This is a genomic window from Lysinibacillus pakistanensis, assembly GCF_030123245.1.
In the GTDB taxonomy this organism is placed as follows: domain Bacteria; phylum Bacillota; class Bacilli; order Bacillales_A; family Planococcaceae; genus Lysinibacillus; species Lysinibacillus pakistanensis.
Map to the genome: position 1 here is coordinate 4,617,212 of NZ_CP126101.1, position 115,343 is coordinate 4,732,554.

The window sequence follows — 115,343 nt, forward strand, 5'->3', positions numbered from 1 at the left end:
TGAATTCGGTAAACCGGGATGGCCCCCTAGTCCAAACAGTGCTCTACCTCCAGTATTCTCATCACGAGGCTAGCCCTAAAGCTATTTCGGAGAGAACCAGCTATCTCCAAGTTCGATTGGAATTTCTCCGCTACCCACACCTCATCCCCGCACTTTTCAACGTGCGTGGGTTCGGGCCTCCAGTAAGTGTTACCTTACCTTCACCCTGGACATGGGTAGATCACCTGGTTTCGGGTCTACGACCACGTACTATTTCGCCCTATTCAGACTCGCTTTCGCTGCGGCTCCGCCTTCTAAAGCTTAACCTCGCACGTAATCGTAACTCGCCGGTTCATTCTACAAAAGGCACGCTATCACCCATTAACGGGCTCTAACTACTTGTAGGCACACGGTTTCAGGATCTCTTTCACTCCCCTCCCGGGGTGCTTTTCACCTTTCCCTCACGGTACTGGTTCACTATCGGTCACTAGGTAGTATTTAGCCTTGGGAGATGGTCCTCCCGGATTCCGACGGAATTTCACGTGTTCCGCCGTACTCAGGATCCACTCTGGAGAGAACGAACTTTCGACTACAGGGCTTTTACCTGCTCTGGCGGACCTTTCCAAGTCGCTTCATCTAACTCGCTCTTTTGTAACTCCGTATAGAGTGTCCTACAACCCCAAGAGGCAAGCCTCTTGGTTTGGGCTCTTCCCGTTTCGCTCGCCGCTACTCAGGGAATCGATTTTTCTTTCTCTTCCTCCAGGTACTTAGATGTTTCAGTTCCCTGGGTCTGCCTTCAAGACGCTATGTATTCACGTCAAGATACTACGCGATTAAACGTAGTGGGTTCCCCCATTCGGAAATCTCCGGATCAAAGCTCACTTACAGCTCCCCGAAGCATATCGGTGTTAGTGCCGTCCTTCTTCGGCTCCTAGTGCCAAGGCATTCGCCGTGCGCCCTTAATAACTTAACCTACAGCTTCCGATAAAAACTATCGAAACCTTTTTAATGTTATTAAGCCTATAAAAAACTTAAAAAATAAATGTGTTTGTTACAATTTCAATGTCGTTTTATCCAGTTTTCAAAGAACAAGTTTTGAAGTATTTCATTCGAAAAAGAATGAACCTTCAAAACTGAACGCAAAACGTAATCTTACAAACCCAAGGTTTGTATTCCGAAATAATCCTTAGAAAGGAGGTGATCCAGCCGCACCTTCCGATACGGCTACCTTGTTACGACTTCACCCCAATCATCTATCCCACCTTCGGCGGCTGGCTCCAAAAGGTTACCTCACCGACTTCGGGTGTTACAAACTCTCGTGGTGTGACGGGCGGTGTGTACAAGGCCCGGGAACGTATTCACCGCGGCATGCTGATCCGCGATTACTAGCGATTCCGGCTTCATGTAGGCGAGTTGCAGCCTACAATCCGAACTGAGAACGACTTTATCGGATTAGCTCCCTCTCGCGAGTTGGCAACCGTTTGTATCGTCCATTGTAGCACGTGTGTAGCCCAGGTCATAAGGGGCATGATGATTTGACGTCATCCCCACCTTCCTCCGGTTTATCACCGGCAGTCACCTTAGAGTGCCCAACTAAATGATGGCAACTAAGATCAAGGGTTGCGCTCGTTGCGGGACTTAACCCAACATCTCACGACACGAGCTGACGACAACCATGCACCACCTGTCACCGTTGCCCCCGAAGGGGAAACTATATCTCTACAGTGGTCAACGGGATGTCAAGACCTGGTAAGGTTCTTCGCGTTGCTTCGAATTAAACCACATGCTCCACCGCTTGTGCGGGCCCCCGTCAATTCCTTTGAGTTTCAGTCTTGCGACCGTACTCCCCAGGCGGAGTGCTTAATGCGTTAGCTGCAGCACTAAGGGGCGGAAACCCCCTAACACTTAGCACTCATCGTTTACGGCGTGGACTACCAGGGTATCTAATCCTGTTTGCTCCCCACGCTTTCGCGCCTCAGCGTCAGTTACAGACCAGAAAGTCGCCTTCGCCACTGGTGTTCCTCCAAATCTCTACGCATTTCACCGCTACACTTGGAATTCCACTTTCCTCTTCTGCACTCAAGTCCCCCAGTTTCCAATGACCCTCCACGGTTGAGCCGTGGGCTTTCACATCAGACTTAAAGGACCGCCTGCGCGCGCTTTACGCCCAATAATTCCGGACAACGCTTGCCACCTACGTATTACCGCGGCTGCTGGCACGTAGTTAGCCGTGGCTTTCTAATAAGGTACCGTCAAGGTACAGCCAGTTACTACTGTACTTGTTCTTCCCTTACAACAGAGTTTTACGATCCGAAAACCTTCTTCACTCACGCGGCGTTGCTCCATCAGGCTTTCGCCCATTGTGGAAGATTCCCTACTGCTGCCTCCCGTAGGAGTCTGGGCCGTGTCTCAGTCCCAGTGTGGCCGATCACCCTCTCAGGTCGGCTACGCATCGTCGCCTTGGTGAGCCATTACCTCACCAACTAGCTAATGCGCCGCGGGCCCATCCTATAGCGACAGCCGAAACCGTCTTTCAGTATGTCACCATGAGGTGACATAGATTATTCGGTATTAGCCCCGGTTTCCCGGAGTTATCCCAAACTATAGGGTAGGTTGCCCACGTGTTACTCACCCGTCCGCCGCTAACGTCAAAGGAGCAAGCTCCTTCTCTGTTCGCTCGACTTGCATGTATTAGGCACGCCGCCAGCGTTCGTCCTGAGCCAGGATCAAACTCTCCATAAAAGAAATTTGATTAGCTCAAATTGTTTTGCTGGCATCAATTTTGATGTCCAAAATTTTTGTTTTGTTCACTAGCAAAAGCTAGCTACTAAAAACTATATTGATTACGTTTTGCTTGTTCAGTTTTCAAGGTTCATTAACTCGTCACATTTAAGTGACTTTCTATACTTTAACACAGTGTTAACTCTATGTCAACTGTTTGTGTTAATATTTTTCAAGATTGTCGTTTGCTTTTGTAACAACGTTTTAAAATATATCATTAATCTTCTAGTAATGCAACTGTATTTAAAAAGAAAAATAATTCTGTGAAGTTTAATAGCTAAATAAATTAAATTACTTCCTATATATACATCTTTAAAATGAATAGTAATCAATTAACTAAATCAATAAAAAAACTGTTCACAAATATGGTTAAAACCAAAATTTGTGAACAGTCCTTTGTTTATAAAGTTGCTAAATATAATAAGAAGATGACCGCAAACACATACATAATCGGATTTACTTCTTTTGCTTTTCCTTTAATAATCATTGTTAATGGATAGAAGATGAAGCCTACTGCAATACCTGTTGCGATTGAGTAAGTTAGTGGCATCATTATCATTGTTAAAAATGACGGTACAGCAATTTCAAAACGATTCCAAGCAATTTGACCTAAAGAAGCAACCATTAGGACTCCAACTATAATTAATGCGGGAGCAGTAACAGCTGAAGTAATAACTCCTAACAATGGAGAGATGAAGAGTGCTAATAAGAATAAACATCCCGTCACAATTGAAGCAAAACCTGAACGTGCACCGGCTGCTACACCTGAAGAGGATTCTACATAAGATGTGATTGTAGATGTACCAAAAATGGAACCTACAATCGTTGCAATTGAATCAGAAATTAAAGCTTTACCAGCGCGGGGTAAACGATTATCTTTCACTAATCCTGCTTGGTTCGCAACTGCCATTAATGTTCCTGCATTATCAAAGAAGTCAACAAATAAGAAAGTTAAAATTACGGACAGCATAGATAATGTATAGAAGCTTGGATCAGAAAAGGCACTGAATAATGCACCGAATGTTGGTGAAATACTAGGTGGTGCTGAAAAAACTCTTTCTGGTAACCCAACTTGTCCAGTAATCATACCTACAATTGAAGTAATTACCATACCATAGAATACGCCGCCTTTAATTCCACGTACCATCAGAATAACTGTAACAATAATGCCGAAAATCGCTAGTAATACCTGGGGATCACGTAAATTACCAATACCAACTAATGTTGCATCATTATTAACAATAATCTTAGCATTTTGCATGCCGATAAATGCAATGAATAAACCAATACCAGCACCTACCGCCAATTTTAATTCCATAGGGATAGCATTAATTAATTTTTCTCGTAAACCTGTTAATGTTAATAATAAGAAGAAAACACCTGAAATAAATACTGCTGCTAAAGCATGTTGCCATGGGCTACCATTAACTAGTACCACTGTATAAGCAAAAAATGCATTAAGCCCTAAACCAGGCGCTAAAGCCAAAGGATACTTCGCTAAGAGCCCCATAATAAAACAACCAATTGCTGCTGACACAGCAGTTGCAACAAATACTGCCCCATAATCCATACGTAATGCATCTGGTAAATCCTTCACATCTGCTAATGTCAATGTTAATGGGTTTACTACTAAAATGTAAGCCATTGCTAAGAACGTTGTGAAGCCACCAAGAAATTCCCGACGATAATTCGTTCCTAATTCATCGAACATGAAATATTTTTTCATTTGAAAGAAATCCTCCGTTGGTCGTCTTCAATATCGAAAACAAAAAAGACACACTGACTATTCTACTACTAGTCGCATGTCTACGATATTTCATCACCTGTATTGTGTGAAAGATATTAGTGTCTATACATTCGTATATATAACTAAAATCGTAGTCAAGTTATTTACGGTAACTTGGTAGAAACTCACGGGCCTTATTCCCGACATTATACGACGACTTATTTAATTTACAATCGTAATATATCATTTCATTTTTCAGATTTCAACCCTATTTCCGAACATTTTTTGTGAAAAAAATACGAAAGTTCGGGTAAAATACTTATTTAATGTTCATGTTTTATAAAATAAGCTCTTATTATTCTTTTAATCTTGAAAATCAAGCTATATCAGTTTCAAATGATAAGCGAAAAACTTGCCATTACAATTCTTCAAGACTTTTCTTTTATATAAATTAATTTTTGCAATATCAAAAAAACTTAGAACCCTTTTAAATCAAGGATTCTAAGCTTTTCCCGTTATTTTCTTAATCATAGACTACTGACTTAGTTGTAATACCTTATAGCACAGGGATTAATTAAAGAACGTATCTATTTCTTGATTATGTACAAGACACCATTAACTTAGCCATACAAATCATCAGACAATTAAAACGAAAGTATTATAGAATTTGTCTACATAGCATCACACTTGAACAAAGTGAAAAATGAACTACAAATACCTGCCATAGGATTTATAATAGCAGAGTTTCAATAGTTTCCATTCCAAAGCGAAATTTTATTTGCGATAATATGTTAATTTTGCTGAAGTATAAAGATAATCATCATGCACAGCGATTAAAGCCATATAACTATTCCTTTCCCAGCTTGTAAACAAATTTCTATATTTTTCATAGGAAAATTCATAATCATCACCAAATTCTGCTATCCCTCCTACTTGTAGTCGGGTATGTATAGTGGTCATTTGATTCCATGTGTCATAACTATTTTGTTCAGGAAGGAAGTCATAGCTAATATACTCTAATTGCCCACCTATAAAAGTGTATGTCAATATTGCTGAATATCCATATTTAGTCGTTTCATAGACCAAATAAGTGTTTCTACCGTCTTGAAGTTTTTGTATAAAATTTGATTTTTCATTTTTCTCTACATCTCGAATAGTCAAGCTAAAGTTAATATTATTGAAAGGAACTATAGGTTTCTTTGTGGATAAAAATTTAGCTACTACGTATCCTTTGATATTACCAGCGGTCACATAGGACCAACCTACTAATGTGGCATGTACAGTTACCTGTGTACCATTACTTAATGAACCTACTGAAGCTCCTGATTGACTGGCAATATTTCGAACGATAACCCCACTACTTGTATTAACGTACTTTGTCGTTGTTTTAGTCTGCCCAATAAAATCGGATTTAACATAGCCTACCACATTACCATATTGCACATAAGACCAACCGTTTCCTACTGATCCATAGTCTTCAACGATCATATTATACTTTAATGTAGCTAATGTTGAGGCCGAAGGAGATGGCTTAGCTTTTACAACGAGGCCACTTTTAGAATTTGCGATTTTAATCGTTGAGGATGGAACACTTAAAAAAGAGGAAGAAACATATCCCTTTACATCTCCCGCTTGAATATGAGACCAACCATTTGAGGAAGAAAACTCTATCACAAATTCATCCTTAGATAGATTACCGATGGAATTGGAAGCTTCATTCGGTGACTCTCTCACAAGCAAGCTTGAGCCACTTACAACCTTCACTGTTCGATAATCAACCGCATCTGCTACTTGGTGCTGAATGCTAAATAACATTACGAGTACAAAAACAGCAACTGACCATTTTTTGAGTATATTCAATTAATTACCCCCTTTAATATTTTCACTATTCTACCATTTATCATATTGACTGTATATATTTCCAAATTTACAGGCTCAATAATATAATTGTAGCTGTCACTTTGCTTTTGCTACAGAAAACATTCTCCGCTGACGCTTGGCTTTCTTCTAAAAGATAGAGCGAAAATTTTGTATAAAACTATTAAACTATTTATTAAGGATTCAGCAATCGACACATCCTTTTTTTGTGGAACTGGTAGCAGGCACATACTTTAAATCCCATTCAATTGTGTCACCTACTTTGGAGACAGGTTACTGTCTGTGATTTTTAGAAGGAGTGTGAATGAGGAATTACACAAAAAATACAACACGTTATACTTTAATTTGTCAATTGTTTTTAATAGTCAAATTTATAATCATTGCCTTAAACAACAATTGAAAATCTATAGGTGTAAAAACTTTGACTTTAATTTTACTGAATCAAAGAATGTTGTAACAAAATCTATTTTTTTTGCAACAAAACGAAAAATCATCGTAAGTACTGAGAAGTGTTGCTACGATAAAAACAGGAAGGAGATCAGCATGAAATTCAACTATATTTGGAAGAGCAATAAATCATCTTCTGAAATTGAGATTATTAGTAATCCATCGAATAAAGAATTGCTTTCAACATTTGAACAACGTTTTTTTCAATCTATAACATTAAGCGCAACAGATTTCAAAACAAATCGTCAGGTTAAAATTGAACTTAATGATATCGAAGCAATTGAGGCGTCTGGTCATTTTACAAAAATCTTTTTAATAGATGGTACTGAGCTAATGTTGAATAAGATTTTAAAAGAGTTATCTTATCTAGAATCATTCGGATTGGTTAGAATCAACAATTCAATGATTTTGAATTTGAATCAAATACATTCGTTTGCTTCGGGAAGTCACGCTAGATTGGAGGTTATTACCAAGCACCAAAATAAGTATATTGTCAGTAGACATTATGCAAAATCTATTAAGGAGAAATTGATATGATAAATGACTTAAAAAATAGCTTTTTGAACGTTTCATTTATGGTTTTGATTTGGATTGTTTTTTTAATTTCTATTTTTAATCTTCACGAAGAAATGGTCAATTTTCTTTATATGTGGAATTTAATTGGTATTAGCGTTCTAATGGGAATTGTTTTTGGTATAGCTTATCCTTACTTGTGGAACTACTCTACATTAAAAGTAACAACTAAAATTACTATTAGTACTTTATTGAATTTTTGCTGTGGCATGGGAAGTGTATATCTTTTTTCACCAAAAGTATTTGAATTTATCAAACCTTATTTATTGCTAATTTTAGTGTTAACGTTGATTGGTCATATCATCGGATTTTATTTTTTCTCAAAATATGAAAATAAAAAAATAGCGGATAGTTTAAATAGATCGCTAGAAAATTAAGGAGACGAAAATGAACATCAATACTAGCTTACAAGTACTATTAAATGATATTGCTCAAAAACAAAAAAAGGGTCTTCCTTTTATAATGGCCTCAATATTTATTTGGGGAGTTATCACAACAATAACGTTGTTGCCTTTAGATTTAATGATAAAAAATATTGGTATTTTATCTTGTGGTGCATTACTGTTTCCTGTTTCAATTCTTTGTGCCAAAATATTAAAAGTTGATTTATTTTATAAAGAAAATCCATTGATTAATGGATTATTGATTGCAACAAACAATCAAATTTTATATTTAGTTATTTGTATTGTGCTATTAATTAAAGCACCTATGTGGGTCTTACCTGTATATGCAATTATTTATGGTGCACATTTGTTACCATATTCATTCTTTTACCAATCGAAAAATTACCGATATAGTTCAATATTTATTTGTATAGCTATTTTGATCAGTATAATCTTCTTCCATTTACATAATATTTTTGTTCCATTAATCGTAGAAGTTGGTGTGCTTTTCTTATTTTTAATGCTGAAAAAGGAAATTAAAAGCTAGTCTGAAAAAAATCAGACTAGCTTTTTACTTAGAGCAAAAGACCAATTATTATTCATCCTTTACATTACTATTATTGAAATAGGTTATGTGTATCTTGGACTTTACGTTTTCTAGCTTCACGTTTCATCTTACTCATACTAATATCTACGATTTCTTTAACCTGCTTGAATTTTGAGCTTCAAAGCATGGTCAGTGTCGCACATTTCCCATTTTTCCACAAAACTGCCATATCACTCTGTTATAATCTTATTTAAGAAGGATATTTCAATTAGTTAACTAAAGCCAAAGAAGGAGGAAAAGATGGAAAAATACAAAAAGCTAATTATTATAGGTTCATCTTTAGGAATTGTGGGTTTAATATTAAGTTTTTTTAGCGTTAGTTTTGGCACATCCCTAGCTGATAATTGGTTATACAGACTAGGTGGAGCTGATACTTGGAAGTATGAGTTAGTAATGCAATCAAACATAAATATTTTTTTAGTTATTGGGAGCATACTTTTTAGTGTTAGCCTAGTGTCTATTATTTTTTCTTGGTATAGGATGTTATCTCTTCATGACAAGTGAAGGGATAACTACCCCCTTTTACATTCGAAACTAGCCTTCACACATTGAAGCTAATGGACTTGCGTGTATGATGAATGTCATATATGCAAGTCCTTTAGTTATGATTGAAATATCAGCTTCCTTAATACTACATATTTTGTCACGGATATTGGAATATCATTTCTTCTTTTACATCATTGATAATACGCTTCACTTCTCCAACGTTAAATGTCATATTTTGTTTCTAAGCATGGGATTACTTCGGGGTAATTCTTCTTCAATCAAATTGTTGAAGAACACTTATAATGTTGCGATATTTTGTTGTTCAATGTTTATCTGCTTTTCATTCCCTAGTTACTGACGGTACTGAGCATATTTCTTAATGTGAACCGACTTTACTACTTTAATATCAATGACATTCCATAAACCAACGCTTCATGCACCAAATACACATCTCAATACTTCGGTTTGTGCCCATTTCTTGATTCATCTTGACGTCATCTATCAACTCAATAATTCTAATAAAAAAAGACCTCCCTTTAATCATGAATTACATGAATAAAGGAAAGCCCTGTTTTGAAAGTCAGTTGTTGCAGGTAAAAAGTAAATGCTCACTTAAGCAATGTCTAAACCTCTGATACAACTATATTCAATTATTCCCACTCAATCGTTGCTGGTGGCTTAGATGTAATATCGTACAGTACGCGGTTCACGTGTTTTACTTCGTTTACTAGGCGGACAGAGATTTTCTCTAGTACATCCCAAGGAATGCGTGCCCAGTCAGAAGTCATACCATCGATCGATGTTACGGCACGGATACCGATTGCGTAGTCATACGTACGTGCATCGCCCATTACGCCGACTGAACGAATATCCGGTAATACCGTGAAGTATTGCCAAATATCGCGATCAAGGCCAGCTTTTGCGATTTCTTCACGTAGGATGAAATCAGATTCGCGTACGATTTCAAGCTTTTCTTCTGTTACTTCACCAAGTACACGAATACCTAATCCTGGACCTGGGAATGGTTGGCGCCAAACGATTTTCTCGTCAAGACCAAGCTCTAATCCTAATGCGCGCACTTCATCTTTAAATAATGTTTTAAGTGGCTCAATTAATTGGAATTGCATATCTTCTGGTAGACCACCAACATTGTGATGCGACTTAATTGTTTGTGCTGTAGATGTTCCTGATTCGATAATATCCGTATAAAGTGTTCCTTGTGCTAAGAAATCCATACCTTCCAATTTTGATGCTTCTTCATCAAAAACATAAATAAATTCGTTACCGATAATTTTACGTTTTTTCTCAGGGTCAGATACGCCCGCAAGTTTATCCATGAAACGTTGACGTGCATCAATTTTAATAAGATTCATGTCGAAGTCTTCAGTAAATGTTTTCATTACTTGCTCAACTTCACCTTTACGGTTTAAGTTATGGTCTACAAACATACAAGTTAATTGGTCACCGATTGCTTTATGAATTAAAACTGCAACAACTGATGAATCTACACCGCCAGAAAGTGCACATAAAACTTTTTTGTCACCCACTGTTTCACGGATTTTCGCGATTTCAAGCTCAATGAAGTTTGCCATTGACCAGTCGCCCTTTGCTTCACAAATATCGAATACAAACTGACGTAAAAGGTCATTACCGTATACAGAGTGACGTACCTCTGGATGGAATTGTACTGCATAAAGTTTACGTTCTGCATTCGCCATTGCCGCAATTGGACAAGAAGCGCTTGTTGCGATCACTTCAAAGCCAGGAGGTACTTCTGTCACATGGTCACCATGACTCATCCAAACAACTTGCTCAGAAGGCAACTCTCCAAATAGTTTATTAGAAGTTGTTACTTGGATTTCCGCTTTACCATATTCGCGTGTTTCAGCACCTTCTACCTTACCACCTTGTGTATGTGCCATTAATTGCATACCGTAGCAAATACCTAGAATTGGTAAGCCTAATTCGAAAATAGCTGGGTCAACATGAAAGGCATTTTCATCATAAACAGAGTTTGGACCACCTGAGAAGATAATACCAGTTGCATTCATGTCTTTAATTTCTTCTGCTGTTACTGTGTGTGGGTGTAGCTCACTGAAAACTCCAAATTCACGGATACGACGCGTAATTAATTGGTTAAATTGGCTACCGAAGTCTAGTACAACGATTTTTTCTTGCTCTTTTAATAAAGGGCTAGCTGACAAAATTTCCACCTCTTCTACTATTTTTAAAGGATATCTTCATGTGTTCAAAGAAAAACGCGTATGAAAGTAATAACTTCCTACGCGTTCATAAGCTCTTGAATTATAAAGGCGAATGCGTAGCAAAGAAAAGTGATTTTACGTACTTCTCACCTATCCAATACATTCACCTTCATAGAGAAACCATTTACGGTGATTTCGTAGAAACATTCGAACCTTATTATCGAACTTATATGAAAGCAATCCTTATCATATATAATTTTTTTCATTTTACTCTTTGTCCCCACTAAAATCAACTGATAGTGAGATTGATTAAATATTCCCAACTTTCTTTCAGTTCCTTAAAATCAACACCGTATGCTTCCTTTCCATAGATATGTTGCTCATAAACTACCGTTAATTTTTGCATTTTATCTGTCTCTAATGACGTATCTACCCGTTCAGCAAATGCTCGTAATGTTTCCCCATCTTTTCGTCGTAAGCCTATTCGTGACAACTGCTTCATTAGATCATGGTAAGAAGCATCAAAATTTGTCCAATTCGCATCTTTTTTACGATAGGCTCTTATTTGCATTTTAGGTATCCAGGTTCTACGTTTCGTATACAATGAGATACTCACAGCAACGAGTAAAACAAGTAAAGCCAGCCATACATATGTGAGTTTTTTCATCCATGTCCATACTACATCTAAGCTAAATGTTGAACTAGTAGCCTTCTGTTTTGGTGCTTGCTCTTTCTTCGGCTGCTCCTGTTTTACTTCCGGCTGAGTGACTTGTTCTTGTTGAGGCGTTTCTTTCTCAATATCATAATCAATATTAACATTTCCAGTAAAGCCAATCGTTGGCTCGAACTCCATCCAGCCTGTTCCAGGTACATATGCCTCCACCCATGAGTGTGCATTATTATTTGTAATACGATACTCACGCAAACCATCTGACACTGAGCCAGCATCACCTGGCGCAAAGCCTTTTACCCAGCGAGCTGGAATACCCACCGATCGTAGAAGTACAACCATCGATGTTGAAAAATTATCACAGTAGCCAATTTTTGTATCAAATAAAAATTGATCAACATAATCCTGATCCTCAGCAGGAATAGCTGCTGCTGTTTTATCGTATCTAAAACCATTGTATGAAAAATATCTTTCTATTGCTTTGATTTGATCATACACTGATGGTTTATCCTTTGTTATGTCTATCGCCAATTCGCTTACACGCTGCGGAAGCGTATTTGGTAATTGCAAAAAGCGATTAAAGGATGGGTCTAAGGTTTCTAGCATGGATGGTTGTGACAATTGAAGCTGCTCCATACTATAGACAGGTTCACTATATGATAGCGTATAGCTTGATAATAATTTGGATTCGTTATTTTGTTGCTCTATACCTATTTTTTCGGTTTGCTCATCCTGTACAAACATGGTTGAATCCTGAGCGGAAACTGACAGCATTCCATACGTTTGAATTAAAAACGGCATTGGAACTGCTATGTCCATCTGAATTTCACGGGTTTTTTCTGGAGATCCCACCTGTAAAGAAGTTAAAATAGGTGTATCAGCTTGATAATAATTTTTACCAAAGTTTCCTTGAGAAAGAATCCACCCTTTTGATGTATAGGTATCCTTCGTATCAATGCGCCAATAGTGGCGATCACGGGAAGTGGCTGTAAAGACTAATGTATTATCTCCCTGAAATGGTCCACCTAATCGACTATCATCATTACTATAGCCAACTGATTTTTTACCCGAGCCCAAATCACCTTGTCCTGCAACCCCTTTGATAAAGGGTACAGGATCAGCCCAGGTCGGTCCCGTCTTCGGTAAAAAGAACGCTACACTACTAACAATTAATACAGAAACAATCATAGGTATAACAAGCTTCCACTTTCCTATTGCATTATTCGTTGCATCGACTTGGAGCCATAGCCGCTTGACTAAAAGTAAGCCTGTCATGATTAAACCCAGTATAATAACCTTTACAATTGCCGTTTTTCCATTGTAGTCACTAAATGTATCTAAAGTAGCAATAAAGAATACTGTTAACACAAAGAAATAGAATATATTATTCCGTACCGTTATCCAATGGTGAATTAAGTATATTAACATCCAAATAAGGGCAAGGAAAAGAACGGTCCTAAACGAATCGGAGACTTGTCCAAATTCTCCTGAGAAAATGGCTGTCATATTCCATTTCCATTCATGTATTAAAAAAGGCAGTGTGTTTCCAGATAAAAAAGGTTCTTTACTAAATACAAATACTATAAACCACGTAATATATCCAAGTTTAATCAACCCTGATAATAGCGGCTGTACCCGAAATAAGCTAAGTGCTAAGGATAGACCAATAAACACCAAAAATAAGTGAAGTAATGCGGTATCAGTCAGCTCCATTACTGGAATAAGCCATTCACGCAAAATTAAAAAAACAATTATATATGCAATCGTTAATTCTATATAATCTCCTACTGTTTTTTTCACGGCTTCATCACCTCCGTGAATAAATGATAATAATCAAGTGGATTAACATGAACAACTTGTACTTGTTTATAGCGCTTAGATAAATCTGTTTGTATAGGTGACTGTTCTGCCACCACAAAACAAATACAGCTTTTCACCATAGTGGCGAGAGTATGTAATAATTCATCAGATACTTCGCTCGTGACATATAACATTGTTGCAACATGCTTAAAGGCTCGTTGATCTCGTAATTGGAATTTAATATTTTCTGTAGACTTTATAGCAGCTAAATGATGCATGACCTGATCCAACTGCTTATTCCCCTGGATTAGTGGAAACACCTTCGTTTTTGCACCCGCTGAAACGAATGAAATATCTCCTCGTTCATCTACTATTGTTTGTAATATTGATGCTACTAGCTCAATCTTTTCTTCAAATAACGGTGATTTTTTCGCATTGAGCACTAACATTAGCTCCTGTGATTGACGATCCTCAAATTCTTTTGATTGTAAAGTTTGCGTTTTTGCAAATGATTTCCAGTGAATCCACGAAAAACGATCACCTGGAACGTACTCACGTAGTCCAACAGCCATTGAAGTATCCTTAACGATGGAATAAGGTGACATCATTGATCCGGCATCAAATTTTGTTTGAAGTGCGGCATATTTCATTTCACGAACTCTTGGATAAATTAAAATCACTTGTTCCTTTTTCGCGGAAACACTTTTTTTTGCCCAGCCAAAGAAATCACTGAAAACAATAGTTACACCTAGGTAACGGTGCTCACCGCGTGGCATATTTTCTAGCATATAACTCCAGCTAAACTTTTTCTTAAAACCTACAAACATAACGGCATTTGCTCCTTGTACCTTCGATTGCACAAGAGACTCACTATTTACTAGCTCCTCCATCATCATATACGCAAATGGGAAGCGTGTTTTTCGCTCTACAGTAATTGTAACCTTAGCTGATTGCCCACTTTCAATATGAGAGGGTTCAATACCACGTTCTACAAGTAAAATTTCCTCCCTTACTAATAAGAAAACAAAGGCATATAACAGAAATGGACTAACTGTAAAAAATACAAACCAACTAACAAAGCCTCCCTGAAACATAGCATAGCAAAATGTAAAAATGATTAACAAAGTTACTAATAAGAAATGTTTACTTTTCTCTATCAAAACTTTCCATTTCTTCATTGCTCCGCAAACCTCTTTGTTGGTACAGGTGTTTTTGCAATTATGCGCTCAATAATTTCTTCGGCAGTTACATTATCATATCGCGCATCAGGCTTTAAAACTAATCGATGACTAAAAACAAATGGTACAAGATATTGGACATCATCCGGTGTAACATAACTACGTCCTTTCAAAAAAGCATAGGCTTGTGAGGCCTTCATTAGCGCAATCGTTGCACGAGGGCTTACCCCTAAATTTACATAGCTATTTTCCCTTGTTTGTGATGCTAACTCTACCATATAATTTTTGACAGAATCTTCAACATACACACCTTGTACGAGTTCCTGTAATTCTTTTAATTGCTCAACTGTTAGTACAGCTTTAATCTTTTCAATTGGCTTACCATTTTCAGCTCGACGTAATATCTCTACCTCTTCATTTCTAGACGGATAACCCATTTTTATTTTTAGTAAAAAACGATCAAGCTGTGCCTCTGGTAATGGGTATGTCCCTTCATGTTCGATCGGATTTTGTGTTGCCATAACGAAAAATGGCTGCTGGATTGCTAGGGTGTTCCCATCGATTGTGACAGAAGCTTCTTCCATTCCTTCAAGCAACGCAGATTGTGTTTTCGGAGATGTACGATTGATTTCATCAGCTAATACAACGTCTCCCATTATCGGACCAGGTCGAAACTCAAATTCCATTGTTTTCGGATTATAAATAGACACCCCAACCACATCAGAGGGCAATAAATCTGGTGTAAATTGAATCCTTTTAAATTGGGCATCGAAAGACTTTGCTAGCGCTCGCACCATCATTGTTTTACCTACACCTGGTACATCCTCTAGTAAAATATGCCCTCTCGCCAGCAAAGCAACTATACTAAGCTCAGCTACCTCTCTTTTACCAATCATTACTTTTTCTATATTTTCTAAAACATCTTGAATTTGCGAATTCATAAATTAAAAAACCTCCCATTTCATCCTACAATTATTTGAATTGCACGATAACTTATCTTAAGCATAACGAAATATTGCTTGTAAGACAATATTATGAAATTCTGTCCATTACTTTTAGCACATAAAAGAAGACTTGTCTGAATTCCTTCAAACAAGTCTACCCACTAACATAGAACGTCATTACCTATCAAAATGTTACAGATTTAATTTTTTTAACCATAAATTCTCTAATGAGGGTGAATCCTCCTGCAAGAGAATTTCCTTTAAGGCTCCTGAGATAAGTATTTTCCCCTCATGTAAAACTAACACATCATCTGCCACTTCTTCAGCAAATGCAAGCAAATGTGTGGAAAATATAACTGTACAGCCTTTGTTTTTTTCCTCGAGCATTAATTTTTTTAGCTCAGCTATCCAAAACGGATCAAGTCCATTTGTTGGCTCATCTAAAATAAGCAATGAGCCATTGCCAAGTAAGCTTTGGGCAAGGTTCAGACGCTGACGCATCCCTTTTGAGAATTGCTTTACTCTCTGTTTTCTTACATCCCATAGCGCAACACGTCTTAATACATTTTCTTGCTCCTCCTTATCAACGTTCTTGAAAGAGGCAAGTAGCTGTAAAATCTCTATGGCTGATAACATCGATGGAAAGTCAACATCATCTGGCATATATCGGATAGTTTGTGGTTTATGCCAAATCATTTCACCTGATTTTTGTTTTTCCTGTCCTGTTAACAATCGAATTAATGTACTTTTGCCAGCGCCATTTCCCCCCACAAGAGCTAGAACACGCCCTGTCTGTAGGGAAAAGGAAGCCTCCAGAAGTCCTCTATTATTGTCATATACATGTGATAATTTGTTGGCTTCTAGTAGCATCATCTTCTTCCCCCTTTCTTTAAAAGCCTACTACTGAAAGCTAATGGGCAAATGATCCAAAGCATCGTTATAGCTCCATATAGCGTGTATCCTAATGATGAGGAGTAAAATTTTGTCACACTATAAAATGCTGGACCTAGCACGCTAGCTTGGTTTGTAAAAATAAAATAGCCGAAGCGTAACCACTCTACAGGATTAATATGTATCGCAATAATGGTAAGCTTTTGCATCACATGACCTGCTACAACAGTTCCTATGGCCATCAAAGCGTAAGAAATGAGCAATAAAAAAATAGACCAAATCACAAGCGATAACGATAGTGCCAATAATCTAGTTTTGGCAAAAGCTCCAATCGAAACGGCTAACGATACAAAAATTAATATACATAGCAAAGTTAACGTGATGAAAATAGTAGGCAATCGCACATCACCTAAAATCCCTCCTAGTGTTACGATAACCCCAAACGCTAACAGCACGACCAATAAAAAGGCTAGTACAGTAGCTATATATTTCCCTGTAATGTATTGCATCCGTGTCATTGGATATGTCTTTAACAACGAGTACCAGCCAGATTCTACATCTCCAGCAATGCTCATACTGCCAATCGTTAGGATAAACAGCGGCAATAAAAATAGTAATACGTTTAAAAATGAGGCAGTTTGACGTGTAAAGCCTTCAACATCAGGAAGTGCCATTTGCTGAATGACAATAATAGCTGTAAAAACAAATGTAAATAGCAGACACACAAGTTGCATCCACCGACTTCTAAGCATTTGCTTCAATTCTAATTTAATCAACATACTATACATCACTCATGGATCCCCCAATTAAAATTGTGTAAATCCTTATAATGAAGCAGTTTTCCCTCTCCTTCTTGCGTCATCCACTCCTGTGCTGCTTGTTTTGTGTCAAAGGCCACTACACCGTAATTCATTGGTGTCCAATACTCCTTGTTGTACACATAGACAGCTTCAAAAACATCAATCCATTCATTTTTTGAGGCATCTTTAATGTAGGCTGCTCCAATTTCTTCATCGCCATTTGAGACTATATATTCCATCAAGCAGCCAATATCATCAAAAATTTCATAATCACCATTTTTCAAGGCTATTTGACCAGCATAAGCATTATGAACAATGCTCATATTACAAATTTTACAAACGTCCGTTTCACTAACTATTTCACGAGGCTCATATGTTTTTTCGCTACAGCCCCACAGTACACCGCAGCACAACAAGATCATCATTACCCATTTTTTCATTTCGTTATCCCTCTTTTCCATAGCCATAAACTACCTACTAGCAAAAGCAAACCTGCTAATGTTTGTATAACATTTAGTTTGTTATTTTCTATTTCATGCTCTGTCACTAATCTCGGTGTATGGTCAACTAACACCCGTGATTCTGTTTTATTAATTTGCTGATCAAGCGTTGTTAATAAAACAACACTAGGAGAGGCCACAAAATATTGGTAGACAGGCTGCCGCACCATCCACTGTCCAAAACTTGACATTGCCACATATGGAACATCACCATACCCATTCCCTTCTATATCAATGCCTGTATAATCATCATAATAATTGCTTTGAAGCTGAAAGCCTAACTGATCAGAGCGGGCTGTTAAAATATTGCCAGTAAAGCTATTATTACTAGCCTTTGTGTTGTTACTTACCTTTGTGCCCTCTACTGCCGTTTGATTCATTTGAAAATTATTTGTATCAATTTGAATCATCGAACTTTTTTGTAATGCTAAACCTGTTCGATTATTTTTGATGATATTTTTCGCTATTGAAGCTCGCTGCACGTCATACAACAACATACCGTAGCCATTATAATCTGAATGGTTCTCGACGGTGTTGTTTTCTAATAAGATACCTGTGGTCATCATGACCATAAAGCCAGTAACATTAGAAAGATAGTTATTAAAAAATGCCTTTGCATCCCTTGTGTACATAAAATGTGTAGCATAACGACTCTGTGTCACATTGTTGTGCTGAACAACAATACTGTTGACTTCCTCTACATAAATTCCATCCTGCATCTGCTCAATAAGATTGTTTTCTATAAGGATGTCTTCACTTTTATAAATGGCAATACCATTGCCTTTCTCTGCATAATGCCCCTCACTGCCAGTTACTTGAATGTCATGTATATGGATGTTTTTAGAGCGCTGAATATGTACACCCGTATAAGCGTCTTTAATGTATATATTACTGAGCTCAAGTCCATCAACATTACTAGCAACAATTGCCTTACTTTTTCCTGATAATTCTACATTGCTGATACTGATAGTTGCGGTGTTTTCAATTCGTAGTGCAGGATCATTATTTTTCGAAATAAATTCCGTTCCTTCCTCACCAAGTAATGTTAGTGGCTTTGTAACAACAAAGTTACCTTGATAATGGCCAGCAGGAATATGAATAACTTCACCGGGCGATGCTGCATCAATAGCTTCCTGTATATCGAATTCAGCGTAAACTATGGGGCTCATAAATAGAAAAAACAATAATGCTAAGCCAATTTTCTTCATCTTTTCTCACCTCACACTTCAGCATGAAAAGACTAGAGGAATCCCCCTAGCCCTTTTCTATTAATGATTATGACCTTGATCATCATGATTCATCTCTTCCATATGCATGGAATCCGATTCACCGTTTGCTTCTTTTTTCGCTTTTTCTTCCATCATTTTTTTACGACGCTCCAATGCATCATCCTTAATCTTTTGTAACTCCTCTACATGTGCACTAGGATTGTCTGCAATAAATTTATCTGCATCAGCTTTGTTATTAAAATAAATATAGCCCCAGTTCATCGGTGATTTCAGGTCTGTTTTGACGATTGTTACATCTTCTACTTTCGCCCAATCCTTTGTGATATAGTCTCGCACAAATTTTTCGTTCTTTTCCTCGTTTGCTACCTCTGCATTTAATAAACAGCCAATGTCATCGTAAAAGGCGATTGTTCCATCCTCTTTTATTGCCTGAGTAGAAAACTCTCCCATTTCATCGTCTTTCATGTAAACTTTCATATTACACATTTCACACAATGTATCTTCTTTAGGCTCTTGTAAACGTGGATCAACTAATGAAGCAACTTGTACCGAATTATCTTTTGCTTCCGATTCATTAACTGTATCCTCTTGCTTTGATGCATCTTCCTTAACCTCTGTCTTTTCTGTACCGCAAGCCACGAGTAAAAATAATAATGCGAGTACAGGTAACCATAATTTTTTCACAACCGCTTCCCCCAATTTCTTTATTCTGTTACTACCAATTACTTTACAGTTCAATTGTGAAATAAGTAAAAAAACACTGTGAAGGATTGGAAAAATTATCTTGAATATTCATTGAACGTTTTGATTTCAAGTATTTTGAATAAAAGATGTTCATTTTCCGTTTGTAATACAAAAACTCTCTCCATCTACATGAAGAGAGTTTTTATACATGTCTATATAGAAGAGCGGTAACTATTTAGAAGCTTCTTTTGCTTGCTAAGACGATTTAATTTATCAGCCGTTTCATTTAATTCATTTCGTATTTGTAAATTATATACATGATCTAAAGAACCAGCTTCTATTTTATTTGAACGTGGCTGATGATCTTGTTTCGTACGATTCATTTGCTTCTTATCATTATTTTTTTGCATACTATTTTTAAATTGTTGCTTCGGATTTTGCCCAAAGTTATGGCTTATATCCCCTGCATGAAGATACTGTTGTTCGTTACGAAATGTACTATTAGTCGTTGCACTTACTCTAGAAGTCCTCATAAATAATTACCCCTCCCTTATTTTTTATCAACTTTATAGGTATATATATCGACATTTTATGCGAAAGCTTAATAACACAGAATCAATTTAAATAAAAAAAGAGCTCTATTCAAAGTTAAACCTACTTTAAATAAAACTCTTCTTTAAGATCACTTCCAAAAATCATCAAATATTGTTATCGGCATATGGCGTTTATGCTGAGAACGTAAATAGTATCCTTCTAATGTAATACGTGCTTCTTCAGGAATAGTCTTTCCCTCTAAATAATCATCAATTTGATCATATGTTACACCAAGTGCTTGCTCATCTGGTAGGGATGGGCGATTTTCCTCTAAATCAGCAGTTGGTGTTTTTAAATATAAATGCTCTGGGCAATCAAGTGCAGCTAATAATTGCCTACCTTGACGTTTGTTGAGGCGGAAGATAGGCATCAAATCCGCACCCCCATCTCCAAACTTTGTGTAAAAACCCGTTATTGCTTCAGCAGCGTGGTCCGTTCCTAATACGACAGCATTATTCATAGCAGCAATCGCATATTGTGCCTTCATTCGCTCACGTGCCTTTTCATTTCCCTTTACAAAATCACTTATCTGAATTCCTGCATCCGCTAATGCTTGAACGCTTGCATCGACAGCACCTTTAATATTCACGGTTAAGGCTCTTGTTGGTTTAATATAATCGATAGCATCCTGACAGTCCTTTTCATCAGCCTGAACACCATATGGTAAGCGTATAGCATAAAAAGAATATGTTGCTGCTTCTGATTCCCCATTTAACTCATCAACCGCAAGCTGCGCTAATTTCCCTGTTAATGTAGAATCCTGTCCACCAGATATTCCTAGAACAAATCCTTTTACAAAACTATATCGGCGGGCATATTCCTTTAAAAAATCAATGGATTTACGAATTTCCTCCTGCACATCAATAGTAGAGTTCACTCGTAATTCCTGAATAATCTGCTGCTGTAAAGTCATTTATTGTCCACTCCTTACTTATAATCGATTGACCATTTCACGCACTTCTTCAATATTGCGCATTTTATTGTCCCAACATTTTTGGCTTAAATCGACAGGGTATTCCTCAGGATTCATGGCACGCTTATATTCATCCCATAACAATTCTAAATTATTCGCAGCATAATCGCGCATTTCTTCCAATGTTGGATTTTGATAATGAATGGCTCCATTTTTAATTACATGTTCATGTAAATTTTTTGCTTCGAAGTTTGTAACAAATTTCGAAACAAAGGTATGAACAGGGTGGAACATTTTTATTCGTTCCTCTTCTTGTGGGTTTTCATCCTGCATCGTAATATAATCTCCCTCTGCCTTACCGTTCTTTCGATCGATAATTCGATAAACATTTTTAAGACCAGGTGTCGAAACTTTTTCAGCATTCGCAGAAATTTTTATTGTATCTTCTAATTGACCCTCTTCATTTTCGATGGCAACCATTTTATAGACAGCCCCTAAAGCAGGTTGATCGTAAGCTGTAATAAGCTTTGTACCGATTCCCCATACATCCACTTTTGCACCTTGTGCCTTTAAGTTTAAAATGGTGTATTCATCTAAATCATTGGATACGATAATTTTGGCATTGTGGAAACCTGCTTCATCTAACATACGACGAGCTTCTTTTGACAAAAATGCTATATCACCACTATCTAAACGAATGCCAATAAAATTAATTTTATCCCCAAGTTCTTTAGCTACTTTAATGGCTGTCGGCACACCTGATTTTAACGTATTGTAAGTATCCACAAGGAACACGCAATCTCGGTGACGTTTTGCATATGCATGGAATGCATCGTAATCATTTTTATAAGCTTGAACAAGTGCATGTGCATGGGTACCTGAAACTGGTATATGAAAAAGTTTCCCTGCACGAACATTACTTGTAGAAGCAAATCCACCAATAAACGCAGCCCTTGTTCCCCAAATGGCTGCATCCATCTCCTGAGCACGTCTTGTGCCAAATTCCATTGCTGCTTCATTTTTAATAATTTGCTTAATACGACTAGCCTTTGTTGCAATTAAAGTTTGGTAATTCACAATATTAAGAAGGGCTGTTTCAATTAGCTGTGCCTCTACTAACGGTGCTTCAATGCGAACGATTGGTTCATTAGCGAAAACAAGCTCCCCCTCCACCATGGAGTACATATCTCCTGTGAATCGGATATTTTTCAAATAATCAATAAAGTCTTCTTTATAGCCTACCTCTTCTCGTAAATAGGTTATATCTGAATCGCTGAAACTAAAATTGCGTAAATAATCAAGCATTCTTTCTAATCCAGCAAAAATGGCATATCCATTGCCAAATGGTAATTTTCTGAAATATAATTCAAAAACTGCTTTTCTATTATGTATACCATCCGCCCAATACGACTCTGCCATATTGATTTGGTATAAGTCTGTGTGCAGTGCTAAGCTATCATCTGCATAGTGTGAACTCACAAATAACCCCTTCTTCCGCTTTGATAATTAGTCCTAGTATACACTATATACCCAAATTCTTGCGTTTTACATTCTTCTGTTTCAATGTTAGATTTCCTCACATTAATAATCAGAAAATTTAGAACTCGACACATTTTAGACACATATTTTAGTACCGCTTACATTCCCCTTATAAAAACATTTTACTTAATATATTACGGCAATCGAAACATTACGTGTAATATAACATGACATTTATACCAAAAAAATAATTGCGTTGTTTTTAATGCCGTTTTAACATGTAAAATAAATTAACGCAAGGAGCTGGTTTCAATGAAAAAAATCGAAGCAATTATTCGTCCTGAAGTTTTCGGCGCTGTTAGGGACGGACTTGCACAGGAAGGAATTGCAGGGCTAAGTGTTTCCGAAATTGCAGGCTGTGGACGTCAGCTAGGTCGCACTGGTTTATTCCGTGGCAACACGTACGAAATTGAATTTTTACCAAAGTTGAAATTAGAAATGATTGTTGATGATGAAAAAGTTGATCCTATTGTGGCAGTAATTTTACGAGATGCTGCAACCGGCAAAGTTGGTGACGGTAAAATATTCATTTATCCAGTAGAACAGGCAATTCGAATCCGTACTAAAGAAGTCGGCTCAATTGCCGTAGAATAAGGGGGAATTATATATGGATGCGGTTCTATTATCGGTAAATTTAGTTTGGGTAATGTTAGGTACAGTTTTAGTATTTTTTATGCACGCTGGATTTGCAATGGTTGAGGCTGGCTTTACACGTTCTAAAAACGCGGTCAATATTATTATGAAAAACTTTCTAACGATTTCACTAGGCGGTATTATTTACTTTTTATGTGGATACGCAATTATGTTTGGTGATACTGCAGGAGGTTTATTTGGTACAAGTGGCTTTGCTTTAAAAGGTGTAGATGATCTTTCCTTCTTTATCTTCCAAACAATGTTTGCAGCTACAGGTGCAACCATTTTATCTGGTGCGGTAGCTGAGCGTACAAATATTTTTGCTTATATCGGCGTTATTATACTCATGACATTAGTAGTTTACCCTGTTGTCGGTCATTGGGTGTGGAGTGGTCAGGGCTGGTTAACAGATCTTGGATTTATTGATTTCGCAGGCTCAACAGTAGTTCACTTAACAGGGGCTGTAGCTGCATTTGTAGCAGCGGCGATGATTGGACCACGTCTTGGTAAATATGAGAACGGTCGTGTTCACGTCATCACAGGACACAGTATTCCTTTGGGCTCTCTTGGTGTATTTTTACTTTGGTTCGGTTGGTTTGGCTTTAATGGAGCATCTACCTTAGCAGCTGATCCTGAACTAGTGCCTAGCGTTATTGCCAATACATTCTTTGCAGCCGCTGCCGGAGTTGTCGCAACTGCTTTTTATACGAAGTTTCGATATGGACATATTGATGGCTCACTTACATTAAACGGTGCCTTGGCAGGACTTGTCGGCATTACAGCTGGTGCAGCTAATGTTAGTGTTATGGGTTCTATCATCATTGGTTTAATTGCAGCTCCATTACTTGTAAAAGGTGTACGTTTCATCGAATGGAAATTGAAAGTTGATGACCCTGTTGGTGCCATTGCCGTACATGGAATCTGTGGTATTTGGGGGACTCTCGCAGTAGGTCTGTTTGATATGAATGGTCAAGGGTTATTCTACGGTGGCGGCATCAGCCTTCTAGGCGTGCAAGCAATTGGGATTATCGCTACCATTGCCTGGGTTAGCATTTCTGTAACAATCGGTTTATTTATTATTAAAGCATTTGTACCATTACGTGTTTCTGCAGAGGAAGAAATCGCTGGTTTGGATGTTATTGAGCATGGTACACCAGCCTATGAATACCAGGATCTTTTCAAAGGCTCTGCCGTTAAAGGTGAAACATTCGCCCATCGTTTAACACATTTTGGAAAAACGCAAACCAATATTCAAGAGGAACATGTCTAATATTTGATATTATAAGAATCTGCATAGCTTCTATAGATGACATGCAGATTCTTTTCCTGAATTAATAAACGTGTGGATTTACTGATCATTCCTTGAAGTCTTACGCTCAAACATGTGATTTTGTTGGAGCAAACTTTTTATTATCAACGCATTCTTTATCGAAATCAATTTCTTCAAGCTCTCTCCATTTCAAGTAAAAATTCTTTCATTGCCAATCCACTCCGAAAACCCGTTAATTTACCATTTTTTCCAATTACACGATGACATGGAATAATCGCCAATATTGGATTAGCCCCTATTGCACCACCTACCGCTCTTACTGCCTTCGGATTACCTATGCGGTGTGCAATATCAGAATAAGATGCCGTTGTACCGTATGGTAGCTCCATCAGTGCATCCCATACTGCTAGCTGAAATGGAGTCCCTTTGATATGTATCGGCAAATCAAATTCTCTAAGCTCTTTATTAAAATAAGCCGTAAATTGCTTAGTATATGGCTGTAATTTTGCTTTATTCTCTTCAAAGCGAAAGCCTTTAAATGGCTTTTTGGCCCATACTTCTACCTCTTCAAATGATGCATTTGGTGTTCCAATATATACGAGACCTTCATCTGAGGCTACGATATACATATTACCTTGTGCATATGTTAATGTATCTACATATAATACATTCATTTTCCATTCCCCTTCCATTTTCACAGACTACACAATGGTAAAATAGCTGTAGCCTTTATTCATTTCATGATAAAGTTATTGTACCTATTAGTATAAAGGAGTTTCAACCGCATGAATATGTTATACGAGCCTTCTATTCACCTTCAGCAGGTCAGCTTTTCAGCAAATGGCAAGACCATCTTAAAATCGATTACTGGGTCATTCCCTAAAGGAAAAATTACCACTTTAGTCGGTCCGTCTGGTGCTGGCAAAACAACTCTACTAAAATTATGCAATGGCTTATTATCACCTACAGATGGTCAAATATTAATTGATAATCAACCTATTTCTACATATGAACCCACCGCTTTAAGAAGACATGTCGGCATCGCCCTTCAGGCAGCACCTATGATCAACGGGACTGTGTTTGAAAATCTCGCACTTCCTCGTTCATTACAAGGAAAAAAGCTTACAAAAGAAGAAGCCATTCAATATTTACAAGATGTCGGACTTGATCAAAGCTTTTTACAGCGCTCTATAAATGGATTATCAGGTGGACAACGACAAAAAGTCTCTATTGCGAGAACACTTATTAATCAGTCCTCCATTTTATTATTAGATGAAATCACCTCTGCACTGGATCGTCAATCTGTCCAGGATATCGAGACACTCATTACTACCATTAACAAAAAATACAATGTCACAATGATCTGGATTACACATAATTTGCAGCAAGCATTAACAATTGGGCACTTCACATGGGTCATGATGGATGGTGAACTGATTGAAACAGGAAAAAGCTCTCTACTGAAAGCACCTGTAAATCCACGTGCAGCAGAATTTGTACAGGGGGCGAATGTATGACATTTACAACATTATCTCTGACATTAATTTTTGTTTTTATCCCACTACTACTATCAAAAACATTAAAGCTTGGACTTGAAAAAGATACAATTATTGCTACAATACGCTCAATTATTCAACTGCTTGCAGTAGGCTATATCTTAAAATTTGTCTTTGATGCCCAAAGCTTTCTTTATATTTTCCTTATGGTTGCATTAATGATCGTAGTGGCAACATTAAATGCTCGCAAAAAAGGAGAGGGTATTCAAGGTATCACGTGGAAAATAGCTTTGACTTTAGTTGTAATCGAAGCTGTCACACAAGGCGTTTTACTCGGCTTTCATATTGTTCCAGCAACTGCACAATATATTATTCCCATTAGCGGCATGCTCATTGGTAATTCTATGGTATTGTCCATTCTATTTTTAAATCGTTTTACAGCAGAGATTACCAATCGACATGACGAAATTGAATTAATTTTATCACTTGGTGGCACGCCTAAACAGGCTATTCATCGACAGCTAATAAATGCTGTTAAAGCAAGTATGATTCCTACAATTGAGAGTCAAAAAACCATCGGACTCGTTCAACTGCCGGGCATGATGAGTGGTCAAATTATCGGTGGTGCAGACCCTATACAAGCAGTCCAATTTCAACTCTTAATTATTTTTGCTCTCCTCACAACAGCGACATTATCAAGCATAATGATAGGCTTTTTAAGCTATCCTGCTCTTTTTAACAAACGCATGCAAATTCTTGAAATGAAATAACGATTGTGGTGAAATCGATATAACTTTTATAAATTATGTTATACTAAAAAGAAAAGCAGTGAGGAGAATGACCATGGTATTACGCGATTTTTTCATCCATTTATCTGAAAACCAACTATTAAATAGTGCTGCAAAAAAATATGGCCTTAAATTAGGAGCACAAAGTGTAGTAGCTGGTACAAATATTGAGGAAACAATTGCAAGCATCAAAGAGCTGAACGCACATAATATCTCTTGCACAGTGGATAATTTAGGAGAATTTGTTTCAACTGAAGAAGAAGCAACAAAGGCAAAAGAACAAATCCTCGCTGTTATTGAAGCTATTCACGAAAATGGTGTTGATGCCCATATTTCGTTAAAACCATCGCAATTAGGATTAGATATCGATGTTGATTTTTGCTACGATAATTTATACGAGATTGTAGAAAAAGCGGCGGCTTATGATATATTTGTGAACTTTGATATGGAAAACTATGGTCGCTTACAGACATCATTCGATATGGTTGAGGAGCTTTCCAAAACTTTTAATAATGTGGGTACTGTTATTCAATCATACTTCTACCGTGCAAAAGACGATATCGAGAAATTTAAGGACTACCGTTTACGTATCGTAAAAGGCGCTTATAAAGAGCCTGTTGAGGTTGCCTTCCAAGATAAATTAGATATTGATTTAAATTTCATTGAGTTAATCGAATATCATTTACTTCATGGCAAATTCACGTCCATTGCAACACATGACCATAATGTAATAGCACATGTAAAACGCTTTGTAGCTGATCATAATATTCCATTAGATAAATTTGAATTCCAAATGCTTTATGGCTTCCGTACAGACATGCAAAAAGAGCTTGCTAATGAAGGCTATAATTTCTGTGTATATGTACCATTTGGTGAGGATTGGTACGGCTACTTTATGCGCCGTTTAGCTGAGCGTCCTCAAAACCTTAATCTTGTGACAAAACAAGTATTTACGAAAAAAACAAATACAGTTCTTGCCGTAGCAGCAGGTGCATTTGTTCTGGGACGTTTAACAAAACGTAAAAAATAAGGTCCCACATAAAGAAGCCAGAAGCTTAATTGAATAAGCTTCTGGCTTTAGTTGTGATATTCAAACTCTGATCTCTCAAGCACTATTAGAAATTCTTAAAAACGTGTCATAAAAATAATCAGTGGGGATGAAAAAGAGCCTCACTGATTTTTTTATATTATTCAATATGTAACGCAATAGTTGAAACAATTGCTTCAGCGGCATATTCCCATTTACCATCAATAAAACTACCTAATTTTTGCCCAAGTTCTTGTATCATTTCGAGCGTAACCGGAATATCATTCTTTTGTGCTAATGTAGCAAGAAATGGAGCAGATAAACTTGTCCAACCTCCACGGTCAATTTTAAGCTCTACTTGCTTTACTTCTCCATTTTCTATATCAATACGGTAGTATAACTGATCATCTGGACGCCAGCTTAAGTGATGAGATATTTGCCCATTTACGACTGTTAAATTATTCTTTTTCGAAATAGAAGCTGGTTTCACATTAAATTCATGACCTAGTACATTTAATTTTTTAATTTCAGGACCGACTAATGCCGCCTGAACAGCTATATCCATATTACTTTGTAATGATGTCTCCGTCTCAACTACTGAATCAACCATATCGTTGCTTGCAGCAAAAACGGCTGAAGGATATGCGCTAGTAACGACAAATGTTGTTGCTAATAACGCTGTTGAAGTAACTTTCATAATTTTTCTCATAATTATTTCCATCCTCCCCGTTAAAATGATTAATTTTTTCTAAATCTTATCATTAATAGTCAAAATATACAATATATTAATATATTTTTTGTAATGACAAAAGGCACTGAATTTAAATAATTCAATGCCCTTTTGTCTATTTTCAACCCATATACTTGTATAGGTATAAGGATATTCATTCTTAAGCTACTTATTTATTCCATCCTTTTTCTTTAAAGCGGGCGATGGCTTCAATACGATTCCCAACATTTAATTTTTCTAAAATAGTGGAGATGTAATTACGAACAGTCCCTGCCGATAAAAATAATTCTGCAGCAATCTCTTTGGTAGTCTTACCTTCTGCAACAAGTGTCAGTACTTGGCTCTCTCGGTCAGTTAAAGGATTTTCGCTATCATCCTCATAAACAAAATCAACTAGTTCAGGTGCATAAATTCTTTTACCGTCCATAATGGTACGGATGGCACTGACCAATTCCTCTATTGGGCTATCCTTTAGCAGATATCCCCGGACACTAGCCTTTCTAGCACGCTCAAAATAACCTGGTCTTGCAAATGTTGTTAATATAATCACTTTACAATCAAATCCAGAGTTATGCATTTCCTCTGCAGCGTCAAGTCCAGTTTTCACCGGCATCTCAATATCCATAATACAAATATCAGGCTGATGCTCAGCTACAAGTGCCAATGCTTCCTCTCCATTTTTGGCTAAGCCTACGACTTCCATATCATCCTCCATACTTAGTAAAGAGCGAAGTGCGCCTAATAGCATACCCTGATCTTCAGCAATTACAATTCGGATCATGTTACAAGCCTCTTTTCTATATGTTCTTCAGGTTTTCTTTGACCTTCTGATGCGTAATTGCCACTGGAATCGACACCGTTAATGTGGTGCCCTCCTCACCTTCAATCTTAAAGGAGCCGTTTATAAATTCTAAACGTTCACGCATTCCCTTTAAGCCATTTCCTGTCTTCCATGCTTGCTTTTTCGTAATTCCTTGTCCATTATCACGAACTACTAAATATATCTCTTTAAAATTCTGATGAAAGGCAATTTCACATTTGGTAGCGCCACTATGCTTGATGACATTATTTACAGCCTCTTTTAAACACATCGATAAAACATTTTCTACAAGTGGGGGCACTTGTAATGTTTCTTTATCTCCTTCAAAAATAAATTCCATTTCAGCAGCCTTCAATATCTGAGAAATGCGCATAAGCTCATCCTCAAATTTTGTTGTTCTCATATCAGAAACTAATTCACGAACCTCTTTCAATGCAATACTAGCTGTTTGACGAATGTCCTTAATCTCTATTAAAGCCTGTTGTGGATCTCGTTCAATTAGTCTTGATGCTAAGTCACTTTTTAAGCCAATCATGGATAATTTTTGACCTAGTGTATCATGTAAATCCCGTGCAATACGTTGTCGTTCCTCAAAAACAATTAACTCAGCAATTCGCTCATTAGCCGTTTCTAGCTGCCCCTCCAAGTTTTCACGTTTATTTTTTGAATAAATCGTTAACGGAAGAAGTACTACCGCTAAAATTGTTAACACAACAAACGGCAGTTGTGATAAAAATAAGTGCAGCTCCACAAAGAAACCAACACCTGTCGAAATAACCGTAAAGCCAATATGTAATCCATACATAATATAGAAGCCAACTGGTCTACGAATATTACCAATGAAGAAAGCTGTGAAAATTGATAAATACACATAGCCATACAGTATTGTCATCACGATATTAATGACCATTTCAAAGCTGATCCACATATATACAAGGCCGTTTTTCGAATTCATAGAAAATCGATAGAAAATAAAATATAACATTAAAAAAGTAATCCCTATGGATATTTCTAAATAAGATGATTTTCTAAAAATAAAGAAAAACGGTAGGAAACAAAAAATAATCCATAAATATATACTGAGCATTGGACTATTCGGAATAATACTGTGCCATTTCCTCAACATAATCTCACGCTCTTTCCTACTTTTCCCTTATTATAACAAGAAAATTAATTTTATGCCTGTACATGGCTTTCCTTAGCTTGTCTTCATATAGATAACTATTTAAGTAAAAACAGCCATCCCTTCAGAAGAGATGGCTAAAAAATTTTTTACTAAGCAGCGATACTGCCTTTTGCTTTTCGTTTAATGATTTCATTGACATCCTTAAACGTTACAAACTTCCCTTGATCTTCATCGTATAATTTGTAGCGCAATGATTCTAAGCTTGTACGCAATGTAATCGTTGTTGCAGTATGCAATGGTGGTGTTTCATTATGCGCTTTTTCAAGATTATAGTTCGGTACACGTGGAGCTAAATGATGTACGTGGTGAAAACCAATGTTCCCAGTAACCCATTGTAATAGCTTTGGTAATTTATAATACGAGCTTCCTTCAACGGCAGCCTTTACATAATCCCATTCCGAATCATGTTCAAAATATGAATCTTCATACGTATGTTGAATATAGAATAACCAAATGCCTAGAGATCCAGCTACGAATAATGTTACACCCTGTACTAGTAAAAATGCTTGCCAGCCCATCGTATAGATTAACGTTGCACAAAGTCCTGCTATCACAACATTTGTTACATGGGTATTAAGACGTTCCTTCTGTTTTGCATCCTTACGATTAAAACGATTTAATACTAATACCATATATAATGGTCCTAATCCAAACATAACGAATGGATTACGATAAAAACGGTACCATAATCGTTGACCTTTAGAAGCCTGTAAATATTCCTCTACTGTCATCATATCAATATCACCGATACCTCGCTTGTCTAAGTTCGAGCTAGTTGCGTGGTGAATTGTATGCTCACGTTTCCATTTTTCATATGGGAATGACGTTAATACTCCTGTAAAAAAGCCAACCCAATCGTTTGCTTTTTTACTTTTAAAAAATGAACCGTGTGTACAGTCGTGGAAAATTATAAATACCCTTACGACAAACCCAGCCGAGATAACACTTAATCCAGCTGTTAACCATGGTGAAACATCTACAACCATATATCCAGCAATCCATAGTGCGATTAACGGTACAATCGTATTAATCATTTGAAAAATACTTTTAGCAGTATCTGATTTCGCAAATGGCGCTACATCTTGGCGCAGTTTTTTTGTTTTTTCTTTATCTGTTGCCATTGTTTTGCTCCCTCTTTTCTTTTTTTTCTTTATGACCTCATCATAAAACATGAGCATAAACTAGCAACAGACGCAAACATCATAAAAAGGATATGACAAATGTCATATCCTTTTATTTAGGTCCAGATAAATGAAGCTGATAAAACACCAGGTCCAGCCATTGTTCAAATTTATAGCCTGCATTCTTTATTGTACCTGCATACTCAAAGCCTAATTTTTCATGTGCTTTAATACTACCAATATTTTCACCATCAATGCCTGCTACAAGTGTTTTCACACCCTGCTCCTCTGCAATTCGAATAAGCTTATGCATTAGCTTAGTAGCAATTCCCTTTTGATAATAATCCTTATGCACATACACAGAATGCTCCATCGTATGCTTATAACCAGGATAGGAACGGAACTGACTATAGGTAGCAAAGCCTGCTACTACACCATTCTCGTCAAAGACAAGGAGAGGATTATGAGAAGCCTGTTGGTCCTTAAACCATTGCAATTTCTCCTCTAACGATTGCGTTTCGTAACGATAAACAGCCTTACTCGTTAAAATAATATCGTTGTAGATGTCTAAAACCTCAGGTATATCTTTTTCCTCCATGAAGCGTATCATCCTGTTCACATCCTTCAATCAATTATGACAGTTTGCCAATCTTACCTCTATATCAATTTCTTATTTTAACCTTACACATTAAAATAGCGAGCATCTGGATGTGCAAAGACAATTGCAGAAACAGAAGCCTCTGGTTCCATCATAAAGCCTTCAGTTAAATGAACACCAATATCCTCCGGTTTTAATAAGCCAAACAACTTCTCCTGATCCTCTAAATTTGGACACGCAGGATAGCCGAATGAGAAGCGCTGTCCTTGATATTTAGCTGCAAAACGATCACGCATTGTAAAGTCTGTGGCATCTGGGAAGCCCCATTGATCACGAATTTCCTGATGCATTCTTTCTGCAAAGCCCTCTGCTAATTCTAGTGCTGTAGATTGTAATGCATGGCTTTCAAGGAATTTCCCATCCTCCTTTAACTCACGCGCCTTTGCCATGACCCCCTGTCCTGCTGTAACAACCATTAGGGCAATATAGTCCATTTCCCCACTCTCAACCGTTTTTAAGAAATCTGCAAGGCATAAAAATGGTTCCACTTGCTGACGTGGGAAGGTAAAACGCTCAATTACTGTTTTATTATCTGCTGGATCATAGACGATTACATCATCTCCATCTGCCTGTGCAGGGAAAAACTGATACATTCCAGACGGTTTCAACAAGTCACTTTTTAAATAATCGTCCACTAAGTCCTTTAATTCTATTGCTCTTGTGTCTCCCGCATCAAGTAATTGTTGTACTTGCCCCTTCAAACCCAAGTGGTGACCAAGTAAAGTGCGCATGTTTACATAAGGATATAAATGAGATACAGAATATTCCTTTTTCACATGTCGCCTTACATCGGCTGGTAAAAATACAGGTGCTTCCTTTACTGTGCGAGCAGGTTTTATAGCTGTTTCTTTTGCAGGGCGGGCAGCTCGTTTCTCATCTGCTTCTAAACGTTTTTTACGGGATTCATCAATTTTGGCTAGGAAATCTGCACGTGTTTCTGAACCCATTAAAAGATTTGCCTGCTCTAATCCTTGCATCGCGTCCTTCGAATAGATGACTGGTCCATCATACTCATCCGCAATCTTAGTTTCTGTAAAACGTCGAGATAATGCTGCACCGCCCACTAAAATTGGGACGTCAATCCCCGCTTCTTTGAAATCCTGTGCCGTGATGACCATTTGCTGTGCTGATTTTACAAGTAAGCCTGAAAGCCCGATAAAGTCCGGCTTTTCTTTTCGAACAGCTTCAATTAATTGAGCAGGAGTTACTTTGATGCCAAGGTCAACCACCTTATAGCCATTATTGCTTAAAATAATATCAACTAGGTTTTTCCCGATATCATGGACATCCCCTTTGACTGTTGCTAGCACCATCTTTCCTTTACCAGCACTCTCTTCATTTTTCTCCATAAATTGCTCCAAGTGAGCAACAGCAGCCTTCATAACCCCAGCGGATTGTAATACTTCAGCAACAATAAGCTGATTATTATTAAATAATCGACCAACCTCAGCCATTCCATCCATTAATGGACCATTAATAATATCAAGAGGTGCTTCAAATATTTCACGAGCAGCTTCTAGATCCTCAATAAGACCTTCTTTTGTCCCCTCTAAAATATAGTAAGCTAAACGACCTTCTACTGTTTTAGGGATGTCAGCCTCTGTTTTTTCTTTCTTTTTATCGCGATAAAAATCTGTGAATATGGCTAATGTCTCATCATTCGTATTAAATAATAAATTATTTGCAAGCTTAATTTCCTCTTCTGGAATGGAAGCGTAGCGCTCTAGCTTTTCAGTATTCACAATCGCATAGTCTAAGCCTGCCTGTGTACAATGATATAAATAAACTGCATTTAACACCTCACGGCCAACAGGCGGTAATCCAAATGAGATATTGCTGACACCAAGCACTGTTAATGTACGTGGCATTTTTTCTTTGATGAGTCGGATTCCTTCGATTGTTTCTAAAGCAGAACCAATATATTGCTCATCTCCTGTACCTACCGGAAACATTAATGGATCAAAGATGATATCTTCTGGTGCAAGTCCCCATTTTTCTGTTAACAAGTAATAGGAACGTTCAGCAATCTCTAGCTTACGATGTCGATCAACTGCCATCCCTTGTTCATCTATCGTTCCAACAACCAAAGAGGCACCATATTTTTTCACAAGCGGCATCACAGCATCAAAACGCTCTTCCCCATCCTCTAAATTAATAGAGTTGATTATAGCTTTCCCTTGCGAAAATTTGAGTGCTTCTTCGATAACTTTTTCATCCGTTGAGTCTATTACAAGAGGTACTTTTACTTTTTTCACAACCTCCTGCATAAAGCCTCGCATATCTGCTAGTTCATCACGATCAGGATTTGCTAAACAAATATCAATAACATGGGCACCATTCCTTACTTGTGCACGAGCAATTTCTGCTGCTTCCTCAAATTTCCCATCAATAATTAGGTTTTTAAACTTACGAGAGCCAATTACATTTGTACGTTCTCCAATAAATAATGGACGCATAGAATCGTCGTACACTAATGGCTCGATACCCGACACTACATGACCATGAGTTTTCTCAGGTAATTGGCGTGGCTTTTCGTCCTTTAGTACCTCACGAATAGCAGCGATATGGGCCGGTGTTGTTCCACAGCAGCCTCCCACTATATTCAGCCAGCCCTTTTCTGCAAAGCCTTTTAGCTTTTGTGACAGTGACTCTGGTGATTCATGGTAGCATCCTTCCTCGTCAGGTAAGCCTGCATTCGGGTAACAGCTTATATATCCCGTAGAAAGCTCTGCTAATGAACGAATATGGTCCGTCATAAATTCTGGCCCTGTCGCACAGTTCAGACCTACAGATAGTGGTTTAATATGCTCGATAGAAATGTAGAATGCATCTATGGATTGTCCTGCAAGTGTCGTTCCCATTGGTTCAATTGTTCCCGATATCATCACAGGAAGCACTTTGCCAGTCACTTCAAATGCGCGAGATACTCCTAAAGTGCCCGCCTTCACATTGAGCATATCCTGGCTGGTTTCAAGCAACAATACATCCGCTCCAGCTTCAATTAATGCCTTTGCCTGTACATAAAAGTTTTCTTCTAGCTCATCAAAGGTAATTCCACCTGTCACTGATAAGGTCTTTGTAGTAGGTCCCATCGCTCCTGCTACAAAACGTGGCCAATCAGAGGTAGTAAAATCATCCACTGCCTTACGTGCTATTTCTACAGCACGCTTATTGATTTCCTCTGCTTTTGCTCCCAGATCATATTCATTTAATACAAGTGGAGTACCTCCAAATGTATTTGTGCAAATAATATCTGCCCCTGCTTCCAAATATTTTCTATGAACCTTTTCAAGCACATCAGGTCTAGTTAGTACAAGATTTTCATTACAGCCATCATATTCCTCGCCACCGAAATCTTCAGCTGATAAGTTTTCGTTTTGTAGCATTGTTCCCATTGCGCCATCAAGAATTAAAATTCGTTTCTCAAGTTGCTCTTCAATCAAATGCTTAGCCATTTATACTTACCCCTTTTTTCTGTTCATCCAATTGCTCTATAAATTTCATTAGTTCTAGTGTCATATCATAGCGTAGGAATGGTGTAATGAGGTAAATACCATTGAAATATTCTGCGGCTACCTCTACTAATTCCTTAGCAATTGCAATTCCTTCTAGTGTCGCGTGCTCCTTATCCTCACCACAAGCCTTCATCCGTGCTAATGCGTTTTCAGATAATTTAATGCCGGGAACTTCATGATGTAAGAACTCCGCACTTTTATAGCTCGTAACTGGCATAATTCCTATATAAATTGGTGCTTCTAAATGCTTTGTCGCCTCATAAATTTCTACAATTTTTTCCTTTGTATAGACAGGCTGTGAAATAAAATAATCTGCCCCATGTTCAATTTTCTTTTCTAATCGAGATACAGCTCGGTCTAATACACGTACATTCGGATTAAACGCTGCGGCTACAGAGAAATTTGCCTTTTGACGTAGTGGCTTCCCTGAAAAAGATACACCTTCATTTAACTGTTTGATTAATTGAATAAGCTCCATTGATGATACGTCATAAACACTCGTTGCCCCTGGGAAATCCCCAACCTTTGTTGGATCTCCAGTAACCGCTAAAATATCATGAATGCCTAGTGCATTTAAACCCATTAAATGAGATTGCAGCCCAATTAAATTACGATCTCGGCATGTAATATGTGTTAACGGGCGTACCCCATGTGTTTCTTTCAATAATGCGCCCATTGCCACATTACTTATTCTTGGCGATGCTAGGGAATTATCCGCCATCATGACCACATCTGCGCCTGCCTCATATAATTTTTTAGCACCTTTAATAAAACCATCGATTTCTAAATGTCTTGGTGTATCCAACTCTACTATAACCGAACGTTGACGTTTTACTTTTATATGCAATGGCTCGAATCTTGAAGGTTCTGCCTCACGTACAATCTCTACTTTCTCAGGCTTCGCTAATTTTTCTTCTACTGGAGATAATTCCTCTAAGTATTTTTTCGCTGCAGCAATATGCTTTGGTGTCGTACCACAGCACCCACCTATTAAACGAACGCCTTGATCTCGAAGTGCTACAGCAGCGCGACCAAAATAGTCTGTCTCTGACTCATAAACAACACGCCCGTCTTCTAAATCTAGAAGAGATGCATTTGGATAGGTAGACATAAATGCCTTTTCAGGAAGTTCTACACCCTCAAATGCCTGAATCGAATGGTATGGACCTAAACGACAGTTAACACCTACAATATCAGCACCCAGTGCCTCGAGCTCATGTAGGGCACTATTTAAACTCTTACCATTTTGCAGCACTCCCGGTTCATGCATTGAAACTTGCGCAATGATTGGCAACTTTGTTTTAGCTCGAAGCATTTTTAATGTTGCTGTTAATTCTTCAAAATCATAATAGGTTTCAAGTAAAAGGCCGTCTGGATTCCCTGCCAGTAACACAGTTGCTTGCTCTTCAACAGTCGCTAAAATTTCTTCTAAGGTTGCATCGCTTTTCCGAATGCCTCGAATCCCCCCAATAGTCCCTAAAACAAATTGACCTCCATCTGCAGCTGCTCGCTTGGCAATCGTCATAGCTGCTTCATTAAACTGCTGAACACGCGACTCTAATCCGTAACGTGCTAATTTTATAGCATTCGCTCCATAAGTATTTGTTTGAATAATATCGGCTCCAGCTGCTATATACTCTCTATGAATCTTTTCAATTAATTCTGGTCTTTGAACATTCATTTCCTCATGACAGTACTCCAAGCCATAGCCGTATAATACCGTACCAATTGCACCATCTGCTGTAAGAACATGCGTTTTTAACTTTTCAAGCAACCCCATAAAACTAGCCCCTCTTTCTATTTTTCTATAATATAAAAAGCCTTCTTTAACACAAAGAAGGCTTTTACGTTTCGTAATTGTTGTTCCTTCTCATCTTCGACCATAGGGTCTTCTGGATTTAGCACCTGACAAAAAGTTGGTTGCTGAAGCGTCATTGGGCCAGTCCCTCAGCTTCTCTTGATAAGAATTTAGTATGAATTTTTTAAATAATTAAAAGAATCATAACGTTAACAAACGTTTGAGTCAAGACTATTTCACGTAACAAAGGATATTTCAAACGAAAAATATAATTTTTTGTCTTATATTCTGCAATTAAGATAATTTTTCAGCAATATTATCCCCTATTTTTTTACCGTTTTGAATACAAGCACCTATACCTACACCAAAGTAAGAGCAGCCCGCAATGGATAAATTCGGATAGTTTGTTTCGAGCTCTTGTAATAAGCCCTGTAATGCCTCACGATGTGCTAAATCATATTTCGGCATTTGATCAATCCATCTACTTACATTCACGACACTTGGTTTTTCTTTAATCCCCAAGCTTTTTCTTACATCCTCTAAGGCAACAACAGATAATTCTTCATCTGTCATCCTACGTAACTTCTCATATGCGGGGTTGATGCTTTTATAGAAGAGTCGAACAAGTAATTGCTCATTTGCTGAAGTATGCTTCCACTTACGGCTTGTCCATGTCGCTGCATTACAGATTACATCAGAATTATGAGACACAATAAAGCCTGTTCCATCAGCTGGTAATCTACTATCGGGTACATCGAATCCTAAATAAATTGTAATAGCGGAGGCAGTATTGAATTGGTCAAAATAACGGTTCAATGTTTCATCCTTTAATAGGTACTGTACAGTTTCATTAGGTAATGCTAAAACTACATGATCTGCTTCAATGATCGTATCATTTGCTAAAGTAACTTGGTAGTGGTTTTCCTGCTTGTTGACACTAGTAGTGGTAATTCCCTTTAAAATTTCTACATCAGTTAATGTTTCTTCAAGACGATCAATTAAAGACGATAAACCATTTTTAAATGAAATAAATTTTTTATTAGCAGCTTTTACAAATTGTTCTCGATTTGCGTCAAAACCTTTAATAATACTACCGTACTCATTTTTATAATCAATTAAATAAGGTAATGTGGAGGCAATCGATAGTTGATGTAAATCTCCTGAATACACACCTGCTAATACTGGCGCTATTTGGTTTTGAACAAGCTCCTCCCCTAAATAGTACGTTAAAAATTCTCCAATTGAGCTGTCTTTTGTAAAGCCTACATTTGGCATTGTCAAATCCTTTAATGCTTCTTTTTTACCTTCTTCGGATACAAGTGTGCTTTCTTCCAGAGAGTGAAGGCTCATCGGAATACCGAATGTTGAATCTGCCGGAATCGCATGGAGCTCATTATTTGTGTATATATAAGAAATCCCCGTTTCGTTGTATACCAAATCTTGCTTAAAATTAACCTCTTCAACCAGCTCCATAACACCTTGATGACGGGCTACTATTGAATCTGCCCCTGTCTCCATAATGAATCCCTGTTCGTATTCAGAGTGCAACTTACCACCTAAATATGTATTTTTTTCAACAAGCACAAGCCTTACATTTAATTTTTTTTCCTTTACTTGGCGCTGTAAATAATGCATCGTACATAAACCCGTAATTCCTCCACCTAATACAACCACTGTTTCCATATTAACCGCCCCTAATTTTTGTTGTCTTCCTTTAGTATAAACCCTTTTTATTGAAAATTACGCTCAACCCTTTACAAATTTAGCAAAAATGGAGCTATCCCGTGGTGAGGATAGCTCCATTACTATGACTAAATATGTATCTTTTCATGATGAAACAAAAAATACCCTTGACTTAAAATTCCGGCAATATATTAGTTAATATTTACTGAAAAACCATTAAACACCATATATCAATGGTTGTTATAGTGTTTATAGGCTGTAGATTTCGGTTACCACAATAATATCTTTACTCTGAATTAATTTAAGTGTTGGGCAACATTTGCTAATTTCTCAGCTGAATTCGTTACTTCTTCAAAGGCAATCCCTAGCTCATTAAGAACCTCCGCTATCGCTAATACTTCTTTTTCCATACTATCATTTTGCTCTTTTGCCTCTGTCATCGATTCTAATATTTTCGTAAATTGCCCTTCTGTTTGAACCATATTTTCCTTGCCAGATATGACCTCTTCTTGAATATTATTAAGAGAGTGTGTTAGCTTATCTGTCCGTTCATTTGTTTTTTGTAACAACATGGCTACTGAGGTCACAGAATCTTTTGTTTGAATCGATAGTTTTCGAACCTCATTAGCAACTATATTAAAGCCTTTACCCGCTTCTCCAGCACGGGCTGCTTCTATAGCTGCATTTAAAGCTAATAAATTGGTCTGGTTGGCAATTGTGGTAACAACATTCATAATTGATTCCATTTCTTTTGACATACCAGTCAACTGTTCAATATTTTCTGTTATATCCTTCAGCAAATCAATAATATTACACATATTTTGTGATTGACTCTTTATTCGTTCTCTTCCCTCTACTGCCTGCTTCTCAGCCTCCGCTGACACCAAAAGTGAGTTTTTTGCAAACTGTTTAATTTCATCTGATTGCTTGCTTATTCGATGAAATGAGTTATTTGTTTCTTGGGATATTGTAGCAAGACTTTCTGTAGACGTGACGATTTCCTTTTCCACGGCTTCCTTTTTCCGTTCCATATTCTCTTTGTGTTGCTCAACAGTATTTTCAAAGGCCTCTAATACTAATTGCTGCTCAAAGTTTGAAATTTTAGAAATGGCTCGTATAGTATTAAACTGATCTTTGGGATGATGAATGTGCTCTTCTACTAAGTCCATGAATGATAAAAATAAATCTTGGAAGGCACAAATATACCATTGTGTTCTTAAACCAATATGAACATGTACTTTAGCAATATTAGTACGTCTTCGATAAAATTCATCATCAATTGTGCCGTTAAACATTTCTATAATATGGCGGCCAAGCGTTACTTTTAATTTTTCTACAGAACTGTGACTATTAATAATACTTACTAAACTACCCTCAGTTCCTATCATTCTATAAAATCTATCAACAATATCATTAATATTTTCTATAACAAATGGCTGAAAGGCTTTTAAATACTGTAAATCCTGCTTTGTTAAATTTAGCATTTCTATTTGCTTGACCATTGACTTGCAATTAGAAACATCCATTTTTACAACATATTGCTGAAGGTCTATCGCTGCTGTCTTTCTCTGTTTTTGAAAAATCACACATTTTCCCTCTTTCACGTGTACTTTTGCAAAGCTGAGAAAATCCAATTCCGTTTACAAAAATATATATTTCAAAATGTAAGAAAATAGGTTTAGGTTAATTTCTGTTCAAGTTCTAGTTGAACAAAATCCCAATTATCTTTTAGCCATAGCATGAACTACTCTTTTCAAAATCACTCATATACCTTATCCATTTTATAAATAGCTGTCAATTTCCTATCATACATTTTTTACCATTAATTGTATAAAAAGTCCCTGTAGCCAAACTATTGGCTTAAAGCAGTAAAAAAGCTACCACTATATCTTTTGGTAGCTAATTTGTATCAACTAATATTTCTTTTGCTTATTTTTTGTTTATTTTTCCTTTGTCTTTATTATCCCTTCACTATATTAATATTTTTACCGTTAGTTCTATGCATTAATATATACCTAAAACAAACAACAAAAACAACCTTTTATACCTATAAAACCAAGAGTGATAATAGAAACTAAATAACTATAATTTTTTTACGAAAAATTTACATTCCTTTTAATTCATTCAGCAAAACGGCTGCTTCTTCTATTCCTGCCTCCGCAGCCAGTCCGTACCATTTAATAGCTTCTTTTACATTTCTAGTTATGCCCTCTCCATTATTATAAAGATGCCCAAGCTGTAATTTTGCCTCTGAGTCTCCTTGAAGAGCAGCCTGTTTAAACCAATGAATTCCTTTCTCAATATTACGTATACCCGTTAAACCTTGACTCCAAATAAACCCCAAATCATAAAATGCGTCTACATGGTATTGCTCTGCAGCTCTTTCATACCAATATAAACCACGATTCACATCTCGGGGCTGACCTAATCGCCCCTCAAAACAGATTCCGCCAAGCCTATATTGTGCTTCAACATAGCCTGCTTCGGCAGATTTTTTATAATAGAAGTATGCGTGCTCCTCATCAATGTCGACACCTAACCCTTGCTCGTAAATTATTCCAAGAGTAAACATTGCTTCAGCAACACCCTGCTTGGCAGCGAAGTCAAACCATTTCTTCGCAAGAAGGATATTTTCTGATACTCCTTCACCGTTAAAATACATATCCGCCAAGTTATTCGCTGCATCTGGATGCCCTTGCTTTGCCGCCGCCTCATACAATGAAAAAGCTCTGCGATAATTTTCCTGTACACCTATACCTTCGAAATAAAAATTCCCAAGTTCATATTGTGCATCGGCATGCCCCTGCGATGCTGCTAATTCTAACCATTTTAAAGATTTTTCAGGCTGAAAACAGGAGCTTTCACTTGCACTATAATATTCTCCAAGCTGAAACTGTGCTTCTGCATCTTGTTCTTCTATTGACTCTTTATATAAATCAATAATGACCTCATGATCTAAATCTTCTTCATCAAATGCTTCAAACTGCTTATCTTGATTGATAAAATACCATTCCAATACATCGATTACATCGTCAGCAACCTCGTTACAATAGGCTAACTTCTCAAGTGAAGAAATTTGCCAAATTAAAATATAAATAGGGAGTGGAATCGCTTCACGCAGTAAATCATCATACTCAGCTAAAAGCGTTAAGACATTTTCCTGTATTGATTGTGTCTGCTCTGGATGAACAATTTGTAAATGGCGTTGTTGATTTTTTTTTAAAAGTCCAAGCACAACTTGATACAGCATTTTATGCAAGGCTGTTAATGACACTTCTTCAAATGTTAGCAATTTGATGTTTTGTGCAAACCATGTACCTTGAGTCTGCGTGAGCATTAGTAAGGATTCAATTCGCTTTTTATTTCGTTCAGCTAAAAATTGTCCATACATTCGTTTCCCCCCTTGCATTATAAAAAAACCATCTTGCCAATATTATATGGAAGACAGTTTAAAATTGATTACACATACGTTCTTAGTATTAACCTAATGAATAATATGGTAACTAAAAAAACATATTTATGAACTCATTTATACATGTTTAATAAACGAGAAAAGGCAGTCTTTGAGTCAATTCCTTGCGCATGTTTATCCATCATGCCTTTGAAAATGCCATATTTTTTTCAGTATTCATTGATTGATCTTCCATTATTATCGTTTGAGTAGGTATTTGATATACTTCCACCATAAAATTTTTCATGGTATAGGCTTCCAATACTTTTTCATCTGTTTCCTGAACGACTAGCTGACCAATTAGCCCTGATCTCAGAACAATAATATAATTTGGTCCATAGCGAATAGATGTAAAATGATTGACTGTTGCAAATGACATTATACTTGTGTATACAAACATTGTATAACCAAAAATTAAAAACGCATAGAAAAAAAGTTTATACCAATTTTCATATAATCATAAATATCACAAATACATACCAAATCATCATGAACAATCGATAAAATAAACATAATGCTCGAAAACTACCCCAAGTATAATGATGAATCCCATCTCCAAGACAACTCCCTGATTATCTGGTAGCAATAGAGGGTACTGAATGATGATTGCTCTTGAAATATATAAAACTAATAGCCCTAGAACTACTGCATTGAAAAAAGCGTCTTTTTTCTGTCGTATATAATAGGAGGAAAATTGCTGTTAATAGCATCAATGTTTGTTTCATCGTCTTACTCCATCCTATTGTCTTTATACCCTTTCTGCCGACACTGCTTGTTCAAATTTGTCGTTATTTCTAAATTAATGACGGCTATTATTTTATTTTTTGAAAACGTTCATGTAAAATTAGTTGTAAGAACTAGTTTATGACAAAATGAAAAATTATATTGGAGGAATTAAGTAATGAAAAAAATTCTTGCCGCTATTTTTGTAGCGACACTGATGTTTGCGACTGTTGGGGCAACATTATTTGTTTCTGATACACCAACTGCAGAAGCTAAATCCTATAAATCGGGGAAAAAAGGCTTTACAAACAATAATAATAGCTCAAATATCCAAAAATCTCAGGACAAATCTAAAGATCAAAATAATGCAACAACAAATAAAAACAATACAACATCTACAAACAAAACAGATACAACAGCAAAAAAAGGCGGCTTCTTTTCTGGTGGTCTTATGAAAGGTCTAATGCTGGGTGGTTTAGCTGGTTTATTATTTGGTAGTCTCTTTAGCGGTATGGGTTTGTTAGGTAATATTTTAGGTTTATTAATTAACGTTGCAGCAATTGCAGTCATCATTATGCTTGTCGTAAAAATTATCAATATGTTTAAAGATAAGAAGCGTAAAGAGGAAGCACAATGGCACAAATAATTAATGAACAAGATATTATTAATGCTATATGCTTATCACAGGCATATTATAAAAATATTCGCCCAGAAGAAGTGCTTGTAGAGCTAACCTACGATGATGATACAGGCTTTGGTGCTGAAGTTGAAGTGAATGGACAGATAGAGTTATTCAATACAGCAGCGATGATTGGTGCATTACGCGTATGGATTAAAGATGTCCTACATGGTGATCCATTTTCAACTGGTATCGAGCTTGTATTAGATGATGAGGAAGGCATTATTGCTAGATTGTCGTAAATAAGTTAAGCGGTACAATAAATCCTTTATTGTACCGCTTCATGTTGTTGAAATACTATTAAGTCAATGAAATCAAGGTGACAAATTAAAAAGTATAGCCCTTTTTCAAAACGAGGGGTTGATCTCCGTTCCGACTGAGTGCTTTCCTGGGGGCGTCCGATGAGCCGCTTCACTCGCATGCTCGCTCCAGGGTCTCATCTGTGACGCTGAATCCCCGTCTACACTCCAATCAACCACTGCTCATAGTATTTTCATTGGCATTTCACATAAATGTTTAGTGATAAATTGAAGTCTTAGCCATCACTATTTTTCGCAAAAATGAAGCTGATAACATTTTTCTATGCGAAAGCAATATGTCAGCAATAAGTGGCTTTATGTTTATTTATAAAGTAGTTTTATGCACAAAATGTAGGTTGACAGCTATAGAATTGTACTACTATTCTATCCATTTAATGATGGTGAGTAATATGCTTTTACTTTACTTTTGAAGGAAGAAAATATTTAAAGTTCTACACTATTGCTGATTGGAGTGCAAGGCTACTCGACTCCCGTGGGATAGCGAGACAGACGAGACCCTGCACGGAGCGTCAGCGCAGGAAGCGGCTCGTAGCTCGCCCACTGGAAAGCGAGTAGCCTGGAACGGAAATCACCTTTATTTTGGCTAAATATTCACAAAGGGTCCCTTGACCATTTAGTTTTTCAACACTATGAAGCGGTACAATAAATCCTTTATTGTACCGCTTTGTTTATGTTAAACATGTTTTTTTATCTGTTTCTTTTTGTCGTCATCAATTATAAAATCGACTACTGAGCGTCCTAGCATTAATAACAACCCCGGTCCTAGCTATTAAAACGAGTTGGGTACAGTCCTGTCTCACCCTCTGTTGGAATTAAACTAACCTCAGCAAAATACAAGGCATCAAGCCCATTTCGGTATAAAGACATTTGCTAACTCAAAATAAATCGCTGAAATTAACAAATATTTTCGCTGCATGGCTACGCTTTGTTGAGGATTCTGGTATAAATTTACCATCATTACCTGTAACAATGCCAAGCTCATATAACATAGTAATCGCATGCTTTGTTTCTTCATTGTAGCCAGCAATATCCGTAAATGGCGTACTTCCTTTCATTACATATGGTTTCTTTTGTTGAAGTTCATAGGCCCGGCTAATCATTAATGCTAGCTGAGCACGAGTAATTGGCTGCCCTGGGTTAAATTTACCATCTGTTCCCTTTATAAGTCCATTTGTATATGCAGCTGCAATTTCAGACTGCGTTTTTGCATCATAGTTTGAAATATCCGTAAATGGTGCCTGTTTCTGCGTTGTTAAGCCTAAGCTTCTGACAAGTATAGACGCAGCCTGTGCACGAGTTACATTCTGTTCAGGTCTAAATGTTCCATCGGCATAGCCTTTCATAATACCTACTTTAGCAGTTTTTTGAATAAACTCCTTTGCCCAATGATTCTCTATATCAGTAAAGCTTGAAGCACCCCCTAATGAAAAAGTTATAGTTGGACTTTGTACGCTTTCATTGCCTGCAGCGTCTACTGCTTTTACAGCGACAGTATATGCCGCATGATCAGCTAAATGTTCCAACGTAATTGTCGTTGTGTCGGCATTTTGCGTAGCAGTTAGCTCACCATTGACATAAACTTTGTAGCTTTGCACGCCTACATTGTCTGTAGCCTTCTGCCAATTTACCTGCACAGATGTATTATTTTGAATAGTTGTACTGATCACTTTTGATACATCCCATAATGAGCTTGCTTTAATTGCTGGTAAAAATGCCTCATTTGCAACTGCCATATAACCAGCTTCACTTAAATGTATATTTTCTGGATTTGGTAAATAGCTTGGCACATCTTTTGCCACAATATCGTATGTCGGAACAAATATACCTCCAGCCTTTTCAACAGTTGCTTTTATTGTGGAATTTACCGTAGTCAATAATAATTTAAATTGTTTTTGTAAATCCTCACTATAGTAAGGGAAGGAATTATAATAACCCATCACATAAACCTGTGCGTTCGGATTTAGTTTTTTAATTTCTGCTAAAATAGCAGTTATATTTTTGACTGCATCTTGTGAAGCCTTTAGGATTGCCACTGCATTAATACCTGTTGTTTGAGATTCCTTTAAAATTGGTATTAAATCATTGGCGCCTGCTGTTAAGGTAATAATTTCTGCCTCCTTAATAGACGTACGAAGCTTTACCTGTTCATTTGGATAACCAAAGCCAACCACTGGCTTCTCGACATCATTTTGTAAATCTTCCAATACGTTTTTCGTAGTATAGCCTGTATAAGCAAAGCCCTTATTATATGAAGTAATGAGTCCCTCTTTCTGTAAAGCCTGTGCAACAAAATCGGCATACCCTAATCCGATAATCCCCACTTCATTCATACCATGGGCCAATGAATCCCCTAGTGCTACATAATCTACCTGAGTCACCCAGCTCGGTGCAATAAGATCTCTCTGCTCTTCAGCATTAGCACCTATTGGCACTAATAACTGCAATGCTAGTACACTACTAGCTAAAAATTGAAATTTCTTTGAAAATTTCATACCCTCACTCCTTCAACATCTACTGATTACTATTTTAATAGATGAAGGCTAAAAAAGGGTTAAATAAGAACAAGCATTTTCTAGCTTCTATTCAGATTGAATTTTTCCGTATATACCCCCACCACCAACTTCAATTGCTAATTGACCTGTTCTTGCCAAATCAATCATCTTGGCAATTTTCGGTGGAACGATTTGTTCAAGCTGTTCTAGTGAGATGCGATGCAAAATATTCATCTCCGTACCAAAGGCATTTACTAATCGGTCCATCATTTTTGGTCCTAAGCCTGGAATAAAATCCAATGGAACTTGATGAATATACGGTGGACGAACACGTTGATTAACAAGGTGCTCTGACAACTCCTGAATACGTAAAGCGACTCCTTTTATAATTTGCATACTGTTACATTTAGGACAGACAGTCGTCATATTGTCTAGCTGTTCGCCACACTTTGCACAGACTGTTTGATGGTACTTACCAAGTAAAGGATTTAAACCATAATTAGCCGTTATTGCTCTCCCTTGCTGCTCTTGAAGTGCCAATTGCAATTCAGAAAAATTGGCATCAGTTAATCGTAATTTTTGATATTCCCGAGCAATCTTCCCAAGAGAGTGTGCATCAGAATTGCTGACAAATGGATAGGCTTGGAGCTCCTTAATATTGTTTACCATGTAGGTATCCGAGCTTAATCCCAGTTCAATGGCGTCTATAAGCTGTGGATCGAAAACTTCTGTTAAACTCCGTTGTACGCCTTTACCAAACAGACTTTTAAATGGCGTAAATACGTGTGCAGGAATAAAAAGTCCACTTAACTCATAAACTTTCTGTTGTAGCGTTCGTGCATCACAATATATTCGCTGAGAGCTTAAGTGGATATTTTTCATATGATTTGACATCCAAGTTGAAAACTCTCTCATCAGATTAAGTGTTGGGAAATAGGCAAGCACATGGATAGGTCCTAAACAATTCTCATCATAAATCTCTATTTCACTTCCTGGGATCAGAGTAGTTTCCTGATAGCGTAGACCCCCTTGTTCCAGTTCCTTGAGTAAACCTTGTTCCATCATCCATGTCATCTCTTCTATTACTTCTGGAGAATGGCAATCAATTATTCCAATCATATCAAGACCCTTTCTTGCACTAGCAGTCTCTAAAATATTTGCTAATGTTAACGTTTTACTGCCTGTAATTTTAACAGCACGTCCATTAAAAGTACGTCCAATATGAATATGTAAATCAGCATAAAATTCTTGCATCATTAAACTTCACTCCCTTTATTTCTTCAATTACGCCATAGAGTAATTGTGTCCTGATTTTTTTGAGCTTGCTCGAAAAGCTCCTTTTCAAAATCTGTGCATCCGCCGGGGCTTTATGTTGATTCAACTGGTGCATATACATCTGTTGAATCAACATAAAACAGAAAAACCCCACATTGCTGCAAGGTATCTCTTTTGTTCATTATGATGGATGGTTGTTATGCGTGCCATTATTTGCTTCAAAGGCACCTGAGCCCTGAGATGACATTGAAGAGGAGTCATAGGCCACTAATGTCACGCCAATTTTCTTTTCCAGTTCGTTAATTTTTTCAAGCTGCTGTTGATCTAATTGTGCAAACTTAATCTCTTCCACTATCATCAAATCCTTTCATCCATAAAGTTCCCCGAGAAAGTGTTATTTATGCATATCAATAATCTCTCAGGCCTGATTTTTTCATGCTCCTCAAAAAGCCCTTCTTCAACTTCAAAATTCGTAACATCCATCGGGGATTTTATCTTGATTTCTGCACCTATCGCTTCGCTTTGAATACAATACATTTGTTGGTTTCGCAAAGTAAAGATCTGCTGAATCAAGATAAAAATGACTGACTATCAGTCATTTTCTTTGACTTTATTTCAACTATTTTGTAACATACTAATTAAGCAGGACAAAAGCGGGGGATATCATGTCAAAGGAAGAGAAAATTATTCAAGCTGCAATTGAAGTTTTTCGTGAAAAGGGAATTGAAAAGACAAAAGTTTCGGATATCGTCAAAGCTGCAGGTATCGCACAAGGGACATTTTACCTTTATTTCCCATCTCGACTTTCAGTCATGCCGGCTATTGCGAAAGTTATGGTTGAGAAAATAATTGCTGCCATTAAAGAAGGAATTTCCTTACAGGAACCTTTTGCAAAGCAGCTTGAAAAAGTAGTCGATATTGTTTTTTCACTAACTGAAGACTATCGAGATGTATTTGCCCTTATCTACGCTGGTATTACTCAAACTGAACATATGAAAGAATGGGAAAATATTTATGCGCCCTATTACGAATGGATGAATAATTTCTTATATGAGGCTCAACAACAAGGAATAATTCGTCCTTCATTAAATACTACTCGATCTTCTAAGCTTATTATTGGATTAATAGAATCTGCAGCTGAGCAAATTTACTTGTATGATGACAGTGAAGAAGAAACCATCAAAATGCAAAAGCTTGAACTCCTTGACTTTTTACATCATGCACTTGGCTTACGTCACACATAAGTGGCGTTCTTTTTCACACTATAAATGACTGAATGTCAGTCATAAATATGATTAAACGAAAGGACATTGAACAATGAAAAGAGATTGGCTGTATGTTGGACTAACAAGTTTATTTGAATTATTTTGGATTTTTGGCTTTAATACCGCATATTCTTGGTGGCATTGGATTATTATCATAGCCTTAATCGCTACGGACTTCCATTTCTTATCGAAAGCATGTGAAAACCTACCTACTGGCACAGTTTATGCGATCTTTGCTGGGGCAGGAACAATTGGTACCACATTAATGGACATTTTCATTTTTGAAGGAGAGTTTCACACTATGAAAGCGATTTTTATGTTTATTTTAGTTCTAGGGGTTATTGGTCTTAAATTAGCCGATAACACTGCTAGAGATCATGATGATAAGAAAGGAGCTAATGCATAATGGGCTGGTTACTTGTATTATTAGCTGCAGTATCAGAAATTATCGGGGTGGTAGGCTTACGCTTCTACAGTCAGAAAAAAACGCTTCGTAATTTATTTATATATGTGGGTGGGTTTGGGTTATCCTTTGCGCTATTATATGCCTCCTTTAACTATTTACAGTTAAGCATCGCCTATGTTGTATGGATTGGTATTGGGACTGTTGGGGCTGTCCTTGTAAATATTATATTTTTCGGCGAATCCAAAAACCGTACCCGTTTGATTAGTATCGTTGCCATTATCATTGGTGTAGCAGGTTTAAAAGCCATATCTTAATTTATTTTGCTGCTAGCTTCGGTAGAATTTATTAATAATGTTTGCAGTAAATGAAGCATTATCCTCCATTAACCACAGTCCTATTAATGATAAACAACATGGCGTATCCGTACTAAGTGATACGCCTTTTTTCATACTATCAATATTTTAATATTTTCCTTGTATATTGCTCCGATACATACGTTAAATACGGCTTACCTGTAAGAGGATGAGTTTGTATATCGGCATAAACACCAAATACATCTTGTAACAATGCTGGTGTAAGCACTTCTTCCGGTGTACCAAAGCAAACGATTTGACCTTGCTGTAAAACATAAATTTGATCGCAATACATAGCCGCAATATTTAGGTCATGCAAAGCAGCAACAACGGTTAAATGCAAAGTTTGAATTAAATCCATTAGCTGTAATTGATGCTGTATATCTAAATGATTTGTTGGCTCGTCTAAAATAAGTATCTGTGCTTGCTGAGCAAGTGCACGTGCTACCATCACCCGTTTTTTTTCTCCACCTGACAAAGAGCTGAAGCTACGTTTTTCTAAATGTGTGATACCTGTTTGATTTAATGCATCCTTCACAATTTGAAAATCTCGTTCTTGATCAAGTTCCAATAGTTTTTTGTGAGGTGTTCTTCCCATACTTACTAAGTCATGTACTGTAAAGTCAAATAAAACCGGTGTTTCTTGACTTACTACCGCCAAATTTTTAGCAATGTTTTTACTTGATTGCTTAAAAATATCCTGCTCATTTAACAGAACCGTACCATTTTCAGGCTTTAATAGGCGGTACATATTTTTTAATAAGGTTGACTTCCCGCTACCGTTTGGACCAATTAGCCCAACAAATTGCTTTTCCCTTATTTGCATACTAACCTCATGCAATATGCGTTGATCCTGAATGGAATAGGATACCTGCCTTGCTTCTAATGTCATAGGTTTAATCTCCTTCACCGAAAGAATAATTATTACGGCGCAGTAGCCAAATGAAAAATGGTCCTCCACAAAAAGCAGTAATAATTCCAATCGGCATTTCTTCAGGAGCTATCAAAATTCGAGCAATCGCATCTGCCCAAACTAAAAAAATACCTCCTAATAAAGCACTAATTGGTATTACATATTTATAGTTAGAACCTACAATTATGCGAACAATATGTGGAATAATTAAGCCAACAAATCCAATAGAGCCGCTTACTGCAACAAGCACACCCGTTAATAAAGATACTAGTAGGATAAGCTGTAAACGAAACTGTTGGATATTGACGCCTAATGTAACTGCTGCCTCTTCCCCAAGCAATAATAAATTTAAATGACGATAATGGAGCCACAGTAAGGCAAACACGACGATGAAAATGGCTGTAGGAATAATTATATTACTCCATTTTGCACCAGCCAGACTTCCAAGCATCCAATACATAACTGCCTTAATTCCACCCTCTTGCTTTGCCATCATTAAAATAAAATTCGAAATAGCAGATAAAATAAACGATACTGCCATTCCAGCAAGTAAAAGTCTAAAGACAGATATTTTTCCTCCAACACGAGCAAGGAAAAACACTAACAATATGGCAAGTAGTGATCCTAAAAATGCAGATACTGAAAGAGCAAAAATTCCTAGGAATGAAAATGCACCTAAAATAATAACAGCTGTAGCACCGACTGTTGCCCCTGAAGATATTCCTAATATGTATGGTTCAGCTATAGAATTACGCACAAGGGCCTGTATAGCTGCTCCTGCAATTGCTAAGCCTGCTCCTACGATGGCAGCCAACAAGACGCGTGGCACCCGTATTTGCCAAATGATAATTTCTTGCGAGCGACTCCAATCCTGCTCTATAAAATTTTGGACGATTGGAATTTTGGACAGGATAACCTGCCACACATAAAGTGGTGTGATGGAAACAGATCCAACCATAACAGCCAAAGTCATAGAAATGATTAGAATTAGAAACAGAGACAGTGATAATAGTATAAATTTTTTATTCATATGTATAATACTCCTAATCAACCGTAATAGATATGAAGCAATAAAAAAGAGTATTTCATGCATAGTATGCATAGAAATACCCTAGAATCATCAACAAAGTCAGAAAGATTTCCTTCTATTATCCGTAAATGCGTTCATCCTCGTGGGCATTACAACTATCACTAAATGGCAGGTCTCCTGGCTTCGAATCAACGTTTTATGATTACCTTCCCGTTCCTTAAACAGTGGCTAAATCATCATAAAACTCCTCATTACAGTTGCGGGACAGCGTCGGATTTTCACCGACTTCCCTTTTAAGTGACACTTTGTATAAGATGTCACACCATTAGTATCCAAACTATTAAAATTATGACGATTCTATCATACATTTAAGTAGTTAGTCTATTAATTATCATTGAGTTAACCTAATATAAATTATAGGTTGACACAAATATTTTATTTTCATACACTATTAATAACTTTAATAGACAGGAGTGAAATTATGGCAACAGTTGCAGAACACTCTCATCATAGATTAAGAACAGTAGATATTGCCTATATTGGATTATTTTCAACATTAATGATGATTGGTGCAAATATTACTTCTATTGTCCCTTTCATGTCTGTAGGCGGAGTCCCCATCACATTGCAAACTTTCTTTGCTATATTAGCTGGACTCGTTCTTGGTAGTAGAAAGGGGGCACTTGCTTGTACGGTATATATGTGCATTGGCTTAGCTGGTGCACCTGTATTTGCACGTTTTGGTGGCGGCTTTGGACAAATCTTGAGCCCTACATTTGGCTTTATTGTCACATTTATTTTAGCTGCATTTATCGCAGGACTGATTGTTGAGCGTAGCGGAACAAAGAAAAGCTATATTGTTGCTGCAGTAATTGCTACAGCTATTAATTATTTACTAGGGACAAATTGGATGTACTTTGCTTATAAGCTATGGGCTAGCGCTCCAGATGCTTTCAATTATAAGATGGCCTGGCTTTGGATGATGCCACCTTTGCCAAAGGATATTATTTTAGCAGTCTTTGCTGGTATTTTTGCGCATCGTCTACAAAGGATATTAAAAATAATACCAATAAAATAGTTGAATTCTTAAAACGCCAATCCTACTAGATGGTGTATTTCTTTTAATCCTTCCATTATTTCTGCACATTTATTTGCTACATTAGATGTAAATAGTGAGGAGGAATAATGGAGGAAGATAAAAAGAAGTTGGTATATTAGTTTCCTAACAGTAATTACTTTACTAGCGTTATCAGCTTGCTCTGACAAGACAGAATCAGGAACTAAAAAGGACAATGACATTGAGCAGAATACAAAGATGGATCATTCAACAATGGACCATTCTAGCTCGGGTGAGGTGCCCGTAGCGTTGAAAACTGCCATAAATCCTAAATTTCCAGTAGGAAGCACAGCTATTATTACCGATGGACATATGGAAGGTATGGAGGGAGCAAAAGCAACAATTGTAGGCGCATATGATTCTACTGCATATATTGTCTCCTATGATCCAGTTACAGGTGGTCAGCGTGTAGAAAATCATAAGTGGGTTATTCATGAGGAATTGATTAATCCAGATTTAGCTCCATTAGCCTCTGGCACTGAGGTTAAGACAAATGCATCTCATATGACGGGCATGGAAAATGCGACTGCTCGGATTGATAAAGCAGTCCAAACAACTGTTTATATGATTGATTATACAGCTACTACAAATGGAGAGTCTGTAAAAAATCATAAATGGGTAACTGAGGACGAATTAAAAGCAGAATAAGCCGCTGAACCTCTGTAGACTTCTAGCAGAGGTTCTTCTAGCTTCTAAGCTCTAAAGCATTTCTTCCTGCCGACTTAAGCCATTTATAGCCAAGCCCCCAAACAGTTTGTAAATAATCATCAGCAGGAAAACCACTTTTCCGTAGTTTCTCTCGTAAATTACGTACATGTGAATCAATTGTTCGATCCTCTATCGAATCATTGTAACCCCATACAGTATTAATAAGATGCTCCCTAGTAAAAACCTTATTTTGATGCGCTAAAAATAAGGCTAGCATCTCAAATTCCTTAGGCGTTAAGGATATTTCCTTCTGTCTAAAACCCACTTCAAAGGATTCCTTGTTTAAATGTAATCCCTCAAACGACACAATATTTTCATCACTTTTTGCCCTCCTTAGAACAGCATTAATACGTGCTAGTAACACTTCTTCATCGAAGGGTTTCAGAATGTAATCATCTGCTCCTAGATTTAGACCTTTTACCATATCAGTATGCTCCCCTTTTGCTGTTAGCATGATGATGGGCACATCCCAAAATTTCCTTATTTCTTTACAGACCTGCCAACCATCCATTTCTGGCATCATGATATCTAAAAGTACCAGATCTACATGATTTTCTTCTAAATAGATCAGAGCCTTCTGAACGGATACCATTTCCTTACATGTGAAAACAGGCTCTAAATAAAGCTTAAGCAAGTCTAACATTCTAGGTTCATCATCAATGAGTAGTATTGTTTTCATACTTTTTGACTCCTTTAAACGTTAAGATAAAAGTTGTTCCTTTATTTTCTTTACTCTGGGCTGTTATTTCTCCTCCATGCGCCTGAACAAGCTCTTTTACAATTGAAAGCCCCAGTCCAACGCCCCCTAATGCACGACTACGAGATTTTTCAACACGATAAAATCGTTCAAAAATATGAGGTAAATCCTTTTGGGGAATTCCCTTTCCAGTATCTTTAACGAGTATAGATACTAAATCGTCCTGTCTTTTTGCTATGACGGAGATAACGTCACCTGATGAACAATATGATAAAGCATTTTTGAGGAGATTCATTAATATTTGTTCCAGTCTTGCAGCATCAGCCATTAAAGTTAATCCTTCTTCGCAATGAACGTTAAAATGCAGCTGTTTTTCTTGAAATGCAGGACTCAATTTCCCTCTAATATTTTCCAAAAACTCATTCAATTGAAGACATTCTTTTTCAATAATAAAGGAGTTTTCGTCCATTTTAGCTAGTTCAAATAATTCCCTTATTAAATGTGAAAGCCGATTTGTTTCTTCTATAATAATACCTAAATATTTTTGCCGATCCTGCTCCGTCAAATTACGTTTATAGAGAATATCCGCATAGCCTTTTATAAAAGTTAAGGGCGTTCTAAGCTCATGGGCAATGCTTGATAAAAAATCTTTTCGATCCTGTCTTAAATGATTCAACTCATCTGATAAATGCTGAATTGCTATAGCAAGATCACTTAGTTCATCCCTACCGTTCGAAGAAAGTGTCACGGAAAAGTCACCATTACTCATTTTCATAGTAGCTTCTTTCATCTGAATTAAAGGGTGAGCTAGCTTTCTAGATAAAACAATAATGACAGCAATGGTTACAAGACCTGAAACAAATCCAACAATTAAAAAATGCTTATTTAAGCGCTCCATTAATGCATGGATTGAAACTGTATTTTGAAACATAAAAACATATCCAACTGTTCTCTGCTGCTTTTGAATTGGACTAATGGTTGCAATATATTTTTCATTTTGCCAATGACGCTGCAGTATTTCCCCATTATAAGGAACAGTATTCTCTAATTGATTTATATAATCTTTGATTTCAGGATGTGGGTTTGAAGACGCCAGTATTTTTCCTGATATATTTGTAATAACTACATCTGTATCTTCCTCTGACTCCATTAATACAATATGAGCTAGGGTCTCCTTGTCAAAATTTCGCTCTAATATTGTTCTATGAGAGTTTCCTCTTGCCTGCAAGCTTGTTAGTTCCTCTTCAACCCTTGAATTGGTTAAAGAAGTATGCAAAAAGAACATCATAAATGTTTCAATGCAAAATAATGTAATAAAAAAAATGATTCCAAGCTTTAGTGAAAGTTTTCTCATTTGCTAACCACCATTTTGAGATTTCCAAAAATTCCGTGACATCTGCAGGGCATTATCATGCGTTTATATGTTCGCTGAATAGGAAAAATACAACATCTAGTATTCTGTACCTGACGCTTCGCTTGCGGTACAAAACATTTGGCTGAATCACGTCAAAAGTATAACGTAAAAATATGAAGATTTTATGCAGTAGTACAGCATTTTTAATCGAGCATCTCTTTTAACATTCTACCACCATTCAAGTGCTTTATTCGTTTCAGCAGAAGTTAAAAAGTCCTGTAAGTATACCTAGTACTTACAGGACTTCATAGTGTTGAAAAACTAAATGGTCAAGGGACCCTTTGTGAATATTTAGCCAAAATAAAGGTGATTTCCGTTCCAGGCTACTCGCTTTCCTGTGGGCGAGCGACGAGCCGCTTCCTGCGCTGACGCTCCGTGCAGGGTCTCGTCTGTCTCGCTATGAACTGCACCCAAAATATTGGACTTAAAAAATCTAATATAAGGGGGTGCAGTTCACAGCGTCACAGATGAGACCCTGGAGCGAGCATGCGAGTGAAGCGGCTCATCGGACGCCCCCAGGAAAGCACTCAGTCGGAACGGAGATCAACCCCTCGTTTTGAAAAAGGGCTATACTTTTTAATTTGTCACCTTGATTTCATTGACTTAATAGTATTTCAACAACATGAAGTCCTGTAAGTATACCTAGTACTTACAGGACTTTCGTTATGTTAAACGTATTTTTTTGCCCAGTTTAAGAAGTTATCGATAACTAAATCAAGGAATTTTACAGTACCTTCATCTGTTAGATTACCTTCTGCATCAAATTTTGTGTGCACAGCACCAATATAAACATCATTCCCACTAAGTAATGGTGAATTAATACCTGGGGAGAATAAAATATCTCTCAAATGTAATTGTGCTTTAACAGTACCAAGGTTCCCCATCGATGCACCCATAATAATAGATGGTTTTCCAATCATTACTTTGTCTACACGAGATAACCAGTCAATTGCATTAACCATCACACCTGGTACAGTACCATTATATTCAGGTGTCACCCAAAGCACTGCATCTGCAGCTTTCACTTTTGCTTTAAAATCAAGCACGGCTTGTGGTGCATCATTTTCAATATCTTGATTATACATTGGTAACTCATTTAAGCTTAAAACCTCAAGTTCAAACTTCTCAGCATATTGTTTTTGAATAAACTTAGCTAACTGCATATTATAAGATTCTTTTCGGATACTACCTACGATAGCTACTACTTTCATGATGTTATTTCCTCCTAAAATGTCTATTATTCTTAGTATTTGTATAGCAATTCTATTTTATACCACGTTAATAATAAGTGGCAAATTCTTCAACCGGCTTACGATAACCTCGTAAACGACGACTGCTTTCTTTTTCCTTACCTATTGTTATCATAAGTGCAATTTCATGTGTTTCTGGCACATTAAAAAGTTCACGCATTTTTTCATTATCGAACCCAATCATTGGGCAAGTATCCCAACCGCGATTTTTTGCAGCAAGCATAAATAACATGGCTGATAATGAAGCATTACGAATCGCCTCGTCCTTCATAAAATCCTTGCCACGATCTTCATAAAATTTAGTATTCTCTGCTACAATTTCTTCTAATTCGCTAGAGGTAATTATACCTAAATCCACCATCCCTTGAGTTAGGTTAGCCGTGTTTTTATAGGCCTCTTTATCACCTAATACTAGAATCACCCCAGATGCTGAATGTACCTTATATTGACCAAATGCTGCCTCTCTTACTTTTTCCTTCATCTCTTCATCCAACACAACGATATAGTTAGCATGTTGTAAGTTAAAAGCCGATGGAGCAAGCTTAACATCCTCTAAAATAGGGCGTATGTCTTCTTCAGTCATATTAACGTCCTTCAAAAAATTATTAGCTGAACGACGCTTATCAATTAGTTTGGAAAATTCCATTTTTAAACCCCCAATGCAGTTATGTAAATCCATCCAGTAAACAACTTATTTCTGTTACTGGATGAATTAGTATTACTCATATTCTTTATCGAACTTTTTTGTACTTCTTACAGTGTCAATAGGACGAACAAGTTCTTCAATCTGAGCACGCTTTGGCTCTAAAAATGGTGGCAATGAAAGTTTTTCACCTAAAGTTTCATAAGGCTCATCCCCCATAAATCCTGGCCCATCGGTGGCTAGTTCAAATAAAATTTGTGGGGCTACTCGTGCATAAAGTGATTCAAAGAAGTGACGATTAACATAACCAGAAGTATGGAAGCCGAAGCTATCAAATCGTTCAGTCCATTCGTTCAACACAGCACGATCCTCTACTCGGAATGCGGCATGATGAACTGTACCAAAGCCTTGACGTGCTAAAGGTAGAACACTGTTGTATTCAACAACAAGTTGAGCACCGTTGCCTCCCTCTCCTACCTCAAATAAATGGAAATCTCCTTCCTCAGCAATTTCAGAAAAAAGCATCACCTTTTCTAGCACATCTTTGAAATATTTAAAATTAGCAACTCGAACAAATACTGGCCCTAATCCTGTTATTGCATATTCCAAAGGGATTGGCCCATCTTTCCATGGAGTCCCAGATGCAACACCATTATTGTGCTCATCAGAAATAAGTTGATATTGCTGATCGTCGAAATCAACGAAAGATAAAGTTTTCTTACCAAATTGTTCTTTAATGCCAGTATGATTAACCTGTAATCGGTCAAAACGTTTCACCCAATAGTCCAAAGCGGCATCCGTTGGTACACGGAAGGAGGTTTTTGAAATCTCATTTGTTCCATGCACGCCTTTTGGAATGTTCGGAAAATCAAAGAACGTCATATCTGTACCTGCGTTGCCCTTATCATCCGCAAAGAATAAATGATATGTTTGAATGTCGTCCTGATTAACTGTTTTTTTCACTAAACGCATTCCTAACACAAAAGTAAAAAATTTATAATTTTCTTCGGCACTACTAGTAATTGCTGTAACATGATGAATCCCTTTTAAATGATTCATTTAAAACCCTCCTATTATCTCGATTTCGAGATATTAATGTAAATTTGTTCATTTATTAATCGCATTAAAACCAATCTTCTTTAAAGATAGAATCATTGTTTTCAGTTCTTCAGGGTCTAATACTTCAAAAATTTCATTAATTTTTTGTTCATGCTTTGGGAAAATTTCTTCCAATAATGCTCGTCCCTCATCTGTTAAAAAAATATAAGTGACACGGCGATCCTTCGCACAAGCAAATCGATAGACATAGCCTTTTTGTTCAAGCTTATCAATAACATAGGTAATACTGCTACTTGCAATTAATATTCTCTTTCCAATCACTTGAATCGGTTGTTCCCCACGATGGTATAAAAATTCAAGCACTGAAAATTCGGTTTGATTTAAATCATATTGTAGTAAATCTCTTCTTGTTGCTTCCTGAATCGTTTGATATGCACGGAACAAGACCGTAAAAGCCTTTAAATTACGATTGTCTTCCCTCATACCACTCCCTCTTTCTATTTACCTCGAATTTAATTATCTTTAATTCGAGATAATAATAACATATATTTCTTTATACGACAATTAATTTGTTTTACTCAGAAATTGACTTTCCCCTTTATAGCACTACTTACTTCTAAGAAATAAAATCCACCCATTAATAGATAGCTGGATTTTAATGGATGAATTCAGCCTGCATCATTTACTTTAGACGTTTAAATTCTTTTTCATTCCCATCAACAAATTCTACTTCAATCTCAATTGATTGGAAGTCCTCTGCAATATGGAATACGGAAATAACCTGATCTATTACTTCATCATTTGGTGTAGTGGAATCAAACGTCAGCTGCTTAAAAAGAGGTTCCAGCTTCGTATAAGCTGCATCTCCCTGAAGATTTTCATTATTTCGGGTATCCTGTAATTTTGCTGCTATGCCGGACTTTTTATTTTCGTATTCAGCTTCATAGGAATCTGTCGCAGAATAGTCAACATCCAACGAAAACTCTAAAAAATTGAAGGGTACTTGATCTGTTGCGGTATCTCCGACTTGTTGATTATTTTGTTGAACTGGAGCATTTGTCGGCATATCTTGCGCCTTTTCTTTTGTACAGCCATAGAGCGTGATAGTCGTAAAAAGAATAGCCATAAAAAATTTAATTCTCATCCTTACACTCCTTTCTTCTGTTATTATTTCACCTTTGTTTAAAAATTAACCCAAAAAGGGTATCTCCAATAATCAGGAGATACCCTTTCTATTTTTAAAAGAAGCGACTGTTATTACCTTCGCCAATAGCTTTAGCTAATCGCATTGTTGAAACAGCTAAATCTGCATATGATACTTTCTCAGTAGCGTTGAAGCTATTTTGCTGTGCATCTATTAATCCCATTGCACTTGCTAAAGCCACATAGCCAGAGTATGCTGGATCAATTGAGCCTGCATCAGCAAAGTTTAATTTATAAATATCGCTATGCTTAGCAGCTTTCTCTAATCCTAATACACGAATATACCATTCTGCAAGCTCTTGACGAGTCAATGTTGCATCAACATCAAATCGATCTGCTGGCTTTAAAACGCCCATTCTTACGGCTTCTTCAACTACTCCATATAATGGATGGTTTTTATCAATATTTGTGAAGGATTGCTTTTCATCACCTTCTCCATATCCACCAAAATAGCCATATGTGAGAGATTTAAGCATAATTTTTAGTGCTTCTCCCTTAGTCACGCCAGTATCAGCATTAAAAGTAGCTGGGTCTTTAATCTCTAACACATTTTGACTAACCAAATAATTTAACTCTTTTGCTGCTGTAGGATGTGAAATCAATGGTTGCTCTTTTTTATCCTCAATATTAATTAACCACTCACCAGTAGTTGCATCAATTTGATTAAGTAAATTACCACCATAAGTTGGTGAATACACTAGATCATAATGATTCTTATCCTCACCACTTTGTTTAGCGTATTGCAATTGTAATTTAAGTGCCTCACGATAAGATTCTTTTGCTTTATCAGCAGAAATCGCCTTATCTACAGATGGCCAATTATCGATTTTTTGGTTAGAAATATACAATGAACGTAATGAGCCATCAGAACCAATACTTACAGATATTTCATCTCCTACCACAGCGATATCATTTACAACACGCGGGAATGAGAAGTAATATTCTTTACTATAATCAGCTAATACAGCATCCTCTAATGGTTTAGAATAATTATGCACATAGGAAGGAGCCCATTGCTTTAAGTATTCAATCGCCTTGTTCAATGCTGCATCCTTAGAAATGGTTGTAGTCTTATCATTAGACTTTACGAAATCTCTAGTTAAATCATGATATTGAATAATTTCGCCTGTTGCCTTATTTAATTCAAATGAGGAGCCTATGCCACCATTATCATACATATACGTATAATTTACAGAGTAAATTGTTTCCCCATTTTGGTTTTCTCTTTCATCAATCATATCAATTTGTAACTTAGCTTTATCAGGATCAACCTTTAAGAAGGATTTTGCAAATTCTTCTACTTCAGCTAATGTCATACCCTTCTTTCTTGGTTCAAGCGGTTGTGAGGATAGCTTTTCTACGCGTTTTACTTTCGGTACCTGTGCCGAGAAGCCATTCACTGTTTGCCATTGACCATTTAAAGCATGTACCCCATTAAAGCCTATTGCTGGTGCATAAACAAGCTTCACTTTACGCTGATCTGTTTGGAAATCATAATCGACTGTGTAACGCAATTCAACTGCTAAATTATCACGAATTTGGGCAAGAATATCCGCTTCAGTCTTCTTCTGCTCTACACTATCAAATGTTGCCTTGCTAAGAGGCTCTGTATTGCGATAAACACTTGTAATTTCGCCATTCGCAAGGACTTCAATAGTAAAATATTGCTCGCTGATTGCCACACCATTTTGAGTTGGTGAATAGACAAACGAATAAGCAATTGGCTGTGATAATGGTCTGCTCATATTAAAATAGTAGTCAGAGCCAATACCATTTTCCTGAAGCTTATAGTTTTCAGTATTTGGGAATTTAGCTAAGAATTCCTTTGCAATTTTTTGTGCATCAGCTTCAGAATACTTTGCTGGATACATTGCATCTGAAATATCAGAAGGTTGATAATAGAAATTCTCTAGTTCTAAATCGTCTCCCTTAAATGTGAAGCTACCATAAATCTCCTTACCATTTACAGTCTTATGGAAACTTATATCATAACGAATTGTTGTATCATCTGTATAGTAGTGTCCGCTTCCTACATTTAAATCTTTCTCTGTTAAGAAATTAAACTTATCAGGGAATATTGCATGCAATTTATTGATAAGCATACTCTTTGTGACTTTTGTCTCCGTTGAAGCTACTTGAATTTCAATTCTCTCTGAAGATTCCTTTACATTGGCAGATGCTTGTGAAATTGGTGAAAGTACCCCGACAGTAAATGCTGTAGATGTTAGTATAATACCTAACTTTTTAAACTTACCCAAAATATCCCTCCTAGAAAACTATTTACCATTTATTATAATATACATTTCCAAATTTGGAAACTCTATTTACAGAATATTACCGCTTAAAAGAAAATAGAATAGTTATTTTTTCACCACATCGAAATTGGAGCCTATTAATAACCAATTTTGTGGGAATGGTAAACCTAGTTTCCAATAACCCACTCCTCGAAGTTTATATCGCTTTATTAAATCGAATTTGGCTTGAATGGATCTTGCATCTTCAAACCAAACAACATGTGCCCTGCCCTGTTCGTCATAGTATTCAAAGAAAGGAGCTTGGGCTCTCCTATCATACTGAATAGCTGCATTATATTTTTTAGCAATTTCAATAGCTCTTTGTGGACTAACTGCTTCAGCAATAGGACCTCCTTGTACAAAAGGCAGTGTCCAGTCATAGCCATATAAATTTTGTCCTAGGATAATTTTATTTCTAGGAATTTCACTAATAGCATATTTAACAACTGCCTCTACCTCAGGAAGTGGAGATACTGCCATAGGAGGACCAGCAGAATATCCCCATTCATAGGTCATTAACATCACAAAATCCACAATTTCTCCATGTGCTCTATAATCATGTGCCTCTGTCCAAGGACCACGCTCATTTGCACTCGTTTTTGGCGCAAGTGCTGTGGATACTGTGTACCCTTGTGGATGGAATCTACTTACAGCTCTTCTTAAAAAATTGTTATACGCCTCACGTTGATCCCCTGGCAAATTTTCAAAATCAAAATGGATATCTTTAATGCTCCCTAAACGCCTTGCTTCTTCAAGAATATTATCGAAAAGCAAATCCTGTACAGCTGTACTTTGAAAAATATCTCGTGCTAAATCACCGCTAAAGCTAAAATTCTCTAAATTTGAGATAACCATTGCTAAGGAGGCTCCTGTATCATTAGCAATTTGCGTCACACCCTGACTTGGTGGTTTTTTAAGTGTCCCATCCCGCCTTGCTTCATAGCTAAATAAAGCAAGATACGTTAAAAATGGTCCTGCTTCTCTAGCCTGACTCAATAATGGCTCGCTAACAGATGTTCCTCTCGGCTCCAAATATGCCAAAGTTTCAGCTCTTGTTTTAGGTGAAGATGGAATATATAGTCGCACCCCAACAGATAACGGCTGGTTTGGATTCATATTGTTGACCTGTGCAAGTGTTGCATAATTAATACCGAAGCGCTGACCAATGGACCATAAACTATCTCCTGGCTGCACATAATAAAAGCTTCCGATAATCGGAATAACAAGAGCTTGCCCTACGACTAGTCGATTTGGCTCTGGAATTTGATTGGCATCTACTATACTTTGAACCGTTGTCCCATACGCCTGTGCAATCCCCCATAAAGACTCCCCAGCTCGTACAACATGTATTTGAATGACATTGCCTCCTTCAAGCGTCATGAAATCATACCTATAAAGCTTATGAAATAAGGAAGGAAAAGATGCCATTGCTCAGTAAGAACAGATTCCCTGAAACAAAATAAAGTGCATTCACTTATTATTGCGAATGTACCTTGTTTTCTTTGATTCTCTTATAATATTTATTACACGTTCGACAAAGATTTAAAAATAGGAAAAAGGAAAGCAACTGTAATAGAGAACCTATAAAATGAACATTTTCCCGCATACTTGCATTTAAATTTATTGAAAATGCCTGTATCACAAAGCCGCAAAGCATAAATGCCATGAATTTCTGGTATGTTCTAAATGTTTTAGCTTCTAGAGGCTTATTTTTATGAATGTGCAATAATAATTGGAAAACAAAATACATAAAGACTATGAATAAAAATTGCATAAACTGTACCCCAATGTCTCCTAGTATCTTATAGCCTAGCCATCGATCTAGCTCTACGAAAAAAGACATTATCATTAAAATAATGGCAAAATTTTTCGATAAAGGCTTTAAGTTATGAAAAGACGGCAACAGATGAATACCGTATGCAAAAGATAGATAGCCAATAAAATCTGGTAATATATCAGTATCAGCTTTTCCCAAAAACAATAAATCTATAAAAATAAAACCCACTCCATTAACTAAATAATCGTAAGGATTTTTCATTATTTTCTACCTCCTTCAATTGTACTTTTCATCAATTACTTATCATGCTCCAGTTGAATTTCATCTATTTTGTCTTGCTTAATCGAATAATCGTAGGATTCACTATAGCTCGGTTTAACAATAGATTCATCGATGTTTTGATTCTCTGCATAGACTAGGTTCCCAACCCATGCCAGGAAAGACAATGCGAATGTCATGTAAACAAGTTTTCCTCTCGTAAGCCCCTTGAAATAAACGAACAATATAAAAAATGAGAGCGCAGACATTAGGAAAATGAACAATATATTTGAAAGATTTTTCTCCTGATTGATGGTTAACAATGCAGCGTTTTTCAAATTGAATGACTGCTCGGTACCAATTCTGAATACAAATAACAGAACGGCCAGTGTCACTGGAATAGTTAATATTGTCGCTATAGAAAATCGTTTTATCTTCTTTATAGGAGTTTTTTCAAGGCTCTGACGCAATTGCTTTGAGAAATCTATATTTGGATCTTTATCAGGACGTTTTTTTAGTGCGTCAAATAACTCATAATCACGTTCTTCCATCAATCGTCCCTCCCTACTTTTTTTCGAAGCCTTGTCATTGCCCGATGAAAATCAACCCGTACCTTCACTTCCGAAATGCCCAAAATTTCAGCGGTTTCCTGAATCGTGTAGTCTTTTAGCATTCTGCAAATAATGATTGTTCGATCATGTGATTTTAATGTCATTAACGCCTCTTGTACTATTTGCCATTGCTCATTTTTCTCTATAAATTCCAGAGGTTTTGATACTTCTTTCAATACCGGCTGCCAGCTAAGTTTTTCTATTAAAAGTCTCTTTACTTTTTCCCTTCTATGTATATCTACTGCTGTATTTCGTGCAATTGACAATATCCAGGTTTTTACTTTATCCATATCCCTTAAATTATCTAACTGCTTCATCACCTTGAAAAATGTCTCCTGTGTAATATCCTCCGCCTCTTCTCTACTATTTGTATAATAAAGCGCAAAATGATACACATCTAGATAATAAGAATCGTACAAATGTTCTATTTTTACTAGACTCTTATCCAAAGCTTCACCCCACTTTCTACACTCAGAAATAAGTCGTTACAACAAATAATTCGTTACACTTTTCCCACTTTTTTTTATATAACTAGCGTAAAATGCCTTATTCTTTTCATGATTTACTCTCTTGTATAATGAAATTACTGTAAGGAGGTGTTAGTTTGCGTTTATTTTACCAGCAAAAAACAATTGGAAAAAAGTCGCGTAAACTTCAAAAGATTGCATTTACAATTGAAGAGCCTGTCCATACCTTGAAAGACTTACTACTACAGCTCGTCACACAGGAGGTTCAGAATTTTAACGAAAAGGCGTTGGATACACCGCTTCATATTTATCTAACTGAGGAACTATTAGAGGATGCTGTTCATCATGGCAAGATACATTTTGGTGAGAAAAAAAATGCCACTGTTCAGTCTTTAGAACAGGCTAAATCGACAGTGATTCAAGCTTTTGAAGATGAACTGTTTTTAGTAGTCCAAAATGAGGAGCAATTAAATTCACTTACAACACCACTAACAATTCAAGAAGATGACGTTTTTACCTTTATAAAATTAACGATGCTAGCAGGACGAATTTGGTAAGGAGGAATCCCATGACACTTTCTCATGAACAAAAACTACAATTTCAAAGTAAAATTGATACCGCACCATCGGCTATTCAACCAATAGCTACAGCATTGCTTCAATATATGGATACACGTGATTATAATATTGAGCAGCAAATTGCTGATTTGAAAATCTCAACACTTGAGGAGCTATTTACAGGTCCACTAATTGATGTACTAACACTCTTTTCTTCACAGGAACGAGCACAAAATATTAAGAAGCTGGCATTACGTTATGATACAGCAATGTTTCAGACTGGTATTTTGCGTAGATCGTTTCGTTCCGCACAACCAGTACAGGATCACCTTTTTCAATGTCTACAATTAATTGAAGAAATGCTAACATTTGAAGAAATCAATTTACAGGAATTATTGACGAACCACGGTCAATATGAACATGGTACATATCCTAACTATAGCTCCTATGTGATGAAGCAAGAGAATATAAAGGTAATGCCATTTAATGTTTTTGAGCAATTGCTTGCTGAGGAGCTATCATTACAAAACCCAGCTATTGAGGAAGCTATTGAAAATATCCTATTTGATGAACATCAAAGTAGCTTTTTTGGCTATCCACTAATACGAGGGATTTTTAAATCAACCAATAGTCGCCTGCATGAAGCACTTGGAAAGCTATTAGTTGCGGCAGCAAGGCAAGAGGGGCTACGTCAAGCTATTGTTGAGAATATCGATCATGGTACCTTAGATGCACAGCTTACAATCATGAAGCTTATTCAAGAGCACCAGCTAACTCGCTTCTCCTCAGTTATTCGTGCTGTCGATACTTGGATGGGACTTGGCTATAATAGCTTTGAAAATCAAAAGATTACAGAGGAAGTCTTGTCATTAGCGATTCAAGCTATTGAAAACGACAATTTCACTAAGGAATTACTGCAAAGCGAACGAACAATAGATATTTACGTGGCACTCTGGGCAATTTCTACAAAAGATTACATGCAGCTTGATATGGTTTTGCCAGAGTTGCTAGGACGCCAAAAGCATGTCCAGCTTACAACACTTGCGTTCTTAAAAAATTTAGGAAAAACTTCCTTTACTGCACAATATGTCAAAGATATTATTTTAACAACAAAGGATATTGAGCTCTTTACTTTTGCTTGGGGGAATTTCCTCCATGTAAATAACTATATTAACAGTGAATATGCTAGGGATAACGATTGGTCTAAAGATTTACAAACGTACATGCAAGAAAATACACAGCTTCAAAACATTGAATATCCGCTATTTAATCAGCTCGAATGGGCAAAGAGTGAGGTTTCAAAGGATGGTCTAACAATTGCAGGAAAACCCCTATCTTTCGTATATGCGCACATATCTTTAGAGGACATTATTTCAACACAAATTATTTTGGCCCATCATTTACAAGATGAAGAATTATTTCAACGTATTATTGCGAATGCGGATGCCTACTCACCTACTAGCAGAATTGGACTTCTTAATATTTATTGCCTTGATAATTCTACACAAGGAAAGCGCGATTTTCTATTTAGCTCTTTACGAGACCGAAGCTCTATTAATCGTTCCCTCGCGCTCAAAAAGATACAGCTATTAACACCTACTGATCATGAAATTTTAAAAATTGAGGATCTTTTAGCAAATAAATCTGGCTCACTTCGTAAAGAGGCTATTTCTCTCTTAAAGCTACAGTCACAAGAGAAAATATTGCAAAGTGCCGAGCGACTTATACAAGACAAGAAGCAATTAAAAAGACTTGGTGGACTTGAGTTGTTATTAGAAGCCTCAAAAGAATATCACTTATCAAATGAACAAATTACAGCTTTATGCAAGACGCTACCAAAAGTTACTGCAACAGAGCAAGTGCTTTTAGATCAATTGTTAACAAGCGATATTCCAGAATATAACGAGGAAAATGGCTTTGGCTTATATACACCACACCCGCCTATTCAATACCAAAACATTTCTAATATTGATATCAAGGTAGACGGTGAAGAGGCATGGAAGCAGCTAATTCCAATTTATTTGCAGGCACAAATGCCACTTGAGAAATTTTTTGACTATGATGTTCATAAACTTTTAGCAAAGCTTGAGCGACTGATTCAATTAATTGATGTTCATGCTCATTATGAGTATGAGACATACCAGTGGAATGATACTCTAATGACAACAACCTTAGGACAAGACTATAACATTATAGCCTCCAAAAAAGAGAATAGTAAAAACGCTAGTCTTGACGTCCATCCAATACCTGAGGAAATCATACAGTGGATAAAAGAAGAAAAATTCAGCACAGAGGATTTAGCTTATTTCAACTTTTATAGTAATCTGTCTCAATACCCTGCTGTCCACGAAATTAGCGAAGCAGCACACGCTCTTATCGCTCCAATCCTTAACTATGCACAAATTAAAGAATATATTGCTAAGTTCAATGCGTTAAAGCATGAGCAAACACTGGATCGAATTTTTACTGTGCTTTCACAGGATTTAGACAATTTGTCTGGGGAGCAGGAGCTTCATAAACAAGCAGTCGAACTTTTAGAACAACATTCACAAGGGTTCAATGTTTTCGAGCAAGCAATTGGTATAATGCTTCAGCTGTTATCTCAAATACCACCTGAACAGTGGAAGCTCGAAGTAAGAGATAAGGGGTATTATTATTATCGTTCGACTTCCACTATAGTAGATTTAGATGTAATCGATGCCTTTGTTGATAGATGCTTCTCAGGCTATACGACGTATGGCGAATATGTCAAAATGCTCGCTATTAACGAAGAATTAACAAAGCGCATGCAAAAGGAACAGTACAACCCAAGTGTATATAATTTAAGCTTATTCCAATATTTAGATGCCCTTCAGGCAGGCTTATTCACACAGGATCATTTATTTGAGGCCATTTTCACGAATACATTAGCTTCTGAGGTATTGATAGCACCTAATAAATTAATCGAAAAGTATCAAAAGTCATTTGAAGATTTATCGACTCTTCTTGCTATACGTGAGCAGGCAATCAAGCGAATTTTAGAAATTGAGCTTAAGCGCGGCGATATTCCTACTGCCGTAACGAAGCTTGCAAGCAGTATATCCTATATAGAAGGTATTGATTATTTCTTTAAAATTTTACAGGCACTTGATGGAGAAAAGCTTGCTCGGGGCTATATTTGGCAGGCAGAAACGAAAAAGGATGTTTTCTCACGTCTTCTTGCAAACTGCTATCCTAAAAAAGAGGAATCTGCACAGCAGTTAAAAGATGCATGGGAAAAAACAGATATTTCAAAAGAGCGATTAATTGAAGCAATGATGTATAACCAGCATTGGATCGATCTAGTTAGTGAAGTAATTGGCTGGGAAGGCTTAAAAGAATCTGCATGGTACTTTATCGCCCATACAACCGACTACTTATCGGATTTTGCTAAAGATCAAATTGCCCTCTTCTCAAGCATCACTTCCGACGATTTCCGAGATGGTGCATTTGATTTAGGTTGGTTCCAAAGTGCCTATCAAACAATTGGTGCAAAAAATTTCAAGCTTGTTTATGATGCCGCAAAATATGCATCAGAAGGAGCAAATCATCGTCGAGCACAGCTTTATGCCGATACTGCAATTGGAAAACTCAGTCCAAAGCCATTAATGAAAGAAATACAAGATAAACGTAATAAAGACAAGCTTCGTGCACTTGGTCTTATCCCATTAAAGAAATCAGATGAAAAGGATGCTCTAATACGTTATCAGTTTATTCAACAATTTTTAAAGGAAAGTAAGCAATTCGGAGCCCAACGTCGTGCAAGCGAAGCACGAGCAGCAAGTATTGCACTTGAAAATCTAGCACGCAATGCTGGTGATGGAGAAACAACAAGATTTACATGGCGAATGGAGCTATCCGCCTTTCATGAAATGAAACATTTATTTGAAGCACAGCAAATCGAGCATATTACGGCTCATTTGCAGATTAAAGATGATGCTGATGTGGAAATTATCGTGACAAAGGATGGAAAACTTCTTAAAAATATCCCAACAGCATTGAAGAAAAATACACAGGTCATTGCATTACAAGAGGCACGAAAAGAGTTGAAGGAGCAATATAAACGAGCACGGCCAGCGCTTGAACAGGCAATGGAGTTAGAAACAGTCTTCCATGCTGAAGAGCTCATCAATTTATTAAAGCATCCGATCCTAGCTCCTCTTCTACAAAAGCTTGTCTTTAAAAGCGATGTGTATATAGGAATGCTCACTGCAGAGGGCATAAGGCTACTATCAGGTGACATCATTTCACTTGCACCAACGACAACATTAAAAATTGCCCATCCATATCACCTACTTGAAAGTGGTCAATGGCGTCAATGGCAGGCTTATATGTTTGAGCACAAAATAAAGCAACCGTTTAAGCAAGTGCTCCGTGAGCTATATGTGATAAATGAAGATGAAAAAGGGCAAAAAAGATCATTGCGCTATGCAGGACACCAAGTAAATCCATCTCAAACGGTAGCCCTTTTAAAAACAAGAGGCTGGCAAATTAGTTATGATGAAGGACCTCGTAAAGTGTATTATAAGGAAAATATTGTGGCCTCGTTATATGCACAGGCAGATTGGTTTACCCCAGCAGAAATTGAAGCGCCTGCAATTGAGGGTGTTTATTTCTATAATCGTTTAACTGGCAAAAGCATAGTCTTAGATGATATTCCTGCAGCAATTTTCTCTGAGATTATGCGAGATATCGATCTCGTTGTTAGTGTTGCGCATGTTGGTGGTGTAGATCCCGAGGCAAGTCATTCTACAGTTGAAATGCGTAGTGTGATTGTGGAAGAATTAACAAAGCTATTAAAACTTACAAACGTAGAAGTGAAAAAACAGCATGCTCTTATTGAAGGTAAACTTGCTAGCTATTCACTACATTTAGGTAGTGGTGTTGTCCATCAAATGGGTGGATCAATGATTCCAATAATCGCTGTACAAGCGCAGCATCGTGGACGTATTTTCCTACCAATGGTGGATGATGACCCTCGTACAGCCGAAATCATGTCGAAGCTATTACTACTAAGTGAAGATACTAAAATTAAGGATCCTGCCATTTTAGGGCATATCCGTAGCTATGAACAACAGCGTTAACCTGTGCACACAAACAACTGGTAACATTTTAAAGTGCCCTCCTTGAACATTGGAGGGCACTTTTATTGTACATCAGATTTAATCATTTCAAATAACAACGGGACATTGGTTCCTCTTTGCAATGAATGACAGCCATCCATTAAAAATGCCCAGCTTTTTTTCATTTTTTCTCTATATGGCAGCTCTTGACTAACTGGTAGAAATTCTCTTAAATACTCCTCAATAGTACCAGTGAGATTTTCCATAAAATCATCGGTCTTATGCACTTTTTCTGTTGGAATTTCATTGCGCTCATTCCATAGTACATGTTCTAAGTTCGTAGAAAAATAAAATAATTGATAGGGTACTTTTAAACGGTTAATGCTGAAGTGGTCATTCGCCACTAAGATCCTAGCATTATTCGCTTTCATTTCATTACGTTGCTCAATTTGCTCTTTGCGTTTATCCGAATTCACTAAGATTGCATCCTCCGTATAAAACAAATTTTGCTCGATATCCTCCTTCACCTTAACAAATTCTGGTGCAATAAAGCAGCCATCTGCATCTGTGATATGAACAACAGCCGTTAAATCCTTTGCTAAAAATTTATATTTATTTAAATAGCCCTGGATTACTTTAACAACACTATTTTTGATATTTGGGATACGCTTATTGGCATCCCATTTTGTCAAAATATCCTCACGCTGAACGTCAAAGCGAATCATTGAGTTTGCAAAATATTCATCTAAATAATCCTCTAAGATAATCTGCTCTGTCTGTCCCTCAACAATAATTAGGAGAATTTTTTTAGTCATGCTGCACACCTGCTTTTCTAAATGCACGCTTCATTTTAAATGATTTTGTTTCCTTATAAACTTCCTCATCCTGACCACCAAGCTGGATAGCACGTAGGTAGACATCCCTAGCATTATTTACTTCCTTTATTCCTTTTAGCTGTATATAGCGGTGATCTTCATTTGTTGTTGTAAACCATAAATTTTTAATGGCTAGCACCTCTAACACACGTAAATTATGAGATGTAAAGATAAGCTGACCTTTTCCATCCTCATCTATCACTGTTAACAACTCACCTAACAAATATTCAAAAACACCAGAATCTAATTCATCAATAACGACACATGCATTAGGATTGTTGTATACCGCAATAAGCAAGCTAAGGACAGAAATAATTTTTAATATCCCCTCTGACTCCGTACGAAGCGGTAATTCACGTTTTCCCCGCTTGGATAAAAATTCAAAACGAACCCCTTTTGCCCCACTATCCATCATTTGTTTCGTAATAACATTAATTTTTATGGTCAGACCTGGGATAATTGCTGACAATACTTGATTACTTTGTTCGACAACCTCACATAACACATAGAAGGTCTCTTCTGGCAATACTGCTGGTCCCTTTAAATCATATGGTATTAAGCCTCTAGTTCTCTCTAAATGGATACTAAAGGGCATGATTCGCTCCTCAAACAATGGTGCGATATTTTGATTATTGATAACATGAAAATCTTGAGTAAAATCAATCGCTATATTTTGAAGAAGCTGCATCTCCAGCTCCGAAAGCTGTTCTTGTAATAGAGGCTTTAAATCTTTATGGAAAATAAATGACATATATTGTCTTCTAGCTAATTGCTGTACAACTAGCAATTGAATACGTGCTTGTTCATTCAAATCAGTCAGTTTAGCATTACGTAGCTGCACATCATCATCTGTAACAGCAATTAATATCTTCGTACGTTTACCCTTGTCATTTTCTCGGTACGTAAGTCGTTCATGTACTGTGTATAGTCGATGCTCATCCTCTTGTAGCTCTACATAATAATTGACAAAAAATGTACCAAACTGATTTTCCACAAGAAACTCAAAATCTATGCTAGCCTTACCCTCTCCTGCCATCACTAAGCGTTTTTCTTGTACAGGTAATTTCACCTCTGCTATCCAGCCTGAAATTAGTGCCTTCAATATACTGAAGGCATCGACAATCGTTGTTTTACCTGAACCATTCTGTCCATATAAGCCTACAACATTGGCCTGTAAAAATGACTCGAAATTTACTGCAATGGAAATCTCCCCATGACGAACATTTCGTAAATTATGCAATATTATTTTCTTAATCTTGATAATTGCCATTATGCAAACACCCTTTTTTTCTTATTATAATGAAAATCAGTATATTTTATAACAATTTCAATTTTAAGTATACTCGTCTAAAAACTAGTGGAATTTTGAATATAGGCATAAAAATAAAGAAGGTGTGTTTCATTGGTATATGTTACTCCCGACGATTTTAATCAACAATTTTATTCTGGTATAAAAGAATTTGGGTACTCTCTCTACTGGCACTAATCAAGGCAATAACAGATTTTTGAATCAGAAGGAAGAACTGATGATGAAATCCTGTTAAATATAGGGACAGTAGAGGTCAATCAAATAAGGGACAGCCTCTATCCTCGATATAATTCTCTCTATCCCCTCCTCAGCTACATCATAGCGAACAATAGCCTAATTTCCGGGGCTTACCAGGAATAGTGTCTGGCATTTTAGGGAACTCAAGATCAAATAAAAATGCTTTCTACTAGTTCATTTTAAACTAATGGAAAGCATTTTATATAAAAATAGGCTATATGCTTCACCTATTTCTATCATAATAATATTTGTAATTGAAAAGACCCAATTTAAAAAATAAAAGATGTTTTTCACCTACAATTTAATTCCTAAAAACAACTTCATGAATGTCACTTCTTATAATTAAATATTTAAAAATTAATAAATTTTTATAAAAATATCAACACGAAACAGATATCCTTGTACTATTATACTGTTTTTTAAAATTTTATTTTAAAGATCATAAGTCGAAATAGTAAGTTTTTTGGGTTGTGAATCATTTTTTTTGGCAGTATAGTTGTTTAATGTTAGGGGATGTTTGGATTATTTTCCATTCATAAATATTTTAATAAAAAGGTATACATATCTTCCACGAAAATTACATCAGGACTGCCAAATGTAATGTTCTCTACTATTTACTTTTGACCATCTCAGCTGTGAATGTCTATTTTTTTACTTAAAATATGTTTTGTATATAATTATAGGAGGAAGAACATGAAAAAAAGTAAGAAACAGAACATGTCCATCAGTAGAAAATTAACAACTGTTGTAATAAGTATTTTACTACTATTCGGATTAGTCAATCTAGGTCTTTCCTATTATATAGTAAAGAATAGTAATTTAAAAGATATGAATCAATCTCTTTTCGATAAAGGAATGATCTTAGCAAAGTCAATAGACCTAAAAACATTGCAATCTGTTATCAAGGAGCCTAATGCTAGCAATCCAGATGTTCTTCGTTTAACAAAAGAAATGGACGCTATAAACGATCATTCGGATATTATCACAAATCTATTCCTTATAACAGTCGACGGAAAAAATATAAACGCGCCGGTTCTATCTTCAAGCGTACTGGATTTTGGGGCAGAGTATAACCAAGATATGATAGCTATGGGCTTATCAGATGACTTTTTAGCGAGAATTAAAGAAGTCTTTGAAACAAAAGAAGCGACCGCTACGAGCATCTATTCAGATGAGTATGGTAGCTATAAAACAGGCCTTACACCAATTTTGGATGAAAACGGAACAATTTTAGCCGCATATGCAATTGACTATGATGTTTCAATGGTAACGGCTAAGGCGATGACAGAGGTATCATGGATTCTTTTAGTGACAATAATTTTCTTAATTGGTTCATCCATTGCTGTTTATACAGTTTTAAAAAGAAAATTAACACCGATTCAACATCTCTCCCTACAATCTAAAAAAGTGGCAGATGGTAATTTAGAGCTAGAGCCCTTACCTGTGATATCAACAGATGAAGTGGGCCTTCTTACAGAAAACTTTAATTCCATGATTGAAAATTTGAAAGCAGTTATTAAAAGTACTACAAATGTTTCAGCACGTGTTTCGAACACTGCCAATGTACTATCTACAAATATGCAAGAAGCAACAGATTCATACAATAGTGTAGCTTCATCGATGCAAGAGATTGCAGGGGGCGCTGATTTACAAGTCCAAAAAGCAAAAGAAAGCTCGATTACCATTGAGGAAATGAGCATAGGTATTCAACGAATTGCCATGACTTCCAACAAAATATCGGAATCTTCCATTCAAGCATCTGAGGAAGCTGAAAAAGGAAATGACTCGACAAATAAATCTGTGGCTCAAATGAATGCAATTAGTAAAGCAGTGAATCAATCAGCAGCATCCGTAAAAATGCTTGGCGAACATTCAGGAAAAATTGAAGAAATAGTGGGTATTATTACTGGTATTGCCTCCCAAACAAATTTACTGGCATTGAATGCAGCCATAGAAGCAGCACGTGCTGGAGAAGCTGGAAGTGGCTTTGCTGTTGTAGCTGACGAAGTACGCAAGCTTGCTGAGCAATCTGAGGCATCCGCTCGCGAAATTTCCACACTTATCTCACATATTCAGCATGATACAAATACATCTGTAAACGTGATGATGCGTGCTGTGGAGGAAGTGGATAATGGTTTAGTCATGATCAATGATTCTGAGAAGTCATTTAGTCATATATTAACTTCAATCCACCATGTTACTGGACAAATACAAGAACTATCCGCAACAATAGAGGAAATGGCAGCCGGCATGGAGGAAGTAACCTCCGCTGTAAAGGATATGGAAGATTTCTCTGTGAGTTCAAGAGATAATACACGAGCAGTCGCTGAAACTTCCTCTTCTCAACTGAATACCGTACAAAGAGTTTCTGAAGAAGCACAAGTATTAACTGATTTGTCCAGCGAATTATTAAATGTTGTTAACACATTTGTCGTGAAATAAAAATGAAATGAGGCTTTCTATAAGCAGGTTCTCAATATCCCGCAGATTTATGAAAATCTGCGGGAGTTAATCGCTAAAATCTATTTTTAATATTCGGATAATAGGAGTTGTTATGATTGAATAATACACGAGATTTTAATATTTATTTATCACATCATCAAACACAACTATTTGAGCACCAACTGCCCGTCTCTCAGTGTACAGAACTGTTAAATGAACAGGATTTACTAGCATACCAAGCATTAAATCAAACTAAAGCCTATTACGATACACAAATCACAGTACCTGAAGTCTTTTATCAGGTTGCACACCAGTTTGCTGATAAAATTGCACTATCCTTCGAATGTGGTACGATGACCTATCATCAACTAAATGAACAATCTAATCAAATTGCTCATATGTTAGTAGACAAAGGTCTGCAAAAGGGGGATTTTGTAGCTATTATAATGGAGCGTAGTAAGGAAACAATTATTAGTCTTCTAGGTGTACTAAAAGCAGGTGGTGCCTATGTTCCCATTGATCCAAGCTATCCACGAGAACGTTGCCAATACCTTTTGAACGACACTAGCGCCCCATTTGTATTGACGAAAGATGAACATATAAACTTACTGAAACAACTTATACATAATGATGAACAACCTCGGATGGTGTTGACCGTCAATCAGAAGGATAGTTTTACAAAAGAAAATATCCACAGCGATCTACACCCATCCGATTTAGCCTATATTATTTATACATCTGGATCCACAGGTAAACCAAAAGGTGTCATGCTCAAACATGAGGCTGTTATTAACTTAATAACAGATAATCAGAGAATTTACCAATCCACTAAAGATGACGTCTATTCTCAGTTTATCTCCTACAGTTTTGACCCTTCAGTCACAGAAACATTTACGGCTTTTTTTTCAGGTGCAAGACTACATATGCTCACAAGTATTGAACGTCTATCCATCGAAGCATTTGCTAATATGATTGCACGGGAAAAGATTACTACCGCAACAGTACCAAATGCTTTCTTTACACAGCTTGCCACATATCTACCTGTAGAATATCAAGAAAAATTATCGACTCTTAAATATTTATCAGTCGGCGGTGAAGCACTAATGCCCGCTGTTGTACAAAGATGGCAAGAGAAATTCGGTAAAAATACTGAAATTGTTAATGTTTATGGACCAACTGAATGCACAGTGCTATCCTCCTACTTCAGGATAAAAGATACGATAACAGACAATCAAGGGAGTATGCCAATTGGCAGACCGATTGCCAACTATGAAATGTATATTGTTAATAGCAATCATCAGCTTTGTCCAATCAATGTCACAGGTGAATTATGTATTGCAGGCATTGGTTTAGCAGCAGGTTATTTACACCAGCCTGAAAAAACAGCCGAGGTTTTTGTTCCACATCTATTCAAAACCGAGGAATTGATGTATCGAACAGGCGATTTAGTTCGTTTATTGCCAAGTGGTGTCATTGAATTTATTGGACGGAAAGATTCCCAAATTAAAGTTAGAGGATTTCGTATTGAGCTTGGGGAAATTGAAGCTGTATTAAGTAATTTCCCTAGCATACAAGAGGCAATCATTGTAGCGAAGAAAAAGGCTGATGGAAATAATAGTTTATTAGCCTATTATACTGTGTCAGGCGGCATGCAAATAGAACAAATGACCATTAGAGAGTATTTATCAAATAATTTACCAGAATATATGGTTCCTGAGCGATTCTTTGAATTACCAGAAATGCCTCTGTCTCCAACAGGTAAAATTGACAGAAAGCAATTACTGGAGATAGAAGAAACTACATCTCTAAATAGCAAATATGTAGCCCCAGAAAATGATAGACAGAAATTGCTAGCTAAGGCATGGGAGTACGTTCTTGGTGTAAGACAAGTTGGCATTCATGATAACTTTTTCCACATCGGTGGACATTCGTTGAAAGTTTTAGAGATTCTTGTACAAGTGAAGAGGCATATTCCCTTCTTAAAAATACAGGACTTCTTCCAATATCAAACTATTGCAGAGCTTGATTATTACATTCGTAACTATCAGTCTGAGAATCACGAAAATCCTAAGATGACTTCTACTGCCCTATTAAAGGAATTAAAGGAACCGAACTCCCTACCAGTTTCAAAACTAGTAAAACCATTACCGATGAACACTGTTTTACTAACTGGCGCAACTGGCTTTTTAGGAAGTCATGTATTATACGAGCTGCTAATGACAACAAATGTCCAGGTTTACTGTCTCATTAGACCTAATGCACGTATATCCCTTGAAGAAAAGCTTAATGAGACTATGCAATTTTATTTCGGAGATGGTATCACTACACGTTTGAAAGATCGAGTGACAGTGATACAAGGAGATTTAGGACATCAAAGGCTGGGCTTATCTAACAAAGATGAGAATGCCATTATTAATCAAATTGATGCAATTATTCATTGCGGAGCAGATGTAAGACATTTTGGTGCAGCGGAACAATTTAAAGATGTTAACGTCGAGGGCACTAAATATTTGCTGGAACTAGCTAAACGTAAAAAAGGTATTCATTTCCATTATGTTTCAACAATGGGGATTCCGGAGGAGCTTGCCGCAAATAATTGGGGACCCAATGAAGCACAAGGTAATTTTAATTATGACTACCAGCTCAACAATGTTTATACGCAGAGTAAGCTAGAGGCTGAGAATCTCGTACGTCAGGCCAGCAAGCTTGATATTCCTATATCCATCTATCGTGTTGGGAATTTAACCTGTCATTCTGAAACTGGTAAATTCCAACGCAATATCGATGACAATGCTTTTTATCGTATGATTAAATCCATGCTTTATTTGGGTAAGACTCCTATTGCTCATTGGCACGTTGATTTTACACCAATTAATTATGCAAGCCAAGCGCTAGTGGCTCTCGCAGGTCAGCCTACTTCAAACGGACATGTATTCCATTTATGTAACCCAACTCCGCTACGTTATCTAGACTTTATTGACGTGATTAAGGATCTTGGCTATGAGCTTGAAACTGTGACTGCTCAGGAATATACGAATTGGCTTTTATATAACGAGCATACAGAGGAAGCACAGGCGTTTTTATCATTAGCCATTGCACAGCTAGAAGGTGATGGAGCAAGTGATTCACCATTTATCTTTAATTGCGATAAAACACAAGCATTTTTAGCACATACAGAGATTTCATGTGCAGTGCCCAATGCAGCCTTTATTCGCAAGATGGTTCATTATGGCATAAAAATGGAGTACTTCCCTGAGCCAGAGTCTATAAAAATCATATGAAGATTCACAAAGTATACTTATTTGCGTTACCTCTTGGTCAACAACTGGTACAAGCAGAATGGAATACGCTTTTCCATCCGCTATCACTGGCAGAGCAACATAGAATTTTACAATATAAGCATTGGCAGGACAGGCAAAGAGCCTTATTAGGAAACACGCTTATTCAATGGGCGCTTCAAAAGGTCCTCGGCAATTACCGAATTCAAATGGAAAGAGATGCTAACGGACGTCCATATATAATAAATGATAATTGGAAAGGCGATATAAATCTATCACATTCGGGAAAGTGGATAGTTGTGGCACTAACTACAAAGGGGCGCGTGGGAATTGATGTAGAAGAAATAATACCTTTGAGTGAAGAGGTCATATTTTCTGCAATGACACAGGCTGAATTAGCTATAGTTAATTCAGAAGACAATCCCAATCGATTACAAGCCTTTTATGAGCTATGGACATTAAAGGAAGCCATCTTTAAAACAGGTCTATTTTTGAATTCCTCGCCAAATTTGATAGATACAAGTACTATAAATAACAATCTTACTACTCGGTTAATCTATCTTGATAAGCAGCATCCCGTTTCTATTTGTTGGGATAGTATGCTTACATATTTATCAATCATAATATTGAATAGAAACCAATTACTGATTCATTAAAAATAGGAATAGCCACTAGAAAATTTCTAGCGTGCTATTCCTTTAAAAATTGGGGATTAACCTTCTTACCATTCACTTATTTAAATAAAACTGGATACATTTCTTTTGCTAAAGCTTCCATACCGTCAATTGTATTATAGCCATAACCGAACATGTAATTATAATCTACAATATAAATTTGTTTATTTTGAATAGCCTTCATGCTTGAAAGTTTAGGATTGGCATAAATTTCTTCCCGCACTTTTGTAAGATCTGATCCATCCCAGTTTGGTAGAATTAAAACATCTGGATTTGTAGCAATTAAAGTCTCGATGCTAATATCACCTGTTTCATCCTTAAAGATATTATCTAGTTTAATCATATTAAAAGCATCGTTAAAGAATGATTCACCATGTGCTGACCATACGAAAAGATCTTTTGGATCATTCGTATGCAAATAAGCAAATGTTTTGTGATCTTTAATGCTCTCTAATTTAGTAGAGATAGTCTTTTGTCTATCTTTTAATTCCTTAATAAAGCTAGCTGCTTTGTCTTGAACATTAAAAATTTCCCCAACATTCTCTATATCTTTGTAGATGGATTCATAGGTTCCTCCTGTTATAGAAGATTCTAAAACATATGTTTTAACGCCCATATCATTAAGAGAATCTACAGTACCTACACCCCATTCAGCATTATCAAATAATCCACCCCGTCCAAAAACTAAATCTGGATCAGTTCCTAATGTAACCTCTTTGCCAACATATCCATCGCTTAAAATATTTAACTTTTCATATTCTTTCTCTACAGATGTATCAGGTGCACCAAAGTTTGCACCAACTCCAACAATTTTGTCCCCTAGGCCTAAGTGTAATAATAGTTCTGCTGCTGGGCGTGTGTTAGCCATAATTCTTTCAGGTGCTTTATCGAATTTTTGTTCTTTCTTTTCCCAAGTTGATCCACCTTCAGCCTTTGTATAGTTTTCTATGGTTAGTGGATAATGTTCATTCGCTTCTGATTCCTCAGATGTATTTTTTGCTGTGCCACCGCAAGCTGTTAACAGTAACATAGCTGCTAAGCTCATTCCTACTAATAATCTCTTCTTCATTTATAACCCTCCTAAAATCCATATGCAAAGCTTAATCCATTCGTCACTGGATTAGTAAATGTTTGGCACTTTATTTGATATAAAGCTTCTATTGTATCAGGTGTTAAAACTTCCTCTGGTGTGCCATGCGCATAAATTTCACCATCTTTCACTGCGTAAAGATAGTCACAATAATGTGCTGCCATCTCTAAATCATGAAGAGCTGCAAGAACGCCTATATTTAATTCCTTCACACAGGATAAAATTTCAATTTGATAGCGGATATCTAAATGATTGGTCGGTTCATCCAATATCATAAATTTAGGTTGCTGTGCAATCGTTCTTGCTAAAATAACCCTTTGCTTTTCCCCACCTGATAACGATAGATAACTGCGATCCTTATAATCTTGCAAATTTGTACGTTTCAGCGCTTCCTCAACAATTCCATAATCATGCTTCGTGTCTGACTCTAACATTTTCTTATGCGGAGTTCTGCCTAATAGCACCATCTGATGCACAGTTAAATCAAAATGCATTTCATTAAATTGCCCTACTACACCTAAGTGCTGAGAAATCTTTTTCTCTGGACTTTTTAAAACATCTAAATCGTCTAAAAAGACCATTCCCTTTTGTGGTGAAATGCTTTTATAGATACTTTTCAGTAAAGTTGACTTTCCGCATCCATTTGGTCCGATTAAGCCCACAAATTGTTGCTTTTTTACATGAATAGAAACGTTTTTAACAATTTCTTTTTTGCCTATCTTGACTTCCATTTCCTTAGCAATTAATTCCATTGTTCTACCCTCCGAAGTTGTAACCTTTTTTTACAATCATGTAGATAAATAATGGTGATCCAATGACAGAGGTAATGATTCCTATAGGTAATTCAACATTTTGGATTAAAGTTCTAGATAAGATATCTGCCCAGATCATAAATAATCCTCCTAACAGTAACGTCCCCAACATTAAGCGTTTATGATCTGCACCAAAAATACCCCTTGTAATATGAGGAATAATTAAACCAACAAAGCCAATCATTCCCGCATAGGCAACCATAGTTCCTGCTATTAAAGAAGTAAGAATCATATATAACTTTCGATAAATACTTAAATTGATTCCTAATGTAATAGCTGATTCATCACCTAATAGCATTGTATTTAATATACGGTGTTGGAAAAGAAATAACGCAGCACCTATCACAACGACAACTGTTAAGATTGGTGTCTTGTCCCAGCTAGCAGTGGCGAGACTCCCCATTGACCAAAATGTAACAGCTTTAATGGCATCCGTATTTTTAGCAAAAAATATCATAAGGCTTGAGAACGAACTACATAGCGCACCTATCACAACCCCTGATAACACGAGTTTAATGGAGGTTGCTTTACCACCAATACTTGATAAAAGAAGAACGGCCATCGATGTCAACATTGCACCTGCAAAAGCGCCAAAAGCTACACCAAACTGAGCTAAGAACGCACTACCACCAAAGCCAATTAGAATAGCGAAGGTTGCACCCAATGTTGCACCTGAAGAAATGCCCAAAATATATGGATCAGCAAGCGGATTTTGAACAATCGCCTGCATGACCACCCCACATAAGGCAAGTCCAATACCAATCAATAAGGCAAAAACCACACGAGGCATTCTTACCTGCAAAATAATATTTAAATACGATTGATTTTGAATATGATCAAGTGACCCTAACTTTCCATTGGTAATCGTATGTAAAAGAATATCCATAGATTGCTTGAACGGAATACTAACCTGCCCTATTGATACGGATAACACAGCAGATAATAAAATTGCTCCAATGATAAGTAAGATCATGACATAATACATGTTACCTATGCCTATTCTCTTAGCATCCTGTTTATCCAAGATATCACCTCTATCTATAACATTTTCCCTTAATGATAACGATTATCATTTTCAATATGTATTGTAAGTGATAATCTATTGAAAAACAACAGGAAAATTAATTTAATAGCTTTCTCCATGTTCAATCAGTACAAAAAAAAGCCTGTTCTCAAATTATAAATTTGAAAGCAGACCGTTGATTTTTAAATTTTTATATCTACCGTTGAGCTAGAATTATCCTGACTTGTTGGTTCGCTTATTTCTTCAGATATACCTGACTGTTGCTTATTTTGACTCTCCTCATCCTCAGACAATTGTTTGTACTCCTTTGGATCCTCTTTGGGTATACGCATAGTCAGGGCTTTCCCATATAATGCTGGGTCATGCTTGACCAAAAATTGATGATCCTTCGTTGGAACTTTATCTCCAGAGGAAATACGTCTTGCAATTTCTAAACATGTTGTATAAATTTTTAATGCGTCTTCCTCTGCCTTCACTCGCTCCTTAGCAGCCTCAGTTTCTCTCTTTAGTTGCTCTGCTATCTTTTTTTGCCTTTCTAGTTCTTGCTCCCTCTTTTGCTTCTGCATCAATTGTTTTTCCTCTTCAGTTACTTGTGTTGCTGACTTCGTTAGTTTATGATCAGTGACTGGCTGATGATATTGGTTATATTCAATGCGCATCTATTTTCCTCCTTTCAATATTAAAAGAGCTGCTTAATTTAATATTCGGTAAAAACCATATCAAATGAACTACAAATTTAGATATTTTGCCAGTTAGTAACTAAGAGGAATCATAAACTCTTAATTACTCTCTAAAAGATGAAGAAATGAAAAAAAGGCTTCTCAAAAGTTTACACAACTAATGAGAAGCCTCTATTAAAATCCATTATATTATCAAAATGTTAGCATTTCGCCTTTTATTTACCCTTTATATTAAGGGCTAAAGCGAGTGATTACATCATGCCAGGCATACCCATACCGCCCATATCAGGCATTCCTGGAGCTGCTGGTTCTGGAATATCTGCTACAACTGCTTCTGTTGTTAAGAATAGTGCTGCTACAGATGCTGCGTTTTGTAGAGCTGAGCGCGTTACTTTCGCTGGGTCTACTACGCCCGCTTCAATCATATTCACCCATTCACCTGTTGCTGCGTTGAAGCCTACACCGATTTCTTCACGTTTTAGGCGGTCCACGATGATTGAGCCTTCAAGACCAGCGTTGTTCGCGATTTGGCGAACTGGCTCTTCTAAGGCACGTAGAACAATTTTCACACCTGTTGCTACATCGCCCTCTTCTGCCTCTGCAACTTTTTCAACAGCAGCATACACGTTAAGAAGTGCAGTACCACCACCTGATACGATACCTTCTTCAACAGCTGCACGAGTTGAGTTAAGTGCATCTTCAATACGAAGTTTACGTTCTTTTAACTCAGTTTCTGTTGCAGCACCAACTTTGATGACTGCTACACCACCTGCTAATTTTGCAAGGCGTTCTTGTAATTTTTCTTTATCGAACTCTGAAGTTGTTTCAGCAAGCTGAGCACGGATTTGACCAATGCGGCCTTCAATTGCATCTGCACCGCCAACACCTTCTACGATTGTTGTATTGTCTTTTGTTACAACCACTTTCGCAGCGCGACCAAGTGATGTAATATCAGCTGTTTTAAGGTCTAAGCCTAATTCTTCTGTAATGACTTGACCACCTGTTAAAATGGCGATATCTTCAAGCATTGCTTTACGACGGTCACCAAATCCTGGTGCTTTAACCGCTACAGCATTGAATGTTCCGCGAAGTTTGTTTACTACAAGTGTTGCAAGAGCTTCCCCTTCAACATCTTCAGCAATGATTAAAAGTGGACGGCCTTGTTGTACCACTTGTTCTAATAATGGTAATACTTCTTGAATGTTAGTAATTTTTTTATCTGTAATTAAAATGTATGGATTATCAAGAACCGCTTCCATTTTATCTGTATCAGTTACCATATAGTGTGAAGCGTAGCCACGGTCAAACTGCATACCTTCTACTACGTCAAGCTCTGTTGTGAAGCCTTTAGATTCTTCAATTGTGATAACACCATCGTTACCAACACGCTCCATTGCTTCAGCAATAAGTTGTCCAACTTCATCATCAGCAGCAGAGATGGCAGCAACCTGTGCAATTTCATCTTTATGGCTTACTGGACGAGAAATTGCATGTAATTCTGTCAGTGCAGCAGCAACTGCTTTATCAATCCCTTTACGAATACCAACAGGGTTTGCACCAGCCGTCACGTTTTTCAAGCCTTCACGAATAATTGCTTGTGCCAAAACTGTCGCAGTAGTTGTACCATCACCTGCGATTTCATTTGTTTTAGAAGCAACTTCTGCTACTAATTTTGCACCCATGTTTTCGTATGGGTTTTCTAGTTCAATTTCTTTTGCAATTGTTACACCGTCATTAGTAATAAGCGGTGAACCGAATTTTTTTTCTAAAACGACATTGCGCCCTTTTGGCCCTAATGTAATTTTAACTGCGTTTGCTAATTTATCTACACCTTGTAACATTAATGAACGAGCTTCTTCTGAGAATTTAATATCTTTTGCCATTTGAATTTACCCTCCTGAAATGGAATATTCGTTAAGCTTCATCAATATATTTATATCAATTTCACCATACTGTTATTGTCATATGTGACAATCATTATAGGCATTGCTTTATTAAAGCATTGAATTATTCAATAATTGCAAGAATATCGCTTTCGCGTAAGATTAGGTATTCATTACCCTCATACTTAACCTCTGTACCAGCGTATTTTGAGAAAATAATGCGGTCGTCAACTTTAACGTCAAGCTCTACACGTTGTCCGTTTTCTAACACACGACCTGTCCCAACTGCTACAACTTTACCCTCTTGTGGCTTTTCTTTTGCAGAGTCTGGCAGTACAATACCGAATGCAGATTTTTCTTCTACCTCGATTAATTCAATTACAATACGATCTCCTAGTGGTCTTAACAAGTGAAACAACCTCCTATTAATTAAATGTTTGTTGAGAGTTTATTAGCACTCTATCCAGTTGAGTGCTAACACAATTATTATGATAATCAATCACACTTTTTTTTGCAAGTCAGAACTTCGAAAAATTTTGTTTTCTTTCCAAATTCCTCTACAATAGAAAAGTAGCATAATGAATGGAAAGGATTTTGACTGTGACTAATTCTCAAAAAGTAAATAAACATAAAAAAACAGCCCTATATGTTTTATTGATTTATATTCTCATGCAAATATCAGGCAAATGGCTGATAGAACCGTTTCACAAGCTTGTTATGAGTACTACTGGTTTAGCTAGTGCACAAGCCGCTCCACTTACACAAGGCTGGTATATTGCACTAAGCTTTGCCATTGCATTAATCCTTAGCTTATTCCTAACATCCCGCGATAAAACGTTTTGGGATATTTATCAGGGAAAGAAAGAAACTATACCGCTATCAATTATGTGGGGAATTATTGGTTTTTTCTTAGTTTTCATCGGCCAAATGATTGGTGTAGCTATCGAAATGGCTGTATTTGGTATCCAAGGTGGTTCGCAAAACACGGCTGATATTGTAGCTATTGCTAAAGGTGCTCCCATTGCAATATTAGCGATTGTCGTATTTGGACCTATATTAGAAGAGTTCATCTTCCGCCGTGTTATTTTTGGATCGCTTGTCCAAACAACGAATTTCTGGATAGCAGCAATAGTAAGTGCCATTTTCTTTGCTCTTATTCATAGGGACTTCTCACATATCTTGCTTTATACAATTTGTGGATTAATTTTTGCCTTCTTATACCACAAGACAAAACGCATTTGGACGTCCATTATCGCCCATGTCATGCTGAATGGTTTTGTGACACTTGTACAAGTGTATGCAGAACAGTTACAAAAGTTGCTTGATGAACTACAAAAAATGCAATAAATATTTATAAAGTTCAAAAGGTAATACACAAAAATAGACTTAGTTGAGTATTGTATAACTGCCGATTATTGATAACTTAGTTACATCACGATTGATTTCGGCATAAAAGGCTTCCTTTATCAAAAAAAGGACAATAGGATTGATCCCAAATAAAAATAGCAACAGAAAACTATTCGTTCTCTGTTGCTACATAGTGTTGAAATAAGATTATGTCAATGAAAATGCCACAAATTTTTTATGGCATTTTTATGATTCTATTTGTTTTTTTAAACAGATTCTTCTATAATTTCATGTGTTAGGTGTAGACCAATTTGCTTGAGTGAGCGGAGTTTGGTCCACTTTTTCAAGTTTTGTATGATGGCTGTCATCAAAACTTGTCTTTTTACTTTTTGGACTCCACGGTAACGCGCATAGCGTAAACCGTGGAGTTCTTTACTATGTGCGAAGCTAAGTTCGACAGTGGCTGGACGTACAGAACGAAGGATTTTCCCCCGATACGACAAGCGTTGCCCTCGTAATTGATTATAAATTTCTTGGTGAATCGAAATTCGTAACACACGGTCTTCGTTTTCCCTTTTTACAAAAGGGCAGAATTGACAACTTCCTTTTGGTGGTTTGAATTCGTGATAGCCCTGTCGATTCGTTGTTTTATAATAAAATGGTACACCACATGGACAGGCATAGAGATCCTCATTCACCTGTTTAAACTGATAACGGCGACAATTCGGGTGGTCCTTCGTTGCGAATCGTCGATAAGACATATAAACGAAGAATTTCCTTTCAAACAATCTTCGGGCAAGAGGGGCATTGTAGTAACCTGAGTCGAGCGCTATTTCCTTCGCGTATTGCCCAAATAATTGCTTTAATTGATCCACTTGTCCTACTAATTTACGATGCCCTGGTACATTCGCAGCTGTGACATCTGTCGCAATGATAAAGTTATGTAACGAATCCACAATACGGTGCTCAAAATACGCAAAGCGCCCACGTTCATCATGTTTAACAGACAAACGTGCTTCCGGATCCACAGGGCTACTATTTGTTCGCTTTTCTTCTACCTTTGGCTCTTTTGTCATAAGAAGTTTCTTCCCATGACGCGCACGGTGTTCATTAATAAGCGTTAAATCATCCTCTTTTTCTTCTATGATTTTCTCTTCAATCTGTACGTTACGCACCCGTTTATTGGCATTCGCTTTTAATTCCGTTTCATCTGCCACCCATGTTTCGTTCGCAATAAATCCTTCATCGTGAATGGAAAGAAGACAATGTTGAAAAAGTTCCTCCCAAAACGCCACACCCTGCAGACGTTGCGAAAGAAACTTAGAGATGGTTGAGTGATCTGGAATTTTTTCTGTAGGAGAAATGCCTAAAAACCAGCGATACGTTGCGTGTTGCTTCACTTGCTTACACGTAAAACGAACTGAACGAAAGCCTTCTAAATACTGAATCAATAAGATTTTCACCAACATGATCGGATCTTTTGTTGGGCGACCAATACTGTATGGATAAAAAACTTCCAATTGTTTCGATACAAAATTCCAGTCCATCACTTGATCCATCTTCACTAACTGATGCGAGGGGTCGTACATCATCTCGTAGAACTTTCGATTCTCTTCAATCTCTCTTCTGGAGTATGTAACGTACATAAAAAATCCCCTCACTTCACTTATTTCATTAATGAGAGGATTTTATTGGAATGTTCACATTTTGTCTATAGACGATTTTGTTTTTCAACAGAATGAAAGTAGTATGCTGATTATTAGCATACTATTTTCATAGTGTTGAAAAACTAAATGGTCAAGGATACCTTTGTGAATATTTAGTCAAAATGAAGATGATTTCCGTTCCAGGCTACTCGCTTTGTTGCTGACGCTTCGCTTTCGCACAGAGCAAAGCTTCCTGTGGGCGAGCGACGAGCCGCTTCCTGCGCTGACGCTCCGTGCAGGGTCTCATCTGTCTCGCTATCCCACGGGAGTCGAGTAGCCTTGCACTCCAATCAGCAATAGTGTAGAACTTTAAATATTTTCTTCCCTCAAAAGTAAAATAAAAACATGTTACTCACCATCATTAAATGGATAGAATAGTGGTACAATTCTATAGCTGTTAACCTACATTCTATGCATAAAACTACTTTTTCATTTTACATAAAAAGCCACTTATTACTGTCGCTCTGCATTCACATAGAAAAATGTTATCAAAGCTCCATTTTTGCACAATATAGTGATGGCTAAGACTTCAAATTTATCACTATTAATTTGTGTGAAATGCCAGAAGAAAATACTATGAGCAGTGGTTGATTGGAGTGTAGACTGAGTGACTCCTCGGGGATTCAGCGTCACAGATGAGACCCTGGAGCGAGCAGCGCGAGTGAAGCGGCTCCATCGGACGCCCCCAGGAAAGCACTCAGTCGGAACGGAGATCAACCCCTCGTTTTGAAAAAGGACTATACTTTTAATTTGTCACCTTGATTTCATTGACATAATAGTATTTCAACAACATGTAGCAACAGAAAACTATTCGTTCTCTGTTGCTATTTTTTTATTTTGGGAAACAAAATTTATACAAGTCCAATAATTCTATATAGTTTATACATAGATAAAATAGTAAATATTCACAAAAATCCAAATTTACTGTAAATTAGTATTGATTAGCCATAATGAAAGTGATAGACTTGATTTAACTTGAGTGTAGATAACTTTTATATAGCGCTTTAAAAGGATTAAAGGAGGAATTAAATATGCAACCGAAAAAAATGATTAGTGGTGTTTTACTAGGATTATCAGTAACTCTATCAGGAGCACTAATTTCTTCAGCAGAAGAAATAGAGAATAATGGTATTAATAATGTAAGAACTGAAAGTAATAGTAAGATTTTACAAAACTCTGGAGAAATAACTCCTTATGCTGTACATGAAAGATGGGTTTCAGGAATTAGAAAACCTTACTCACAATTCTCAACTGTCGAAAAACAAGTAATTTATATTAACGGCGATTGGGCTGGTGTACTAAATTTAGTAGCTGTTGAAGATTCATATGACGTTTTCACAGGAAAATTCATTAAAGTTGGTATTTATGAGGGTTGGGTATATCCAAGATAGTATAAAAATTCATATACTTCCAAGGAAATTTGAACTATTTTCCTTTATTGTAAAAACTCCAGCACTATAAGACAATAATTTCAAGAAAATCTATTTAGTATTTGAACTGCATCCCAATTGGAGGTGTAGTTTTTTTATGAATAAATTTAGAATAAAAGAAAAACTAGAAGCAACTAATTGCTTAATAGTAAATAAGTATTATTACCTTGATATTGTTTATCAATGGGAACAAATCGACAATTTACTGTTAAACCGGATAAACAATATAAACATATCCAAATTACACATCACAGTTTAAATTAGAGTACTAAATTTTATGATTGAAAACCACTGGGTTACGATGCCAAGATGGGCGCACATCCATGAAAAAAGATTTACACAAACAACCTTACTAGCAAGAGTAGCAGGCTATTCCTGAAGCAATTAAAGCTAGTCAAACGTTGACATATGGAAATCGAGTATTTCGGTGCACAAATTCTACTCAGTAGCACGCATTACGATTTAATAAAAATATGAAGCGTCAAGTTCCTACATGTAGATTTAAAGGCTGAAATTCAAGCTATTTATACGGATGTTATAGCTATTGTTGTATTCGCGATAAACCAACATTTCAAGGGCAAAAGTGAGTCATAATATATAGCGGAAACGCCTAATGAGAAATGGTAGGGATATTACGGAGTTAAGATTGTTTGGTAAGAAGATTTATTTAACTGTGAAATTTATTACGTATACAATTGGCTCTCTACCTATTCACTGGTTTCAGATAGTTATAAAAAGCCTATAGAACATTTACCTGAGGATTACTGGATACTGATGCATTCGGGTATTAAGGTTGTTATTATTAAATAGAGAAGTATCTTATGAATACTTGAATCAAAATGAATCAAACAAGGTATGTCTCATTAAGTGAACTGTGAAGATAACGCCATGATAAAGTGTATTTCTTTGGTATCACGAAGTCAAAATTCCTTTATTTATTTGTTGCTTTTGGATTAGCTACAATTTGAAGTACACGATAATAATCGGAATCATTCTTCTTAGAGTTCTAATGTCAACGTTGATTCTGCTTTTCGAGGTAAGAACCCTGATTCTTCTACGTAATCACTAGGATTACTATACTTCTTGGCTAATTCCCAATAAGAAATGATGTCTTAAATATTCTTATAAATTAAAATATACTGCTATACTTTGACATATAAAATACCCAAAAGTTAGATTTTTGACACTAACTTTTGGGTGTCACTTCAATTCTAAAAATTGATTATTGATTATTTAATTCTTCAATTTGTTTCCGTTGTAACTCAAGTGCCTCTTCAATCTGCCGCTTTTGCTCAGCTTCCTGCTCCTCTTTCAATCGCATTTCCTCTGATTTCAAATATTTTTTATAGCCAATACGCGAAATCATAATACTAATTTCATAAAGAACAAACAAAGGTACTGAAACCATTAAATGTGAAGCCAGCTCAGGTGGAGCGATTATGGCAGCACATACAAACAAACCAAAATAGGAATACTTTCTAAAACGAACTAGTATTTCAGGTGATAGCATTCCGATACGTGAAAAGAATAGGACTACTACCGGTAATTGGAAAAGGAAACCAAATGGTATTGTAAGTCTAAATAAAAATGAAAAATACTCCTTTATGCCAATTGTCGGCAGTACCTCTAATTCATTCGATAAACTCATCATAAATTTTAGGACATAAGGAAAGAAGTAAAAGAAAGAAAAGGACAACCCTGCTAAAAACAATAAAAACGAATACGGAATATACTTTAAGGTTGCTTTTCGTTCTATGTCCCTTAGTCCTGGACTTATAAATGCCCACAATTGGTACATCAATATCGGCGATGAAACAATAAATGATATTAAAAAAATAACTTGGATATAAATTGAAAGTGGTGTCACTACATCAAATGAATGGAGTTCTATATTATAGGATTCCCCAGTAATTTGAAGATATTTAACAATTGGCTTTGCAACAAAAAAGCCAGCAATCATAGCAAGAACAAAGAAAACGGCAACAATGAAAAGCCGCTTTCTTAATTCTTCTATATGTTCAATAACAGTTAGATCTTTTGGATTCATTCCTCAACATCCTAACTTACTTATCTAGTTCTTTCTTTTTCTTATCATCATCTTCATCGTCCGCTAAACCTTTAGTAGCATTTTTGAATTCACGTAGTGTTGAACCGAATGCCTTACCAAGCTCTGGTAATTTCTTAGGGCCAAAAATTAGTAACGCGACAACTCCGATAATAATGAGGCTCATTGGACCTATTGGACCCATTTCAGCCACCTCCTCTTTATATCCATCATTTTAACGCATAATTCGCCATTTTGCTAACTAATTATATGTGAAAGTTTTTCGTCACTCTTATAGATTACTTCTTATTTTATTTCATATTTCTATTTGACAGAAACTGTGAACTATACTTGGAATTTCACTCTTCCTGATTACGAATTAAATAAATAAGTGCCTGTAATTCGACAGACAAATCTATTGTTAAGAGTTGCATTTTATCTGGGACAGTAATGCGCTCTGGGGTAAAATTTAAGATTCCCTTAGCATTCATGGCTGCTAGACGATCAGCCATCTTTTGTGCTGAGCGTGGTGAAACTGTTAAAATGGCTAGCTCTGCGCCATATTCTGCATATTTTTCCTCCAATAGATCAGGGTGAAAAACGGGGATATTACTAATCATTTTGCCATCCTTTGGAGCTTTAGAATCGAATGCTACAACGATATGTGTATTATGGTTCTTTTGAAAATTATATTTTAATAGAGCACTACCTAAATTCCCTACACCGATTAACGCTACTTTTGTCGTTTCATGTTGATCTAGCGTCTGACTAAAAAATTTTAATAAATGTTGAACATCATAGCCATATCCTTTTTTCCCAAGCGCACCAAAATAAGAAAAGTCACGGCGAATGGTTGCTGAATCTATTTTCATCGCCTCACTTAGCTCCTTCGATGAAATTCGTTCCATGCCTTCGTGCGCAAAGTTTTGGATAAATCGATAGTAAAGAGGAAGTCTTTTAGTAGTGGCTTGTGGAATTTTTAGTTCTTGTTTCAAACTTTTTCCTCCTCGTATGTATCAAAATTCGCCTAAACATATTTTAAATAATACATGCTTATTGAACTACTTACAAAGTTTATTATTTCTAATTGGAGAATTTCCCTTTAGTTAATGGCGCCATTTACGCTACTAACTAAAGGGAAATCGTTTCAATCTTACATGACTGCTCGGAATAAGTAAAGCATCGACATTGCAAGCACATCGTTCATCCATTACACTAAGGAAGAATTGAGGTGTCAAGAATGATTGTTTTACAGGTCAATCAACTATATAAATCCTTCCTTGCAGATGAAATATTAAGTGGCGTTAAGTTAGAAGTTCAACATCGTGATCGCGTTGCATTAGTGGGACGAAATGGCGCAGGTAAGTCTACTCTACTAAAAATAATTGCTGGTCAAATGTCATATGATGCGGGCGATATTATTATTCCTAAGGGCATACAAATCGGCTATTTAGAGCAGCACGCTGGATTAAACTCAACCTTGTCGATTTGGGATGAAATGCTAACCATTTTTGAACCGCTTTTAGCACAAGAAAAGACCCTTCGCTCACTAGAACAAAAAATGGCTGATCCAGCAGTTTATGAAGATACTATTTTATATGCCAAAATAATGTCTGAGTACGATCAATTACAGCATAATTTTAAGGATGCAGGTGGCTATCAATATGAATCTGATATCCGTTCAGTGCTTCATGGCATGCAGTTTTATCCTGAGGATTACGAAAAATCCATTCGCTCATTATCAGGAGGACAACGAACTCGTTTAGCACTTGCTAAGCTTCTCTTAAGTAAACCAGATCTTTTAATACTAGATGAGCCTACAAACCATTTAGATATCGAAACGTTATCCTGGCTGGAATCTTATTTAAAAGGCTATGAAGGCGCGATTCTTATTGTTTCCCACGATCGCTATTTCTTAGATCAAGTTGTATCGATTGTCTATGAAGTTTCACGTCATCGTGTAACAAAATATACAGGCAATTATAGTGCTTATTTGGATGAAAAAGCAAAAAATTATGAGCGAGACATGAAAATGTTCGAACGCCAACAGGATGAAAAAGCCAAGCTTGAAGAATTTATTCAAAAAAATATTGCGCGTGCTTCTACGACAAAGATGGCACAAAGTCGTCGTAAGATGTTAGAACGAACAGAATGGATGGAATCTCCTGATGGCGATGAAAAATCGGCAAGCTTTGGTTTCACAATCGATCGTCAAAGTGGAAATGATGTATTATCTGTGGATGATTTAACAATAGGTTATAATGCCAAAAAAATATCAAGTGGCATTCATTTGCGTACCTATAGAGAAGATAGAATTGCGCTTGTTGGGCCAAACGGCGTAGGTAAATCCACTCTATTAAAAACCATTGTAAAAGATTTATCTCCACTCTCTGGAGAAATTCGTTATGGAACAAATGTTCAAATTGGTTACTATGATCAGGAGCAGGCAAAGCTCACAAGCAATAAAAGTGTTTTAAAAGAGCTTTGGGACGAATGGCCATTAATGAATGAAAAGGATATTCGGACTGTTCTAGGCCGCTTCCTATTTAGTGGTGAGGATGTAGATAAAGCTGTGTCCTCTTTATCTGGCGGTGAAAAGGCTAGGCTTGCTCTTGCTAAATTAATGATGCAAAAGGCAAATTTCTTAATTTTAGATGAACCTACTAACCATCTAGACTTAGATAGCAAAGAGGTCTTAGAAAATGCGTTGATTGATTATCCTGGAACATTATTATTTGTATCACATGACAGATATTTTATTAATCGAATTGCTACGAAAGTAGTTGAGCTATCTGGTGATGGTTCCTTCGAGTACTTAGGTGACTATGATTACTATCTAGAAAAGAAACAGGAACTATTAGAACTCGCACAAATGAAGGTAGCTACTCCATCTCAGGGTCAAACAGATGTAACAGAAAAAGTCTCAACCTCTAAAATTGATAAAGAGGCAAAAAAACGAGAACGTCAAATAAGGCGTACGATTGAAGAACTGGAAGATAAAATGCAAAAGGTAATTGCAGAAATAACCCATTTAGAAGCTGAACTTTGTGATCCAGAAATTTTCACAAACCATGAGAAAATCTTACAGCTTCAAGAGGAATTATCCACTGCTAAAGAACAACATGAGCTTTTTGAGTTAGAATGGCTCGAACTTAATGAAGAACTTGAAAATATCATTGTCTAGTTAGATGTAAAGCCGTGTGCCTGACACATGGCTTTTTTCTTTTTTGTTTTTTCTTTTTTCTTTTTTCTTTACCTACGCTTATATTTCATATATATTGGTCAAGTGCTATTTTTCGACAAAAACTGCCCACAGCTTTATGCACACAAAGAATCTAGTAATACCAACATATCAACAGACTTTTCCACATTATCCACAGATTCAAATTATTTTACTCACAGTTTTATGTGAAAAACATGCTACTATATATAGAATAACCACAAGTTATGCACAGGTTATCAACATTTTGTGCATAAGTACGGATGTTCGTTGTTTCTATTTCCACACAATCTGTGGATAATTATCTGAAAAATTTGTCAATTCATCAATGCTCATCATGTAATATTTCTACATTTTTTTCGCATATCAAAAAGAGGTATCATAGAATTTAAACTATGACACCTCTTTCTTCTATTTACACCCAGGATTTCAGCTCCATTCCAGGGCGTCCATTCATCGTTAAATCTCCCCGTATACCTGCTTCAAACATTGGTGTTGCTGCTGCCCCTATCATCGCAGCATTATCTGTACAGAGCTTTAATGGAGGAACAAAAAATGGAATGCCCTCTTCAGCAAAAACCTTCTCAAGCGATGTACGCAAGCCCTTATTAGCTGCCACACCTCCTGCCGCAATGACCTGTTTCACTTTATATTCACGTGCGGCACGTAGTGTTTTTGCTGTTAATACCTCAACCACACTCTCCTGAAAGCCTTTAGCAACAGCAGTAGGAGATATTTTTTCACCGCGTTGATCCATATTATGTTTGTAATTAATTACTGCCGATTTCAAACCACTAAAGCTAAAATCATACGAATCTTCTTCTAGCCAAACTCTTGGAAAGGATACTGCCTCACAATCCTCCTGTGCAAGCTTGTCAATATGTGGCCCTCCAGGATATGGCAAGTTTAGAACACGTGCAACCTTATCGTAAGCTTCCCCTGCTGCATCGTCTCGCGTTTCACCTATGACATCAAAAGAGCCGTGTTCTTTCATATACACAAGCTCCGTATGGCCTCCCGATACAACGAGTGCCAAAAGTGGGAATTCCATTGGTTGGACAAGTGCATTTGCATAAATATGACCTGCTATATGATGAACACCAATAATCGGTAAATTGTTAGCGAAGGCAAAGGCCTTTGCAGCATTAATTCCTATTAACAATGCACCTACTAGACCTGGTCCCTCTGTTACAGCAACTGCATCTAAATCACTTGGATTCATATTTGCTTGTGCTAGGGCTTCTTCAATGACAACCGTAATTTGTTCAACATGATGGCGGGACGCAATTTCAGGTACAACCCCACCAAATCGTTTATGACTTTCTATTTGAGATGCAACAACATTCGAAACGATCTCACAGCCATTTCGAATAATTGCTGCTGCTGTTTCATCACAGCTCGACTCTATTGCTAATATTATTTGATTATCCATTATAAATTCACCCACATAACAAGGGCATCCTCCCCATTATCTGTATAATAGCCTTTTCGTAAGCCACCATCTTGGAAATCTAACTTTCGATAAAGATTTTGAGCAACAGTATTCGTTACTCTCACCTCTAAGCTCATGATTTCCATCTCATTCTGTTGCGCAATTCGCATAGCCTCTCGCATTAATCCTTCACCAATCCCACGACCACGAGCTGACTCTATAACAGCAACATTCGTAATTTGCGCAGCGTCTACTACCATCCACATACCGCAAAAACCAATTATGTGATCTTCTTCATCTATAGCTAAAACATAATGTGCGTATTGATTTTCATGTACTTCATAGTAAAAAGAATCTAGCGTCCATGGCGTTGGGAATGTAGCAAGCTCGATTGCATATACAGCCGGAACATCGTCAATAACCATTTTACGATACGTTATATTACTACTCATCCCTTTTCTCCTTCTGCTCCTTTAGCCAGTTCGCCTCTGCCTCTGCAATACGTTTGTATTGTGGGATAAAGTGATGAACTGCCTCCACACAAGGTAGCTCTAAGGTTGATGCTAATCGAATTGTTTGACTTGCTCGAGGCAAATCATAACTAAAAGGTGCACGACGGGCATCATCACCTAGTACTTCTACAATCCTAGACCAAAAAACAGCAACATCGGCTCCAACAAATAAAATAGGTTCCTCCAGAGTTTTTAAACGTGCTAATAAACCATCAATATGATCATGATAATCATCAAAAATAGTGTCTAATTCTGAACCCCTATAAACAGCCGTATATACATTATTTCTTCGCGCATCAAAAATTGGGCAGATAAATCCTTCATATAAAGCAGCATTTGCAGCTAATGCTTTCAAGCTTGATATCCCAATTAGAGGCTTTTGCAGTGTCCATGCTAGTGTTTTAGCCAGTGTTACACCAATTCGTACTCCTGTATAGGAACCTGGCCCCTCTGATACCGCAATTGCATCTAACTCGCTTGGCTTTATGTTGGCACGTGCAAGTACATCCTCAATAGCAGGCATCGCTCCTGCTGAATGTGTTAATTTTATATTTTGTACAATCTCTGCAATCACTTGCCCATCCCTTACAACAGCAATAGACAGCGGTGCATTCGCTGTTTCAATCCCTAACCAAATCATTTTATTAGCTCCTCACATAATGCCTCATATCGCTTTCCATGAGGTGTTAACACAAATCGTCGTTGATTTTCCCCGATTCGGTAAATCTCTATTCCTAAACGCTCCTGCGGTAAATCTTGTTCAATTAGATGTGCCCACTCTACAACTGATACAGCATCTCCGTAAAATAGCTCATCCCATCCAAGATCTTCGTCACTTTCAGCTAATCGATAAACATCTAAATGATTGAATGGTAAACGTCCTTCATATTGCTTCACAATCGTAAATGTTGGGCTATTTACCGTTCTCTTTACACCTAGCCCTTTCGCTAAGGCTTTTGTAAATGTCGTCTTCCCGGCACCCAAATCCCCCTCCAACGTTATCGTATCCCGGGCTTCTAGTAAGTTGGCAAGTTTCAATGCAAAGCTTTCAGTATCATCCAGTGAGTTCATTATTATTTCATACATCATGTCTTTTTCCTTTCCAAGCTACATTATCTCTAGTTTACCGAAACAAGCGTAAATGTTCAAAGCATCCAATGTTTCTTAAAAAATTAATTTAAGTACATATAGAAAGATCCATTATACCTTAGCATAATTGCATCCAATCGGCTTTGTACTTAGGCCTGATTGATGCAGGTCAGTTAGCCGTTATCGCATGGAACCGATGATTTTAGGCAACATCCTTTACTAATTCCTTTTCAATTCCGTGACATCCGCTGGAGGCTTTAGGCCAACAGATGTTTTTTCGAGCGAAAGCGTAGTGTTAACGCAGCAACATGATGTTGGTCACTCAGTCGTATGTTGTTGTTGTTGCTGTCGCTTCGCTTTCGCACAGTTAAAACCATGTTGTTGTTCGCTTTCGCACAGATAAAACCGTATTGCCGTCGCTTCGCCACGGGACGTGGGGTTCTTAGACTGAGTCCCTCTATTTCAGCGGGTGTATGGACATTCACTGAATAGTAACTTAAATTGTCATTCATCTCACCACTTATAGAGGTGGAAGATTTCTGTCCGCAATGCTTTCGATACAAAAAACATTTGCTGAAAGAAGTTAAAAACACGTCTCCTTTATGGAAGACGCATTTATGTTCATGAATTAAAGTTTTTTATTTGTTCTATGGTAAATAACGGGCTATATTTACCATAAATTTCATATCGACATTTAATACTCAAATAAAAAAAGCTCTTATGATTAATAAAATCATAAGAACTGCAAATTTAACATTTAAAATGGCGGTCCCGACCGGGATCGAACCGGCGATCTCCTGCGTGACAGGCAGGCATGTTAACCGCTACACCACGGGACCTTTCTAAGACATTAATAAATATATCATAGAGAAACTATACATGCAATCTTTTTTATCACTTTAGTTGTAATAGATTACGAAATAATAACTGGTTGCAAGTTTAAAATCAGCTTATCATCATCACTTAAAATATTTTCCATTGTTTTATATTTTTTCTGGTCGAAAAATTAAAGCCAGAAAGTACGTCCATTAAACCATTTAAATCTCTAAAAGAAACAATTCTTTATTAAACTGCTCTTAAATTTAAATGCACAGAAGAAGCCAATTTTACTCAAAGTATTTCTAATATAAAAATTAATATTAATAAAATTATCCATATCTATTATGAGTAAGACAGAACTATAAATGAGAATATCCTTTTATAAGCTATGAAAGATCAACTCCATCATCACCAGTATAACTCTCGCTCGAAATTTTTTTAAACACGTTATTATCATCCTGCAACCATAATAAAAAAGCCAAGGAATTAATCCTTGGCTTTTTAAATGCCTAGCGACGTCCTACTCTCACAGGGGGAAGCCCCCAACTACCATCGGCGCTAAAGAGCTTAACTTCCGTGTTCGGTATGGGAACGGGTGTGACCTCTTTGCCATCATCACTAGACCTTGTATTTAGTTGAAAGATGTTATTCTTTCAAAACTGGATAAACGGCGCATTGAATGCTTCAAACATATTGGTTAAGTCCTCGATCGATTAGTATTCGTCAGCTCCATGTGTCACCACACTTCCACCTCGAACCTATCTACCTCATCGTCTTTGAGGGATCTTACTTACTTGCGTAATGGGAAATCTCATCTTGAGGGGGGCTTCATGCTTAGATGCTTTCAGCACTTATCCCGTCCACACATAGCTACCCAGCGATGCCTTTGGCAAGACAACTGGTACACCAGCGGTGTGTCCATCCCGGTCCTCTCGTACTAAGGACAGCTCCTCTCAAATTTCCTACGCCCACGACGGATAGGGACCGAACTGTCTCACGACGTTCTGAACCCAGCTCGCGTACCGCTTTAATGGGCGAACAGCCCAACCCTTGGGACCGACTACAGCCCCAGGATGCGATGAGCCGACATCGAGGTGCCAAACCTCCCCGTCGATGTGGACTCTTGGGGGAGATAAGCCTGTTATCCCCGGGGTAGCTTTTATCCGTTGAGCGATGGCCCTTCCATGCGGAACCACCGGATCACTAAGCCCGTCTTTCGACCCTGCTCGACTTGTAGGTCTCGCAGTCAAGCTCCCTTGTGCCTTTACACTCTACGAATGATTTCCAACCATTCTGAGGGAACCTTTGGGCGCCTCCGTTACCTTTTAGGAGGCGACCGCCCCAGTCAAACTGTCCGCCTGACACTGTCTCCTGCCCCGCTAAGGGGCATGGGTTAGAATTTCAATACAACCAGGGTAGTATCCCACCGACGCCTCCTTCGAAGCTGGCGCTCCGAGATCTCTGGCTCCTACCTATCCTGTACAAGTTGTACCAAAATTCAATATCAGGCTACAGTAAAGCTCCACGGGGTCTTTCCGTCCTGTCGCGGGTAACCTGCATCTTCACAGGTACTATAATTTCACCGAGTCTCTCGTTGAGACAGTGCCCAGATCGTTACGCCTTTCGTGCGGGTCGGAACTTACCCGACAAGGAATTTCGCTACCTTAGGACCGTTATAGTTACGGCCGCCGTTTACTGGGGCTTCAATTCGCAGCTTCGCTTGCGCTAACCACTCCTCTTAACCTTCCAGCACCGGGCAGGCGTCAGCCCCTATACGTCACCTTACGGTTTTGCAGAGACCTGTGTTTTTGCTAAACAGTCGCCTGGGCCTATTCACTGCGGCTCTCATGCGCTTGCACGCTCAAGAGCACCCCTTCTCCCGAAGTTACGGGGTCATTTTGCCGAGTTCCTTAACGAGAGTTCTCTCGCACACCTTAGGATTCTCTCCTCGACTACCTGTGTCGGTTTGCGGTACGGGCACCTCTCACCTCGATAGAGGCTTTTCTTGGCAGTGTGAAATCAGGAACTTCGTCCATACGGACTCGCCATCACAGCTCAACGTTACAGTGTGCGGATTTGCCTACACACACGCCTTACTGCTTGGACGCGCACAACCAACGGCGCGCTTACCCTATCCTACTGCGTCCCCCCATTTCTCAAACGGTGAGGAGGTGGTACAGGAATATCAACCTGTTGTCCATCGCCTACGCCTATCGGCCTCGGCTTAGGTCCCGACTAACCCTGAGCGGACGAGCCTTCCTCAGGAAACCTTAGTCATACGGTGGACGGGATTCTCACCCGTCTTTCGCTACTCATACCGGCATTCTCACTTCTAAGCGCTCCACCAGTCCTTCCGGTCTGACTTCAACGCACTTAGAACGCTCTCCTACCACTGACATCGTAGATGTCAATCCACAGCTTCGGTGAATCGTTTAGCCCCGATACATTTTCGGCGCAGCGTCACTCGACCAGTGAGCTATTACGCACTCTTTAAATGATGGCTGCTTCTAAGCCAACATCCTGGTTGTCTGTGCAACGCCACATCCTTTTCCACTTAACGATTACTTTGGGACCTTAGCTGGTGGTCTGGGCTGTTTCCCTTTTGACTACGGATCTTATCACTCGCAGTCTGACTCCCGTGTATAAATATCTGGCATTCGGAGTTTGTCTGAATTCGGTAAACCGGGATGGCCCCCTAGTCCAAACAGTGCTCTACCTCCAGTATTCTCATCACGAGGCTAGCCCTAAAGCTATTTCGGAGAGAACCAGCTATCTCCAAGTTCGATTGGAATTTCTCCGCTACCCACACCTCATCCCCGCACTTTTCAACGTGCGTGGGTTCGGGCCTCCAGTAAGTGTTACCTTACCTTCACCCTGGACATGGGTAGATCACCTGGTTTCGGGTCTACGACCACGTACTATTTCGCCCTATTCAGACTCGCTTTCGCTGCGGCTCCGCCTTCTAAAGCTTAACCTCGCACGTAATCGTAACTCGCCGGTTCATTCTACAAAAGGCACGCTATCACCCATTAACGGGCTCTAACTACTTGTAGGCACACGGTTTCAGGATCTCTTTCACTCCCCTCCCGGGGTGCTTTTCACCTTTCCCTCACGGTACTGGTTCACTATCGGTCACTAGGTAGTATTTAGCCTTGGGAGATGGTCCTCCCGGATTCCGACGGAATTTCACGTGTTCCGCCGTACTCAGGATCCACTCTGGAGAGAACGAACTTTCGACTACAGGGCTTTTACCTGCTCTGGCGGACCTTTCCAAGTCGCTTCATCTAACTCGCTCTTTTGTAACTCCGTATAGAGTGTCCTACAACCCCAAGAGGCAAGCCTCTTGGTTTGGGCTCTTCCCGTTTCGCTCGCCGCTACTCAGGGAATCGATTTTTCTTTCTCTTCCTCCAGGTACTTAGATGTTTCAGTTCCCTGGGTCTGCCTTCAAGACGCTATGTATTCACGTCAAGATACTACGCGATTAAACGTAGTGGGTTCCCCCATTCGGAAATCTCCGGATCAAAGCTCACTTACAGCTCCCCGAAGCATATCGGTGTTAGTGCCGTCCTTCTTCGGCTCCTAGTGCCAAGGCATTCGCCGTGCGCCCTTAATAACTTAACCTGCAGCTTCCGATAAAAACTATCGAAACCTTTTTAATGTTATTAAGCCTATAAAAAAACTTAAAAAATAAATGTGTTTGTTACAATTTCAATGTCGTTTTATCCAGTTTTCAAAGAACAAGTTTTGAAGTATTTCATTCGGAAGAATGAACCTTCAAAACTGAACGCAAAACGTAATCTTACAAACCCAAGGTTTGTATTCCGAAAATATCCTTAGAAAGGAGGTGATCCAGCCGCACCTTCCGATACGGCTACCTTGTTACGACTTCACCCCAATCATCTATCCCACCTTCGGCGGCTGGCTCCAAAAGGTTACCTCACCGACTTCGGGTGTTACAAACTCTCGTGGTGTGACGGGCGGTGTGTACAAGGCCCGGGAACGTATTCACCGCGGCATGCTGATCCGCGATTACTAGCGATTCCGGCTTCATGTAGGCGAGTTGCAGCCTACAATCCGAACTGAGAACGACTTTATCGGATTAGCTCCCTCTCGCGAGTTGGCAACCGTTTGTATCGTCCATTGTAGCACGTGTGTAGCCCAGGTCATAAGGGGCATGATGATTTGACGTCATCCCCACCTTCCTCCGGTTTATCACCGGCAGTCACCTTAGAGTGCCCAACTAAATGATGGCAACTAAGATCAAGGGTTGCGCTCGTTGCGGGACTTAACCCAACATCTCACGACACGAGCTGACGACAACCATGCACCACCTGTCACCGTTGCCCCCGAAGGGGAAACTATATCTCTACAGTGGTCAACGGGATGTCAAGACCTGGTAAGGTTCTTCGCGTTGCTTCGAATTAAACCACATGCTCCACCGCTTGTGCGGGCCCCCGTCAATTCCTTTGAGTTTCAGTCTTGCGACCGTACTCCCCAGGCGGAGTGCTTAATGCGTTAGCTGCAGCACTAAGGGGCGGAAACCCCCTAACACTTAGCACTCATCGTTTACGGCGTGGACTACCAGGGTATCTAATCCTGTTTGCTCCCCACGCTTTCGCGCCTCAGCGTCAGTTACAGACCAGAAAGTCGCCTTCGCCACTGGTGTTCCTCCAAATCTCTACGCATTTCACCGCTACACTTGGAATTCCACTTTCCTCTTCTGCACTCAAGTCCCCCAGTTTCCAATGACCCTCCACGGTTGAGCCGTGGGCTTTCACATCAGACTTAAAGGACCGCCTGCGCGCGCTTTACGCCCAATAATTCCGGACAACGCTTGCCACCTACGTATTACCGCGGCTGCTGGCACGTAGTTAGCCGTGGCTTTCTAATAAGGTACCGTCAAGGTACAGCCAGTTACTACTGTACTTGTTCTTCCCTTACAACAGAGTTTTACGATCCGAAAACCTTCTTCACTCACGCGGCGTTGCTCCATCAGGCTTTCGCCCATTGTGGAAGATTCCCTACTGCTGCCTCCCGTAGGAGTCTGGGCCGTGTCTCAGTCCCAGTGTGGCCGATCACCCTCTCAGGTCGGCTACGCATCGTCGCCTTGGTGAGCCATTACCTCACCAACTAGCTAATGCGCCGCGGGCCCATCCTATAGCGACAGCCGAAACCGTCTTTCAGTATGTCACCATGAGGTGACATAGATTATTCGGTATTAGCCCCGGTTTCCCGGAGTTATCCCAAACTATAGGGTAGGTTGCCCACGTGTTACTCACCCGTCCGCCGCTAACGTCAAAGGAGCAAGCTCCTTCTCTGTTCGCTCGACTTGCATGTATTAGGCACGCCGCCAGCGTTCGTCCTGAGCCAGGATCAAACTCTCCATAAAAGAAATTTGATTAGCTCAAATTGTTTTGCTGGCATCAATTTTGATGTCCAAAATTTTTGTTTTGTTCACTAGCAAAAGCTAGCTACTAAAAACTATATTGATTACGTTTTGCTTGTTCAGTTTTCAAGGTTCATAACGTCACTTCGAAGCGACAACTATTATATCATATTACACATGAGCGTAATTGTCAATAATTTTTTAAAAGTTTTTTTGGAGCGGGTGATGAGAATCGAACTCACGACATCAGCTTGGAAGGCTGAGGTTTTACCATTAAACTACACCCGCACAAAATATTAAAGTTTTTTTATAAAATGGCGCGCCCGGCAGGAGTCGAACCCACAACCTTCTGATCCGTAGTCAGACGCTCTATCCAATTGAGCTACGGGCGCAAATATTAATATTTCAAAATCGACTTGGTGCGGCCGAGAGGACTTGAACCTCCACGGGGTTGCCCCCACTAGGCCCTCAACCTAGCGCGTCTGCCATTCCGCCACGACCGCATTCAATTAGGAACTTTCTTATTATACTATGATAATCCGAAAAATCAACCTTTTTTTCTTAAAAAGATGAGCCATGAAGGACTCGAACCTTCGACCCTCTGATTAAAAGTCAGATGCTCTACCAACTGAGCTAATGGCTCTAATTAAGAAATGAATGGCTGGGGTACTAGGATTCGAACCTAGGCATGACGGAATCAAAATCCGTTGCCTTACCGCTTGGCTATACCCCAATAAGTGGCGGTCCCGACCGGGATCGAACCGGCGATCTCCTGCGTGACAGGCAGGCATGTTAACCGCTACACCACGGGACCAATGTTACTACATTTTAAGAAATATTACGAATGAAATGACCCCTACGGGATTCGAACCCGTGTTACCGCCGTGAAAGGGCGGTGTCTTAACCACTTGACCAAGGGGCCATGGCTCCGAAGGCAGGACTCGAACCTGCGACAACCTGATTAACAGTCAGGTGCTACTACCAACTGAGCTACTTCGGAATAATTCAATGTAATTCGTCGTTGTTATCTTGTCGACTTTTACTATTATAGTGATACATCAAGTAAACGTCAACCCTTTTTTAAAAGTTTTTTTATTCTTGTAGTTTTAAACGTCCTAAGCATTTGCTACAGCAGTATTTCTCGACATTCATTCTAATCTTTCTTACATATATCTGTTGGCATTTAACACACGAATATGTATAGAGTCGACGTTGCTTTTTTCGCAAAGTACTAGGTGTCTGAAGAGTTGAGCAAAACCGGGGAGCATTTACTTTTTTTAATAATTCTCGAAAATCTTTATCTCGATGCTGATAACCCTTACCCTCTAAATGTAAATGATAGTGGCAAAGCTCGTGACGAACGATACCCTTTACTTCCTCAAGACCATACAATTCATATGCTTTTGGATTAATTTCTATATTATGTGATTGTAAGAGATAACGCCCACCAGTAGATCGTAACCTTGCATTAAAATATGCTAGATGCATGAAAGGCTTTTGGAAACTTTCTAATGATATTCTACTGACAAGCTTTTGAAGTTCCTCATTGTTCATATCAAGATCACCTCTAACAACAAGAATACCACACTGCTTAGTATAGACAGTGTGGTTTAAATTTATTACATTTCCATTATTTGATTTTCAGGAGGCAGCATAGTTAATGAAATGCGCCCTTTTTTCACATCAATTTGTTCTACCCAAACTGTTACAATATCTCCTAGCGCAACTACTTCTAGAGGATGCTTAATACGCTTTTTTTGTAATTTAGAAATGTGCACAAGCCCATCCTGCTTCACACCAATATCAATAAAAGCTCCGAAATCAACAACATTTCTGACTGTCCCTTGTAGTTCCATGCCAACTTGTAAATCTTCCATCTTTAATACATCTGTTTTTAATAGTGGCTGTGGGAATGCATCACGCGGGTCACGGCTTGGCTTCATTAATGTATCGACTATATCACGAATTGTAACCACCCCAATATCAAGTACCTCACTTAAATTTTGAACATCTAGGTTAGCAATTGCCTCTTCTGCCTTCTGTGTACCAAGCTCATTTTTATTTATTTCTGCAACCTCTAATATTTGCTCAGCCAAACTATAGCTTTCAGGGTGAATACCCGTTGCATCAAACGGATTTTTTGCTTCAGGTATTCGTAAGAAACCAATTGCTTGTTCGTATGTTTTTGCCCCAAGTCGCGGAATTTTCTTTAATTGAGTACGTGTGGTGAACTGCCCGTTTTCCTCTCGCATCTTCACAATATTCTCTGCAACAGTTTTTGATAACCCAGAAACATGTTGTAATAAAGAGGCTGAGGCAGTATTAACGTCTACACCAACTTGGTTAACGGCTGTCTCTACGATAAATGTTAAGGATTCAGTCAATTTCTTTTGTGATACATCGTGCTGGTACTGACCTACCCCAACCGCCTTAGGCTCAATTTTTACTAACTCTGACAAAGGATCTTGTAGACGACGTGCAATAGAAACAGCACTGCGCTGCTCTACCTGTAAATCTGGGAACTCTGCCCGTGCAATCTCTGATGCAGAATAAACAGATGCACCCGCTTCATTGACAATTACATAGGCTATTTCGGTATCAAGCTCGTTTATAACATCAGCAATAAATTGTTCTGTTTCACGTGAGGCAGTCCCATTACCAATAGCAATTATTTGAATTGGGTATTTTGCTAATAATTCCTTTACAACGGCCTTAGATTTTGCTACGTCAGGCTTAGGAGGGTGAGGATAAATGGCTGTAACCTCTAACATTTTCCCTGTTTCATCAACAACTGCTAGCTTACAGCCGGTACGATATGCAGGGTCAACGCCTAATACATATTTCCCTTTCATAGGTGGTTGTAAAAGCAGATTGCGCAAGTTTTCCGAGAAGATATGAATAGCCTGCGCTTCAGCCTTTTCAGTAAGCTCATTTCGTAATTCTCTTTCAATCGAAGGCTGGATTAAGCGTTTATAAGAATCCTCAATCGCAAGCTTTACCTCAGCGATTGCTGGAGAAGAACCAGTTGCCGGAATCCACTCTTTCCACATAATCATTAATACACGCTCTACTGGAACATTTATGGCTACCTTTAAAACTTCTTCTTTCTCTCCTCGGTTTACCGCTAAAATACGATGAGGAACAATTCGATTTACAGGTTCTTCATATTCATAGTACATTTCAAAAACGTTTTTATCATCTGCCTCCGCATTTTTCACACTAGTCACGAGTAGACCGTCTTTCCATGAATACGCACGTATTTTCTCACGAATTGCTGCGTCATCAGCAAAACGCTCGGCTAAAATATCTCTTGCACCAGCCAATGCATCCTCTGTGTTTGTAACAGTTTCCCCATCTATGAATTGGACAGTTAATTGCGCTAATGTATCAGAGCGATATTCTAATAAAAGATCCGCAAGAGGTTCTAGTCCTTTTTCTTTCGCAATTGTCGCCTTTGTACGACGCTTTTGTTTATACGGTCGATATAGATCTTCTACCCGCTGTAAAACAATTGCTGCTTGGATAGCTTGTTCTAATTCCGGTGTTAACTTATTTTGTTCTTGAATTAATCGAATAACCTCTTCTTTGCGATGTTCAAGCTGCTGTATGTAGTGATAACGCTCCTCTACAGCTTTAATTTGCACCTCATCAAGGGACCCAGTAGCTTCTTTTCGATAGCGTGCTATGAACGGTACGGTATTTCCCTCTTCTAATAATTTAATAACAGCCTCTGCCTGGCCTGGCTTGATTGCAACATCCTTTGCAATAAGCTGTAACAATTGATTTTGATCCACTTCATCACTACCTTTTTTCTTTTCATTTTACCATTACACTTTACTAAAAATGCAAAAAAATAGTCTACTCTAAACATAGAGTAAACTATTTCAATGACACTGACATTATAACCTTTGTAATTTTAGCAAAAATGCCTTTACCTAAACGTTTAGAGCGAAACGCTGCCACTTGCTAAGATAACCTCCTGTAATTTCTTTATTGCTTTTCTTTGTATTCGAGATACATGCATTTGAGAAATTCCTAATAGTTCTCCAGCTTCTTTTTGACTAAGTTGCTCTAAATATGTAAGCTGAATGATTTGTTTTTCCCTATCATTTAAAACGTTCATGGCCTCAGAAACAATTAATCTTTTATTGGTTATTTCATAGCCATCATCTACTTTACCCATTATATCAAACAAGGTTACTGTACTTCCGTCTGAATCTGACTCTATTGAATGATCCATAGAAAGAGCTTGATAACTACGACTCATCTCCATAGCCTCAAGAACTTCTTCCTCTTCCACTTCTAATTGATCTGCAATTTCTTTAATAGATGGAGAACGCTGCAACTCAATGGTCAGCGCTTCCACTGTTGTTTTAATTCGCGGTCCCAGCTCTTTTATACGTCTTGGTACATGAACGTCCCATGTTTTATCGCGTAAAAAACGTTTAATCTCTCCAACAATCGTTGGTACAGCAAATGCCTCAAAACTTCTACCAACATTGGGATCAAAACGTCTAATTGCACCAAGTAATCCTAGCATACCTACTTGAACAATATCATCATAATAAGATTTTCCATTCGAATACTTGCGTGCTATGGATTCAACTAAATATCGATAATGAATCACTAAATTTGTTTGCGCTTCATCATCCTCAGTTGATTGGTACAATGCAATCCACTCTAATACATCTTCATTGGACGAAGATTTATGTAGTGATTCTTTCGACATTTTTTTCCACCTGCTCCCTAGTGACATACTTTGTCATAAAGACAGTTACGCCACCATCGTTATTAATCATCACCTCATCCATCAAAGTTTCCATTAAATAGAGTCCCAAACCACCTTCACGTAAACCAGCTATACAATCTCCAGGATGATATGGCCCAATTTTTGACTTAATCTCTTCAAAATTAAAACTATTTCCATAGTCCGCAACCATCATTTCGAGTTTATTTTCATACAAGGCACATCCAATAACGATTTCACCTTCTTCATCATCCTTATATGCATGATGTACTACGTTTGTAACTGCTTCACTTGCTGCGATTTTTAAATCCTCGATATCATCATAATTAAAGCCAACTCGACTAGCTAAGCCAGAAACCGTTAACCGAATTACACTGACAAATTGCGGTTTTGCAGGAACCCTTATTTCAATATAATCAAATTCCTTCATTATCTTAATTCCACCTTTTTATCAGTTTCGATATCCATTAAATCGCTTAATCCAGTAATTTCAAATAGCCGTTGTAATCTATTCGATAAACCAACAAGTTTTACTTTTCCATTTTCACGTAATGCTTTTTTATAAAAAGCTACAAAAATACCCAAACCTGTACTATCCATATAATTTACTTTTGATAAATTAAGTTCTATTTCTAACCCTTCAGTAATTTTTATAGCCTCTAGCTCCTCACGTAGAACTGAAGCAGTAAAGGTATCTATTTCACCCTCTACGAATCCATATAATTTATAATCAATTTCTTTAAAATGTATTGCCACGTCCATATAGCACACCTCCACCATATTTGTTAGACTGTACTTCATTTCCCACTTATGAAAAAAATTAAACCTTCTACATCCTATTTTTTTAAAATAACAACTGTAAAATCATCCGATAGTTTAAAATCCTGTAGCTCCTCAATTTGTTTATAAAGAAGATTACATAGCTCTTGGGCTGTCAAATGCTTATTCTCTGCAATCAATGCTGTAATAATCTCTCGTGAGTTCAATTCTTCATGTGATCTAAATTCAGTAACACCATCTGTCATCATCAGGATGATATCATTTTTCTCTAAAGTAATTTCTTTATATATATACTTTGTTTCAGGCAGTACACCCAATAATAGACCTTTTGCCTCCAAAGTAAAAAATTCATCTCGTCTAGCACAATAATGAAGCGCTGGCTCATGACCTGCTGAAGCGTAGGAAAAAGTATTTTTTTGTAGATCCAAACAGCCGTAAAACATGGAAACAAACATACTATCATCCACGCCTTTTTCAATTACTCGATTAATAACTTCGAGCACATATGTAGGATCTTTATACGTATATTCTAATGTTTCAAGACCATATTTCACCATAGACATACATAAAGCAGCCGGAACCCCTTTTCCTACCACGTCTGTCACCGCTACACTCAAATAATCCTCCCGACCATGTAAAAAATGTACATAATCCCCATTCATTTTGCGAATTGGAATTGATACCATTCCTATGTCAACACTAGTTAAATGCGGTACAACCGTTTTGAGTAGTGTTTTTTGAATGTTTGTAGCGATTTTCATTTCCAATTCATATTCAGCTTGTTTTTGCAATAAGCTTTGGTGCTCCCTATGTGCCATGCCATAATGGACCATTACCTCAATTAGAAAATCATATGCTGATTGTTCCTCTCTCATTCTATCAGGTAATATTTTGCTAACTGCGTTTTTGTGGATACTTACAACTTCCTCTGGAGAAACATTTTTTTGGATTAGCTGACGTGTGAAGTTTTGAGCAATATATAAATTTCTCTCTGTTTGGTCAGTCAAGTAATCTGACAAAATTTTCTTATACTGTGACTCTAATCGATCCAACATTACCACATCCTATCGCAGCCATTTTTCAGCTCTGATGGTAGTACCCTCTCCAATAACTGAGTGGATGGTCATTGTATCCATTAAACGATTCACGCCTGGTAAACCTGCTCCAAGCCCTCCAGAAGTAGAGTAACCATCCTCCATCACCTCTCGAACATCTTTTATTCCCGGACCTTGGTCAGTTGCAATAATAATTATTTTCTTTTCTGCGTCCGTTTCAATTTTTTCAATTTCAATGAAGCCAACATTTGCATATAAGTATATATTTCGAGCCAATTCACTAATAGCTGTAGTTATTCTAGCCTGATCAACAGTGCCAAATCCAAGTGCCTTTGCTTCATTGCGCCCCAGTTGTCTTGCTGTAACTATATCCCATTCAGTAATAATTTCAACCGAAGACCTCATTGCCACCGCTGTCCCCCCAATTCCTTTCGGAGTTATACTGTACACTTATATTCGACCTGAATTTTTATTTGTTTTAATCTCATTTCATAAATCTTATAAATGGTAAATTCTATGTATATTTTCATAAACCTTTCTATAATTTTTTCAAAAATCTATTTTGAATAATAACTTATTTTCCCCTTAAATCTATTAATACCATTTTCAAATACCAAATTCAATTTATGGAAATGAAGTATTTGAGAGTTTAATTCAAAAAAGCATCGAGATGAAAAATCATCTCGATGCCTCTATACATATATGTATATCAAAATTTGACAAGCCCTAAACTAATCATCAGTGCACCATCAACCTTCTCCATCACTGCATGATCAAGCTGCGTAATACGATCTGTCAATCTTGACTTATCGATTGTTCGCACTTGCTCGAGCAGAATAACCGAGTCACGTTCAAAACCATACTTTTCAGCATTGATTTCAACATGAGTCGGTAACTTTGCTTTCTGAATCTGTGCAGTTATGGCTGCGATGATGACAGTCGGACTAAATCGATTGCCAATATCATTTTGAATAATCAGCACCGGTCTAGTCCCTCCTTGCTCGGACCCAATTACCGGCGATAAATCTGCAAAAAAAACGTCACCACGTTTTACATTCAAAGTGTCATCCCCCGCTAACGAGACGCTCCACCATATGTTGTGCTTCATATTCCGCATGCAAGCATTCACTTGCAATCATCAGATTTATATGAGACATTTCAACATATCCTTTCATCATAGCTTCCCGTATTTGATTTGGTTGCTCCTGCATTAAAATATTGCGCGACAAAATACGCGCAAACGATTCACCTTCAATTACTTCCTTTGTTTGTAGAAATAGTCTATCCTGAACAGCAATTGTAGCTTCTCTTAACTTTTTCTCGTACACAGCAAGCACCTCCAACGGAACCATCCACTTTTTCATTACTACTCATTCTATCATTGAAAGATATTGTTGAAAAGACATGAAATGACAAAATATCTGACAATTTGAAGGACAAGTTGTAAAAATATGTAGGTTGTCGAAGGTATATGCCGATTTACCTTATTAGCAACGATCAGTAAATTAAATTTTTGGTGATATTTTCTCCAGTGTTAATTATTCACCAATATATGAAAGAAAGTTTTTTTCATTGTGCCTGCTTAAAATCAACTAAACGTATACTCGTGGTACTCTTGCTGTAATTATGCATGGTACTTCGTAATTAATGGTTTCAAGTTTAACAGCCCATTCATCTATTGAAATGACATCTTTCCCTTGACGACCAATAAGTGTTACCTTCTCCCCTATAGCATATGCTTTTGGTAAGGCAACCATACATTGGTCCATACAAATTCGTCCAACTATCGGCATTCTTTGACCATCAATTAATACTTCTTGACCGCCTAGTTTACGAATTGCCCCATCTGCATAGCCTATTGGTATGGTTCCTATCCACAAATCTGAAGGGGCAGCATACGTAGCTCCATAGCCAATAGAATCTCCTGCTTGTAATTGCTTCACATGGACAAGCTCACTTTCAAGTGTAAACGCAGGCTGTAATTGGAAAGGTAGAATACCTTCCACATATGACGACGGTGATAATCCATACATTGAAATACCATATCTGACAGCGTCATATTGGAAATGAGCGCCTTTAACTAAAGAAGTAGCCGTATTTGAGGCATGGACAAGTCTAGGTTTCTCAGGCAAAGCAGAAAGGCATTGCTCAAAGAAATGAGCTTGTCTATCGAAGTAGGATGTATCCTCCTCATCTGCTGTTGCAAAATGCGTGAATATCCCATCAAGTTTCATATTATTTGCTGTTTGAATTATGTCAGAAAGCTCCAAAAGCTCTTGTTCAGAGCGAACGCCGATTCTCCCCATTCCACTATCTACTTTTATATGTAGTCGTAACGGGTCTGCTTCGTGCGCTATTAACGGAGCAGCCTGCTGGACCCATTCACTTGCAAATACCGTAAGAATAATGCGCTTTTGAGCTGCAAAAGGTACAAACGAAACTGGAGATGCACCCAAAACTAGTATGTCAGGTTCTTCAAAATGTGCTCGAATATGTAATGCTTCGTCGGGTGTTGCTACGGCAAGGATAGTAGCGCCAGCTTCTAAGGCTGCTTTAGCAACAGCTACATCTCCATGACCATATGCATTGGCTTTTACTACAGCAATAATTTGAACATTTGGTCGAAGTAGTTTTTTCAAATTTTGTACGTTTTGTTGGATTGCTTGTAAGTCTATAATTGCTTTTGTTGGTCTAAAATGCTGCTGTGTCATCATTAGGATACCCTCTTTATTTTTTATTAAAACATTATGTATTGCCATAAATTCATTTAATTCTTTCAAATTGAAAGTTATTGTACTTAACTCGCTTTTATAACTTCTAGAATATATTATACAACTTAACACTTTCTAAACAGTGTTTAATCACTATTTAGCTTAATAAGCTACAGCTTTCAGTGATTTGAAAGCTGTAGCTACAAAAGTTATTTCATACTACTTATCGTCATAGAAGTAGCAACTTCTATCATTTCATCACGAGATAATTTACTTGATGCAACAAAGAATGCAACCCCATCCTTTTCCCAACTAATAGATGTATCTGTTATTGCACCGATTGTAAAGCCTAAATCTACCGGATCACCTGGTGAAGATACTGGTAGCATCGCACTCTCTTTGGTCGCTGGTTGTTGCATAACTGTAAATGGCTTGTCACCCTCGAATGTTAAGATGACACGATCCATACCGTTCTCACGAATTACCTTTTCTTCCGTCATCTTCGTATTTTCCCAATTAACAACAGGGTAATTTGTTTGAAACTCTTTATTTTCAACTTCAGCACCTACTGCTTCTTTACCATCTTTTTCGCCTTTGTCATCCTTTTCTGTAGGAGCAGCTTGTTCACCTTTTGTTTGATCTGTTTCCGTAAATTGCTCAACTGCATATTCCTTGGCTGCATGCTGAACACCTAATTTGATATTTTTAAATGTTATACGAATTTGTTCTTCCTTTACATCATTCATAATGACCACGGAAGTTGGAAGCAATGTTTTCTTATTTACTGTAATCACCTGATGAGGCATACTATTTTTATAGCTATTTCTAGTAGCCGCTTCAAATATATATGCTTTTTCTTGCTCTTTCATGACAACATTTTTATCTTCAGCTAAATCTTCTGCTAGAGCACCTATTAAATATGCCTGACTGTTTTTCTTTGGCCAGTCACTTTGGAACTTATACATTTTGTTCAATGTCGGTGTAACTACAAACACTCCATCTGCATTTCGTACTATCATCTGCGAAACATCTTTCCCACTTTCTACTACTTCTACTCGATAAAAGTCAGGTTTAGTATGCCAAACTGTTACATCATATTTTCTTGGCTCTCCACCCGATTTAATCTCCATCGAGGCATTTAACTCATAACCATTTGTCTCTGCCCATTTACCATTAACCTTCTTCAA

General features: G+C 37.5%; 94 protein-coding genes, 9 tRNA genes, 5 rRNA genes and 4 riboswitches (2 of these 112 running past the window's edge). Of the genes, 24 read left to right on the plus strand and 84 right to left on the minus strand.

The features are described 5' to 3' along the window. The 4 genes from QNH24_RS23015 to QNH24_RS23030 all read right to left on the minus strand — a co-directional run. Window positions 1-952, minus strand: a 23S ribosomal RNA gene (locus QNH24_RS23015); it reaches 1,976 nt to the left of the window's first position. A gap of 217 nt (window positions 953-1,169) precedes the next feature. Further along, window positions 1,170-2,721: ribosomal RNA gene (locus QNH24_RS23020) — 16S ribosomal RNA — on the minus strand. Together the 16S and 23S rRNA genes form the textbook arrangement of a ribosomal RNA operon. Before the next feature lie 439 nt (window positions 2,722-3,160). Then, entirely contained in the window at window positions 3,161-4,486 is a 1,326-nt protein-coding gene (locus QNH24_RS23025) for an NCS2 family permease (RefSeq protein ID WP_283869712.1), read from the minus strand. A gap of 132 nt (window positions 4,487-4,618) precedes the next feature. Continuing rightward, window positions 4,619-4,720: riboswitch (purine riboswitch) on the minus strand. Window positions 4,721-5,260: 540 nt separating this feature from the next. Then, entirely contained in the window at window positions 5,261-6,346 is a 1,086-nt protein-coding gene (locus QNH24_RS23030) for an SH3 domain-containing protein (protein WP_283869713.1), read from the minus strand. Between the two features lie 561 nt (window positions 6,347-6,907). On the opposite strand from QNH24_RS23030, the gene QNH24_RS23035 reads away from it, so the two are divergent. The 4 genes from QNH24_RS23035 to QNH24_RS23050 all read left to right on the plus strand — a co-directional run bounded on the left by QNH24_RS23035 (window position 6,908) and on the right by QNH24_RS23050 (window position 8,878). Further along, window positions 6,908-7,348 carry a LytTR family DNA-binding domain-containing protein gene (locus QNH24_RS23035; protein WP_283869714.1) on the plus strand — a complete coding sequence of 147 codons (441 nt, stop codon included), beginning with the start codon at window positions 6,908-6,910 and terminating at the stop codon, window positions 7,346-7,348. Further along, complete coding sequence (locus QNH24_RS23040; RefSeq protein ID WP_283869715.1) at window positions 7,345-7,761, plus strand: hypothetical protein; 417 nt, start codon at window positions 7,345-7,347, stop codon at window positions 7,759-7,761. Before QNH24_RS23035 ends, QNH24_RS23040 begins: the two co-directional genes overlap by 4 nt. 10 nt (window positions 7,762-7,771) lie before the next feature. Then, window positions 7,772-8,314 carry a DUF7010 family protein gene (locus QNH24_RS23045; protein ID WP_283869716.1) on the plus strand — a complete coding sequence of 181 codons (543 nt, stop codon included), beginning with the start codon at window positions 7,772-7,774 and terminating at the stop codon, window positions 8,312-8,314. A 300-nt stretch (window positions 8,315-8,614) separates the two neighbouring features. Continuing rightward, complete coding sequence (locus QNH24_RS23050) at window positions 8,615-8,878, plus strand: hypothetical protein (RefSeq protein ID WP_283869717.1); 264 nt, start codon at window positions 8,615-8,617, stop codon at window positions 8,876-8,878. A gap of 632 nt (window positions 8,879-9,510) precedes the next feature. On the opposite strand, the gene guaA is transcribed toward QNH24_RS23050, so the two are convergent. The 12 genes from guaA to QNH24_RS23110 all read right to left on the minus strand — a co-directional run bounded on the left by guaA (window position 9,511) and on the right by QNH24_RS23110 (window position 22,746). Beyond that, window positions 9,511-11,064 (minus strand): glutamine-hydrolyzing GMP synthase, encoded by a 1,554-nt coding sequence (gene guaA / locus QNH24_RS23055; protein ID WP_283869718.1) that lies wholly within the window; start codon window positions 11,062-11,064, stop codon window positions 9,511-9,513. Window positions 11,065-11,216: 152 nt separating this feature from the next. Next, window positions 11,217-11,318: riboswitch (purine riboswitch) on the minus strand. A 35-nt stretch (window positions 11,319-11,353) separates the two neighbouring features. Beyond that, window positions 11,354-13,534, minus strand: a complete 2,181-nt coding sequence (locus QNH24_RS23060; protein ID WP_283869719.1) for a transglutaminase TgpA family protein — start codon at window positions 13,532-13,534, stop codon at window positions 11,354-11,356. Continuing rightward, a complete protein-coding gene (locus QNH24_RS23065; protein WP_283869720.1) occupies window positions 13,531-14,712 on the minus strand; it encodes a DUF58 domain-containing protein in 1,182 nt (393 codons plus the stop codon). Before QNH24_RS23065 ends, QNH24_RS23060 begins: the two co-directional genes overlap by 4 nt. Beyond that, window positions 14,709-15,653, minus strand: coding sequence for an AAA family ATPase (locus tag QNH24_RS23070; RefSeq protein WP_283869721.1), 945 nt, complete (start codon window positions 15,651-15,653; stop codon window positions 14,709-14,711). Before QNH24_RS23070 ends, QNH24_RS23065 begins: the two co-directional genes overlap by 4 nt. A 195-nt stretch (window positions 15,654-15,848) precedes the next feature. Further along, complete coding sequence (locus tag QNH24_RS23075) at window positions 15,849-16,529, minus strand: ABC transporter ATP-binding protein (RefSeq protein ID WP_283869722.1); 681 nt, start codon at window positions 16,527-16,529, stop codon at window positions 15,849-15,851. Continuing rightward, window positions 16,526-17,335, minus strand: a complete 810-nt coding sequence (locus QNH24_RS23080; RefSeq protein ID WP_283872923.1) for an ABC transporter permease — start codon at window positions 17,333-17,335, stop codon at window positions 16,526-16,528. The genes QNH24_RS23075 and QNH24_RS23080 overlap by 4 nt, the downstream gene beginning before the upstream one ends. Beyond that, complete coding sequence (locus tag QNH24_RS23085; protein ID WP_283869723.1) at window positions 17,335-17,787, minus strand: nitrous oxide reductase accessory protein NosL; 453 nt, start codon at window positions 17,785-17,787, stop codon at window positions 17,335-17,337. The genes QNH24_RS23080 and QNH24_RS23085 overlap by 1 nt, the downstream gene beginning before the upstream one ends. Beyond that, window positions 17,784-19,055, minus strand: coding sequence for a right-handed parallel beta-helix repeat-containing protein (locus QNH24_RS23090; protein ID WP_283869724.1), 1,272 nt, complete (start codon window positions 19,053-19,055; stop codon window positions 17,784-17,786). Before QNH24_RS23090 ends, QNH24_RS23085 begins: the two co-directional genes overlap by 4 nt. 60 nt (window positions 19,056-19,115) lie before the next feature. Next, the gene (locus QNH24_RS23095; RefSeq protein WP_283869726.1) at window positions 19,116-19,760 is read right to left on the minus strand and encodes an RNA recognition motif domain-containing protein; all 645 of its coding nucleotides are present in this window, start codon (window positions 19,758-19,760) and stop codon (window positions 19,116-19,118) included. Between the two features lie 212 nt (window positions 19,761-19,972). Continuing rightward, on the minus strand, window positions 19,973-20,293 hold the full coding sequence (locus QNH24_RS23100) for a hypothetical protein (protein WP_054772385.1): 321 nt from the start codon (window positions 20,291-20,293) through the stop codon (window positions 19,973-19,975). Window positions 20,294-20,442: 149 nt separating this feature from the next. After that, window positions 20,443-21,267 carry an NAD(+) synthase gene (gene nadE / locus QNH24_RS23105; RefSeq protein ID WP_283869727.1) on the minus strand — a complete coding sequence of 275 codons (825 nt, stop codon included), beginning with the start codon at window positions 21,265-21,267 and terminating at the stop codon, window positions 20,443-20,445. An 18-nt stretch (window positions 21,268-21,285) separates the two neighbouring features. Then, window positions 21,286-22,746 (minus strand): nicotinate phosphoribosyltransferase, encoded by a 1,461-nt coding sequence (locus QNH24_RS23110; protein WP_283869728.1) that lies wholly within the window; start codon window positions 22,744-22,746, stop codon window positions 21,286-21,288. Between the two features lie 312 nt (window positions 22,747-23,058). On the opposite strand from QNH24_RS23110, the gene QNH24_RS23115 reads away from it, so the two are divergent. Both QNH24_RS23115 and QNH24_RS23120 read left to right on the plus strand, forming a co-directional pair. Beyond that, a complete protein-coding gene (locus QNH24_RS23115) occupies window positions 23,059-23,400 on the plus strand; it encodes a P-II family nitrogen regulator (RefSeq protein WP_054771906.1) in 342 nt (113 codons plus the stop codon). Between the two features lie 13 nt (window positions 23,401-23,413). Further along, window positions 23,414-24,709: an ammonium transporter gene (locus QNH24_RS23120; protein WP_283869729.1), complete on the plus strand. Its 1,296-nt coding sequence runs from the start codon at window positions 23,414-23,416 to the stop codon at window positions 24,707-24,709. A gap of 173 nt (window positions 24,710-24,882) precedes the next feature. Here the strand turns inward: QNH24_RS23120 and QNH24_RS23125 are convergent, their stop codons facing one another. Next, window positions 24,883-25,383 carry a methylated-DNA--[protein]-cysteine S-methyltransferase gene (locus QNH24_RS23125; protein WP_283869730.1) on the minus strand — a complete coding sequence of 167 codons (501 nt, stop codon included), beginning with the start codon at window positions 25,381-25,383 and terminating at the stop codon, window positions 24,883-24,885. Between the two features lie 111 nt (window positions 25,384-25,494). Between QNH24_RS23125 and QNH24_RS23130 the strand changes: the two genes are divergently transcribed. The 3 genes from QNH24_RS23130 (at window position 25,495) to QNH24_RS23140 (ending at window position 28,023) form a co-directional block, all read left to right on the plus strand. Beyond that, window positions 25,495-26,226, plus strand: coding sequence for an ABC transporter ATP-binding protein (locus QNH24_RS23130; RefSeq protein ID WP_283869731.1), 732 nt, complete (start codon window positions 25,495-25,497; stop codon window positions 26,224-26,226). After that, window positions 26,223-26,975: an ABC transporter permease gene (locus QNH24_RS23135; RefSeq protein ID WP_283869732.1), complete on the plus strand. Its 753-nt coding sequence runs from the start codon at window positions 26,223-26,225 to the stop codon at window positions 26,973-26,975. Before QNH24_RS23130 ends, QNH24_RS23135 begins: the two co-directional genes overlap by 4 nt. 73 nt (window positions 26,976-27,048) lie before the next feature. After that, window positions 27,049-28,023 carry a proline dehydrogenase family protein gene (locus QNH24_RS23140; RefSeq protein ID WP_283869733.1) on the plus strand — a complete coding sequence of 325 codons (975 nt, stop codon included), beginning with the start codon at window positions 27,049-27,051 and terminating at the stop codon, window positions 28,021-28,023. 157 nt (window positions 28,024-28,180) lie between these two features. On the opposite strand, the gene QNH24_RS23145 is transcribed toward QNH24_RS23140, so the two are convergent. The 11 genes from QNH24_RS23145 to QNH24_RS23195 form a co-directional block, all read right to left on the minus strand. Next, complete coding sequence (locus QNH24_RS23145; RefSeq protein ID WP_283869734.1) at window positions 28,181-28,729, minus strand: methyltransferase; 549 nt, start codon at window positions 28,727-28,729, stop codon at window positions 28,181-28,183. 190 nt (window positions 28,730-28,919) lie between these two features. Continuing rightward, complete coding sequence (locus QNH24_RS23150; RefSeq protein WP_283869735.1) at window positions 28,920-29,531, minus strand: response regulator transcription factor; 612 nt, start codon at window positions 29,529-29,531, stop codon at window positions 28,920-28,922. 16 nt (window positions 29,532-29,547) lie between these two features. After that, window positions 29,548-30,696: a sensor histidine kinase gene (locus tag QNH24_RS23155; RefSeq protein ID WP_430674426.1), complete on the minus strand. Its 1,149-nt coding sequence runs from the start codon at window positions 30,694-30,696 to the stop codon at window positions 29,548-29,550. 149 nt (window positions 30,697-30,845) lie between these two features. Then, the gene (gene desA / locus QNH24_RS23160; protein ID WP_283869737.1) at window positions 30,846-31,877 is read right to left on the minus strand and encodes a Delta(5) desaturase DesA; all 1,032 of its coding nucleotides are present in this window, start codon (window positions 31,875-31,877) and stop codon (window positions 30,846-30,848) included. Between the two features lie 112 nt (window positions 31,878-31,989). After that, window positions 31,990-32,487 carry a GNAT family N-acetyltransferase gene (locus QNH24_RS23165; RefSeq protein ID WP_283869738.1) on the minus strand — a complete coding sequence of 166 codons (498 nt, stop codon included), beginning with the start codon at window positions 32,485-32,487 and terminating at the stop codon, window positions 31,990-31,992. A 71-nt stretch (window positions 32,488-32,558) separates the two neighbouring features. After that, window positions 32,559-35,990 (minus strand): methionine synthase, encoded by a 3,432-nt coding sequence (gene metH / locus QNH24_RS23170; RefSeq protein WP_283869739.1) that lies wholly within the window; start codon window positions 35,988-35,990, stop codon window positions 32,559-32,561. Then, on the minus strand, window positions 35,983-37,830 hold the full coding sequence (locus QNH24_RS23175; protein WP_283869740.1) for a bifunctional homocysteine S-methyltransferase/methylenetetrahydrofolate reductase: 1,848 nt from the start codon (window positions 37,828-37,830) through the stop codon (window positions 35,983-35,985). Before QNH24_RS23175 ends, metH begins: the two co-directional genes overlap by 8 nt. 87 nt (window positions 37,831-37,917) lie before the next feature. Then, window positions 37,918-38,017: riboswitch (SAM riboswitch) on the minus strand. A gap of 125 nt (window positions 38,018-38,142) precedes the next feature. Beyond that, on the minus strand, window positions 38,143-39,531 hold the full coding sequence (locus QNH24_RS23180; RefSeq protein ID WP_283869741.1) for a protoporphyrinogen oxidase: 1,389 nt from the start codon (window positions 39,529-39,531) through the stop codon (window positions 38,143-38,145). Window positions 39,532-39,827: 296 nt separating this feature from the next. Continuing rightward, on the minus strand, window positions 39,828-41,117 hold the full coding sequence (locus tag QNH24_RS23185; protein ID WP_283869742.1) for a globin-coupled sensor protein: 1,290 nt from the start codon (window positions 41,115-41,117) through the stop codon (window positions 39,828-39,830). Between the two features lie 518 nt (window positions 41,118-41,635). After that, window positions 41,636-42,922, minus strand: coding sequence for an SEL1-like repeat protein (locus tag QNH24_RS23190; protein WP_283869743.1), 1,287 nt, complete (start codon window positions 42,920-42,922; stop codon window positions 41,636-41,638). Window positions 42,923-43,124: 202 nt separating this feature from the next. Continuing rightward, on the minus strand, window positions 43,125-43,361 hold the full coding sequence (locus QNH24_RS23195; RefSeq protein WP_283869744.1) for an ElyC/SanA/YdcF family protein: 237 nt from the start codon (window positions 43,359-43,361) through the stop codon (window positions 43,125-43,127). A gap of 522 nt (window positions 43,362-43,883) precedes the next feature. Here QNH24_RS23195 and QNH24_RS23200 point away from each other — a divergent pair. Both QNH24_RS23200 and QNH24_RS23205 read left to right on the plus strand, forming a co-directional pair. Further along, window positions 43,884-44,351 (plus strand): hypothetical protein, encoded by a 468-nt coding sequence (locus tag QNH24_RS23200; protein ID WP_283869745.1) that lies wholly within the window; start codon window positions 43,884-43,886, stop codon window positions 44,349-44,351. After that, complete coding sequence (locus tag QNH24_RS23205) at window positions 44,339-44,626, plus strand: DUF2653 family protein (protein ID WP_054771913.1); 288 nt, start codon at window positions 44,339-44,341, stop codon at window positions 44,624-44,626. Before QNH24_RS23200 ends, QNH24_RS23205 begins: the two co-directional genes overlap by 13 nt. A 953-nt stretch (window positions 44,627-45,579) precedes the next feature. On the opposite strand, the gene QNH24_RS23210 is transcribed toward QNH24_RS23205, so the two are convergent. From QNH24_RS23210 to QNH24_RS23220, 3 genes are all read right to left on the minus strand, one after another. After that, window positions 45,580-47,196, minus strand: coding sequence for an S-layer homology domain-containing protein (locus tag QNH24_RS23210; RefSeq protein WP_283869746.1), 1,617 nt, complete (start codon window positions 47,194-47,196; stop codon window positions 45,580-45,582). Between the two features lie 87 nt (window positions 47,197-47,283). Continuing rightward, the gene (locus QNH24_RS23215) at window positions 47,284-48,450 is read right to left on the minus strand and encodes an endonuclease Q family protein (protein ID WP_283872924.1); all 1,167 of its coding nucleotides are present in this window, start codon (window positions 48,448-48,450) and stop codon (window positions 47,284-47,286) included. A 202-nt stretch (window positions 48,451-48,652) separates the two neighbouring features. Next, complete coding sequence (locus tag QNH24_RS23220) at window positions 48,653-48,832, minus strand: hypothetical protein (protein ID WP_283872961.1); 180 nt, start codon at window positions 48,830-48,832, stop codon at window positions 48,653-48,655. Between the two features lie 304 nt (window positions 48,833-49,136). Here QNH24_RS23220 and QNH24_RS23225 point away from each other — a divergent pair, with 304 nt between their 5' ends. The 3 genes from QNH24_RS23225 to QNH24_RS23235 all read left to right on the plus strand — a co-directional run bounded on the left by QNH24_RS23225 (window position 49,137) and on the right by QNH24_RS23235 (window position 50,456). Next, window positions 49,137-49,715 (plus strand): TetR/AcrR family transcriptional regulator, encoded by a 579-nt coding sequence (locus QNH24_RS23225; RefSeq protein ID WP_283869747.1) that lies wholly within the window; start codon window positions 49,137-49,139, stop codon window positions 49,713-49,715. A 73-nt stretch (window positions 49,716-49,788) separates the two neighbouring features. Further along, window positions 49,789-50,142, plus strand: coding sequence for a DMT family transporter (locus tag QNH24_RS23230; protein ID WP_283869749.1), 354 nt, complete (start codon window positions 49,789-49,791; stop codon window positions 50,140-50,142). Then, window positions 50,142-50,456, plus strand: coding sequence for a DMT family transporter (locus QNH24_RS23235; protein ID WP_283869750.1), 315 nt, complete (start codon window positions 50,142-50,144; stop codon window positions 50,454-50,456). The genes QNH24_RS23230 and QNH24_RS23235 overlap by 1 nt, the downstream gene beginning before the upstream one ends. Window positions 50,457-50,595: 139 nt before the next feature. On the opposite strand, the gene QNH24_RS23240 is transcribed toward QNH24_RS23235, so the two are convergent. After that, window positions 50,596-51,387: a heme ABC transporter ATP-binding protein gene (locus tag QNH24_RS23240; protein WP_283869751.1), complete on the minus strand. Its 792-nt coding sequence runs from the start codon at window positions 51,385-51,387 to the stop codon at window positions 50,596-50,598. Between the two features lie 4 nt (window positions 51,388-51,391). Continuing rightward, window positions 51,392-52,438, minus strand: a complete 1,047-nt coding sequence (locus tag QNH24_RS23245; RefSeq protein WP_283869753.1) for a FecCD family ABC transporter permease — start codon at window positions 52,436-52,438, stop codon at window positions 51,392-51,394. Window positions 52,439-52,588: 150 nt separating this feature from the next. Further along, window positions 52,589-52,780: riboswitch (cobalamin riboswitch) on the minus strand. Between the two features lie 139 nt (window positions 52,781-52,919). Between QNH24_RS23245 and QNH24_RS23250 the strand changes: the two genes are divergently transcribed. Together QNH24_RS23250 and QNH24_RS23255 are read left to right on the plus strand one after the other, a co-directional pair. Further along, the gene (locus QNH24_RS23250; RefSeq protein WP_283869755.1) at window positions 52,920-53,516 is read left to right on the plus strand and encodes a biotin transporter BioY; all 597 of its coding nucleotides are present in this window, start codon (window positions 52,920-52,922) and stop codon (window positions 53,514-53,516) included. A gap of 237 nt (window positions 53,517-53,753) precedes the next feature. Beyond that, the gene (locus QNH24_RS23255) at window positions 53,754-54,203 is read left to right on the plus strand and encodes a YdhK family protein (RefSeq protein WP_430674434.1); all 450 of its coding nucleotides are present in this window, start codon (window positions 53,754-53,756) and stop codon (window positions 54,201-54,203) included. 37 nt (window positions 54,204-54,240) lie between these two features. Here QNH24_RS23255 and QNH24_RS23260 read toward each other — a convergent pair whose 3' ends face one another. The 12 genes from QNH24_RS23260 to QNH24_RS23315 form a co-directional block, all read right to left on the minus strand. Further along, window positions 54,241-54,942: a response regulator transcription factor gene (locus QNH24_RS23260; protein ID WP_283869756.1), complete on the minus strand. Its 702-nt coding sequence runs from the start codon at window positions 54,940-54,942 to the stop codon at window positions 54,241-54,243. Further along, a complete protein-coding gene (locus QNH24_RS23265) occupies window positions 54,920-56,314 on the minus strand; it encodes a HAMP domain-containing sensor histidine kinase (protein WP_283869757.1) in 1,395 nt (464 codons plus the stop codon). Before QNH24_RS23265 ends, QNH24_RS23260 begins: the two co-directional genes overlap by 23 nt. Before the next feature lie 728 nt (window positions 56,315-57,042). After that, entirely contained in the window at window positions 57,043-57,585 is a 543-nt protein-coding gene (locus QNH24_RS23270) for an NADPH-dependent FMN reductase (protein ID WP_283869758.1), read from the minus strand. Window positions 57,586-57,652: 67 nt separating this feature from the next. Then, complete coding sequence (locus QNH24_RS23275) at window positions 57,653-58,270, minus strand: nitroreductase family protein (RefSeq protein ID WP_283869759.1); 618 nt, start codon at window positions 58,268-58,270, stop codon at window positions 57,653-57,655. A gap of 72 nt (window positions 58,271-58,342) precedes the next feature. After that, window positions 58,343-59,326, minus strand: coding sequence for a ring-cleaving dioxygenase (locus tag QNH24_RS23280; protein ID WP_283869760.1), 984 nt, complete (start codon window positions 59,324-59,326; stop codon window positions 58,343-58,345). Between the two features lie 48 nt (window positions 59,327-59,374). Next, window positions 59,375-59,809, minus strand: a complete 435-nt coding sequence (locus tag QNH24_RS23285) for a MarR family winged helix-turn-helix transcriptional regulator (RefSeq protein ID WP_283869761.1) — start codon at window positions 59,807-59,809, stop codon at window positions 59,375-59,377. Between the two features lie 199 nt (window positions 59,810-60,008). Next, on the minus strand, window positions 60,009-60,470 hold the full coding sequence (locus QNH24_RS23290; protein WP_283869762.1) for a YusW family protein: 462 nt from the start codon (window positions 60,468-60,470) through the stop codon (window positions 60,009-60,011). 94 nt (window positions 60,471-60,564) lie between these two features. Continuing rightward, window positions 60,565-62,787, minus strand: a complete 2,223-nt coding sequence (locus QNH24_RS23295) for an S-layer homology domain-containing protein (protein ID WP_283869763.1) — start codon at window positions 62,785-62,787, stop codon at window positions 60,565-60,567. Between the two features lie 102 nt (window positions 62,788-62,889). Next, a complete protein-coding gene (locus QNH24_RS23300; RefSeq protein ID WP_283872926.1) occupies window positions 62,890-64,179 on the minus strand; it encodes a glycoside hydrolase family 18 protein in 1,290 nt (429 codons plus the stop codon). Between the two features lie 121 nt (window positions 64,180-64,300). After that, window positions 64,301-64,861 carry a hypothetical protein gene (locus tag QNH24_RS23305; protein ID WP_283869764.1) on the minus strand — a complete coding sequence of 187 codons (561 nt, stop codon included), beginning with the start codon at window positions 64,859-64,861 and terminating at the stop codon, window positions 64,301-64,303. Between the two features lie 35 nt (window positions 64,862-64,896). Next, window positions 64,897-65,409, minus strand: coding sequence for a hypothetical protein (locus QNH24_RS23310; protein WP_283869765.1), 513 nt, complete (start codon window positions 65,407-65,409; stop codon window positions 64,897-64,899). Beyond that, complete coding sequence (locus tag QNH24_RS23315) at window positions 65,409-65,918, minus strand: RNA polymerase sigma factor (RefSeq protein ID WP_283869766.1); 510 nt, start codon at window positions 65,916-65,918, stop codon at window positions 65,409-65,411. The genes QNH24_RS23310 and QNH24_RS23315 overlap by 1 nt, the downstream gene beginning before the upstream one ends. Before the next feature lie 155 nt (window positions 65,919-66,073). Between QNH24_RS23315 and QNH24_RS23320 the strand changes: the two genes are divergently transcribed. Further along, window positions 66,074-66,493, plus strand: a complete 420-nt coding sequence (locus tag QNH24_RS23320) for a hypothetical protein (RefSeq protein WP_283869767.1) — start codon at window positions 66,074-66,076, stop codon at window positions 66,491-66,493. An 11-nt stretch (window positions 66,494-66,504) separates the two neighbouring features. Further along, entirely contained in the window at window positions 66,505-71,595 is a 5,091-nt protein-coding gene (locus tag QNH24_RS23325) for a DUF4132 domain-containing protein (protein WP_283869768.1), read from the plus strand. Window positions 71,596-71,657: 62 nt separating this feature from the next. On the opposite strand, the gene QNH24_RS23330 is transcribed toward QNH24_RS23325, so the two are convergent. Beyond that, the gene (locus tag QNH24_RS23330) at window positions 71,658-72,389 is read right to left on the minus strand and encodes a hypothetical protein (RefSeq protein ID WP_283869769.1); all 732 of its coding nucleotides are present in this window, start codon (window positions 72,387-72,389) and stop codon (window positions 71,658-71,660) included. Further along, window positions 72,382-73,719: an AAA family ATPase gene (locus tag QNH24_RS23335; RefSeq protein WP_283869770.1), complete on the minus strand. Its 1,338-nt coding sequence runs from the start codon at window positions 73,717-73,719 to the stop codon at window positions 72,382-72,384. Before QNH24_RS23335 ends, QNH24_RS23330 begins: the two co-directional genes overlap by 8 nt. A 969-nt stretch (window positions 73,720-74,688) precedes the next feature. Between QNH24_RS23335 and QNH24_RS23340 the strand changes: the two genes are divergently transcribed. The 3 genes from QNH24_RS23340 (at window position 74,689) to QNH24_RS23350 (ending at window position 80,371) form a co-directional block, all read left to right on the plus strand. Beyond that, window positions 74,689-76,437, plus strand: a complete 1,749-nt coding sequence (locus tag QNH24_RS23340; protein ID WP_283869771.1) for a methyl-accepting chemotaxis protein — start codon at window positions 74,689-74,691, stop codon at window positions 76,435-76,437. A gap of 116 nt (window positions 76,438-76,553) precedes the next feature. Continuing rightward, window positions 76,554-79,718 (plus strand): non-ribosomal peptide synthetase family protein, encoded by a 3,165-nt coding sequence (locus QNH24_RS23345; RefSeq protein WP_283869772.1) that lies wholly within the window; start codon window positions 76,554-76,556, stop codon window positions 79,716-79,718. Further along, on the plus strand, window positions 79,715-80,371 hold the full coding sequence (locus QNH24_RS23350) for a 4'-phosphopantetheinyl transferase family protein (protein ID WP_283869773.1): 657 nt from the start codon (window positions 79,715-79,717) through the stop codon (window positions 80,369-80,371). Before QNH24_RS23345 ends, QNH24_RS23350 begins: the two co-directional genes overlap by 4 nt. A gap of 76 nt (window positions 80,372-80,447) precedes the next feature. Here QNH24_RS23350 and QNH24_RS23355 read toward each other — a convergent pair whose 3' ends face one another. From QNH24_RS23355 to groES, 6 genes are all read right to left on the minus strand, one after another. Further along, on the minus strand, window positions 80,448-81,458 hold the full coding sequence (locus tag QNH24_RS23355; RefSeq protein WP_283869774.1) for an ABC transporter substrate-binding protein: 1,011 nt from the start codon (window positions 81,456-81,458) through the stop codon (window positions 80,448-80,450). A gap of 11 nt (window positions 81,459-81,469) precedes the next feature. Then, entirely contained in the window at window positions 81,470-82,231 is a 762-nt protein-coding gene (locus QNH24_RS23360) for an ABC transporter ATP-binding protein (protein ID WP_283869775.1), read from the minus strand. Between the two features lie 4 nt (window positions 82,232-82,235). Continuing rightward, complete coding sequence (locus QNH24_RS23365) at window positions 82,236-83,315, minus strand: FecCD family ABC transporter permease (RefSeq protein WP_283869776.1); 1,080 nt, start codon at window positions 83,313-83,315, stop codon at window positions 82,236-82,238. Between the two features lie 182 nt (window positions 83,316-83,497). Continuing rightward, on the minus strand, window positions 83,498-83,974 hold the full coding sequence (locus QNH24_RS23370) for a hypothetical protein (protein ID WP_283869777.1): 477 nt from the start codon (window positions 83,972-83,974) through the stop codon (window positions 83,498-83,500). 272 nt (window positions 83,975-84,246) lie between these two features. Next, window positions 84,247-85,878 (minus strand): chaperonin GroEL, encoded by a 1,632-nt coding sequence (gene groL / locus QNH24_RS23375; RefSeq protein ID WP_283869778.1) that lies wholly within the window; start codon window positions 85,876-85,878, stop codon window positions 84,247-84,249. A gap of 124 nt (window positions 85,879-86,002) precedes the next feature. Then, window positions 86,003-86,287 carry a co-chaperone GroES gene (gene groES / locus QNH24_RS23380; protein ID WP_054771925.1) on the minus strand — a complete coding sequence of 95 codons (285 nt, stop codon included), beginning with the start codon at window positions 86,285-86,287 and terminating at the stop codon, window positions 86,003-86,005. Between the two features lie 191 nt (window positions 86,288-86,478). On the opposite strand from groES, the gene QNH24_RS23385 reads away from it, so the two are divergent. Continuing rightward, complete coding sequence (locus QNH24_RS23385) at window positions 86,479-87,225, plus strand: CPBP family intramembrane glutamic endopeptidase (RefSeq protein ID WP_347342926.1); 747 nt, start codon at window positions 86,479-86,481, stop codon at window positions 87,223-87,225. A gap of 266 nt (window positions 87,226-87,491) precedes the next feature. Here the strand turns inward: QNH24_RS23385 and QNH24_RS23390 are convergent, their stop codons facing one another. Then, the gene (locus tag QNH24_RS23390) at window positions 87,492-88,871 is read right to left on the minus strand and encodes an IS1182 family transposase (protein ID WP_283869780.1); all 1,380 of its coding nucleotides are present in this window, start codon (window positions 88,869-88,871) and stop codon (window positions 87,492-87,494) included. A gap of 1,091 nt (window positions 88,872-89,962) precedes the next feature. Here QNH24_RS23390 and QNH24_RS23395 point away from each other — a divergent pair. Further along, window positions 89,963-90,322 carry a hypothetical protein gene (locus tag QNH24_RS23395; protein WP_283869781.1) on the plus strand — a complete coding sequence of 120 codons (360 nt, stop codon included), beginning with the start codon at window positions 89,963-89,965 and terminating at the stop codon, window positions 90,320-90,322. Between the two features lie 1,261 nt (window positions 90,323-91,583). Here the strand turns inward: QNH24_RS23395 and tatC are convergent. The 3 genes from tatC to QNH24_RS23410 all read right to left on the minus strand — a co-directional run bounded on the left by tatC (window position 91,584) and on the right by QNH24_RS23410 (window position 93,400). Further along, a complete protein-coding gene (tatC, locus tag QNH24_RS23400) occupies window positions 91,584-92,408 on the minus strand; it encodes a twin-arginine translocase subunit TatC (RefSeq protein WP_283869782.1) in 825 nt (274 codons plus the stop codon). A 16-nt stretch (window positions 92,409-92,424) separates the two neighbouring features. Beyond that, a complete protein-coding gene (locus tag QNH24_RS23405) occupies window positions 92,425-92,610 on the minus strand; it encodes a twin-arginine translocase TatA/TatE family subunit (protein ID WP_283869783.1) in 186 nt (61 codons plus the stop codon). Between the two features lie 154 nt (window positions 92,611-92,764). Then, the gene (locus QNH24_RS23410; RefSeq protein ID WP_283869784.1) at window positions 92,765-93,400 is read right to left on the minus strand and encodes a redox-sensing transcriptional repressor Rex; all 636 of its coding nucleotides are present in this window, start codon (window positions 93,398-93,400) and stop codon (window positions 92,765-92,767) included. A 245-nt stretch (window positions 93,401-93,645) separates the two neighbouring features. Between QNH24_RS23410 and QNH24_RS23415 the strand changes: the two genes are divergently transcribed. Beyond that, entirely contained in the window at window positions 93,646-95,589 is a 1,944-nt protein-coding gene (locus tag QNH24_RS23415) for an ABC-F family ATP-binding cassette domain-containing protein (protein ID WP_283872927.1), read from the plus strand. Between the two features lie 451 nt (window positions 95,590-96,040). Here the strand turns inward: QNH24_RS23415 and tsaD are convergent, their stop codons facing one another. The 27 genes from tsaD to QNH24_RS23550 all read right to left on the minus strand — a co-directional run. Continuing rightward, window positions 96,041-97,057 carry a tRNA (adenosine(37)-N6)-threonylcarbamoyltransferase complex transferase subunit TsaD gene (tsaD, locus tag QNH24_RS23420; RefSeq protein WP_283869785.1) on the minus strand — a complete coding sequence of 339 codons (1,017 nt, stop codon included), beginning with the start codon at window positions 97,055-97,057 and terminating at the stop codon, window positions 96,041-96,043. Continuing rightward, entirely contained in the window at window positions 97,057-97,509 is a 453-nt protein-coding gene (gene rimI, locus QNH24_RS23425; RefSeq protein WP_054771927.1) for a ribosomal protein S18-alanine N-acetyltransferase, read from the minus strand. The genes tsaD and rimI overlap by 1 nt, the downstream gene beginning before the upstream one ends. Then, window positions 97,502-98,209, minus strand: coding sequence for a tRNA (adenosine(37)-N6)-threonylcarbamoyltransferase complex dimerization subunit type 1 TsaB (gene tsaB, locus QNH24_RS23430; RefSeq protein ID WP_283869786.1), 708 nt, complete (start codon window positions 98,207-98,209; stop codon window positions 97,502-97,504). Before tsaB ends, rimI begins: the two co-directional genes overlap by 8 nt. Then, complete coding sequence (tsaE, locus tag QNH24_RS23435) at window positions 98,206-98,655, minus strand: tRNA (adenosine(37)-N6)-threonylcarbamoyltransferase complex ATPase subunit type 1 TsaE (protein WP_283869788.1); 450 nt, start codon at window positions 98,653-98,655, stop codon at window positions 98,206-98,208. The genes tsaB and tsaE overlap by 4 nt, the downstream gene beginning before the upstream one ends. A gap of 766 nt (window positions 98,656-99,421) precedes the next feature. Continuing rightward, window positions 99,422-99,497: transfer RNA gene (locus tag QNH24_RS23440), tRNA-Asp, on the minus strand. 487 nt (window positions 99,498-99,984) lie between these two features. Further along, window positions 99,985-100,100, minus strand: a 5S ribosomal RNA gene (gene rrf / locus QNH24_RS23445). Between the two features lie 70 nt (window positions 100,101-100,170). After that, window positions 100,171-103,098 (minus strand): 23S ribosomal RNA (locus tag QNH24_RS23450). A gap of 216 nt (window positions 103,099-103,314) precedes the next feature. After that, window positions 103,315-104,866: ribosomal RNA gene (locus QNH24_RS23455) — 16S ribosomal RNA — on the minus strand. 211 nt (window positions 104,867-105,077) lie between these two features. Beyond that, window positions 105,078-105,151, minus strand: a tRNA-Gly gene (locus QNH24_RS23460). Window positions 105,152-105,178: 27 nt separating this feature from the next. Further along, window positions 105,179-105,255 (minus strand) — tRNA-Arg (locus QNH24_RS23465). Between the two features lie 25 nt (window positions 105,256-105,280). Further along, window positions 105,281-105,366, minus strand: a tRNA-Leu gene (locus tag QNH24_RS23470). Window positions 105,367-105,433: 67 nt separating this feature from the next. Then, a tRNA-Lys gene (locus tag QNH24_RS23475) sits at window positions 105,434-105,506 on the minus strand. Window positions 105,507-105,521: 15 nt separating this feature from the next. Further along, a tRNA-Gln gene (locus QNH24_RS23480) sits at window positions 105,522-105,596 on the minus strand. Between the two features lie 5 nt (window positions 105,597-105,601). Next, window positions 105,602-105,677: transfer RNA gene (locus QNH24_RS23485), tRNA-Asp, on the minus strand. A gap of 36 nt (window positions 105,678-105,713) precedes the next feature. Continuing rightward, window positions 105,714-105,785 (minus strand) — tRNA-Glu (locus tag QNH24_RS23490). A gap of 1 nt (window position 105,786) precedes the next feature. Further along, window positions 105,787-105,863: transfer RNA gene (locus tag QNH24_RS23495), tRNA-Asn, on the minus strand. Between the two features lie 92 nt (window positions 105,864-105,955). Next, window positions 105,956-106,417, minus strand: a complete 462-nt coding sequence (locus QNH24_RS23500) for a SprT family protein (protein ID WP_283869789.1) — start codon at window positions 106,415-106,417, stop codon at window positions 105,956-105,958. Window positions 106,418-106,482: 65 nt separating this feature from the next. Further along, on the minus strand, window positions 106,483-108,657 hold the full coding sequence (locus tag QNH24_RS23505) for a Tex family protein (protein WP_283869790.1): 2,175 nt from the start codon (window positions 108,655-108,657) through the stop codon (window positions 106,483-106,485). 149 nt (window positions 108,658-108,806) lie between these two features. Next, window positions 108,807-109,592: an RNA polymerase sigma factor SigB gene (sigB, locus tag QNH24_RS23510; RefSeq protein ID WP_283869791.1), complete on the minus strand. Its 786-nt coding sequence runs from the start codon at window positions 109,590-109,592 to the stop codon at window positions 108,807-108,809. Then, window positions 109,570-110,040, minus strand: a complete 471-nt coding sequence (rsbW, locus tag QNH24_RS23515) for an anti-sigma B factor RsbW (RefSeq protein WP_283869792.1) — start codon at window positions 110,038-110,040, stop codon at window positions 109,570-109,572. Before rsbW ends, sigB begins: the two co-directional genes overlap by 23 nt. After that, on the minus strand, window positions 110,040-110,372 hold the full coding sequence (locus QNH24_RS23520; RefSeq protein WP_283869793.1) for an STAS domain-containing protein: 333 nt from the start codon (window positions 110,370-110,372) through the stop codon (window positions 110,040-110,042). Before QNH24_RS23520 ends, rsbW begins: the two co-directional genes overlap by 1 nt. Window positions 110,373-110,446: 74 nt before the next feature. After that, window positions 110,447-111,445: a PP2C family protein-serine/threonine phosphatase gene (locus tag QNH24_RS23525; protein WP_283869794.1), complete on the minus strand. Its 999-nt coding sequence runs from the start codon at window positions 111,443-111,445 to the stop codon at window positions 110,447-110,449. A gap of 9 nt (window positions 111,446-111,454) precedes the next feature. Next, a complete protein-coding gene (locus QNH24_RS23530; RefSeq protein ID WP_283869795.1) occupies window positions 111,455-111,856 on the minus strand; it encodes an anti-sigma regulatory factor in 402 nt (133 codons plus the stop codon). Between the two features lie 298 nt (window positions 111,857-112,154). Continuing rightward, entirely contained in the window at window positions 112,155-112,505 is a 351-nt protein-coding gene (locus tag QNH24_RS23535; RefSeq protein WP_004232054.1) for a type II toxin-antitoxin system PemK/MazF family toxin, read from the minus strand. A gap of 4 nt (window positions 112,506-112,509) precedes the next feature. After that, window positions 112,510-112,797: a hypothetical protein gene (locus QNH24_RS23540; protein ID WP_283872928.1), complete on the minus strand. Its 288-nt coding sequence runs from the start codon at window positions 112,795-112,797 to the stop codon at window positions 112,510-112,512. Between the two features lie 240 nt (window positions 112,798-113,037). Then, window positions 113,038-114,159 carry an alanine racemase gene (alr, locus tag QNH24_RS23545; RefSeq protein ID WP_283869796.1) on the minus strand — a complete coding sequence of 374 codons (1,122 nt, stop codon included), beginning with the start codon at window positions 114,157-114,159 and terminating at the stop codon, window positions 113,038-113,040. Window positions 114,160-114,365: 206 nt separating this feature from the next. Next, a protein-coding gene (locus tag QNH24_RS23550; RefSeq protein WP_054771011.1) for a LolA family protein crosses the window boundary here: on the minus strand, window positions 114,366-115,343 show its 3' portion. Its footprint extends 87 nt past the window's final position; only the last 978 of its 1,065 coding nucleotides appear in the window; its start codon lies off the right edge, out of view; the stop codon is at window positions 114,366-114,368.

Excerpts from the sequence above, each read along its gene's own strand:
- QNH24_RS23265 (WP_283869757.1), bottom strand. The coding sequence starts at position 56,314 with ATGAGAAAACTTTCACTAAAGCTTGGAATCATTTTTTTTATTACATTA.
- QNH24_RS23325 (WP_283869768.1), top strand. The coding sequence starts at position 66,505 with ATGACACTTTCTCATGAACAAAAACTACAATTTCAAAGTAAAATTGAT.
- QNH24_RS23335 (WP_283869770.1), bottom strand. The coding sequence starts at position 73,719 with ATGGCAATTATCAAGATTAAGAAAATAATATTGCATAATTTACGAAAT.
- metH (WP_283869739.1), bottom strand. The coding sequence starts at position 35,990 with ATGGCTAAGCATTTGATTGAAGAGCAACTTGAGAAACGAATTTTAATT.
- tsaB (WP_283869786.1), bottom strand. The coding sequence starts at position 98,209 with ATGATTTGGTTAGGGATTGAAACAGCGAATGCACCGCTGTCTATTGCT.
- QNH24_RS23130 (WP_283869731.1), top strand. The coding sequence starts at position 25,495 with ATGAATATGTTATACGAGCCTTCTATTCACCTTCAGCAGGTCAGCTTT.
- QNH24_RS23065 (WP_283869720.1), bottom strand. The coding sequence starts at position 14,712 with ATGAAGAAATGGAAAGTTTTGATAGAGAAAAGTAAACATTTCTTATTA.
- QNH24_RS23355 (WP_283869774.1), bottom strand. The coding sequence starts at position 81,458 with ATGAAGAAGAGATTATTAGTAGGAATGAGCTTAGCAGCTATGTTACTG.
- QNH24_RS23235 (WP_283869750.1), top strand. The coding sequence starts at position 50,142 with ATGGGCTGGTTACTTGTATTATTAGCTGCAGTATCAGAAATTATCGGG.
- QNH24_RS23310 (WP_283869765.1), bottom strand. The coding sequence starts at position 65,409 with ATGGAAGAACGTGATTATGAGTTATTTGACGCACTAAAAAAACGTCCT.
- QNH24_RS23275 (WP_283869759.1), bottom strand. The coding sequence starts at position 58,270 with ATGGAATTTTCCAAACTAATTGATAAGCGTCGTTCAGCTAATAATTTT.
- nadE (WP_283869727.1), bottom strand. The coding sequence starts at position 21,267 with ATGACTTTACAGCAGCAGATTATTCAGGAATTACGAGTGAACTCTACT.
- QNH24_RS23165 (WP_283869738.1), bottom strand. The coding sequence starts at position 32,487 with ATGATACGCTTCATGGAGGAAAAAGATATACCTGAGGTTTTAGACATC.
- QNH24_RS23520 (WP_283869793.1), bottom strand. The coding sequence starts at position 110,372 with ATGGACGTGGCAATACATTTTAAAGAAATTGATTATAAATTATATGGA.
- QNH24_RS23195 (WP_283869744.1), bottom strand. The coding sequence starts at position 43,361 with ATGTCATTTGCAACAGTCAATCATTTTACATCTATTCGCTATGGACCA.
- QNH24_RS23260 (WP_283869756.1), bottom strand. The coding sequence starts at position 54,942 with ATGAAAACAATACTACTCATTGATGATGAACCTAGAATGTTAGACTTG.
- QNH24_RS23075 (WP_283869722.1), bottom strand. The coding sequence starts at position 16,529 with ATGATGCTACTAGAAGCCAACAAATTATCACATGTATATGACAATAAT.
- QNH24_RS23270 (WP_283869758.1), bottom strand. The coding sequence starts at position 57,585 with ATGAAAGTAGTAGCTATCGTAGGTAGTATCCGAAAAGAATCTTATAAT.
- QNH24_RS23150 (WP_283869735.1), bottom strand. The coding sequence starts at position 29,531 with ATGATCCGAATTGTAATTGCTGAAGATCAGGGTATGCTATTAGGCGCA.
- desA (WP_283869737.1), bottom strand. The coding sequence starts at position 31,877 with ATGGCAACAGATAAAGAAAAAACAAAAAAACTGCGCCAAGATGTAGCG.
- QNH24_RS23525 (WP_283869794.1), bottom strand. The coding sequence starts at position 111,445 with ATGTTGGATCGATTAGAGTCACAGTATAAGAAAATTTTGTCAGATTAC.
- QNH24_RS23350 (WP_283869773.1), top strand. The coding sequence starts at position 79,715 with ATGAAGATTCACAAAGTATACTTATTTGCGTTACCTCTTGGTCAACAA.
- QNH24_RS23415 (WP_283872927.1), top strand. The coding sequence starts at position 93,646 with ATGATTGTTTTACAGGTCAATCAACTATATAAATCCTTCCTTGCAGAT.
- QNH24_RS23285 (WP_283869761.1), bottom strand. The coding sequence starts at position 59,809 with ATGAGGGAAGACAATCGTAATTTAAAGGCTTTTACGGTCTTGTTCCGT.
- QNH24_RS23070 (WP_283869721.1), bottom strand. The coding sequence starts at position 15,653 with ATGAATTCGCAAATTCAAGATGTTTTAGAAAATATAGAAAAAGTAATG.
- QNH24_RS23120 (WP_283869729.1), top strand. The coding sequence starts at position 23,414 with ATGGATGCGGTTCTATTATCGGTAAATTTAGTTTGGGTAATGTTAGGT.
- QNH24_RS23395 (WP_283869781.1), top strand. The coding sequence starts at position 89,963 with ATGCAACCGAAAAAAATGATTAGTGGTGTTTTACTAGGATTATCAGTA.
- QNH24_RS23405 (WP_283869783.1), bottom strand. The coding sequence starts at position 92,610 with ATGGGTCCAATAGGTCCAATGAGCCTCATTATTATCGGAGTTGTCGCG.
- QNH24_RS23390 (WP_283869780.1), bottom strand. The coding sequence starts at position 88,871 with ATGTACGTTACATACTCCAGAAGAGAGATTGAAGAGAATCGAAAGTTC.
- QNH24_RS23240 (WP_283869751.1), bottom strand. The coding sequence starts at position 51,387 with ATGACATTAGAAGCAAGGCAGGTATCCTATTCCATTCAGGATCAACGC.
- QNH24_RS23305 (WP_283869764.1), bottom strand. The coding sequence starts at position 64,861 with ATGAAAAATCCTTACGATTATTTAGTTAATGGAGTGGGTTTTATTTTT.
- QNH24_RS23135 (WP_283869732.1), top strand. The coding sequence starts at position 26,223 with ATGACATTTACAACATTATCTCTGACATTAATTTTTGTTTTTATCCCA.
- QNH24_RS23115 (WP_054771906.1), top strand. The coding sequence starts at position 23,059 with ATGAAAAAAATCGAAGCAATTATTCGTCCTGAAGTTTTCGGCGCTGTT.
- QNH24_RS23250 (WP_283869755.1), top strand. The coding sequence starts at position 52,920 with ATGGCAACAGTTGCAGAACACTCTCATCATAGATTAAGAACAGTAGAT.
- QNH24_RS23370 (WP_283869777.1), bottom strand. The coding sequence starts at position 83,974 with ATGCGCATTGAATATAACCAATATCATCAGCCAGTCACTGATCATAAA.
- QNH24_RS23500 (WP_283869789.1), bottom strand. The coding sequence starts at position 106,417 with ATGAACAATGAGGAACTTCAAAAGCTTGTCAGTAGAATATCATTAGAA.
- QNH24_RS23080 (WP_283872923.1), bottom strand. The coding sequence starts at position 17,335 with ATGTATAGTATGTTGATTAAATTAGAATTGAAGCAAATGCTTAGAAGT.
- QNH24_RS23045 (WP_283869716.1), top strand. The coding sequence starts at position 7,772 with ATGAACATCAATACTAGCTTACAAGTACTATTAAATGATATTGCTCAA.
- QNH24_RS23085 (WP_283869723.1), bottom strand. The coding sequence starts at position 17,787 with ATGAAAAAATGGGTAATGATGATCTTGTTGTGCTGCGGTGTACTGTGG.
- QNH24_RS23360 (WP_283869775.1), bottom strand. The coding sequence starts at position 82,231 with ATGGAATTAATTGCTAAGGAAATGGAAGTCAAGATAGGCAAAAAAGAA.
- sigB (WP_283869791.1), bottom strand. The coding sequence starts at position 109,592 with ATGTCGAAAGAATCACTACATAAATCTTCGTCCAATGAAGATGTATTA.
- QNH24_RS23190 (WP_283869743.1), bottom strand. The coding sequence starts at position 42,922 with ATGTATGGACAATTTTTAGCTGAACGAAATAAAAAGCGAATTGAATCC.
- QNH24_RS23200 (WP_283869745.1), top strand. The coding sequence starts at position 43,884 with ATGAAAAAAATTCTTGCCGCTATTTTTGTAGCGACACTGATGTTTGCG.
- QNH24_RS23175 (WP_283869740.1), bottom strand. The coding sequence starts at position 37,830 with ATGGGGTTGCTTGAAAAGTTAAAAACGCATGTTCTTACAGCAGATGGT.
- tsaE (WP_283869788.1), bottom strand. The coding sequence starts at position 98,655 with ATGTATGAAATAATAATGAACTCACTGGATGATACTGAAAGCTTTGCA.
- QNH24_RS23290 (WP_283869762.1), bottom strand. The coding sequence starts at position 60,470 with ATGAGAATTAAATTTTTTATGGCTATTCTTTTTACGACTATCACGCTC.
- QNH24_RS23230 (WP_283869749.1), top strand. The coding sequence starts at position 49,789 with ATGAAAAGAGATTGGCTGTATGTTGGACTAACAAGTTTATTTGAATTA.
- rimI (WP_054771927.1), bottom strand. The coding sequence starts at position 97,509 with ATGAGTAGTAATATAACGTATCGTAAAATGGTTATTGACGATGTTCCG.
- QNH24_RS23050 (WP_283869717.1), top strand. The coding sequence starts at position 8,615 with ATGGAAAAATACAAAAAGCTAATTATTATAGGTTCATCTTTAGGAATT.
- QNH24_RS23210 (WP_283869746.1), bottom strand. The coding sequence starts at position 47,196 with ATGAAATTTTCAAAGAAATTTCAATTTTTAGCTAGTAGTGTACTAGCA.
- QNH24_RS23140 (WP_283869733.1), top strand. The coding sequence starts at position 27,049 with ATGGTATTACGCGATTTTTTCATCCATTTATCTGAAAACCAACTATTA.
- alr (WP_283869796.1), bottom strand. The coding sequence starts at position 114,159 with ATGATGACACAGCAGCATTTTAGACCAACAAAAGCAATTATAGACTTA.
- QNH24_RS23025 (WP_283869712.1), bottom strand. The coding sequence starts at position 4,486 with ATGAAAAAATATTTCATGTTCGATGAATTAGGAACGAATTATCGTCGG.
- tsaD (WP_283869785.1), bottom strand. The coding sequence starts at position 97,057 with ATGGATAATCAAATAATATTAGCAATAGAGTCGAGCTGTGATGAAACA.
- QNH24_RS23180 (WP_283869741.1), bottom strand. The coding sequence starts at position 39,531 with ATGGAAACAGTGGTTGTATTAGGTGGAGGAATTACGGGTTTATGTACG.
- QNH24_RS23540 (WP_283872928.1), bottom strand. The coding sequence starts at position 112,797 with ATGGTTCCGTTGGAGGTGCTTGCTGTGTACGAGAAAAAGTTAAGAGAA.
- QNH24_RS23100 (WP_054772385.1), bottom strand. The coding sequence starts at position 20,293 with ATGAGGACTTCTAGAGTAAGTGCAACGACTAATAGTACATTTCGTAAC.
- QNH24_RS23205 (WP_054771913.1), top strand. The coding sequence starts at position 44,339 with ATGGCACAAATAATTAATGAACAAGATATTATTAATGCTATATGCTTA.
- rsbW (WP_283869792.1), bottom strand. The coding sequence starts at position 110,040 with ATGAAGGAATTTGATTATATTGAAATAAGGGTTCCTGCAAAACCGCAA.
- QNH24_RS23145 (WP_283869734.1), bottom strand. The coding sequence starts at position 28,729 with ATGAGAAAAATTATGAAAGTTACTTCAACAGCGTTATTAGCAACAACA.
- QNH24_RS23280 (WP_283869760.1), bottom strand. The coding sequence starts at position 59,326 with ATGAATCATTTAAAAGGGATTCATCATGTTACAGCAATTACTAGTAGT.
- QNH24_RS23255 (WP_430674434.1), top strand. The coding sequence starts at position 53,754 with ATGGATCATTCAACAATGGACCATTCTAGCTCGGGTGAGGTGCCCGTA.
- groL (WP_283869778.1), bottom strand. The coding sequence starts at position 85,878 with ATGGCAAAAGATATTAAATTCTCAGAAGAAGCTCGTTCATTAATGTTA.
- QNH24_RS23040 (WP_283869715.1), top strand. The coding sequence starts at position 7,345 with ATGATAAATGACTTAAAAAATAGCTTTTTGAACGTTTCATTTATGGTT.
- QNH24_RS23225 (WP_283869747.1), top strand. The coding sequence starts at position 49,137 with ATGTCAAAGGAAGAGAAAATTATTCAAGCTGCAATTGAAGTTTTTCGT.
- QNH24_RS23035 (WP_283869714.1), top strand. The coding sequence starts at position 6,908 with ATGAAATTCAACTATATTTGGAAGAGCAATAAATCATCTTCTGAAATT.
- QNH24_RS23125 (WP_283869730.1), bottom strand. The coding sequence starts at position 25,383 with ATGAATGTATTATATGTAGATACATTAACATATGCACAAGGTAATATG.
- tatC (WP_283869782.1), bottom strand. The coding sequence starts at position 92,408 with ATGAATCCAAAAGATCTAACTGTTATTGAACATATAGAAGAATTAAGA.
- QNH24_RS23330 (WP_283869769.1), bottom strand. The coding sequence starts at position 72,389 with ATGACTAAAAAAATTCTCCTAATTATTGTTGAGGGACAGACAGAGCAG.
- QNH24_RS23340 (WP_283869771.1), top strand. The coding sequence starts at position 74,689 with ATGAAAAAAAGTAAGAAACAGAACATGTCCATCAGTAGAAAATTAACA.
- QNH24_RS23215 (WP_283872924.1), bottom strand. The coding sequence starts at position 48,450 with ATGCAAGAATTTTATGCTGATTTACATATTCATATTGGACGTACTTTT.
- QNH24_RS23155 (WP_430674426.1), bottom strand. The coding sequence starts at position 30,696 with ATGTTGAGGAAATGGCACAGTATTATTCCGAATAGTCCAATGCTCAGT.
- QNH24_RS23090 (WP_283869724.1), bottom strand. The coding sequence starts at position 19,055 with ATGAAGAAAATTGGCTTAGCATTATTGTTTTTTCTATTTATGAGCCCC.
- QNH24_RS23245 (WP_283869753.1), bottom strand. The coding sequence starts at position 52,438 with ATGAATAAAAAATTTATACTATTATCACTGTCTCTGTTTCTAATTCTA.